Origin of the sequence: Streptomyces mirabilis (assembly GCF_039503195.1) — a bacterium.
GTDB classification, from domain to species: domain Bacteria; phylum Actinomycetota; class Actinomycetes; order Streptomycetales; family Streptomycetaceae; genus Streptomyces; species Streptomyces mirabilis_D.
This window is the reverse complement of sequence record NZ_JBCJKP010000001.1, coordinates 283,579-394,692: the sequence shown is the minus strand read 5'-3', so window position 1 is coordinate 394,692 and position 111,114 is coordinate 283,579. Positions and strand designations below refer to the sequence as shown.

The following is a 111,114-nucleotide window of genomic DNA, read 5'->3' as shown; positions in this document are numbered from 1 at the left end:
CAGGAACTCGCTTCGGTAGGTCGAGGCCAAGTCGGCCGCGCGGCGGCGGCGTTCGGCGAACTCGTTCTCCGACAGCTGCGGCGGCGGCGCGTCCTTGCCCGCGACGACGTCACCGATGCGCATGAAGTACTCGTCCTGGCCGGCGGGGGTGCACATGCACAGCATGCGGGCCGGCGCACCCGATGCGTTGCGGAAGTTGTGCGGCGCGTTGGCCGGGATGTTGATCGTGGACCCGGCCCGTACGGTGTGCTTCTCGCCGCGAAAGGTGAACTCGATCTCGCCCTCGATGATCGTGAACATCTCTTCGAAGTCGTGCCGGTGCGGCGGCGGGCCTCCGCCGTCGGGGACGTGCATGTCGATCAGGCAGTATCGGCCGTTGGTCTGCTCGCCGGTGACCAGCATGGCGTACGTGTCGCCCACCAGCGAGATGTACGTCGTGCCGGGGTCGTCGGGGTTCGCCACGGTCAGCGAGCGCGACGGATCGTCATCGGGGATCATCGTGGTCGCCTCCTTCGAGGATCAGTCAGTTGGGAGTCAGCGGTCGGACGCAACAACGACGACCTTGCCACTGGGCAGCGCGCCCGCGGCGGCGTCGGCGTGCAGGGCCGGCAGCTCGGCCAACGGCACCCACTGGGCGACCTCAACCCGCAGCTCGCCGCCGTCGATCAGCTCCGCCAGGTGCGACAGCTGGTCCGCGTCGCTACGGACGAAGAGGTCGATGCCGCGTACGCCGCGCTCCTCGTCGCTGGGTGCGGGCATCCACACGGTGGTGTTCACCAGGACACCGCCGGGGCGGATCAGACCGAGGAGCGCATCGAGCTGTGCTGGTTCGACCGGCGCAAGGTTGAGCACGACGTCGACCGGCTGGCTCACCGCCGCTGCGACGTCGGCGGTCGTATGGTCGATGATCTCGTCCGCACCCGCGGCGCTGACGCGACGGCTGCTGCGCGGACCGGCCGTGGCGATCACGAAGGCGCCGGCCTGCTTGGCCAACTGCACGGCGTAGCCGCCGACCGCTCCGCCGGCGCCGTTGACCAGCACGCGCTGCCCGGCGGTCAGCTTGGCGTGCTCGAACAGCGCCTGCCACGCGGTCAGGCCCACCAGCGGCAGCGCGGCCGCGTCGGACAGCGCGACGCTCTTGGGCGCGGGCGTCAGGGCCTCAACCGGTGCCAGGACATACTCCGCGGCGGCGCCGGGTCCCGCCATCGGCAGGAAGCCGATGACCTGGTCACCGACCTGGACGCCGGTCACGCCCTCGCCAAGCGCGTCGATCGTGCCGGCGACGTCGATGCCGGGCGAGTGCGGCAGCGGCACAGGGATCGGCCCCTGCATGAAACCGGCGCGGATGTTGGCGTCGACCGGGTTGAACGACGTCGCCGCAACACGGACCCGCACCTGCCCGGCGCCTGGAACCGGCTGCTCCACGTCCTCGTAACGCAGGACGTCGGGGTCGCCGTACTGGTGGAAACGCACTGCCTTCATAGTTTTCTCACTTTCGCCCGAGGGGTCGCGGTCGCCTTGCTTCGCATGCGAAGCAAGGCACGGTGTCTGCGGCGCCGGGCACGGCCGGCAGACGGTAGATCGTTGTGGAGGTTGAAGCGCCAGCCAAGCGTAGGAACAGCCGTGCGTAGAAGGGGTGTACCTTCGCGACACAGCATGGGATTCCGGCGACATCCTCATCGGGGCGGAGGACACATGACGAGCAGGCCGCGTTTCCTTGGGCCGGCCAGCAAGGTGGGCACGTTCACCGTCGACGCCGACTCCACCGGCACCGGCCGAGGAACGTGGGAGCCGTTCATCGACACCTGGAACGACCACATGGGAGACCTGTACCCGCTGCCGGAATTCAGCGCTCCCACGGTCGACGGCTTCCAGGGAACGATGCGGTCGGTGGCCTTGGAAGACACCGCCATCAACGAACTCTGGGCATCCTCACCCGTGAGCACCCAGGCAGTCGGAATGTACGAGCATGATCAGATCCGGTTGTACGTCGGGCTGCGCGGGGCGGTGGCCCTGCAGGACCCGCACGATCAGGGCGGCGACAGGTACGTCTCGGCCGGCACATACTTCATGCACCATGTCGTGACGGAGAATCACTTCCACACCACGCCTGTGATCGGCACCCGCATCTTCATCTTTCCCGGCGACGCTCTGCGGCCCCTGGTCGCGGGGAAACCGCGCACCGGTCAGGCCGCCTCGCCCGCAGCGCAGATCCTCATGGCACACACCAGCGTGGTGCAGCGGACCGTGAGCGAGCTCAGCCCGGCGGGGGCGCACGCGTCTCGCAACGCCCTGCTCGAACTGGCCAAGGGGCTGATCCTCGACCACTTCGACGACCGCGAGCCCACCTTCACCCCGGCGCTGGCGCAGGCGGCCAAGGACCTGGCCGATGCCCGGCTCACCGACGCCGAGTTGTCGCCGGCCGCGGTAGCCGCGCAACTGCACGTATCCGTACGAACCTTGCAGCGGGCTTTCGCGAGTCTGGACGAGTCGTTCAGCGCCTACATCCGCCGCCGACGCCTGGAGGAAGCGGCCGAGGTGCTCACCGCCTCCGGATCACGGCTCAGCGTCTCCGAGGCCGCCGCGCTCTGGCATTTCACCGACAGCAGCCACTTCATCCGCGCTTTCAAGAAGCACTACCATGTGACACCAGCTCAATTCGCACGCCGCCTGACGTGACGACTCAGCCGGCCGTCGCGCGGAGCAGCGCCGGGAAGGCCGCGATGCTCTCCACCACGTGCTGGTCACGTCCGCGGGAGTGGTGTATCGACGGCCGCTCGGTGATCTCGTTTTGAGGCTATGCGGTGAGTTCGGTGGGCAGGGCGGTCTCGTCGGTTTCTGGCTCGCTGGGGTGGAGGCGGGCCTTGGTCAGCAGGTCGAGTCCCATGTAGCGGCGGGCCTTGGTCCACTCGTCGTTCCGCTCGGCAGCACCGCGCTGACCAGACGGATCAACGCGGTGAGGTCGGGGAAGTTCCCGACGGCGTCGGTGCGACGGCAGCTTGTCCCGCAAGGAGCTCCGTTGCTCCTGCGGAAACGCTGACTACCTGGCCTTGGGGAAATTTCGGAACCCGCCGAGGACCTTCCATGGACGCCATTGATGTCGATCGGCCGCCGGGTTCACGGCCGTCTGGGTGAGTCTGACCTGTGGAGTGTTGTTCGCGGCCTCGCAAGGCGGTACGAGTCGTTCGGGGCGCTGTGTTATGTGTGCGTGGTGCCTGCGCTCCGTCCGGAGGGCGTCCAGAACGATGGGGAGTGAGCGGGCATGGTCCTGGCAGCACGGCTGGTGTTGGCTGCGGTCTTCGGGGTCGCGGGGATCGCCAAACTCATGGACCGCGAGGGACTGCCTCGCGCGATCGCAAGCTTCGGCCTGCCAGCTCGAACGGCGAAGCCGCTTGGATACCTTCTCGTCTCCTACGAGTTCGTCACAGCCCTGGCTCTTGTCGTCAACCCATGGGCAAGAATCGGTGCGCTTGGAGCGCTCGGACTGTTGCTGACGTTCTGCCTGGCCATCGTGGTGAGCATCGCACGCGGCCGGGCCCCGGAGTGCCACTGCTTCGGAGGGCTACGCTCCACGCCGGTCGGGTGGGCCACGCTCGCACGCAACGGGCTCCTCGCAGCTACGGCGGGATTCGTCGCAGCCGACGGGCGTGCCCCATGGTTCTTCACGGGCCTAGGGACCATCGCAGCGACCTGTTGGATGGTGCTGGGACTCAAGCGATCCGGAAAAGTGCGACCGGGCATGGTCACACCGGGCTTTTCACTGCCTGACGCAACGGGACAAGTATGGACTCTCGACAAATTGTTTGCCGCTGCGCACCAGCCACTCCTGCTTCTCTTCACTGATCACGCGTGCGGTGCGTGCGACGCACTCCTGCCACAGGTGGCTCGGTGGCAACAGGCCTATGCAGAACGGCTGACCATCGCAATCGTGAACGGCGGGCCCGCCGCAGACGGCGTTGCCTTCTCACGTGAGCACGGGCTGCGGAACCTACTGGTGGACGAAGAGCGAATGCTGCTCACCACTTACGGTCTGACCGCCACCCCCAGCGCACTGCTGATCGACACCGACCGGATCCTCGCCGCCGCGCCAGCAGTTGGGTCGGCAGAGATCGCCGACCTGGTGACCAGGGCACTCCAACCGCGTGGTAGATCAACGATCGCGCGACGCGCACTGTTGTTCGCCTCGGCCACGATGGTACCCGCCGTCACCTCCACCCGCGCGATGGCCCGCGGCGTTACCGGGGCGAACTGGCGCCCAAAACAAGTGAAGTTCGCTGGCGGATGGCTCTGCAAACAGCGCTACGCGCTGTGTACCAAAGCCGCCTGCAAACCCTCGCCGAGCGACCCGAACGTCCTCATCTGCCGCTGTGTGGTGGAATACGGCTACTCCTACGGCTATAAGTCATGTGCAGAACGGGCACCAGTCGGCAATAGATTGGTATCGACGTTCTCGACACAAAACACCAACCACCTTACCCGCACCATGACCTGCGCATCCCGAGCACAATGGGCAAACTGTCTGGACGTGGAATGCGAAATCGACCCGCGCAACCCGAGACACGCTGTGTGCCGCTGCAAGGCCGTGGAGAGCGGCGACTTTTTCACATTCGGGGGAAACTGCGACACCAGCACCTGCACCTCCGTGATTTGGTCAGCGGCAACACCACCCGGAGTCCCCTTCCAAGCCGCGATGGAGAGCATCGGCCTATCAGTCACACTCCCCAAAGCATGCCCGACAGGCACGGACGACGATGACCTTCCGCCCAGCGGCTTGGGGCTGGAGTTTCAATGACCGAGTCAAGGCTGCGGCCGCCCTTCGCAAGTGAGGGCGGCGCCTCGTCCCGTAGGTCGTCCGCGCCGTGTGCGTGACTGCGGCGAGCGCAGATCCGCCGCCACCACACCCCGGCCGTCATGCGCATCCTGGCCCGCGCCGCCCTCTACCGCAACGGCTGGACCAACACCGCCAGCGGCCGACGCGCCCACACCTGCCCCGAAGCCGCCCTCACCCTCCACGGAATCCCATGACCAAACCGGACGAACGTGACTCTCCCCGGGGCCCTGCCCCAAAGGGTCATAGTTGTCCATGCCAGCGACAGTCATCCGGCACCGGGGCGAGTGGCCTGTCCGCGTGCGCCGGTGAGGGCCGAGCTTCCAGGGAACATCCACGCCCGGGCCGGGTCAGGAAAGGGATTCGGCGTGGCCCTGCCAGGAGTTCCAGAGGTCGGCGTAGGTGCCGCCGTGTTCGAGCAGTTCCTGGTGCGTCCCCAACTCGCTGATCCGCCCCTCCTCCAGCACGGCGATCCGGTCGGCATCATGGGCTGTGTGCAACCGGTGGGCGATGGCGATCACCGTGCGGCCCTCCAGCGCCGCGGCGAGTGACCGTTCCGCCTGCCGGGCGGCGTGCGGGTTGAGCAGGGCGGTGGCCTCGTCCAGGATCAGGGTGTGCGGATTCGCCAGGACCAGCCGGGCGAGGGCGACCTGCTGCGTCTGGGCAGGTGTCAGGGCGTTGCCATGGAGGCTGATCCGGGTGTCGAGTCCGAACGGCTCGGCCCACTGCCAGGCGTCGACCGCGGTCAGCGCCGCCTCGATCTCCTCGTCGGTCGCGGCGGATTTGGCGATCACCAAGTTGTCCCGCAACGAACCGTCGAAGACGTGGTGGTCCTGGGCCACGATGGCGACCTTGCCGCGCAGTTCTTCCAGTGGCATCTCCGCGAGGGGCAGGCCCCCGAAGGTGATCGTACCGGTGCGGGGCCGGTGGATCCCCGCGAGCAGTTGGCCAAGAGTGGACTTGCCCGAGCCCGAGGGCCCGACGAGGGCCAGCCGCTCGCCTTTCACGACGTCGAGATCGATGCCGTGCAGCACGTCGACGTCCGGCCGGTACGCGTACCGCACGTCCCGTATCGCCAGCCAGTTCCCGTTCCCAGCACTGTGCGGCATGGGCTCGCAGGTGTCCGGGGCGGTCGGCGGGGCCGACTCGGCGATGCCGAGCAGCCGGGCGAGTGCGACGCCCGACATCTGGAGTTCGTTGAGCCAGAACAGCAGGGTGTCGACCGGGCCGAGAAGCTGCTGGATGTACAGGGTGGCCGCGGTCACCGCGGCCAGCGTGACCATCCCGTGGATGTAGAAGAGGCCACCGACGACCAGAGTGATCGCCACGGGCAGGACGTAGGTCGTGTCGCAGATCGGGAGGAACACGTTGCGCAGGCGCAGGGTGTAGCGCTCGGCGGCGTAGGACTCGGCGATGTCCCGCTCCACCCGTTCGAGCCGGCGATGTGTGAGCCGGAGAGCCTCCACCGTGTGAGCGCCCTCGACCGTCTCGGTCAGGCCCTCGGTGAGCTGCGAGTACGACGCGCTCTGCCGTACGTAACCGGCGCGGGCCCGGGCCAGGTACCACTTGGAGGCCGCGACCAGGATGGGCACGGAGACAAGGCAGGGCAGCACGAGCAGCGGGCTGATCAGGATCAGGGCACCGAGGGAGATGACGATCGTCAGCAGGGCGATCAGCGTTTCCGGGATCGCGTGCCGGACGGTGGTGGACAACGTGCCCACGTCCCGCGTGGTACGGGTCACCAGATCGCCGCGGTCGGCGTTCTCGACGGTGTTCAGGTCCAGGGCGAGCATGTCGCGGACGAACTGCTGGCGCAGTTCCCCGAGGACGCGTTCACCCAGTACGGCCGCCGCATACATCGCGAACCTGATGAGCGTCGCCTGCGTGACGCAGGCCAGGCAGATCAGCAGCACATAGTGGGTGATGTCGTTCCGGCCGCGGGCCACCGAGGCGACCAGATGGCCCAGCAGCCACGGCACGGCGAGTCCGGTCGCCGCCGCAAGCGCGTTCACGGCGACGACACCGGCCAGGCGCCATGGATGGCGCGAGGCGATCCGCCTGGCGTGAGCGCGGACTTCCTTCGCCGACGCGACCGGCAGCGCGTTCACGCAGTCCCCATTTCCCGTGTGACGAGCGAGCGGTACCGCACGTCCTCCAGCATCTGATGGTGTGGGCCCTCGGTGACCACCTTGCCGTCCTCGACATAGCTCACCCGGTCCGCCTGCCGGAGCAGCATCGTGCTCGTGGTGAAGACAATCGTGGACCGGCCCGTACGGGTCTGGCGCAGATGGGCCGCCATCCGGGCCTCGGTGTGGGCGTCCACGGCGCTGGTGGGGTCGACCAGGATCAGCACCTCCGGATCCGCCATCAACGCCCTTGCCAGGCGCAGCCTCTGCAACTGGCCGCCGGAGAACTGCCGTCCGCCGCTCTCGACGGCGGCATCGAGACCGCCGAGCAGCGCTTCGACGACATCGGAGGCGCAAGCGTGGTCGATCGCCGCGAGCAGGCTGTCCTGCGAACCCTCTCCCAGGTCGTACGGGTCGAGTTCGGCGCGCAGCGGTCCGGCGAAGAACCGGGCGTCGTTCCTGGTGACGAGTATGCGGCGGCGGACCGTCCCGAGCGGCAGGGCGTCCAGCCGCCGCCCGTGGTAGACGGCCTCCGAGTCCGTGTAGCGCCCCAGCCGCTCGGCCAGCATGCCCGCGTCGGCCGGGGAGGCGCAGGCGACGGCGGTGAGACTGCTGGGAGGCGCCTTGACGCCCGACACCGGATCGATCAGGAGGCCAGGGCGGGTCGGTACATCGGTGCCGGTTTCGCTGGGTCCGAGCGGCAGCTCGGGTTCCAGGCGCAGCAGCCGCGTGACGTGCTCGGCCGACACATGGGCCTTCATCAGATGACTGACGGCCAGCGTCAGGCGGCGCAGCGGCACCGCCAGGAAGGTCGCGTACCCGTAGAAGGCGACCAGTTGGCCCGCGGTGAGCCGGTCCGCCAGGACCTGGTGGGCACCGAGTCCCACCACCAGGACGACGAGCATGCCGGGCAGCAGCGACTTGGCTCCGTCCAGCACCGAATCGAGCTGCGCCACCCGTACCGCGGCGTGTCGTGTGGACTGGGACCTCTCCAGGTACCGGCGCTCGATCACCCGCTCGCCTCCGATGCCGCGCAGCACCCGCAGGCCGTGGACGATGTCGATGGCCTGGTCGGTCAGCGCGCGCAGTCGCTCGTGGTACGCCTCCTGGCGGCGGTGCAGGGGCCGGATCATCTGTGTGGTGATCCAGAGCATGACTGGTACGCCGACCAGGACGACGAGACCGATCTGCCACGACGCGAGCAGCATCACCGAGGCGACGGCGACGATCGCGGCGGCGGCGCCCACTCCCCGCGTGGCGACCTCCATGGCGGTGCCGATCTGCGTCATGTCCGAGACGCTGACGTTCACCATGTCGCCCGTGGACACCCTCTTGGACAAGCCGGCGCCCAGACGGCAGGCATGCCGGGTGACGAACTGCATCGTCTGGTACCCGGCGCCGATCTTCACCTCCAGCGCGAAGCGGTCCTGGAGCGCACTCCCCAGCGCCTGGACGACACCCAGCGCCAGCACAGCCGTTCCCCACCACACCAAGGCGGTCGTGTCCCGCGCGGAGACGCCCTCGTCGATGGCCTTGCCGACGATCGCGGGGGACAGCCCTTGCGCGACCGTCCAGACGACGGCGAACACCGAGCCCAGGACGATCGACCGGAGGTGGTCCCTGGCGAGCCACAGCAGATACCCGCGGGCACTGCGGATGTCGGGCGATCCAGGATCGCGGTCGGGGAAGCTGCGCATGGTGGCACCTGTTTCGCGACATCAGGGGAGCGGGGAGTGGGCACGTCTGCCGACCGTACGCTCAAACGCCGTGTACTCCGCGGCGTCGAGCACGTTACGCGTGAGTCGGTCCACCGCCGGGTGGTCCAGGTGCCGGGGCCAGTCGGTGGTGCCCCCGTTGAAGATCAGCGCGTCCCCGTGGCGGTGGTAGGCGATCGTGGCGCACCGCGGCGACTGAAGGTGCGGCTCCCGCGGGTCCGAGTACCAGTGCGCGGGCGGCGCGTCGGCCAGCGGAGCGTACGCGAGGACCACCAGGCCGTCGGGTACGTCTTCGACGCCGGTAGGCTGCCACGGCCGACCGGGCTCGTAGGCGTGGCCGTCGACCTCGTACCCCGCCAGATCGGTCAGTTCGGCGAACGCCGCCAGGTCGACCCCGTCGAGCAGAGCGTCGCCGTCCGGCCGGAACTCGTACGACGTGGGTGGCCGGCCCGCCAGCCAACTCGCGCCGCCGTGGCGGAAGCTGAGCCCGATCAGTGACGCCTCCGGGCGGTCGGTGCGCCACCAGAGGTCGCCGACCACGGGGTTGGCCTCGTCCTTGGCCACGCGCAGCTCGCTGTCGCGTACCTCGGTACGCCACCAGCAGGTGTTGCCGCCGAATACCAGGACGTTGCCGCCGCCGGCCACGAACTCCTCCGTTCGCTCCCGGCATTCGGCAGTCCAGTACTCGTCGTGGCCGGCCGTGACCAGCGTCCCGTAGCGGCCCAGGAGTTCGGGCTCGTCGTCCAGTGCCGTGTCGAAGACGACATCGAGAGCGTATCCCCGCTCGGAGGCCCAGGACAGGAAGGGTTCGTCCCAGTGCCAGAAGGTCGGTGCTCTCGGGCCGGTTCCAGTAGCCGAGTGCGATCTGCTCGCTGCGCAGGACCAGCTCGTCGAACGTCCTCGCCGGGTCCACTGTGGTCCGCAGGGGCAGCACGTTGTCGGGTACCTCGTGCGGCGTGCCGGACGGTGGTCCCAGGAGCAGGTCGCAGTCGCCGGTGTGGCGCTGGACGACGGCGTACCAGGCGCCAGGAGGACGGCGAGCGGTGTGGTCTCCCGTCCCGCCCCGTAGGCGTGTGCCGCGGCGAGAGTCCGCGGAGGCACGGCCATCCGTGAGACGGCCCAGTCCTGGGCGTCCGGCTCCGTGTGGGGCAGATCGGCCGGGAGCAGCGTCGCCGTCGCGCCGTCGAGCCGTCGCTGCCAGTAGACCTTCGCCGGGTCGGGCAGCACCCCGTCGTTCGGGCGCGGCGACGTCGCCCCTGACGTGTCCGTTGAAATGTCCGCACTCATCGTGGTCCGCTCCGGCTCAGGAATCAGTGCCGAAAAGGGAGTTGAGCTCGTCGTTGAGGTCCCACGCCATGTCGATGTCCGGGGCGACGACGCAGTCCATGACGCCCTGGTGTTCCTTGTCGTAGGCGCTGGCGACGATCACCCCGGTCCGGGGGTCGTAGGCGAGCTTCGCCGCGGTCAGCCAGTCCACGTGCTCTGGAACGACGAGGTGGCCCAACCCTGCGGCCAGACGTGTTCGAGCAGGACGCGGTCGCTCGCGTAGTCCTTGCCGACCACCTTGTCGCCGAGGATGAAGTACGTGTGCGTGGAGCCGGTCAGGCGCCCGTTCCATTCCGTGTAGAGCACCTGCCGGTCGGGGGTCACGATGGCGTCGGCACTGAGCATGCCCCGGTATCCCGTGGCGTGCAGGGGTACGCACATGCGGCGACCGCCTTCGACGAGCCGGTTCAGCGTCTCGGGATCGAGGTCGGCCGGGATGATCTGCGCGGTGTAGTACGGCGCCGACTGCATCTCCCCGTGCCCGCCCAGGGTGCCGACGCCCTGACTGGTGAAGGCGCCGCCGCTCAGTGCCGCCTGCGCCCCGATCGCCCGGGCCAGCGCGGACACCCAGGCGTGCGGTGACATGGCGACCACGCTGTCGACGGTGCGCCTGGCCAGGACGGTACGGAGTTCGTCGTGGAAGACCGGATCGGTGAGGCGGTCTGCCGTGAGCAGTCCGTCGCCCAAGCGCCCCGGGGGCGGTACGGCCACCCGCAACGTGGACCGGTCGGTTCCGGTCAGTCCGGTCACATAGTCGAGAAAGACGTCCTCCGGGTGCTCCGGCAGAACGAGTACGTCGTGGTCCTGCGCGAACCACACCGGGTCGGCGCCCGGTGCGCGGAGTTTGTTCGCTGGCGGCGTGTCCGGGGCGGCGGGATGCGGCCGCGCCGGGGCCCTTGCTTTGACCCGCCGGATCTTCTCCCCGAGATCGCCGAGCATCTCGGACGAGCATGCCTGGCGCAGCAGCTCCGCGGACCGTGTCGGTCTTCTGCAGCTTCTTCACCTCGGCCTTGAGTGCGCGGCGGGCGGCACGGAAGGGGAACGCTCCGCGCACGCACACCACGCGGCGGGGGCGACGGTTCACCCGTGGGCGCCTTCGTGACGTCAGGTGGTGGTTCCGCGGCCGTTGCCGACTTGGCGGAGGCGGTTGGCGTGGTGGGTGACGGTGGCGATGCGGGCTGCGAGGTCGGGGTGGTTGGGCTTGAGGTGTGGGTGGGTGTCGGCGAGTGGGTCGATGAGGTTGGCGGCGTCGTTGTCGGCGAGGGCGTCGGCGAGCCGGGCCAGGGGTGTGCGGGCATGAGTGGGGAGGTCGGTGAGGGCGGTGATCTGGCCGGCGAGTTGGCGTAGTTCGGCGGCGTTGGTCCGGGCCCAGGCGGTGATGGTGCGGTCGGCGGCGCGGCGGTTGCGGGTGGCTTGCACGCGCTGTTCGCCGGTGGTGCCGGGTGTGCCGGGGCGTACGCGCAGGTAGCGGCGTTCGGCGGCCTGGCGGCTGGCGACGCCCAGGGGGTGGGCGAGGTCCGCCCAGCTGGAGCCTGCTGCCCGGGCTGCCTCGATCAGTCCAGGTTCCCATCCTGCGAGTTGGTCGCGCAGTTCACGCAGCAGGAGGAGTGCGGCCAGGGCCTGGTCCGCACTGGCTTGTCCGTCCTGCGGGTGCGCTCCGGTCTGGGCGGTCTGGGCGGTGCGGACGGCTTCGTTGATCGTGTTCAGTGCTGCCGTGGCGGCGAAGAACGAGGTGGGGTCGCGGGGCTCGGGGGAGGCGTTCATGGAGATCCTCTCGGGATTGTCACCCTTTGGACGACGCTTCGCTTGTCATCGTTTGGATGACATGTTACAACGGTGTCAGACGAAGCGCATTGGCAGTTCCTGCCAGACCTGTGGAGGTGTATTCGCGATGTTGATGCGCACCGACCCGTTCCGTGAACTCGACCGGCTCGCCCAGCAGCTGACGGGTGTGACCGGTACCTGGTCCAGGCCCTCGGCGATGCCGATGGACGCCTACCGTGAGGGTGAGGAGTACGTGATCGCCCTCGACCTGCCCGGTGTCGCGAAGGACGCGATCGACATCGATGTCGAGCGGAACATGCTCACCGTCAAGGCCGAGCGCCGCCCGCTCGTGAAGACCGACGACGTACAGATGGAGCTCTCCGAGCGGCCCCTGGGTGTCTTCTCCCGCCAGCTGGTGCTGGCCGACACCCTGGACACCGAACGCATCACGGCCGACTACGAAGCGGGGGTGCTGACCCTGCGGATCCCGATCGCCGAGCGCGCCAAGCCCCGCAAGATCGCGATCGGCGGGGAGTCCGAGCACAAGCAGATCAGCGGCTGAGGAGCCAGTTTCCCGACCGCGCCGACGGCGGAGGACGGGCATCGATCTCCCCCCTCTGATCCCGCCCTCCGCCCTACGTCCATCGCACAACGACGTGAGGAAGGGGTAGTGGTGGCCATGCGATGGGAAGCATTCCTCGACCACGTGCAGGAACGCGGCGAGTACACCACACCCCAGGAAGCCGAGCGGGCCGCGCGTACCGTTCTGGCCCTGCTGGGCGCGCATCTGGTGGGTGAGGTCCGGGCCGAACTGGCCGCCCGGCTCCCGGAGACCTTCGCCGTGATTCTTCTCAACCCGCTGCAGGCCACCGAACCGCTCCCGCCGGAGCGGTTCCTGCGGGCCACCGCGGCGTGGATCGAGGGAGCCACCGAACAGACCGCGGCCTGGGACGTCAGCGCCGTACTGAGCGTGACCGCCGATGCGGCGGGCGAGGAACTCACCCGCCGCATCCTGCTCCAGCTCCCCCCGGGCTACGACCTCCTCTTCGGCCGACCCGAGCGCGCCTGAGCCCAGGAACGCGTGACCCGCTCATCAATTCAGCAGGGCCGGCCGGCGCCCACCCCCGCCGGCCCTTCCCACAGGCGACAACGCCTTTGCACGAGAAAGGCAACCACTCCCGATGCTTCCGCTGCGTGAACCGGCCGCTGCCCGACCCGGCATGACGTTTCACCAGATGCTCGAAAGAATCCGGTACGAAGGCGCGTATCCGACCCGGGAGCGGGCCGAGGACGTCACGCGTGCCGTGCTGGGGGCCCTGGGCCGTCAGCTCTCCGGCGACGAACGCGTCGACCTCGCCGCCTGCCTCCCCTCCGCGGCCGCCCTCGTGTTCACCAGCCACACCCCCGACCTTCAACCACTCACCGGCTGGGGCTTCGTGAAGGACCTGGCCACCCGCACGGGTACCACGCCCGCGGTCGCGCGCTGGGACACCGGCGCCGTTCTCGCCGTCCTCGGCCGCCTGGCCGGCCCCGGCCTCCTGGACCGCATCCTCACCCAGCTCCCCTCCGGATACGCGCTCCTGTTCGGCCGCGCCGAACTCACCCAGGCCGCCTGACCGTTCCCGGTGGGAACCGGCGGGACGGCAACCGTGGCTGAGGACGCGGTTGGAACGTGAAGGGGCTCCGGCGATGACATCGTCGGAGCCCTGTTTTCGGGGCTGCTGTTGCCGGGCCTGGTCGTGGTCGACCTCGCGGCCGCCGACGACGCGACCGCGCTCGCCGTCCAGAAGCTCCTGGCCGACCGTCGGCCGACCTGGACCTGCGCCAGCCGGTCGCCCCGCCCACTGAGGGCGGCCGTGATGCGGACACCCGGGAGGACCGAGCGAGCATCGTCGTAGGCCTCGGCCGAGGACCGGATCTGGGGCAGCATGGGGGCCAGGCAAGCACGCGGATGTTCATGAGCATGGTGCGGCTGGCACAAGGTGTTCACCCGCCCGGCGCCCAGGAGCGCTGTCGCGCAGATGCGGTACCGGGTCAAGCAGCTCAAGGGCACCAAGGCCGTTGCCCAGCTGCTGCGGATTTCCCAGCGCACCGTGGAGCGATACGTGAAGGGCCAGATCAAAAAGCCCCGCCCGGGCCTCGCCGCCCGTCTGGAGAGCGAGGTGAAGAAGCGGTGGCAGCCGCAGATCCGAGCCAAGGCCCGCGAGAAGGCGGCCAGCACCGGCGGCATCGTCGTCGACACCCGCGCTCGCCTCGGCCACACCGCACCGATCGGGTCGACGGACCAGGACTGCATCCGGCACCTGACCGTCGCACTGCCGCCCCGCTACGCTGCCCGCCTCTTCGACGGCCAGTAGCAGGGCGCCAGCGACCAGGAATGGCGGGAGATCGCCGCCGAAGCGCTCAAAGAGCTGTACTTCCAGGACAGTGGTCGCCGCGCCGGCCAGCCGGAGGAGGTTCGTTTCACGGACATTCAGCACTTGGAGTTCGACCTGTAGAGGCCGTTTCCCGAACAGCCTGCGAGCCCGGATTGTGACTGAGCGTTTCACTTGGCGGGTGAAGGACTTGAGTTGGCGGCTATGGGGGAGACGGTGGGGCAGGAGGCGGCGGAACGGCGTCCGCGAGGATCGCGCGGCGGGTGCTGAGAGCGGCGGCCAGAAGGCTTTCGTCCAGTCTCATCTCGGCGTCGCGGGTAGAGTCGTTGACGGGGATGCGGGTACGCCTGTCGATCAGCGCCGTCACGGCGGGCAGCGCGGGGCGCGCGTGGCCGCCCATCCGGGCGAGACCCGTCAGGTAGTACTCGCCGACCGCGTAGTCGGCCAGGTGCGGTGTCATGAGGGCGAGCAGCCGGGACAGGGCGGAGGGACCGGCGTGCCGCAGCCATAGCGGGGCGCATTCCGCCTGTGAGCGGCCGGGGCGGCGGAAGGTCAGGTTGTACAGCTGGGCCGCCTGTCGGAAGGTCAGCGGGCCGGCGTCCAGCAGGGCCTCGAAGATCTCGGAGGCGTGAGCGAGGCGGGCGATGCCCACAGGCTTGGCGGCGAGGGGCGCGGCGGCGGATGCGCTGTCGTACGCCGTCGCGGTGGACGGGATCCGGCGGGCCCTCGGGGACGGCGTGAAGGGGACTTCGGCGAGGAGAACTCCGTGCGTCCGCATCGCCGCCTCGGAGATCGAGGCTGTCGTGAGGGCCATACCAAGAGCCGGGGTGACCCTCTGGCCCCGGTGCTGGACGAGTAGCGGCAGCAGCCTGACCGGGGCCGCCCGCCAGTCGTGGCACGCCTCGCGGGCCAGGTCGGCGCCGACGTCCCGGGTGGCGGGGTCGGCGAGGAGACGGGCCACGAGGGCGTACGTGTCGTGCTCGCGCCTCAGTACGTACAAGGCCTGGCCCCAGAGGTGCCCGATGTCCTCCAGGTGGTGCGCGGCCTCCCGGACGTCGTCGAGGAGTGCGGCGTCCAGGGAGCGCCATCGCGTGGGTGGCGCTGCCTGCAGCGTCTCCAGGTGGGCGAGGAAGCGGACCGACGCGAGGTCAGCATCCGTCAGGTGGGCGGCGGTCGGGCCAAGCGCCCTGGCCAGGATGGTGCGCACGACAGGATCGGCGAGTTCGCCGAGGGCCGCGAGAACCGGGCCGGGCTGCCCGCGGTAGCCGAAGAGGCACGCGGCTCGGCGCCGTACCTCCTCGTCGGGGTCACTGAGCCGGGCTGCTGCGGCGTTGACGGCCTCTGGCCAGGGCTGTTCGTGGGCCAGGCTATGGAGGAGGTCCAAGGCCTCTCGGCGCACGAAGGGGGTATCGGCGTGGACGAGTCGGAGTAGCCGGGTGGCGACGGGGCCGGCGCGGTCGGCGCGTATCGCCTTGAAGAGCGCGATACGGGAAGGGTGGGCGGGTGTCGTGGCGGTGCCGTCGGCCACGGCCTCGTCCGGCCACGTCATCGGGCCGGGCGGAGGCCGCCCTTCTGTGCTGGAGCTTCGATCATGCGGCCGATCATCCCACACGACACCACGGCTCGGGCAGGGCGTTGCAGCCTGAGCACAGTACGTGGCGAAACTCGCCAACTGAAGTGTCAGTCACACGGATGTGTGAGCCGAGGCGCGATATCCGCCACCCGAAGGCCTCCTCGGCGTCACGGCCAAGGCCTCGCGCATCGCCAACCGGGGCAGGACCAGCCCGGCCTCCCGCGCAGCCTGGTCGTCACCGAGCTCCCGGCGCAGCTCCGCAGCGTGTGGCTGCCACAGCCGGTAGCAGCGCCTCCACATCGCCGGTTCGTCGCGAGGTACTCCACCGTGAGCCCGGCCGCGCGCGCCTGCTCCACCATCGACGCCCACAGCCCGCACACTACGGCTTGTGTGATTGACGTGCGGCCGCAGTGCCGCGGCGATCGCTCAGAGGTGGCCGTCCAAGAACTCCCGTATCACGGCGATGGTCATGGGCCCCGTGCCGTGCGCCACCATCTCTCCCTCCTTCAGCAGGACGTAGGACGGGGCCCCGGTGATCCCGTATCGCTTGGTCGCGGACGGACAGCGCGTCATGTCGGTGCGGACGGCCGTCAGGCGGCCCGTGTACTCGTCTGCGATGTCACCCACGACGAGGTCCATCGCCCGGCAGGCCTCGATTGCCTTGGGCCATGTCCCGGTGAAGTATGCGAGGACCGGGACTCCGCTCATCCCGAGGATGAAATCGAACTCCGCGTCCTCGCGGGGTTGGTGAACCCGCTTCGCCATGGAAGCTCCAGACTTCGCGTTCCGACATTCCATCTCCATCTTCCCCCCGCGCGGTGCGGCCGGCTGAGTCCGGTCGGTCGTCCGGCTGACCGATGGGCCAGCATGTTCGAACGAGGCCGCTGTCTCCTGCGGCTGGTGATCTGCAGAGGGGTCGTTCCGGTCGGCTCAGCCGATAAGAGCTGGCTCGCGCCCCGTGTCGTGCCTCAAAATTCTCGGCGTGACAGACACGGGACCCACCGAAGTAGAGACGCCGGAGGGGCTGCTGGGTTGGTGCCTGGTGGCCAACGTGGCGCGAGAAACCGCGCACGGCGAGAGCGGCCTCGACATCCAGCACGGCACGAAGCACTTCCGCACAGGTGCCCTGCTGGCCTGCGGTGGGTCTGTACCGAGGCAACAGCCGACGGTACGTCCACATGATCGTACGCGCGGATGACCTGGAGAACTTCCGGGTCAAGGGCGTCTACAGCGAAGCTCTGGTGCGCAGCCTCAATGGTGACGAGCACGACCCGGCCGCCCGCGGACCCTGCAGAACCCGTGGACCCGCGAGCGGGCCCAGAGCTGGGCGGACGGCCGGAACCGCCACCGGGAGCCTCTCTTCATCGAAGGCCACCCCTACGCCCATCCGCGGATCTCCGTTCCCAGTCCTCCGCCGGCAGAGATCCAGATCGACGGTGAGACCCTCCACCTCGCCCGCTACGGCACCAGTGGAGCCCACTACAGCCGCATGCTTCCTTCCGTGGAATGGACCCCCGAGCCGTGATCCGCACGTTCGAACGATAGGGCGGGCAAGTCGGCGTCACGGGTGGGGAATTACGGGCTCTGTCGCTGATCTTGTGATCGGGATATGAGCAGGCACGCGTTCGCCTCATGTCGTTTGCTCCCGATGACGAGATCCACAGCCGTGAGGACCTGGTTGCGTTCATCCGTGACCTGCACCAGGACTATCTCCATCGAGGGCAGGACTGGGAGAATTCCACCCTCGATCGCTTTCTTGAGGCTGCCTCATCTGTCCGGCTTTGTGGTGGAGTTGGTCGAGCGATCGACCCGCGAGATCACGATGCATGCCCGAGTCCGGGCGGCCGATGCTGCGTGCTCGCGCTGTCATCGCAGGTCCGGTCGTGTGCATGGTCGGTACCGGCGGCGCATGTCCGACGCAGCGGTCAGCGGCACCCGGGTGGTCATCGAGCTGCTGGTACGTCGGTTCCGCTGCCTCAACGATGTCTGCCCGACGGTGACGTTCGCCGAACAGGTCACCGGGTTGACCAGCCCACACGCCCGCTACACCCCGCTGATGCGCGGGACCCTGACCTCGATCGCCCTCGCACTGGCCGGGCGAGCGGGCAGCCGGCTCGCCCACGCGCTGGGGACACCAGCGGCGAAGGACACCCTGTTACGCCTGCTCAGAGCCTTCCCGGAGGAGCCCATCGGGCAGGTCAAGGTACTCGGCGTCGACGATTTCGCCTTGCGGAAGGGTGACTCGTACGCCACCGTCCTGGTCGACCTGGAGCGACGCCGACCCGTCGACGTTCTGCCGGGACGCGACGCCGACCCACTGGCCACCTGGCTACTGGAACACCCTGAGGTGGAGATCGTCTGCCGCGACCGGGCCGGCGCTTACGCGGAGGGCCCGCACCGGCGCCCCGCAAGCGGTGCAGGTCGCCGATGCCTGGCACCTGTGGAAGAACGTCGGCGAGGCGGTCGAGAAGACCGTCGCCGCCCACTGCACCTGCGTGCGGGCCGTGTTCGAGAAGCCACCGACCCCCGGGCCCACCACCGCGCCCACAGGCGACGACGGCCCCGTTGCCGCATCGATCGGGACACTGGACGTCTGCGGGCGCGAGCGCCGCCTGGTGGTCCGCACCCGGGGGCGGTTCGCCCTGGTCCAGGGCCTGCTGCGCGAGGGAGCCTCGCTGGAGTCGATCTGCCACCAGTTGCAGCTGGACCGCTCGACCGTGCGCCGCTTCGGCCGCGCGACCTGCATCGACGAACTCCTGGTCAAAGCGGTCAACCGGTCCACGATCCTGGACGCCTACCGGCCTCATCTTCACCAGCGGTGGAGCGAGGGCTGCCACGACACCGCCCAACTGCATCGTGAGATCACCGCGTTCGGCTTCCCCGGGGGCATCCAGACCGTCCGCCGCTACCTGCGGAACTTCACGCCGTCCGTCCCCGTGTCGGCGCCCAGGCCCGCGCCGCGGCCCCGGCGTGTCGTCCGATGGATCATGACGAATCCGGACAACCTTCCCGACGGGGACACCCTCTCCCTCAAGGAGATCCGCGCCGGCTGTCCCGAACTCGACGCGGTCACCGACCACGTCGCGACTTCGCCGAGATGATGCGCGACCTGCGCGGCGACCAACTTCCCCAGTGGATGGAGCGAGTCGAACACGATCCCTTGCCCGCATTGCACTCCCTGGTCAACGGCCTCCGCCGTGACCAGGACGCCGTCGTCGCCGGACTGTCCAGCCCCTGGAGCTCCGGCCAGGTCGAGGGACAGAACACGAGAGTGAAGCTCCTCAAGCGCGCCGGATATGGCCGCGCTAGCTTCGACCTCCTGCGCAAACGCATCCTGCACAGGACCTGAGTTCCGATCACAAGATCAGCGACAGAGCCGGGAAAACGTGGGACGCGGTCGGCCAGAGAGCGTTGGTGAGAAGTACCAACGCTGGCCGGAGGCATACGTGGTGAGGGCCCGCCGCGTGGAGGAGCACTCACTCGCGGCCGACTGGGATGCTCTTGTGGCGCTGAGCCAAATGAAGATCAAAATCCTCTTCAACAACGGCGAAGCGCGGATCCGGTATGAGCTTCCGCCCGAGGAGGTGGTCGAGTCCGCTGCCGCGCGACTCAGGCCGGTCCTTCTGGAGAAGGAGGACTGTTTCCATATGAAGGCGCTGGCAGCACTGGGCTACTTCTGTCGAACATCGCCAAAAGATGCGGAGTGGCTACGGGCTGCGCGTGCTGAATGGCGGACACGGGCGAACCCCTCAACGCGCGAAGAAGCTGGCTACTGGGTCATGGTGGCTGACACCGTCACAGGTGAGGACCACGATCTCGATGCCCACAGGCTGGCCATGGCTTGGATCTATGGCGATGTGGTGCACCACGATCCGGAGCGGCGACAGGAAGGCGATGCTTTCGGGCTGCTCGACCGGTTTCGTGTGGCTGTGCCACTTGTCGCCTGGGCCATGGTCGGCACGATTGAGCTCCTGAACTACATCCGAGCACTGCACGAGGCTGGTCTTCTGCAGATCCGCCAGGAGGTCTTCGACGAACGGGTTGCCTTGAAGTCGACCGTGTGGGAAGAGACGGCTGAGGTGTTCTTCGCCCTGACGGGGCAGAACCCCCGTCGCTGGCGAGCGCCCCGATGCCTGAGGGGTGGCTCCCGCTGGACAAGACAACGGACCTCTCGCTTTTCCAACACAGCTTCGGGGGACAACTTCTGAACACGGAGCGTTGACTATCTATGACGGAACTCCCATCACCTGATGAGATCGAAGCTGCCCGTACGCCCGCCGGTGGCTGGAAGCGTGACCAGCTCGCCGCCTGGGGCGTCCCGTGGCCCCCGCCCAAGGGATGGAAGGACGAGCTGACCGAGCGCTGGACGGTCGCACACCAGGACGGCGCACTGCAGCTGACCCTGCCCAGCCCGGCCCTGGCCGACTTCGCGCAGGAGACGCTCGACTTCGGCTGACAGCCCAGGGTCCGTGCCCGGCGCAACTCCGTCGGGTGAAGACGCCCCACCGGCGGAACTCCCCGTGGGAGTCCGGGGAGCAATGCTCAGGACTTGTGGATCGATCCCGGGAGAGACGCGAAAGGCGTACCTTCCCGGGTGATTGATCGACCAGTCGCCGAGTAGGCCCGCGTTCCAGCGTGGGCCGGGAAGGTATGCCCGTGCTGAGCGTAGTGAAGGCCGACGGCGGGATCGAGTCTGGCTCCCTAATCGACGAGATCGTCCGCGAGGGCGCTCGCCGGATGCTCGCCGCAGCCCTGGGGGCGGAAGTCAACCAGTACATAGCCGAGTTGGCCTCCGAGCGAGACGAGCACGGGCACCGCCTGGTGGTCCGCAACGGCCACCATCGGCCCCGCACCCTAGTAACTGCGGCTGGCCCGGTCGAGGTGACGGCCCCGCGGGTGAACGACCGTCGTATCGACGAGGCCACCGGCGAGCGCAAGCGGTTCTCCTCGAAAATCCTGGCGCCGTGGTGCCGCAAGTCGCCGAAGATCTCCGAGGTACTACCGCTGCTCTACCTGCACGGACTGTCGTCCGGGGACTTCGTCCCGGCCCTGGAGCAGTTCCTGGGCGGCACAGCCGGGCTGTCGCCCGCGATGGTGACCCGGCTGACCAGGCAGTGGCAGGGCGACCACGCCGCGTTCCAGGACCGCGACCTCGCGGACCGCGACTTCGTCTACGTGTGGGCCGACGACGTGCACCCCAAGGCGCGGCTCGGCCAGGCGCACAGCTGCGTGCTGGTCCTGCTCGGGGTGCGCTTGGACGGCACCAAGGAGCTGATCGCGCTCGCGGAGGGCCTACGGGAGTCCACCGAGTCGTGGGCCGATCTGCTGCGTGACTGCCGTCGCCGCGGCATGCGCGACCCCGAGTTGGTCGTAGGCGACGGCGCGATGGGGCTCTGGAAGGCTCTTGGTGAGGTCTTCCCTGCCGGCCGGCATCAGCGCTGCTGGGTTCACAAGGCCCGGAATGTCATGAACTGCCTTCCGAAGTCCGCGCAGCCGGGCGCGACGAAGGCGATGCAGGAGATCTACAACGCCCAGGACCGCGCTCACGCGGAGGAGGCAATCCAAGAGTTCGCTCGCACCTACGGCGCGAAGTGGCCCAGGGCAGTCGCGAAGATCACCGAGGATCGGGAGGAGCTGTTGGCGTTCTACGACTTCCCGGCGGAGCACTGGGTCCACCTGCGGACCACGAATCCGATCGAGTCGACGTTCTCCACGGTCAAGCTGCGGACCAAGGTCACCCGCGGGGCGGGCAGCCCGGCGGCCGCGTTGGCGATGGTGTTCAAGCTGGTCGAGTCGGCCCAGGAACGCTGGCGGGCGATCACCGGAGCCTCCTTCGTCGCCCTGGTCCGCTCCGGCGCGACGTTCAGGAACGGCGTCCTGGTCGAGCGCGAAGAGGTCGCCGCAGCGTGAGCAGCAGGGCCTATGCTGCGGAAATGATCAAGCCCATTGAACTTGTCATATTCGACTGCGACGGCGTGCTGGTCGACAGCGAGCGCATTGCCGCTCGTGTCCAGGTCGCCCTCGGAGCCGAGCTGGGTTGGCCGTTGACCGAGGACGAGGTCGTGGACCGGTTCATCGGGCGCTCACACGCCGCCATCCACGAGCAGGTCACTGTTCAGCTCGGCCCGGACACGGCTGCGGTCTGGTCGGCGAGGTTCGAGCAGCTCCACCGGGAGGCCGTGGACGCCGAGCTTGCCCCGGTAGACGGCTTGCCGGAAGCACTCGACGCGCTCACTCTGCCGGCATGCGTCGCCTCCAGCGGCTCCCACGACAAGATGCGGCACACTCTGGGCCGCACCGGGCTCTACGAACGCTTCGCAGGCCGTATCTACAGTTCCACCGAAGTCTCCCGCGGCAAGCCCGCCCCTGACCTGTTCCTGCACGCCGCCCAGCAGATGGGCGTCGATCCTGAAGCCTGCGTGGTCGTCGAGGACAGCCAACCCGGCGTCCACGCTGCCCGCGCCGCCGGCATGCGAGCCTTCGGCTATGCCGGCGGACTCACCCCGGCCGAACGCCTCGAAGGCCCCGACACCGTCGTCTTCTACGACATGCGCCAGCTACCGAACCTCATCGCCGAACGGCAGTCGGCTCTTCACCAGGCACTGCCCACCCACAAGTTTTGATGCGATGAAGGGGCGGGGCCGCTGAAGGCGGACCCGCCGGAGAGGACTGAGCACCTCAACGCTGAGCAGCTGCGCAGTATGGCGATCACCGCCCAAGAGGCCATCGTGGCGAAGGCGGCACCCGAATACGCGCATTACCTTGAGGTACGGAAACAGGCCCACAGCGCGCACGGATCCGAAGCGTCCACGGATGGCCGGGCCTCCGGTGCCTCGGTTGCCGCAGTGATAGCTGTTCTCGCCCCTGTGCTGTTCGGAACCGCCGCAGCGATCTTCCTGCTTGTCGGCTACGTGCTGCGCCTGGCGAGCCCGCGCATTGCTGTGGCCTCATCTCTGATCACAACTGGCTGGCTCTTCGCTGCGGGCACCGCGGCATCCGTGCTCGTGACCATGATCAGCCTCTTGCTGACAGCCTTGCGTAACGCTTCCGTATCCCCGTCCCACGAGGACGGAGCCATGACCCAGGAGGTGGCTGCCGCCAGGGCCAACTGGCGGCAAGCGCTTCGCAGGCGGGGTCTCGAACCGTTCCTGCGCGACGTACGCAAGGCTGCGAACGGGGGCCTTGACCATGACCGGGCTCCATAGCGCACCGGCAGGCCTACGACGCCTCCGTTCTGAAGTGCGGAGCGACTGACTGCGTCGACAGCGCCATCGTGGCCCCCGGGCGCGAGCTAAAACGGCAGAAAGGTACGGGCGGCAGAGCACGTGGCCTGTCGTGCTCCACGCTTCGGTTCTCGCGCCTGTGATGCAGGAAGCCCTGGTGGGGGTGGGGTGGGTGGTTCCGGACGGTTCTCCGCCGTCCGGAACCACCAGGTCAAAGCGCATTGGCCGTGAGGTGCGATCCGCCTCATGACGGCCCGTGCCGCACCGTCCGCTCACGCATCGCTCACGCAGAAATATCTGCTGCCCAGTGCGTTCGCTCCTTCTGGCGCTGCCCGCTTCCGAGTAGCCCAAGGCCGACGGCGAGTTGGTAGGGGTGCACTCAGCGGTTGAGGTACGCCAGTACCGCGAGGACGCGCCGGTTGTCGTCGTCGGAGGGTTGCAGGCCGAGCCGCGTGAAGATCGAGGCCGTGTGCTTGGACACCGACCGCTCGGTGATCACCAGCTGCTGGGCAATGGCAGCGTTCGAGCGTCCCTCCGCCATCAGCGAGACCACCTCCCGCTCCCGCGGGGTCAACGCAGCCACGGCGCCGTCGGCGGAGTTGTGGGCCAGCAGGCGGGCGATCACCTCGGGGTCCATGGCAGTGCCGCCCGTCGCGACGCGTCGTACCGCGTCGACGAACTGGCCACCATCCATCACCCGGTCCTTGAGCAGGTATCCGGTGCCGCCCTGGCCCGCAGCCAGCAACTCGCGGGCGTACAGCTGCTCGACGTACTGCGAGAGCACCAGTACCGGAAGCCCCGGGGAGAGTCGTCGGGCTTCCAGCGCGGCGCGCAGGCCCTCGTCGGTGAAGGTCGGTGGAAGCCGCACGTCCACGATCGCCGCCTCCGGCCTCTCGGCCGCCACCGCGGCCAGCAGGTCGGGGCCGTTGTCGACAGCGGCCGCCACCTCGAATCCATGTGCCTCCAGCAGGCGCGTCAGGCCGTCCCTCAGGAGAAAGAGGTCTTCGGCGATGACAAGGCGCACGGGATCTCCATGTTCACGATGGTCGGGCCGCCGGGCGGACTGCTGACGGCGAGTACGCCGTCGAAGGCGGCGAGGCGGCGCTCTAGACCGCGCAGGCCGGTGCCGCCGGCCGGATCGGCACCGCCCAGACCGTCGTCGGTGACAGTGATCCGCAGCGTACCCGTGACCGGGCCGCTGTCATGGCCGATCTCGATCCAGATCTGCCGGGCCCCGGCGTGCTTGGTCACGTTGGCCAGCAGCTCGCTCACCGCGAAGTAGGCCGCCGATTCCACGGGAGCGGGCGCCCGGCCCGGCAGCTCGGCGGTGAAGTGCACCCGGTGCGGCAGATCCAGGGCCACCGCGTGGACCGCGTCGGTCAGGCCCCGGTCGGCGAGTACCGGCGGATGGATACCGCGTATCAGGTCGCGTAGTTCGGCCAGCACCCTCGCCGAGGACTCCTTGGCCTCGACCAGCAGGCTCCGCGCGGCCTCGGGGTTGGTAGCCAACAGATGCTCCGCCGTGTCCAGGGCCATGCCCATGGCCACCAGCCGGGCCTGCGCGCCGTCGTGCAGGTCACGCTCGATCCGGCGCATCTCGGCCGCCCCGGCGTCGAGGGTGTCGGAGCGGGTCTGCGCCAGGTGGTCGACGCGCTGCGCCAGCTCCTCCTGCCGACTCGGGCCCAGCAGGTAGCGGGCCGAGCGGCCGTACCCGAGCATCAGCCTCGGCGCGGCCCACAGCACGACCGGCAGCAGGGCCAGCACCAGCACCGCAGCCATCGTGATCCCTCCCAGTACCAGCAGACGCACGGGTGGCTTCACGCCGCCGGAACCGAGGAACGTGCCGAGCACCTGCGCCGCGACGTAGGCCGGAGCGGCGGCCGACGCGGCAAGGACGCAGCCCACACCACCGGTGAAGGAGGTCCACAATAGGTCCCGCCACGTCGCCGGGTCGGCCAACACCCAACGCGTCCACCGCCACAGTCGCCACGACTGCGCCGTCCACCGCCCTGCCCCTGCCCCGGTCACGGTCGTCGGTACCCGGGTGGCGACCTCGGGCGCGGGGCGGTAGGGCACCGCGATGGGCACCCCGCTCCACGCGGCCGCCATCGTCCGGTGGAGCCCGGCCACCCACCGCATGCCCAGCACGCTGCACACCAGCAGGGGCGGGCTGAGCCAGACGACGCCGTGGTGGCCGCCCGGCAGCGGCCCGTGGTGAACCGCCAGAGCGGCTGACGTCAGGACCGGGGGCACCAGCAGTGCCGCCCCGCCAGCCCCCTGGACGGCCCTGCCGTCCAGGCCGGCGCCACCGCTGCGGACCAGTCGACGCACCCCCAGCACCGCGCAGGGAACCAGAGTGAGGATCACCAGCAGCCACAGGCCGTACCTGTCCTTGCCGATGCTGCTCGTCATGGTGGCCATCGGCGGTTCGAATGGCTGTCCCACGGTGTGCAGATTGACCAGCAGCAGCCCGGGGGCGGCCAGTAGGGCCGCGGACCCGATCAGGGTGACGCCCCAGATCGCGAACAGCCGGACCGCTGCCAGGACGCCGCGGCCGACCCGGGAGGGCTTTGATTCCGGCTCCCTTGTACGCCGCTGTGCGGACAGCTGGGGCTGGGGCCGCCCTCGGGAGCCCCCGTCCGGCGTGATCGCGCTACCGCTCACTTCTGCCTCCTTCGCCCTGTCGGTCCACAACAGTGTGCAAGGCGGCCCGAGCGGTTGGCATGCGTCTTGGGCCCCGAAGCCGGGATGTAGCCAGCTACACCTCCAAGAGGCCGCTCAACACGGTGTCAGCGCACTCGGGTCCGTTCCTAGCGTCATCGGCGGCATCGAGGGCAGCATCGCAGGAGCGGTGCCCCGGTCGATGCTCCGACCCGTGGAGGACCCGTGACCGCGCCGATCATCGAGATCTGCGACGTGAGCAAGAAGTACGACGAAGGACGCCCGGCGCTGGCCGGACTGGACCTGGAGGTGAACGCCGGCGAGGCACTGGCGGTACTCGGGCCCTCGGGCAGCGGCAAGTCGACCCTGTTGAACATGATTGCCGGCCTTGACCGGCCGTCCGAGGGCACCGTCGCCGTGGGCGGACTCCGCCTGGACGGGCTGGGCGAGACCGCGCTGGCGAAGTACCGCAGGGAGCGGATCGGGATGGTCTTCCAGTTCTTCAACCTGCTGGACGACCTGACCGTTGAGGACAACGTGCTGCTGCCTGCGCAACTGGCTGGCCGGCCGCATGCCCTGGCCCGTCACCGGGCAGCGGCTCTACTGGAGCGCCTGGGCATCGCCCGGCACGCGCGCGCCTTCCCCGGCCGCCTCTCCGGCGGTGAGCGGCAACGGGTCGCGGTGGCAAGGGCCCTGATGAACCGTCCGCAACTACTGCTGGCCGACGAGCCGACCGGTGCGCTGGACAGCGCCTCCGCGGCGGAGGTCAGGGACCTGCTGGCCGAGCTGAATCGGGAAGGGCAGACGATCATGCTGGTCACTCACGACACCACGCTGGCGGCCTCCTGCGCGACCCGCACTGTCGAACTGGTAGACGGCCGGATCACGCGCGACAGCGTGCGGGCGGTGGCCGGATGAGCGCGCTGGGCAAAGTGGTCCGCGCCGGGGTCGGCCGACGCCGGACGCAGACCCTGGTGATGGTGCTGACCACGACGATGGCGGTGGCCGCTGCGGTGCTGGCGACTGGACTGCTGGTGGCCTCCCAGGCGCCGTTCGAGCACGCCTTCGCCAAGCAGCGCGGGGCGCAGCTGACCGCCTGGTTCGACCCGGCCGGGGCCACTGCCGCGCAGGTGGCAGCGACCGCCCACATCTCCGGCGTGACCGCCACAGCCGGTCCTTATCCGGTGCTGTCGCTGTCCCCGCGGTTCGGGGCCAACAAGTCGCGGTTGCCGGTGGGCGGTGTCATGACCGAGATGAGCGTGGTCGGCCGGGCGGACACCGGGGGAGCGGTCGACGACCTGGTGCTCACCGCGGGCCACTGGGCCACGGGCAGCGGACAGATCGTGCTCAGCGACCAGAACATGCCACTAGGAGTGGGCGATCAGCTGTCTCTCCCCGACCTGCCAGGCAAGCCGGTGCTGACCGTCGTCGGGCTGGCCCGGTCGGTGACCGCGACCGGGGACGCCTGGGTCTCACCGACACAGATCGCGGCCCTGACCGTCCGTGGCAGCAGGCCCGGCCTGCAAATGCTCTACCGCTTCCGCAGCGCCGCCACCGATGCCGACGTCACCGCCGACCGCAAGGCGGTCGAGACGGCCGTACCACCGGGGTCGCTGACCGGGGCCTCCTCCTATCTGCAGACCGAGCGGTCCGCGGACCGCACCGAAGCGACCTTCGTGCCCTTCGTGGTCGCCTTCGGCGTGCTCGGCCTGGTCATGTCGGTGCTGGTCATCGGCACCGTGGTCAGCGGTGCGGTCGGCTCGGCGACCAGGCGCATCGGCATCCTCAAGGCCCTGGGTCTCACCCCGGCAGAGGTCGCCCGCGCCTACGTCGCCCAGGCGCTGATCCCCGCCATGGTCGGCACCGCCCTCGGCCTGGTGCTCGGCAACCTGATGGCGATCCCGGCCCTGCACGAGGCCCAACGCGCCTACAGCACCGGTTCCCTGGCCGTCGCGCCCTGGATCGACCTGGCCGTACCCGCCGCCGCGCTGGCCGCGGTGGCGGCGACGGCGCTGGCCCCCGCGTTGCGGGCCGGAAGGCTACGTACAGTCGAGGCGCTCACCGTGGGCCGGACCCCGCGGGCGGGCCGTGGGCGGACGGTCCAGCGGCTGCTTGCCGGGCTGCCGCTGCCGCGCGCTCTGAGCCTGGGGCTGGCCATGCCCTTCGCCCGGCCCGCCCGTTCGGCGACGGTGGCTGCGGCCGTCGTCTTCGGCACGCTCGGGGTGACCTTCGGGACCGGCCTGGCGATCTCGGTGAACGGCATCCAGAACGGCCTCGACCGCAGAGACGCGGGCGCAGTCACGGTCCAGGACATCGCGCCACTGGCCGGCAACGGGTCCAAGGACACCGTCGATCCGACGCTGATCGCCGCGAAGATCGCAGCGCAGCCGGGCACCTGGAGGTACTTCAGCACGGAACAGGCCCAGGTCCGAGTGGCCGGACTCGCCGGTTCCACCAACGTGATCGCTTACCGGAGCCATGGGGACGACGACTCCTGGGGCGCCTACCAGTTGGTCTCCGGAACCTGGTTCCACGGCCCCGGCCAGGCGGTGGTCCCCTACGGCTTCCTACGAGCCACCGGAACGCGCGTCGGCGACACCGTCACCCTCACCGCGGGCGGCCACCGCGCGGCGGTGCGGATCGTCGGCGAGGACCTGGACGTCCGCGAGGGCGGCATGGTCATGCTGACCGACAGCTCCTCTCTGGCCGGCCTCCACCTCAAGATCCCTTCCGAGCTGGTGCAGTTCGACATCGACCTGGAGCCCGGCACCGATGCCACGGCCTACGCGGCCTCGCTGGGGAAAGCCCTGCAGCCGCCGGGCATCCTGGTGCTTCCGTCCGGGAACAGGGTCAGCCCGACGATCATCGCGATGGACGCACTGGTGGCTATGTTCACCCTGATGCTGGTCGCGGTGGCCGGGCTCGGCGTCCTCAACACGGTGGTGCTGGACACCCGCGAGCGCGTCCACGACTTCGGGGTGCTCAAGGCGCTCGGCATGTCGCCGCGGCAGACCGTCGCCATGGTGCTCACCTCGGTGGCCGGGATCGGGCTCGTGGCCGGTGCGGTCGGCGTGCCGATCGGGGTGGCCCTGCACAGGCGGGTGCTGCCGGTGATGGGTCGCGCCGCAGGCACAGCCATCCCGAAGACGGACATGGCGGTGTACTCACTCACCGTGCTGGTCGCCCTGGTACTGGGCGGCCTGGTGATCGCGACGGCGGGAGCACTGCTGCCCGCGGGGTGGGCGGCGAAGGCGAGGACGGCGGCGGCGCTGAGGAGCGAGTAGCACCTATCAGGACCGCGGGGACTGCGCGTCCCGGGACCCTCCGCCGACCGAAGACAGGGAGTCATTGCGCTATGCCGAGAGGTGATCTTCACGTCCCTCGGTCCAGCAGACGGCCGAAGGAACGCTGCGTCTGACGCCCCGCTTTCGGCCAGCCGACCGAACAGTCGCTCACGCACGGGCACCAGAACGTCGCAGCATCCCGACCGGACGATCCCGGTCGAAGACGTCCTCGCAGATCAGGAGGGTTTCCCTCTTCCTGCAACCCGTAGACCCTGGGGGACTCGAACCCACAACCAACGGAAAGCCCTCAGGTTGAGTTCTGGGGCCATCGAGGTCCGCGCGCCAGGCCAGTCGACTGTCTCCGGTCGCAGAGCAAGGCCGTCTGACTCTCCACAGGGCAAACGCCGCTCACGAGTGACGGCCGGCCGTACGTCGGCGTCCAAGTCGTGTTCCCGGCTGACAGCTTTCGTCCGTGGAGCCGGATGATGCAGTGTGCCCTCCCGCCAGGCACAGACGCTTGGCGGGAGGGCACACCGATGGTGATTGACCTGCCCAGCCCCCGAGGCGGTGCAGATCCAGCTCTACGGGCGGGCCCCCGTGCCGTCCGTACAGCTGCATGCGGTGTTGCTGAACGTGCCCGACAGGCGGGCAGAGGTGAATAGCACCGTGGCCGAGGTGCTGGCTGTCCGGCTCGGCTGTGGCCTGACGCGTGCGCCGGGAGGCTTCATCGGCGTCCCGTCACCAGACGATCGAGCCGGTGTGCAGTCCGGTCTCGTTCGGCGTCGCCGATTCTTCACCGTTGACGCCTGCTTCGGCCTGGTCTGCGGCATCCGACAGCGCGCGATACACCAGGTCCCAGCCGGGTGCCCCGTGTGGAGCGTCCCCGACGAGCCGCTCTCCCTCCCGCAAGTAGGCCAGCATCCTCTCGTGAGGAGAGGAGCGCTTCTCGTGCTCCATTTGCATCCCCTTTTCTGTGTCCCGTTTCTTCGTCTGGGAAGCAGCTCGCTCCCTTCCTGTCGGGAGCGGTAGGTCCCGAGTCGGGACCACGGGTTTCGCTCTCGCGACCACCGTGGCCCCGAGAGGCGAGCTACTGCTCTGCGTGCGGTTCGGATATGCGCTTGGCCTTGGTCTCTGCCTTCTCCAAATCCCTGGAGACAGTCGCGGACGAGACCTTCAGCAACGCTGCGATCTCGATGCCCTTCAGGCCCCAGACGTGAGTCAGTTCCCAGACCGTCGCCTGCCGCTCGTCACGGATCGCGGCCTTCACTGCGGCCAGCAGTTCGAGGTATTCCAGGCCCGCGGTGATGTCGTAGGGAGCTGTGGTGTCCGGCCAGGGCCTGCCGCCCTCCGGGAGCTCGTCCGAGGGCCGTTCCAGCTGTGCCCGCATCCGTCCCAGTTCCGAGAGGAACTTGTTGCGGGCCACGACGGTCGCGTACACGATGACCGGTTTCCTGAACACGGTGCCCCTGCGGAATTCCTGGATCACCGCGAGACAGGCTTCCTGGGTGACGTCGTGCGCCAGGTGGTAGTCACGCGTCATCCGCATCACCACCGTCAGAAGCCGCGGATGGACCTCCCTCAGTACCTCGCTCAGCTTCGCCTCCTGTTCACGGGACAGCCGGTCTCGTGGCCGCGCGGGACCCGCTCCTCCTGAGTTGGTTGCCATGGGCCGTCCTTCCACCGGACTCAGGCGGGGATGGACCCCGCAGAGGTTGGTTGGTAGTAGGACGCGCAAGGGGCCAACTTCTTTCATCCGCCGCGACGTTGATGGCGCAAAATTTCCCGCTGCAGGACCGTCCTGACGGGTATGGACACTCGAACCGCGCTTGCGCTGGCCCTCGGCGCGCTGGCCGTCTACGCCGCATACCGCAATCCCGAACTCGGCACGGCAATCGGCATCGGCGTGATCGTCATGACCCTGCTCTTGGCGTTCTTGAAGTAGCGCGACCGGCCCGCCCAAGGCGGGTAGACCAGCACAATTCACCTTCAAGCCGTGTTGTTGTCTGCGGACAACAACACGTACCTCCGAACTGGTGAGGGCGGGCACCGCTGTCTCGGCTCATCGACCTTGACCGGTCTCATCAAAATCCGATCACTGCCAGGGGATGTCTTGTGGATCAGGCCGTACTCTCGGCTCCATGCCCCGCCATCCGAAGAAGCCCCGTCGGCTGGTCGTCGACGGGCGTTCGTACCTGTGGACGCTGCGCCACAGCCACCGCGTGCTGGACAGCGGCCTATCCGCGGACTGCCGCGAGACGCTCACGCTGTACCCGCAGCCGGTCGGCACCGGCGGCCCGCTGCGCATCGTCTTCGCGGAAGGCCCGGGCCGATACGTCCCGGGCGGATTTCCCATGGGCTCCGGGGACGTGGGGTACGTCCAAGGCGGCTCCCTCAACCTGCACGAACCGGGCGCCGTCCGGGCCCTGCTCGATGCGGCGTCGGCCCACGGGTGGCAGCCGGGGGAGCGGCGGGCGATTGAGGTCGACGGCTGGCTCCTGCTGGAGGCGGCGGCCGCCACGCGAGCTGGGAACGCCGGCCCCACAGGTTCGTAAGGGGTGACTCCGGCCTTCTCTCGGGCCGGCCTACCGCGTCGCGACCAAACTCCGTCGAGGCGGGACAGCTGCCTTCTCCGGCTCTTGGTCTCCTGCTTTGTTGTCCGCGGACAACAACACGGCCGCCGGTGAGCAGACACAGTTGACACTTCCCAAGCATCATCAGCAGGAGCGACAGCCAGCCTGACAGCGAGCGAAAACACAAAAGGCCCGGCACCCTGCTGCGTCCGCAGGGAGCCGGGCCTTCTTGTTGCTCGGCCCCGGCACCGAGAAGGTTGTCGGGGTCTGGTGTTGTCCTTCGACAGTGAAGTTAGTCGTGCGCAGCCCGCTGATCTGGGGCGACTAGGTTGGGTGTCAACGGTGATGAGGCTCTTTACTGGTTGTGGCCACGATTCCGTGAAGGATCGACACAATGAGGTATGGCGGATGGTGTATCGGCTGTAGCTTTCTGCGGGATCGTGCTCGGCTGAGTCAGCACGTGAACGATCCGGTCTTCGTCATCCATGGCGTCGCCAACCGCAATCGGGACGAGTTCTCCACGGCCGTATCGGCGCTCGCCGTAGCGGCCGGAGTTGAGATGGTTCCGGTCCACTGGGGTGACCTGGGCGCGCAGGACCAGTTCATTGACGCCACGCTACCCGCCTACCAGACCGGTCCGGACACCCTGCGCGACGGCGAGTCACCAAGGCCCGTCATGGCCGAACCCCACGCCGCGGCCCTGTTTGCTGAGACGATCGACGAAGGCCAGCAGCTCTCGCAAGTTGACGCCGCCATACGTGCACATCTGGTCGCAGGGAAAGAAGGGGAGGACGAGGGGCTGCGGGACGGCGGCCGCCATCAGCTCGATCCCGATCACATCCTCGAATATGTGAGGGAGGCGTGGGGCGACACAGAGTGGCTCTGTCGTACCGGTGACACGCAGCTGTTGCGTGAGACCGGGCGTTCTCTGGCACATGCGTTCCTAGACGAAACCGATCCTGACTCGGACGACTCGTATGACGGATTGCGCGGCGGAGGAGTCGGCGATGACAACCGCCTCCGTGCTGTGGTGCTGCGTCGGCTGAACGACCTGGATCGTTTCGCAGGCGCAGCAGTTCAGGCGGTGGGCGTGCGGCTGAACCACGCCATACGGAGCCGGTTCGGGCCCGGCACCACGCGCTTCCTCGGCGACGTGCTTGTCTACCAACGCCACCAGAATGCTATCCACGCCCGCGTACGCCAGGTCATCGATGAAGTGCACCCCGATCTTGGACGCAGCCCCGCCCGTCCGGTGCGCATCGTGGCCCACAGCCTGGGCGGTGTCATCGCCGTCGACATGGCCACCGCCACCGCACCCTTATGGACCGAGTCCCTGGTCACCTTCGGCTCCCAGGCGGCCTTCTTCCATGTGTGCGATCCCAGAGGGGGGCAACTGACCCCGTACGGAGGCAGCACGCCTGTACGATTGCCGGCTTCCCTGAACCGCTGGACCAATCTCTGGGAGCCGCTGGATGTGCTGGCTTTCGCCGCTTCCAAAGTGTTCCAGCTACATGACGGCACCACTCCAGTGGACCTTCCCGTCAGCCACCAGGCCAGCACGGGTATGTGGACCCACTCGGCGTACTGGAACCTTCCTTCTGTCGCCTCAGTCATCGGCGACGACATGGGCCAGGCTCAGCCAGTGCGCGGCCCCTCAGGGGGCTAATCCTCCGGCTCTCCGTAGGGGCGGGGACTGGCACAGAGCGTCAGCCGCCGCTGATCCAGACCCTGCCCGCCCGCCGGGGCGGACAGCAAGTTGATTACAACCATGCCAACGAGGTCGCTCAGCCCTGCGACCAGCCGAAGCCGGGGAGCACCCGTGACTCACGCACCCGCAGACCACGAGACCTCGGTGAACCTATCCGGTCACGGCCCTGGGGGAGACGCTCCGCCGGTTTCGCGATTCGGTCTACGGCCTGGGGCGTTGCTTCTCCTGGTACGGGGGCAGGTCGCGTGAGTAGGAGGAGTGCTCTGTGGCCTCGCGCCGCCGCGCGACGATGGCAGCGCCGTCCATCCGGTGCAGGAGGCCTCGGCCGATGTGCAGGTGAAGGTCCATGCCGGGGCAAGACGGTGACCATGACCGTCCGATGCCCCACGGGAGTCAGGCCGCAGCCGCCGCTGTGAGGAGAAGCATGCCGGGGTGTTGATGGCCGGACGTCAGCGCTCAGGGGCTGCGCTCGTGGAGGCAGGGGTGCCAAGGCGGTTGATGTCGGGGCTGTGGAGGACGTGGGGGCCGCGCCCGTCGAGTCCCACGACGGCGATCATGGCGCGTCCCAGGTGCTCGGTCGTCGTCGTGTGCCCGGGTGCCAGCCGGTGCAGGAGGGGGTAGAGCCACGAGGTGAGCCGGTAGAGCCGGCGGTAGGCCGCGGTTCGGGAGACGGCGCCGCGCTGGGGGCGAATGTATCCGGGCCTGAACAGGTAGGCGTGAAAGGGCATCGCCAGCAGTGCGTTCTCGGTACGGCCCTTGACCCTGGCCCACATCGAGCGGCCGGCCTCCGTGCTGTCGGTCCCCTCTCCTGACACGTAGGTGAAGGTCAGGGAGGGGTTGTGCGCACTCACCGCCCGTGCGGCGGCCAGCGTGTAGTCGTACGTGATGCGGGTGTACTCCGCCTCGCTGCGGCCCGCCGCGGAGACGCCGAGGCAGAAGAAGCAGCCATCCAGCCCCTCGAACTCGCCCTGGATCGCCCTGAAATCGGTGAAGACCGTGTGCACGACCTCACGGACCTTCGGATGGCGCAGGTTCAGCGGTGTGCGCCCGACGACCAGGATGTCGCCCACTCGAGGGTCGTTAAGGCAGGCGTCGAGCACGCCGTGCCCCACCATGCCGGACGCTCCGAAGACGGCCACACGCATGCTCATCCCTCCGCCCGGGCCAGGGTGCCGGCGATCAGGGTGGACAGCATCTCTTCCAGAGTGGCGGTGAAGTCCATACGCAGGGCGGCGAGCGAGGGGTCCGCCTCGTAGGCGGCGAGCATGGACGCGGAGGGCCGGGCGTGCGTCCACACCGCGCCAGTCACCATGACGGCCTGCGCGCACAAACCGTCGGCCCGGTCGCCCAGTTCGGGCAGATGACGGCGGGCCAGGGCGGCCAGAGCGGCGACGTTGCCGAGGGCGGAACGCTTGTAGCGGGCGGCCACCTCGGCGGAGACGTTGTGTTCCAGAACGCCGGCCTGGGCACTGAGCAGGTCGCACAGCACGCGGTGCTGCGCGAGGGAACGGGTCAGGACGGCGGCGAACGCCTGAGTGCGCTCGCGCACCGGGGCGTCCGGAGTGATCACGGCGTCCAGCTGCGCGGGGAGCTCATCCGTCCACTGTCGCCAGTGGTGGTCCAGGAGTTCCAGAAGGATGGCCTCGCGCGATTCGAAGTACCGCAGCACGTTGGACTTGGCCAGGCCCACGCGCCTGCTCAGCTCGTTCAGGCTGACCGCGCTGACCGGCATCTCGTCGAGCATCGCCGCCGCGGTGTCGAGGATCGCCCGCTGCCGGATCTCACGCTGTTCCTCGCTGCGCGCCCTCTGGAAAGTCGCCATGCGCCCATCTTACAGACTGCCGGTCTTTTGACATAAGACCGCCGGTCTCTTACCTTGGAGGAGCAAGAGACCGACGGTCTGCTACTTCGGGGTCGTCGGCGTTACGCACCATCCAGCACGTGAAAGAGGTCCACCGTCATGAGCGTTTCCAGCGTCGCCCTGGTCACCGGAGCCACCACCGGCATCGGCAAGGAGACCAGCCTGGCCCTGGCCCGCGCCGGCCACGCCGTCGTCGTCTCCGGCCGCCGCATGGAGGCGGGAGAAGCCGTCGCCCGCGAGATCCGCGACAACGGCGGCCAGGCCGCCTTCATCGCCGCCGACGTCAACACCGAAGAGGGAGTCGCCGCCCTGGTCGCGGCCACCGCCGAGCGCTTCGGCCGGCTCGATGTCGCCGTCAACAACGCCGGCGTCTCCCTCGACACCGGCCGTCTGGCGGACGAGCCCACCAGCCGCTTCCAACAGATGCTCACCACGAACGTGCTCGGCGTCTTCTGGGGCATGAAGTACCAGATCCAGCAGATGCTGGCTCAGCACAACCCCGGCGGCGCCATCATCAACCTGGCCTCGATCGCCGGCCTGGGTGGCATGCGCTAGGCGGCCAACTACTCCGCCACCAAGCACGCCGTGGTCGGCCTGACCAAGTCCGCTGCGCTGGAGTACGCCACCGACAGCATCCGCGTCAACGGCGTCGCCCCCGCCGCGATCAAGACCGACATCCTCAGCACCGCCATCGAGGCCGGCACCTGGGACGAGGCCACCATCGCCGCCCTCCAGCCGGTCAACCGCATGGGCCGCCCCACCGAGGTCGCCGACGCCGTCACCTGGCTCGCCTCCCCGCAGGCGTCCTTCGTCACCGGAACCATCCTCAACGTCGACGGCGGCTACAAGGCCCAGTAAGGCACCCGCTGCCACCACCGGCCAACAAGCCACTCCTCATGGTGTCGGCGTACACGTGAACTTCAGCTCGTACGCCGACACAGAGCGCGTCAGGTGATGCTGGTGGGGAGGCTCCGGACGGGGCTGCGCTGGGTGTTGTTGTCGGTGCGCTGGTCCAGCTCGGTGCGGAGTTCGTGGATGACCTGGGCATAGACGGCGACGCGCTCGCGAAGCCGGTCGTTGTCCTCCCGCAGGGCCTGGGCGGCGGCTTCGGCATCTACTGCGTGGGCGTGCAGATGCTGGAACGCGGGTGGGATGCCGTTCGCTTCGGACTTTCGGCGGACGAATTCTTCTTTCAGGTCAATGTGCTTGTGCGGAGGTGTTGGCGCGCTTCCACCCTGCTCGACCACGACGAACTGCCCACGCTCGTTGCCCTGCTGCGCGGGCGCCGACCAGGAGCCTGACGGCCAGCTGGTACGACTCGGCGTCACCATCACGTTGCGGTCGCCGATGCGCAGGAGGATGTCGGTTTTCCCCTTGCCGTTGAGGGTCGGCCGCCGTCGCAACAGCCTGCTGGATTTGGGCGACACTCTGACGGTGCGCAGTGCGCAGTGCGTAGTCGTCGTCGATGCGTGCGATTTCCTGTGCTCGGTTCAGGCGTGCCTCGCTGTTCAGGACGTAAAATCCGCCCTTTGGTCGCGTTGTCACGACAAGCAGTTCGATGACGTCGGGCCAGAAGTTCTGATCGCGCCACAGGTTCGCGGCGAAGGCCTCCAGGCTGTCCAGATCAAGCGCCGACGCTCCGACCGCAAGACCGGTAAGCCTCGATCGGGTTGGCGCGGAACTCAGCGGGGCAGGCGCGGGACCGTCATCCCGCTGTTCATCCGCGAGAAGGACCCGGAAGGCATGACGCATGCGGTGGGCGGTGTAGACGTCGACGAGGTTCGGCTCGGCCTGGAGCCGCTGCGCATCCAGCAGAAGCGGCCCGAAGGGGGCGGCGTTGTCGAACGACAGGAGTACGGCTCCGGTGTCCTTCGATACGACGGTCCCCGCTGGCTCTCCGCCGCCGCCCAGCTCGTGAACACCGGACGCCGCCACTGGCAGGGGAGCGCCGGCGGAGTAGGCGAGGATCGCGTCGATGGCGGCGCCGAAGGCGGCCGCGTCGGGGCGTTCTTCGTCCTGGTGGGCGTCGCTAGTGATACCGCCGGGCCGTCAGGTTTTGGGGACGGGGAAACCACCGGTGTCGATCTCGTGGCGTAGCCGGGCGCGCCGGGCTCGGACTCTCCGCAGCAGACACCGAACGCCTGCAGAACCTGCTGGCAGACGTCCCGGAACTGAGTGACCGGATCGCTGTGATGCTCGCTTCCCGGCAGGCAGCCCTGCCGGTCGACGAAGTGCCCATCATCGCCTCGGCGTTCCGCGACATCCATCGCCAGCTGAAAGAGCAATGCCCGTACGGATACGCCGGCCAGTTCGCCGCCGACGTGGACCGCATGCTCCTGCACCTCCTCCGGTTCGTCGACCTGCGGCTGTCCGAGACACAGAAATACGGAGGCCAAGCGCGGGCCTACCTCCGCCAGCTCAAGAAGGACGAGGCGAACCCGCGCGAAGCCGAACTCGGGCGTGACCTCCGAGACTTCCTACGGGGCCAGGGTCTGCGGGTGCGCATGGAGGAAACCAACATCGGGGGAGGCCGCGTCGACATCGCCTGGCAGCCCCACACTGAACTCATCACCCTGGAGCTCAAGCGGGACTGGACCGACCCCTCCTGGGACGCATACGCCAAAACCTACGGGCCCCAGGCGATTTCCTACCAGGTCGCAGGCCCACCCGTGAACTTCCTCGTGGTCCTCGATCTCACCCCGAAACCGCACGGACTCGCGGCCATCCCAGCCTGCGTCCACGTCCGCACCCTGCCGGGTCCTGCTGGCGACCCTCGCCCCCGCACCCTCATCATGGTGCGAGTTCAGGGCAACAAACGAGACCCCAGCGACGTGTAGCCAGCGTTTTCTCGGCGAGAACTACTGGGGCCCCGGTGTCGAGCGGGCTGTCGCTGGCGTACCAGGTGTTCCCCCACTCCGGACAATGGAACCGGGACACGAGTGCCTCCAGCCCTCGACCGCAGCCCGGTATGCCGCACCCTGGCCTGGATCGCCGCCCAGCGGCCCCGCGCCACCCGCCAGGCCCTCCGCCCCGCAGTTCCCGTCGGCGGTCGTGGCGCCGGCGAACTCCCCGAATCGGGACCGCTCGGTGAGCTCGTCGTGCTCCTGAACCAGGAGCCGCGGCGTCCGGTGTCGGCGGTCACGTAATTTGGCTCTGTCGGAGATCTTGTGACGGAGTCGGTCTTAACTGGGCATCAACTGGGTGTGCGGTTCAGGAGATTTGGGGCGGTTGCTGCCGCATTTAGCCGGTGTGGTGGTGGAGTCGGTGGAGCGGGCTGCTGGGGTGGTCACGTTTCGTATCACTCCGCCTCCGCTGGGGCATGGCCGGCGGATCATGTGCGAGGTGGGGCAGGAGACAGCGATGAGTGCCGTGGTCCAGGATGGGCCCATGGCAACCGTCTTGGCCTTTCACGCCCACCCGGACGACGAGGTGTTCCTAACAGGTGGCACGCTCGCGCAGGTCGCTGCCGAGGGACACCGCGTGGTGATCGTGGTCGCCACGGATGGCCTCATGGATGCCGCGCCGGAGGGCGGAGCGCTGCGCCTGAGTGAACTGCAGGCGAGCGCGGCCGTGCTGGGCGTGACACGCGTCGTGCACCTGGGGTATGCGAGCAGCGGCCATGGTGCCGTGCTCTATCCGGATCCGCCGGATCGGGCACGCTTTGTGCGGGCAGACACGGAGGAGGCGGCCGAGCGGCTGGCCGCTGTCCTGCGCGAGGAAGACGTGGACCTGCTTAGTACTGCAACGGTGTTTGTGCTGATTGCTGGGCAGTTTCAGGGGCTGTGTCCGCGTCGTTTGTAGTGACTGACGCGTGCTTGATGCTGCCGTCTGCGGCGCCATGTTGACCAGTGCAGGATGTGGTCAACGGGGGTGGGCCAGCGGTGGGTGAGCCTGTGGATCAGGCGTCTGATCTCAGCGACGCTGTAGTGGATGAGGTGGGAGGATCCGTTTCTGCTTTGTCGGCGTCGAGTTCGCGGGCGCGCAGGACGGTAAGGCAGGCGTGGGCGGCCATGGCGAGGGTCATGTGGCGGTGCCAGCCGGGGTAGCGGCGGACCTGGTAGTCGTCCAGGCCGCACTCCTGCTTCGCGGTCTGGAAGCATTCCTCCACGGCCCACCGGCTGCCCGCGATCTGGATCAGTTCGTCCAGGGTGGTGTCGGCGGGGCAGTAGGCGATGTAGTAGGAGATCTCCTCGGGACGGCGGACGCTGCGGCGGGCGATGACCCAGTGCCGGCGGTCTTCCCGGTGCCAGGGCCGCACCTCGACGCGGGCCCAGTCGAACACGCGCGGGCCGTGGGCCCCGGCGCCGCAGGAGCGGCGTTTCCACTTCTGCCGTGGCAGGCCGGGGAACAGGTCGTGGACAGGATGATCGATGGACCAGCGGGTGACGACGGTGTCGTGCCGGGTGGTGGCCATGACGTGGAAGACATCGGCTTGTTCCAGCTCGAAGCGCCAGCCCTTGCTGAAGCCGTAGGCGGCATCCGCGGTCACCCACCGAAACGGGATGCGGTCGGCGATGGCTTTGCGGACCATCGCCTTGGCCATGGCCACCTTTGTCTCGAAGGTGACGCTGTCGTCGATACCGGCCCGCCGGCAGCGTTCCCGGTCGTCCGTCCACGAGGTGGGCAGATACAGGCGGCGGTCGATCAGGGCGCGTCCGCGGCCGGTGGCGTAGGCGAGGAACACACCGATCTGGCTGTTCTCGGTGCGTCCGGCGGTGCCGGAGTACTGCCGTTGCACGCCGGCCGAGCGGATGCCCTTCTTGAGGAAACCGGTGTCATCGACGATCAGGACGGCCTCGCGGTCTCCGAGGTGTTCGACAACGTAGTCGCGCACGTCGCCGAGGACTTCGTCTGCGTCCCAGTCGGTCCGGTTCAGCAGCCGGTGGATGCGGTCCGGGGCAGCGTGACCTGCCTGTTCAGCCAGTGTCCAGCCGTTCTTCCGCTCGAGCGGAGCGATCAGTCCCTGCATATACGCCAGAGCCGACTCCCTCGGCTCACTGCGGGCGAACCGGTGCTCAAACCGTTCGTGCAACCGATCCAGTTCGCCCGCCCACTGCCTGGCACCAGCAAGGTCCCCACCCATAACCACACCAACGACCAACCTGGCCAACAGTCACGCCAAACGCCGTTGCAGTACTAATGCTGGATTCCTCTTTCGGTGGGTATAGCTGCGGGTAGCGGGGCAGTTGCGGGTGTTCGGGGGCGGGTGCTGGGTAGTGGTGCTGAGGGCACGGCCGGGCCGTGACGAGGGTGAGCAAGCGGTGGTCCACCGCCTGGCGTCGGCCAGAAAGGCGCCCAAGGTTGTGGTGGAGCGCTGCCGGATGGTGGAGCTGAGCTGGGGCGGCTGGCTGGTCCCGCAGATAGCCGACGAGCTGCGGTGCGGTCAGAAGACGGTGCGCCGCTGGCTGCACCGCTTCAACCGCTTGGGGCTGGAGGGACTGGAGGATCTGGGCGGGCAGGGCCGCAGGCGAAGGATCACCGAGGCCGAGCGCTCGAGGATCGTCGGCCTGGTCAGGCTGACGCCGCCGGGTCGGCTGGAGGTGCAGCCGTCGAACGAGATGTGGGCCGCGGACGAGTTGGGGCCCTCGGAGTGGACTTTGGACACACTGGCTGCCGCGGCCCGGGACCTGGGCATCGAGGTCAGCCGCTCCCAGGTACGCCGGATCCTGCTGGCCGAGGGGGTGCGCTGGCGGCGCACGCGCTCGTGGACGCGCTCGGGAGATGTGGACTTCGAGGGAAAAGGACGCGGATCGTCGAGCTGTACACCAGCCCGCCCGACGGCGCGACGGTGGTCTGCGCCGACGAACTCGGCCCGGTGATCCCACGCACCTTCCCGCCGGCACCGGGCTGGTCACCGGACGGACACCGCATCAAAAACGAGCTCGACTACTCCCGCGGACCGGAGAAGACCTGGGTCTACGGCGCCTTACGCGTCCGGGACGGCCAGGAGCTCACGCTGACGGCCACCTCCCGTAACAGTGCCTTCTACCAGCAGTTCCTTCAGCTGGTCGAGGACGCCAACCCCGTCGGGGACATCTACGTGATCACCGACAATCTGTCCTCCCACAACAGCGTGTCCACCCGAACCTGGCTCGAGGAACATCCCCGCATCCAGCATGTGTTCATCCCAGTCGGCGCCTGCTGGCTCAACCTCCAAGAAGGCTGGTGGCGCATCTTCCGCAAGACCGCCCTGGCCGGACGCTCCTTCGGCGACCGCGACCACATCACCCACGCCACCGAAGTGGCCACAGCCCAGCTCAACGCCCGCGCCCGACCCTGGATCTGGGGCAGACCCGCACCGCCCACCAGGCGTTTACGCCGCCGCTATGTGTACTTCCTTTGAGGAATCCAGCACTAAGAAGTCGGTTTCTCTCGTGGGTGAGCCCCGGCATCATGGTCGTCGATAGGTTCATACGCGAGAGGACCGGTGCAGCGAGTGTCTGGAGGCGGACAAACGGCTTTGACGGAGCTGTGGCAGCAGCGTTGGCCCAGTTGCCCTCCGGTTGGGTACAAGCTCCGTGACCCGTATCGGGGTGTCTGGGTACGTTTTCACAGCCTGCCGGAGTCGAAGCGGTACGCGGAGGACGAGAGCGAGTACGCCGTTGTCCTGGAGCGTTACAACACCGTCCTCGATGAGTTGTTCGCTGCTGCGGACGTGTACGTGATCACTCCGCTCTGGACGACCGAAGCCGAGGTTCCGTCAGTCCAACCCGCCGCGGGGTATTGGCAGAGTCTGCTGGTGGAGGACGATCCTGACTCTGGGTTCCGCACGTACTGCCACCTCTTCGCCGCCCGCCGGCCCTGGCGGCGCGGCTGCATCGACGAGTTGCTCCGAGACATCGCCGACGACAAGGTGGCGGGAGTCCTCGTCACCGACACCCGGATGCAGCGCATCCACCACCCCTACGACGGTGGTGCAGACGTCTTCCTCACCACGTCCGAGGAACGGGACCAGGTGCGCGATCGGCATGCCGACTGGCTTTCCATTCATCCGTCGGGTCTCTGACTGGTTCGGATCACCGCTCCACTCAGAATGGTCTTCACCGCAAGTACCGGGTTGAGAGGCTCGACGAGTTCCTTGGTGGCGACGGCCACGAGGCGCGCGGGTGCATCACCGTCCAGCAATGCGCTCACGTACTCGATGGCCTCCGCAGGCGAGAGCATGGGCAGTCTCTGGCGCAGTATCCGCACAGCGTGCATCCGTCCGCGTGTAGCGGCGACTCCACGTAGCGCATCGTGTAGATCGTCCACTGCGGTGCGCACCGGCAACCCACGTATCCGGGCTCGATAGTCGGCCTCCCACTCCCCGGTTACCGCGGAGACCACGCCGATCTGGTGTAGTCCCCCATCGATGCGGTCGACCAGGTACGGCCCGTTGCCGGCCAGCATGAACTCGGAGTTCCGAGTGCGTACGAACTCCTCGGACTGCCACGAGATGATCCATACCAGCTCGTGCTGCCCGACATGGACCACAGCCATGCGCATCGCGTCCACACCCGTAGCTCGCCAACTTTGATAGTCGCGCTCCAGCTGTTCTTCGACAAACTGAACGGCGGCTTCTCGCTCGATCACGCGTGCAGCATCCCGTACGGGCACCTGACTTGGCCAGGGAATTCGCACTGCCCAGGGCTATGCAGCAGGGGTCTGGTGGACCTGCTTGCTCAGGAACACGACAGCTGTGGGAAAAGTGCCGCGCGCCAGTATTCTTGGCGCCCGAAGGGTCGCCGCTTGCGCCGAGAGGCGGGGAATGTCTCTCGTGAAGTCTCCCCGCCTCACGACATTCTGCTCTTGGTCGGTGTCACAGATTCATAGGCGTCGGGCTTGTTGTGTAATTTCTGACCGGAGCTCGGGAACGGGCTCTCTTGCTGCAGCCGCAAGGAGGATCTGGCGTGCCGTAGGAGGGAGGATCTCGGTTGGCCAGCCCTTGAGTGCCCGGAGCGCCATACGACGGTTCCTACTCGTTCGATTGTTGAGGGCAGTTTCTATCAATTGCCATCCGTGGCCGGGGTGGTCGTCCAGTCGACTCACGATGATGTCGAGGATCCCATCGACCTCATACTCCGTCCCGAGGCCCAGTTCAGTTGTCGGACCGGTTCGCAGGCCGTGGAAAGGCAGGAGGCGTTCTGCGGCCTCGAGGACCGCCGAGATGTCCTCGCTCGGACAGTCGTCGATGAGCAGGAACCAGATGGTGCTGTCGTGAGGTTGTGACTCCACCCTCCGCAGCAGCGCCGGGCGGGCGGGGATGTTCATCAGTCTTGCCGCCCATGCCGCAAGACGGAGAGTGGTCGGCTCCTCGTCAGTTAGGCCGGAGAGTACGACTTTCCGGGATGCCGGATCTCCAACCAATTTCGTGAATTGGTGCCGAACGTGCCGCCACTCGTGATGTTCCCGGCATTTTGCGCTCGCGTGCGGGTCATTGAGGAATCGGTTGATCGACAAGAGGCTCCAAAGCTGCCGCAGCGTGATGCCTCTTGCTGTGGCGTGACCCAGATAACCTGTCAGCGCGCGTACTGCGTCGTCATACGACCCCAACGCCGGCCCCGGTCCATCGACGTCGGTGAGCGCTTCGAGGAGCCTCCCCGCGCCGTCCAGAGTTACCTCGTCCAATGATTCTCTGGACAGGACATCAGCGAGATCACCGACTTTCGCGGCGGTCAACGCGAAGTAGCTGTCCAGTACGTCGCCTGTGTACGACTCACGGATCAACCAGTTCCTGATCTCGGGATCGGACGCTCCTTCGAGGCGGCCGACGGCATCGACGCGAGCCCAGCCTTCCGCCTGCTGGGCCAGTTCGAAGAGAGCCCGGTAGGGGTCGGCCTGGGAGCGTAGCAGGGCTTCACAGGCCTCAGCCGAGAAGTCCCAGAAGGTGCCCAGGGTCTTCAAGATTTCACTGTCGTGGTCGGTCCCGGCCATGCCCAGCAGCAGCATCCCGAACTGGACTGCATTGGGGTGCTCACCGCGCATGGTGAACCACCGACCCAACTGGCGCACGCGGTCTGAGGGGAGGGATCTCTCTTGGAGAGTTGTCTCGAGGGTTCGCGCATGGTCGCGCCACACGATGCGCCGAAGCTGCCTGTCCAGGTTGGACACTACCGAGCGATCGGGAACAGAACTGGTCAGACGTGTGGCAGCGGCGGCGATCCGTGCCGCAGCGTTCTTCGATCGGTTGGCGCGGCGGCTTGGCTGGGGGGTCTTCTGAGGGAGCTCATGGTGCCGTGGCTGCTCCGACGGCTGACGCTCAACTGCCTGGGCATGGCTGTAGAGGGAGGGCTGACCACTGAGGGTGCCGCCGAGGTCCCATGACTGAGGGCGGCTCACCGGACGAGGACCCGGCTGTCCTTTCGCTTGATCATGCGGTGATCTTCGCAGGTGGGCTCGGGGCGAGCAAGAGCCATGCCTGTTCCCCAGTTGGCCACTCCGCGCACCAGCCGACCCGCTGCGCTCTGGCTGAAACAGCTCATGCGGTCCAGATCGGGTCATCTGGAGCAGGCCGCCCGGAGAAACGCTGAAGTGAGCCTCCGGCGGGCGAGAGTCGGCGGCGCGCGGTGACGATGAAGCTGTTCTGTGCCAACTCCACGCGTGAACGCAGAATGAACCAGTTCTCCTCGGGGGTCAGGCCGCGTTTGACCTTGGTGTGAAGACGCCATATCTGCTCGTCAAGGACGTGAGCGGCTTCCGCGATGTCCCTGTCAGCGACAAGGTTCACCATGCTCAGCGCCTCATTCCACGGCCGCCAGTCAATGGTGGTCCGGTGGACGACGCCTTGAGGGAGGGAGCTGGGGCGAGCCAACTCTGCCTCGCTGAGGCTCACGAGCAACCCTGATGATTCGCGAAGTACGCGTGCGCACGCTGCCGCCAACTGCTCCCGGCCCCAATGTCTGTCCTGCGTCCTCCTGCTGACCGCACTTCCCGCAAAGACTCCGATCAGCGTTGTCGCGACGGCCCCGGCGGGGGCGGCAAGCAAGGTCCACAGCGCAGACATGGGACCTAGTCTGAAGCCATCCGGACCTGTTGGTGGCTCGATTCACTGAAGATTCGCCGCTGTGGCAGTCCTTGTCCGGACGGCCCGAGCATAACGATCACGCAGACCTGATGGCCCAGTTCGGGTGTGTGGCCAACTGCAACGCCGGAATGGCCAGGCAGCGCGCTCAGTCACAGCTGACCAGCCGTCGTGATCGGGGCTGGCCGCGGCACGGCCGGACCGTGGTCGGGGCCATGGTCTGGGTTCTAGGTTCTGTCCGGCGGATCATGTGATCACCTCGCGTGGACCATTGTGTTGGTCGTGGGGTGGGGCGATCTTACGAACGACGAGTGGGTGCAACTTGCCCCACATCTGCCGAAGACCGGGCGCCGGGGTGGACGTTGGATTGATCACCGGACGGTGATCAAGGGGATCCTGTTCCGGGTCCGCACGGGTGTCCCGTGGCGAGACCTGCCGGAGCGGTTCGGGAGCTGGAAAACCGTGTACGAGCGCCACCGCCGGTGGTCGGCGGATGGCACCTGGGAAAGGATCCTCCAGGCCGTCCAGGCCGAGGCCGACTCGCAGGGGCGCATCGACTGGAGCATGGTGAGCGTGGACTCCACCTCGTGCCGGGCCCACCAGCACGCTGCCGGTGCACCGCACAGAACACCCCGTATCCCGAAACGGAGATCAACGCCCCGGCAGCACCGCCCCGACGAAGGATTCGGCCGGTCCCGTGGCGGTCTGACCTCCAAGATCCACCTTGCCGGGGAGGGCGGCCGCCGTCCACTGGCCTTCCTGATCACGCCGGGCCAGTGGGGCGACAGCCCGCAGCTGGTGCCCGTCCTCGAACGGATCCGGGTCACGCGCCCCGGCGGTGGCCATCCGCGCACCCGCCCCGACCACCTGGGCGGCGATAAGGCGTACAGCTCTCGCCGCAACCGCCGGTACCTGCGCAGACGGCAGATCAAACACACCATCCCGGAACCGAAGGACCAGCGGGCCAACCGCCGACGCCGCGGCAGCCGAGGAGGCCGACCCGCTACAGAACTTGATTGGGTGATGTCGGGGCCGTTCGCCTGACAGTGGCTGGTTGGGTTCGGTAGGCCAGGGGCGTGAGGTATGCGCAAGGCGGCGGGCTGACCGACGCTGAGAGGGTCCGGAGGGAACTGTTACGGCTCCAGGCCGTCGACCGCTTCGAGGACGGGCACAAGAACGGGGACATCGCCGCCGCGCTACGGGTGAGCGAGCGGTCGGTGGAACGGTGGCGACGGGCTTGGCGCGAGCAGGGCGAGGCCGGGGTGCTGTCGAAGGGATCTCCGGGGCGGCCCCGGCTCAGCGACACCCAGATCGCCAGACTGGAGCGGGAGTTGGAGCGCGGCCCGCTCGCCCACGGCTGGGCCGACCAACGGTGGACGCTCGCCCGGATCAAGACGCTGATCGGCCGGCTGTTCCACGTGTCGTACACGGTCGAGGGCACGTGGCAGCTGCTGAGGCGGCACGGCTGGTCGTGGCAGCAGCCCGCGCGGCGAGCCATCGAGCGCGACGACGAGGCGGTCGAGATGTGGAAGACGGAGACCTGGCCGCGGGTAAGAGCATTGCGGCGGAACGCGGCGCCTGGGTGGTCTTCGAGGACGAGGCCGGGCAGTCGATGACTCCGCCGCGAGCCAGGACCTGGGGCCGGATCGGCCAGACCCCCGTCGTTCGAGTACGTGGCCGTGGCTCCGGACGAGTGTCGATGGCGGGCATGACCTGCTACAAGCCGGGCCAGCGGTCCCGGCTGATCTACGCGTTCCGCGAGTACCGCGGCCGCAAGGACGAGCCGAAGGGCTTCGGATGGCGGGACTTCCGCGACCTGATCACCCGCGCCCGAACCCAGCTCGGCGGCCCGATCGTCCTGGTCTGGGACAACGTCCGCCTCCACCTGACCGCCGGAATACGCAAGTTCATCGACGCGAACGCCGAGTGGCTCACCGTGTTCCAGCTACCCACCTACGCCCCGGACCTCAACCCGCAGGAGGGCATCTGGTCCCTGGTCAAGCGCGACATCGGCAACCTCGCCGCCGCCGACCTCGGACAGATCACCAGAGCCGTCAAGCGTCGACTCAAGAAGATCCAGTACCATCCGGACCTGGTCGACGGCTGCCTCACCGGCATCGGCCTCACCTTCGACTGATCAGCCGAGTCCCTCGACCCAGCGTCGGCGGTGGGGCAGTCATCCCCGCAAGGCGCCTGCGTCTGGCGTGGGCGGGTAGAGATCGAGAACGACATCGAGGCCCAGCCCTCCGACTTCGGCGAGCAGGTGAGCCGGCAGGACGCACCCTCCCTGACCGTTCTCACTACCGCAGCCGAGGAACAGCTCCAGCTCGCACTCGACGGACAGACGCGTCAGTTCCTCGCGACAGTCTCGGACCAGTCGGACCAGCGCCGCGACGTGCTCCTCAAGCCCGCTGTCGTTTCCGAGACCACTCCACCGGATCCAGACACTGGACTCCCGCCGGGCGCTCCTCGGGTTCCGGGGACTCATCAGGCTCCCCTGCTCGAACAGCTCGTCTGGAGCGATCCCCAGGCGAGCCGAGATCTCATCGGCGCGGACGGTCCGGCTCGTGATCCGGATCGACCCGGCCGACCACTTCGTGTCCGGCAACGGCGAGCGCATGGTCAGGTCTTCTGGCACGCCATCACAATCGCAGGTTGATCAGCGCTGGGCCACCGCATTCCCCGCCAGGACGCCCGCGCAACCCGCGCACCCGACATCACCCAATCAAGTGCAGTAGCTTCGACAAAGAGATGTACAAGCGCAGGAACGAGGTCGAACGCACGATCAACCGACTCCAGCACTCCCGGGCTGTGGCAGCGCGGTATGACAAGCACGCCTACGTCTTCCATGGCACCGTCACCGTTGCGTCGATCCGCCTTTGGCTCAAGCCGTGATCAGTCGGCTTCCAGAGCATCGGCCCGCTTCTTGAGGCCCTCTGCAATGTGGTCCCAGTCCGGGCCGTGCATCCACAGATTCTCAGCAGCCTCCCGCAGCAGTGCCGGTTCGTCCGGCCGCTGCAAGAGCACCAGCCGATAAGCCAGATTCCGGATCCAGACCGGCAGGTAGCCGTCCACCACGTGCGGGCAGAGTTCACGAAACATGGCAAGGATCGAATCCGCGTCGGCGAACGTCAGCTCCTCGACGAAGTAGTGCTCCCCGTGTTCGAGCCCGCACTCCGGCGTGGGTCGGTACTCATCTCCGTAGAGACATCTGGCGTGCTCCGTCAGGGTGCTGTGCATGGCCAGGAGCCTATGCCGCCATGATCCGCCGGACAGAACCTAGTGGTCGGGGCGACCACGCCGCGAAATCCCGGTTATCCACTGGCCGAAACGTGATCTGCGGTTCCTCCGTACGCTGCCGCCCGAGTCGATCACACGGGGGTGTGCGCATGCGGTATGGCGTGGTGGTGGAGGAGCTCGCGGTGGAGGCCATGGCGCAGCAGCCGGACGACCGAGCCCGGCAGGAGGTGAGGGCGCTCGTGGAGGTCCGCGGATAGATCCGCGGACCTGAGCCGATGTGCGCGACCCGGGATCCGTGGAGGAGATCCGGGAAGTGGTCGGGCGACGTGTTGGATCCCCTACATGCCGCACGCTGGAGCGATCGAGGTCCGTGGCATCGGGTGGGTGGGCTGACGACTGGTCCTCTGCTGACGCAAGAGGCTCAGGCCAATGAAACACCAGTGATGTCCCGCAACTGGGCAGCGGTCAGGGAGGGGTGAGCATGACGTCAGCGGCTTCCGTGCAGTTGTCAGCCTGTCAGGACGACGGGCTGCTTCAGGGGCCGCCCTGCGGCGCCGGTCGCGACCAGGTCGGCGCGAGGCCGACGGGATGGACCGTCTGCTGGGTGTTGCGCAGTTCGGCCAGGGTCCACCAGCGGTACGCGCGGATGTTGTCGGGCTGCGGCGCACGGGCCGGGTCGACGTCGGCTGCGGAGACACGGGCGAGGAAGTACAACTCCACCTGCCGGACTTCGCGCCCGCCGACCAGATGGTCCTTCGTGCGCTCCGCGAGCTGGGGCCCGAGCTCGATCGCCTTATCGTCGATGCCAAGCTCTTCACCCAGCTCACGGAGAGTTGCCCTGGCGTGGCTCCCCCCGCTTCAGGGAGCCGCCGGGCGTTGCCCAGAAACCCTGGTTCTCGTCGTAGCGCAGCAGCAGGACGCGGTCGTCGGCGTCCATGACGATGGCACGGGCGGCCTCCCTCAGCGGCGGCGTGAAGGTCGTCATGCCTTCCAGTGTGGCGGTCCCCAGAGGGGGGCAGGACCGTTCGACCAGGTATGGGCCGATGCAGCCACGTCCAGGTCGCAGGCCTGGACGGTGGCGAGGGCGTGGGCCGGGGCTTCGACGACGGGTTCGCGGTCGTTGAAGGACATGTTCGGGACGACGGGTCCTCCGGTCTGCTGGTGGAAGTGCTCGATCAGGGCCCCGTACGCGGGGGCGGTGGCCGGGTCGACGGTCTCCACACAAGCGGTGCCGTCGACGTGCACGGCTCCGGCGATCTTGTCGGCGTGGTCGTCTCCGCCCGGCGCCTGCGGCAGGAGTTCCCCGGCCACATCCGCAACTACCTGTGGGGTGACTACTTCTGGTCGCCGTCCTACTTCGCCGCCTCGTGCGGGGGCGCCCCGCTCGCTGTCATCAAGGAGTACATCGAAAACCAGAAACGTCCCGGCTGAGGCCAATCGTGCAGACCCGTGCGCCGCGCGGGTCAGAGCAGTGTTAAGAAGCGCTTCCTCCCGGGCGCGAACGACTCCGTTGGGAAAGTCGTGATTCGGGCGGGGCGGTGTCGTTGGTCTTGCTGATGGCTGTGGTCGTTGGCGGGGTGGTGGGGCGGGATGTCGTTGGAGTCGCGGTCGGAGGACGGGGTGCCTGAGCTGACGGCTCGGGTGGTGCGAGCCTCGTTCCCGAGGGGGACCTTGACCATGCGGATCCGGGAAGTACTCGGTGCGCTGTTCACGGACGAGGATTTCGCCGCAGCCTTCCCCGACCGGGGCCGGCCCGCGATCTCGCCGGGAGCTCTGGCCTTGGTGTCGGTGTTGCAGTATGCCGAGGGTCTGTCCGACCGGCAGGCCGCCGACCAGGTGCGGGCCCACATGGACTGGAATCCGGGGCAGCTGAGGCCGAGCCTGCCGACGTCAGGCCCGTCGGCGGAACAGGCCGCGGAGCCCGCCGGGTTCCTGCCCGTCGACCTATATACGGACCTGGTCCGGCTGGGTCTGTGTCGCCTTCGTCCGTGTACTCGCGGATGATCGTCGGAAGGCAGCTTGCCACCCACATGCGCACCGAACTCCCGCAGAATGCCCTGGAGATGGCGCCGTGGCGGCGCGGCATCAAGAAGGGCTCCGGCCCGATTGATCACAGCGACAGGAGCAGTCAACCCGGGGTGCGGGGCCTCGCTGCCCCGATACACGCGACCGCGGAGCCGGCCGGCCAATCCACCGCCGGCCGGCTCCGCGTCCGGTCACTCCTCGGCGGCGGCGAGGGCGGCCAGTTCGCGGTCGACCGCCAGCTGGTGCGCCTCCGCGTCCTCACGCGCCTTCTTCGGGCTCCAGCGACCTGCCATCACGAAGACGAAGGGCAGGAAGAGCACCTGGCCGCCGACGCAGATCCACCACCAGTTGCGCCACTCGCCGGGCCCGTCCTTCGACGCCTTCTGGACCTCGGGGCCGTACTCCTGCAGCAGCTTCAGCTGCGGTGCCGCCTTCTGCACGACTCCCAGGTTCTCCGCACCGACCTCCTTGACGGCGCGGGCGCCCAGCGCGGGCGGCACCGTGGCCGGGGTGTACTTGTTCAGCTCGGCGAAGAGCTGAGGGTGCGCGTTGACGATGGCCAGCGCCGGCGCAGCCTGCACCGAGGCGGCCTTGACCTCGGCGCCGTGCTCCACGAGCGGGGTCACGGAAGTCACCAGCACCGGGATGAAGGCCGCGGAGACGGCGACCACGATGCGCACCGTCCAGCCCCACACCGCCAGGCCCGCCGCGGTCGCCGCCGGGTTGTGCTTCTCCACGGTCTCGGTGAAGCTCGCCATCCAGGGCGCGTAGGCGATGCCGCTGAAGACGCCGATGCCGATGAACAGCCAGGCGAAGGTGTAGTAGTCGGTCGTCAGGTGGGTGGCGCGGGTGGCGAAGATCGCGGTCACCACGACGGAGCCGACCGCGCCGACGATCATGAAGGGCTTGCGCACCTTCAGCCGGTCCGAGAGCAGGCCGACCAGGACCAGGGCGATGGCGTTCGCCCCCCAGTACCAGTTGGCCAGCGCGTTGGTGCGCTGCTCGCTATAGCCGAAGGTGGTCGCGAAGTAGACGACGAAGTTGCCGACCGCCGCGTAGTACAGCAGCAGGAACACGGCGATGGCGAAAGCCGAGCCCAGAACGTCCAGGCGCATCATCTGCCGCCACTCGCCGCGGCGCACCGCCTCGGTGTCCAGCCCCTTGGCGCGGGCCTCGACCAGCGCCCGGTCCCGCAGCGACACCATGATCTGATCGCGCAGTGCCGGGGACAGCTCGCGCAGCGCGAAGATCGCGACGACGAAGACGAGGAACCCGGCGATCGCCGAATAACGCAGCTCGTCCTGCCAGGTGGCGCTGTCGAGGGTGTTGCTGGTGACGGTGGTGACCACCAGAGAGCCGATGACCGGGCCCATCGTCCAATACCCCATCGCGGTGGCCCGGCCGAGCTGCGGGGAGAAGTCCCTGATCAGCGCAGGGGTGGCGACCAGCACGATGCCCTCGATGAAGCTGACGAGCGCGAAGAGCACCAGATAGGTGGTCTTGTTCGCCGCGTTCGGCAGCCCGAAGAAGACCAGCAGTGCGGCGATCAGCAGCCCGTAGACCACCAGATTCGCGCGGCCCCAGCGATCCGCAAGACCGGCCACGAGTGAGGCGAAGGCCCCGATCGCGTTGCCGATCACCGAGATCCAGACGAAGTAGCGGTAGGTCATGTCGAAGTGCGTGATGATCGACGTCGCCACTGCGTACTGGATGTACAGCATGTAGTACAGGACGACGGTGGTGATGACCACGATCGCGAGATACGCCATACGGCGACCGGTGAGCGGGTAGTCCGCCAGGTCGCGGCGGTACAGCCAGGCCAGCGGACCGCGGGCGTCCGCGGCGGGCCCATCGGGCGTGGGTCTGTCGGCGTCGAGCGCCGTCGGAGTGGCGGACATACGGCTCCTCCTGGGGATACGGAAACCGGGTTGTGTCGGGGCGACGGGGACGCGCTGCGCCCGGCTCCGAGAGCGTGGCCAGAGGCTAGTACCGACTGGTCGGTACGCCTAGGGGTCTGCGCAAAGTTATTCACCCCGTTCATCACCCGGCCGCCGACGGACCCCAGCGAAGCCGTCCAGAGCGACGAGCAGATCCGCAGCCGCACCATGACCCTGCTCGTCGCCGGCCACGACACCACCACCGGCGCTCTGACCTGGTCCCTGCACCAGGTCGAACTCCCGCTGGTCTTCGCCGACGACGGTGTGGATCGTCACGTAATTCGGCTCTGTCGGAGATCTTGTGACGGAGTCGGTCTGAACTGGGCATCAACTGGGTGTGCGGTTCAGGAGATTTGGGGCGGTTGCTGCCGCATTTAGCCGGTGTGGTGGTGGAGTCGGTGGAGCGGGCTGCTGGGGTGGTCACGTTTCGTGCGTCGTGCCGGGCGCTGCCGGTGCGGTGTCCGGGGTGCGGCCTGCCGTCCTGGCGGGTGCACGGTCGGTACATGCGGCAGCTGCGGGATGCGCCGGTCGGGCTGACGCCGGTGGTGATCGAGTTCGTGGTGCGGCGGTTCAAGTGCAGCAACTCCCGCTGTGCTGCGGTGACGTTCGCCGAGCAGGTGGAGGGCCTGACCCGGCCGCACGCCCGATACACGCCGGTGTTACGGCAGATACTGTCGTCGATCGCGCTGGTGCTGGCGGGGCGTCCCGGGGCCAGGCTGGCCGCGCTGCTGGGGATACCGGTGGCCAAGGACGTGCTCCTGGGCCTGCTCCATACCGTGCCGGATCCGCCGTCCGGCCTGGTCAGAGTGCTGGGCGTTGATGATTTCGCCCTCCGCAAGGGCGACTCCTATGCAACTCTCCTGGTGGACCTGGAGGCCCGCCGCCCGCTGGAGGTTTTGCCCGGTCGGGACGCCGAACCTCTGGCGCTCTGGCTCGTCGGCCACCCCGAGATCGAGGTGATCTGCCGCGACCGGGTCGGCGCCTATGCCGAAGGCGTCCGCATCGGGGCACCAACCGGGCCTCGAAACTCGACCCCTACAGGCCGTATCTCCATCAACGCTGGCGCGAGGGCTGCCACGACGTCCCGCGTCTGCACTGCGAGATCCAGGAACAGGGCTTCACCGGTGATGTCCAGAGCGTCCGCCGGTGCTTCCGCCCGTTCAAGAAGCCGCACAGCCCGCTGCCGAAGTCACCGCCCGCGCCACAACCCCCGGTCAGGACCGTTCCCAAGCCCCGGCGTGTGGTCCGCTGGATCATGACCGCCCCCGACCGGCTCCCAGAGGCCGACGCTGCAGAGCTCAAGGAGATCCGCACCGGCTGTCCGCACCTGGACCTCACCGTCCGGCACGTCCGCGATTTCGCCGCGATGATGCGAGACCAGAACGCTGAGGCCCTTCCCGCCTGGATGGACCGGGTCAAGGCCGACGACCTGCCCGCCCTGCACTCGCTGGTCAACGGCTTCCACCGAGACATCGATGCCGTCACCGCTGCCTTCGCCACGCCCTGGAGCTCGGGCCAGGTCGAAGGTCACGTCACGAGAGCCAAGCTCCTCAAGCGCATGGGCTTCGGTCGCGCACACCTCCCGCTTCTCCGCAAACGCATCCTTCACAGCCCATGACCGTGCATCGGTCACAAGATCTCCGACAGCGCATCGTCTCATCTCACGATGCACCCGGGCAGGCCCCATCGGCCGAACACGACGCTATGGGGCCGGCTGGAAGATGTCAGCGCAGGCCTTGGGCGGGGCTGTTGCCCGGGCCTCGACGAACCATTCCCGACCGAACAACCAACCGAAGACTGGGGCCGGAAGACGAACCAGCGCTCTCATCACGGGAGCAAGCCGACCCGTCCCTGACACCTCCGAACGGTGGGCGGCAAGAGCCGCCTGTTTCTGGCCGGCGAACCGTCGGACATCGATGGTGTGGGTGATGGCCGCGCGCGAACTGTAGGCGGTGCGCAGCGCATCCGCATCGTACCTAAACGGGATCCTCAGCAGGCGGACCAGCTTCACCAGACGAGCCACGACGTCACGCGGCATGGTCGCCTCCAGCACCCGATGCACCCCGGCCAGCTCGGCGGCACGCTTGCCAACTTCGTGCACCTTGACGTGGTCGCGATGACCATATCCGCCATTGGCGTCGTAGCTGATAAGACGTCGTCTCATTTGGTGAGTCGGCGGTAGCAAATGAGGGTGCAGGCGATGGCGGTGAGGGCCAGGAAGTGTTCGGCCTTGCGCTCGTAGCGGCGGTGGAGCCGACGGCAGCCGGCGAGCCGGGCCATGGTGCGCTCGATCGTCCAGCGGTGGCGGCCCGGCCGTGTGGAGGATTCGATGCCCTTGCGTGCGATGCGGTGGGTGATGCCGCGCTTGCGCAGCCATCGACGCAGGTGGTCGTAGTCGTAGCCCTTGTCGGCGTGCAGCTTGGCGGGCTTACGTCGGCGTGGGCCGCGGCGGGAGCGGATCGGCGGGATCCCGCGCACGAGTGGCTCCAGCGCCTGACTGTCGTGCAGGTTGGCGGCCGAGATACCGACGGAGAGGGGTAAACCGGTCCGCTCCGTGATCAGGTGGATCTTCGAGCCTTTCTTGCCCCGGTCGACAGGATTCGGACCTGTCAGATCCCCCCTCTCAGGGCCCGCATGTTCACCGAGTCGATCGCGCACCTCGACCAGTCCAGGTTCCCGCGGGCGCCGAGTTCGTCCAGCACCAGGCGGTGCAGCTTGGCCCAGACCCGCGCCCTGCTCCACTCGCCGAACCGGCGGTGCGCGGTCGGCCCCGACGGGCCGAACGACGGCGGCAGTTGCTTCCAGGTGCACCCCGACGTGGCCACGAACACAATCGCGGCCAGCACCTCACGATCCCCGTACCGCCGCCGGCCACCGCCCTGAGGCCGCGTCGGAGCGGGCGGCACCACCCGCTCGAACAACTCCCACAACTCATCCGGCACCAGACGCTCCACAATGTCCACAAGCGCAGACCACCGACCGAGCCAAATGAGATGGCCTCTTAGCTGCCGCTTCGCCGACTACTGATGTAGTCGACCCAGGTGCGCTCGACGAAGTTCGTCCAGTCCGCCGCGTTGTCGATGCTGTCCCGGTAGGCGCAGCGAGGATTTACTGGTGAAGAGGCAGCGTTCCAACCCTGCGCCCTTCCGGCCCCTGCACAACCAGGTCGCTCGCTTGGGCTGTCGGCGCCCGCAACCAGCAGCTGGTGGAGCGGCACCGGAGTGAGGGCCGTCCGCTCGTACTGCGCCCGGAGGAAGTCGAGGGTTTCCTCCGGGCGGACCAGGTCGTGGACGGGCGCCATGTACGCCTCGTCGGTGTAGATCCCGGCCGCGGCGTGGGCGGGCGCGGCCGGAAGGTATCGGGCCGCGTGCCGGGGCGGGCCCCGGGGAACAAGGCCCAGATCTGTTCCAGGTCCTCAACCGGCAAGCTGACGGTCGACATGGCGGTGGTCGGCGGGGGTGTGTTCGGTCTGCTGGTGTTCGGTGAGGGTGAGGTCGCAGGGTTCCACGGGGTGCTCCTTGGTGGGGGAGACGGGGCGGGGAACGCGAAGGACCCACCCGGCCGGGATGGCTGGGCGGATCCTTGGTGGCCCGGGGCGGCCGTGAGACGGGCGGCGGGTTCAGCCGAGGCTGTAGAACGTGAGGAATGCAGCGAGGAGAACGCAGCCGAGTTGGGCCCGCCACGAGCCGACCTCCCATGCGCCCCCGAGCGGGCCGAGGGCGGCGGCGCGCAAGCCCCAGCGGGCGAAGAAGCCCAGTGGCTGGTGCTGCTGGAGCTCCTGGATCCGGTTGGTGGGCCGGTTCATCTCTGCCGTCGGAGGGGGCGACGATGTCCAGCTGGTGGAGGAAGTCCGGCAACAAGGCACACGAGACCAGGAAAGTTTCTCCGTGAGGGCGAAGCCGATACGCAGGCTTGCGGTGGAGCATCGACACCGTCCCGAACTGGGTGGACACGAGCAGTTCAGCGGCCTGGAGGACCAGAGCGCCATCCAGGCACTCGGGCGGCACCGGCCCGGCCGGAGCTGGGCCGGTGCTGGCCTGCCGGGCTGCGAACCCACGGGCGACGTAGCGGGTGTACTCCCGGAGTCGTCCTTGAAAGCCATAAGTCGTACTCGAACATCGTGGGCTGGGCTGGCTGAACGCCGTCGCTCACGTCTGGTGACGAAGTCGAACCCGGTTGATCGTCCTCACGGAATTTGTGCCTGATCCGAGAACCGACAGCACCTGTGCAGGAGTTGGGGAGGCGGCGGCGGTGCGTCGTGTTCGATGTTCATGAGAAACGACCACGCCAGTGCGCCCCGCCGTCGTAGAGACTCCGCAAAAACCGTTTGGCGGACGACGGCGACCATTGCTACGTTTCCGGAGGCCGTGCGAGAGATCGAGGAGGTGGTACCCGTGAACACAGTATCGACATGGGTGCTCCCCTCCGGGGTCACGGTCGGGCGATAGACAGGTCGTCCGGGAGCGCCGTTCCAGTGCACTCCCGAAAGGTACGACCATGCATTTCACTTCCGAGCAGCGCCTCGACGACGGCGTCCTCGAACGCGAATTCACCCTCGGTGAGATCCCTGGCATCCTGTGGACACCCGCACCGGCATCCACACCGGTGCCGCTGATCCTGCTCGGCCACCCTCCCCTCGGGCTGCGCAAGATGTATCCCCGGCTGGTGGCTCGGGCCCGGCACTGCGCGGCGGAGGGCTTCGCCACGGCCACCATCGAGCTTCCCGGAAGCGGCGACCGGCCCCGTTGGCCCGCTGCCGAGCAGGCCCGCGCTGACCTGCGCCGGGCGATGGAGGCCGGTGAGCCGGTCAGCGACGAGATCGTCGACGCTCTCATCCTCCCGCTGGTCGACAAGGCGGTCCCGGAATGGCAGGCCGCCCTGGACGACGTCCTTTCGCTGCCCGAGATCGACGGCCCGGTCGGGTACTCGGGGGGAGTGATCTCCATCGGTATCCGGCTGGCGGTGGTCGAGCCTCGGATCTCGGCCGCCGTTCTGTTCGCCGGGAGTTTCGTGCCTCGCGCCCTCTTCGAGGAGGCCCGGCAGGTCACCATTCCACTGCACGTCCTGCTGCAGTGGGACGACGAAGGGAACGACCGGCAGGCGGCCCTGGACCTGTTCGACGCCTTCAGCTCCCAGGAGAAGTCCCTGCACGCCCATCTCGGCGGGCACACTGGCGTCCCGCAGTTCGCGGGGGACGCCGCGGCCCAGTTCTTCACCCGCCATCTGAAGTGAGGCCGGGCCGTCAGACCGGCAGCGGACGGTAGCTGATGTCGCCGGCATGCCACTCGTCGAAGACGGGTCCTGGCCTTCCACAGCTCTCTACACCGTGGGCCCCTGTTGAACTCCTTGGGTTCTGGCGGTCGTCGCAACACCCCAGTTCAAGGGGTGCGATGGACATCGAGAGCGGCAGGGAACGGGAGTGTCCGGGGGATGCTCCCTTGATCCACAAGCGGGAGGAACACTTTCGGCTTGTGGATCAAGGAACGAGCTTCTCGGAGGCCAGCCGGATCGTTGGCATCAACCTGCGTACAGGGCAGCGCCGGCGAAACGGCCGTCGTGCCTCTGGTGGGCGGAAGGCGGTACCTCCGGCCACTGCGGTGGTACCGCCTTCGGGTCCGTCCCGGTATCTGTGTGAGGCCGACCGCATCCCACAGAGCCGACCGGCTCCGGGAGAAGGCCACGATCCGGGCCATCACGGCAGAGCTGGGCCGCAACCCGTCCACGGTCAGCCGCGAGATCCGCCGCAAGGCGGTTCAAGCAGCACACCGACTCCGAGGTGATGCTCAGCGAGTGTTGGCGGTCGGTGAGCAGGCCGACACCGGTGCGCAGCACGCTGCGGATGGCGTAGAGCGGATCACCGCCCCGGCCGCGGTGCGCGCAGGTGTCTTGCTGGACGCTTTGGCGGCATCGGTCCAGCGCATCGCCGGCCAGGGCGACACCATGAAACGGGTCCATCACCGCGACTGCGTCGGGGACTTCAGCTTCGGCGGTCTTGAAGCCGGTGAAGCCGTCCATGGCCTCGATCTCGATCCCGTCGCGGAACGCCGGTGTCTGGGCCTCGAGCCAGGTCTTGAACACCTGTTTGGATGGGCCTTCGGCCATGTCCAGCAGTCTCGACGGTCCGGTGCCGTCGCGGACCGGGGTGAGGTCGATGATGACGAACTTGTCCCCGCGGCGGGTGTGGCGCCACGCGTCCTCATCCACGCCCAGGACTTGGACACCGTCGAAGCGGGTCGGGTCGGCGATCAGCAACTGGTGGCCGGTCGCCAGGACGGTGTCGTTGACGGTGTGCCAGGACACCCTGAGCCCTCGGCGATCCGGGCGATCGACATCGGGTCGATGACGACACTCTTCAACGCCCACATCGCCGCCTGCGTCGAGAGTTTCGCCCTCGGCGCGGCGGCCGCGGTCGTGTCTTGGCGCCAGACCTGCCCGCAGCCCGAAGAGCGGTAGTCGTGGACGCGGACGTGCAGGATCGTTGCCCGCCAACCGTGCGGGACGTGCGCCAGTCGGCGCAGCACGCTGTCGCGCGGCACCCCCAGGCAGCCGCAGGCATGGCATCAGTCATCAGGGTCGACCACTCGACAGAGCAACACCGTGTGGTCGGGATGCAGCTGTTGGCCGACCCCTTCCAAGCCGAGGTCATCCAGCCGGCAGAACGTCCTCAGGTCAGCAGGGCAGAAGGTAGCGTCACGCACGAGCCAGGGCGCAACCGCGGTCTTCGGGGATCGGTGATCGTCCGGTGGCGTTTGGCCGATCAGGCGCGGTCGTGGAGCGTGACCTGGTAGCCGTCGGGGTCGGCGAAGGTGAATGTCCGACCGAAGGGGCCGTCGATCGGTGCGGAGACGATGGTGTGACCGTCGGCGACCAGAGCATCGTGAATGGCCTGGACGTCGGTGGCGTGGAGCCAGATCGCGGCACCGATGCCGGGCTGAGCAACGGATGCGAGATCGGTGCCGGGAACGACGTCGCGGAGTGCGAACGCGATCGGCTTCGTCTCGAAGACGACGGCGTGCGGAGGTCCGGTCTGCGAGCGGACGAGGCCGAGGTACTGCTCGTAGAACGCCTGCGAAGCGTCGAGGTCGCGCGCTTGGAGCGAGATGAAGTCGGGGCCGGTGGCGGGCATGATGATGCTCCTTCTTTTCGTGTCAGCTTTCTGACACAGGTCAATCTATGTCAGAATTCTGACATGAATCAAGACGGTGTCGACCTGGAGACGTCTCTGGGCTACCTGCTGAAAGAGGCGTCGAGCGTCCTCCGCGCAGCCATGGAGGAGGTGCTGCGGCCGCTCGGGATGAGCGTGACGCACTACTCCTGCCTCGAGCTGCTGGCCCAACGACCGGGCTTGTCGAACTCCGAGCTCGCGCGGGGCGCGTTCGTGACACGGCAGACGATGAACGTGCTGCTCCAGGCCCTGGAACGAGACGGCTACGTGACCAGGCCTGCGGAGGCACCCGTCGGGAAGGTGCTCCCCACGCGGCTCACGCCTCGCGGCCGACGGAGCCTCGAGAAGGCGACCGTAGCGGTCCGGTCCGTCGAGGCCAGAATGCTGGCCGGCCTGACCGAGACCGAGCAGTCAGACGCGTTCCGGATCCTGCAGAGCATGATCCATTCCCTGCGCGAAGGTTGAGGGGAGCGAACGGACAGATCCGAGCCCCGTGGATCAGGCGAGGCCGGGCTACACAGGACACCGGTTCCTGCCTGCCTCCGGCGCACCTCAGGAACGATGCACCACCCCGTGAGCTTCCGTGCGCCCGCGAGGGCGGGAGTCGGGCCGTAGTCGGCCGGGGAAAGGGACTGGCGGTTGCGACGCTGGATGGCTGTCGGGCAGGGGGCGACCGTGGCGATATGGCTGGCGTGTTTATGGGGACTGCTGGGGGCCGGTCTCGTCGAGATCCGGGCGCTGTGGGCCGCTCTCCAACCGTTCCGGGTCCCGAAGTGGCCCTGGCGGGACGGCAAAGGGCGGCCGCAGAAGGCGGGGTATGCGATCGCCGTGGTGTGCCGCTTTGGGATGGCGACCGGCCTGGACGCCGTGTATGCCGCCGCGCACCAGATCGTAGGCCCCCTGGGCGCGGTGACCATGGGCATCGCGGCGCCACTCGTGATCCAGCAGATGGCCGTCCGCAACGAACCCACGTCGGCCGAGGTGTCCCGGATCGCAGCTTCAGCCACGCACCGCCCTCTCCCGGACAGAGAAGGGGACGCGGACGCACTGACGGCCCAGCTCAGCCGGCCGGGCACGAGGGGAGACACGGATGTCCGTTGACTGGCGCGCCCTCTTCCGCACGGTCCGGCTGCACTTGGGCGGAACTGCGCCGACCCTCCTGCCCCCGCAGCAAAGTCTTTGGGGCTGGACCCGTGCCGCGCTCGCCTTCCAGCAGGCTCACCACCTCGAGCTGCCCGACGAGCCTGCGCCGGGCAGCGACAACCTGAGCTTCCTGGGCCTGATCCACGCCAGGATCGCAGCCCAGTCCGAGACTGCCGTAACGCGGGACCCCACACTCCTCGGTGCATCCGCCGAGGAACGCAGCGGGGCCGTCGAACAGAGGTTCCGGCACGGCAGCGTCCTGCTGGCCACGGGCCGCTACCAGGACGCCATCACCGTTTTGTCATCCGTGCTGGAGGCGGAGCCGGCGCATGCGCTCGCCCTGGCCGGCAGAGCCGCCGCCCACCGGATGCTCCAGGAGAACGATCTCGCGATCCTCGACGCGAGCAGGGCCATCGACCTGCAGCCTGACCTCGCCTGGGCCTACGCCACCCGCGGCGCCATCCATCGTCTGCAGAAGAACTATCAGGAGGCGCTCACGGATCTCGACAAGGCCATCGAACTGCAGCCGGACTACGAATGGTGCATCGCGGGCCGCGGGGAGACCTACCGGCTGCTGGGACGAGCCGAGGAAGCGCTCACGGACCTCAATCGGGCACTGGAACTCAACCCGCGCAACGACTGGGCGCTCATGTGCCGCGGTGCGGTGTACCTGGACACGCAGGAGGAGCAGACGGCGCTGCGCGTCTTCCGCGAGGCCGTGAGCGTGAACCCCGACGGAGACTGGGCCCTGGGCCTTGCAGCGCTGACGTATCGGCTCATGGGCAAGGACCTCACGCGGTACGCCGACGACCCGGAGGCGACGGCACCGCCCCCGCTGGCCGGCCGGGGCCGACGCCGCCGACGGGGGATGCTGCGACGGCGTCCGGTCCGTGGACTGCCGGTGATCCCAGCGGTGTACATCAGCGTCGTCGCCGGGGGGTTCTACCGCGTAGAGGTTGCGGCCTCGCCGCGCGCGAAGGTCGTGGCTTCCCCGGAAGAGGCTCTTGCAGCGACCGCTGCATTTCTTTATGCAGTGGAAGCCGATCACCCGTCCCGTGAGCCGGTATCACGACCGTGACCGGGCCTTCGCGGGATGCTTCCCATCGCCGCTCGGGCCTTGCCCGGTAGTGCAGTGCAACAGGCGGATGGGCGGGGTGGCTGGTGCTGCTTGGGTTCGGCTAACGGGCCTGGAGCCGCAGCGTTTTGGGTCTGCCCGCGCTTTTCTGTGGTGAGGGTCTGTCCGAATGGCCCTGATGCGGGCAGTGGAGGCGGGTGTGGGGCAATGACACGAAGTGGCTCCGGTCCTGGCGGCGGTGGCCGCCGCCGTGGGATGGATCGCACACTGCGGCGGCCGGGCGGGACTGTGGCAACTGCTGGGGGACATGGCGCGCGAACGCAGCAGGATGCGCGCGGACCTGGAAGTCGCGTTCGCCCAGGGGGCCTCGGCAGCGGCATGGTGATGTCGACGCCCTCGGCGCGCAGCCGCTTCTCCCGGCCAAGGCCATTCTCATTGTCAACGGCTGTTCACGGATGCCTCGTTCGAGGCGGTGACTGTACCTGGATCAGTGGAACGGTGCGGCGCCGCGGAGCCTTCCGCGGGCTGGGACCTCGCCAGCCACAGGCCGGTGAACACGGCGGTGGCCAAAGTGATGGCGCCGGCAGCGAGGAAGGCGCTGTTGAGGCCGGTCTCGAAGGAGGCGCCGCCGGATTGCCGGGTGCGGACGATGGCCCCGAGCACCGCCACGCCGAGCACCGCACCGATCTGCCGGGTGGTGCTGCTGATGCCTGAGGCGAGGCCACTTTCCTGCGGGCTGACTGCTTGGATGGCGGCGCCTGTCAGTGGGGACATGGCCAGTGCGAAGCCGATGCCGACGACTCCCAGCCGCCACCACACGTTCCCGTAGCCGGTGTCGGCGTGCACCATGCCGAGCGCCAGCAGTCCCAGGCCGGCCAGGGCCAGGCCGGTGGCGACCACGATTCGGAAGCCGTACCGGGCGGCGAGCCGGCCCGCGTACGGGCTGACGATCACCATGGCGAGGGATACCGGCAGGGTCTGCAGGCCGGCGCGCAGGATTGAGCTGCCCTGGACGTACACGAAGAACTGGGAGAAGAAGAACGACGAGCCCATGAGCGCGAACCCCACCACGACCATGGCGGTGTTGGACACGGTGAACAGGCGCTGCCCAAACAGCCGCAGCGGCAGCATCGGAGCGGAACGACGGGCTTCGACGGCGACGAAGGCGGCGAGGAGGATCACCGCGGCGGCGAAGCTGCCCAGGATGACCGGTGAGGTCCAGCCGCGGGCACCACCCTCGATCAGCCCGTAGGTGAGTACCCCCACCGCCAGCACGGACAGCACCGTGCCCGGGATGTCGATCGCGGGGGCGCTCGGGTTGCGGGACTCGCCGAGGTGGCGCAGGCCGACCAACAGAAGGACCACGCCGATGGGCAGATTGACCAGGAAGATGGCGGGCCAGCCGAAGGCTTGTGTCAGCACGCCGCCGGCCACGGGGCCTGCGGCCAGACCGATTCCGCTGAGTCCGGCCCACATCCCGATCGCCTTGATTCGTTCTTGCGGCGCGGGATAGGCGGCGGCGAGCAGGGCGAGCGAGGCAGGGCTGAGCGCCGCGGCCCCGATGCCCTGCAGCACCCGGCTGGCGATAAGCCAGCCGAGCGAGGGCGCGAGGCTGCACAGCAGCGACGCGGCGGTGAACACCGCCACGCCGGTCAGGTACACCCGCTTGCGGCCGAATCGGTCGGCGAAGACGCCGCCGGACAGCAGGAGCATGGCGACCAGCAGTACGTACGCGTCGACGATCCATTGCAGTCCGGTCAGTTGGGTGTGCAGCCGGTGCTGCATATCGGGCAGTGCCGCTCCAACGATCGTGTTGTCGAGCAGGACCATGAACTGGCCCAGGCAGGTCACCGTGAGCAGCACAGCCCGGTTCGATCGACTGCCTGCGGTCGCATGCGATGCAGCCATGGGAACCCCCTCAATCGTTAGTTGCGCCCGGTCACGGTCGATGCGGTGGCGATACAGCTGAGCGCTCTAAAGCAGTCCGTGACTGCGTTAGGTGACTATAGGGAGGATCGCCTCGCAAACGCAAGTCGTGACTGCGTTAAGGTGGGGGCATGAACGAGCGACAGCGAGCCCGGCGGCCCGGCGGGCGCAGTGCCCGCGTCGGCGCGCAGGTGCACCAGGCCGTCACCGAACTGATCAGTGAGCGCGGCTACGGCAACTTCACCGTCGGCGAGGTCGCAGCCCGCGCAGGCGTAGCCGACAGCAGCATCTACCGCCGGTGGGCCAACCTGGAAACCCTGCTCACCGACGTGGCGCTCACCCGCCTCAACGCGCAGTCGCCGATGCCCGACACCGGGAGCCTGGCCGGCGACCTGCGCACTTACGCGGCCCAAGTGGCCCGCGAGATCACCGGACCCGACGGTCCAGCGGTGCTGCACCTGGCCGTTGCCCTGTCGAGCAGCGGTCAGCAGGGCCTGCAGGCTGGTGCCGACCTCCGCGCCGAACGCACCCGGCAACTGCAGTCCATGCTCGATCGCGCCCGCGACCGTGGCGAGCACGCACCCGACGCGTTCGACGTGCTGGACCACATCCTGGCCCCGATGTATATCCGCGTCCTGTTCGGCATGGGCCCGCTCGCCCCGGACTACGTCGACGGGCTGGTCGACCGATTGCTGTGACCTCAAACCCCGTTCCCGCGATCAGCCCTCGGACGCGGTGCCAGGGCTCCGTGAGGTGCTCGCCGACACGCGCCCGGCCAGCTCAGGCATCCGGGGATCTCGCGAGGGGTGCCCCTGCGGACAGCGACGCTGCGCAGGTACTCCTCGGCTCCCTGGAGTAGCCCCGAACGCGGGCTCTCCACCATCCAGTACTGGGTCGGACTCTCTCCACCGAAGCGACAGAAGGAGAGGTGCGCGTGAGGCCGGTTGGAGCTACCAGCTGACCGACGACTTGGACGATCCAGGAAGGCGCATCGCAATGGCGTACATGGACTGATAGATCATAGAGGCCGGGCAGTGCCGTCGGCTCGAGGGTACTGCCCCGGTGGTTCTACCGGCGGTAGAATCACCGGCCTGAGCAAGCCGACGAGCATCAAGACCAGCGAGGAAGTGCGCAACCGGCTGCGTATCCTTGCCGACGAGCGCGGCACCACCATCCCGAGCTGCTGGAAGAGCTGGCCAGTCGCGAGCTCACGGAAGCCGAGCGGGAGCAGCATGCTGTCGAGGCCGCCCGTGAGCTCGGCATTGAGTACACCGAGCAGGTTCAGCAGGTCGGCCAGGACGCCTGGGCGAAGATCCGTGCCCATCAGGGCGGCGCCGTCGCATGAACCTGACGGCCGTTTTGGACCACACCGCTCTGGCCGCCCTGTATCGCGCGGAATCCTTCTTCACGGGCCTCTACATCGACGCCTCGCGTGGCACCGGTCGTGTCATCATCCCCTCCCTCGCCGTGCTCGCTGCCGAACGGCAGGTTGCGGGCGCAGGCAAGCACGCGGCATCCCTGCGGTTCGCGGAGAACGTTCCGTTCACCGCAGCTCATGCTGTGGATGCGATGGACTGGAGAAGCGTGGACTGGCCGGTGGCCCACGCTGCTGCGATCGCCTGGCACGCGGTGAAGGCGGGAGAGCCGCTCACGGTCCTGTCGCTGGAACCCGAGCTGTACGCGGGTACCGGCATCACTCCGCTGAACCCCACCTGACCCGCGCCGAATCGGACGAAGGGGGGCCGTTTCTCGCGGGAAACGGCCCTCCTTCTTTGGTCAGTGCCCGGCGTGCAGGTGCGCCTGCCGGGCGGTGACCAGGCCACGCCAGCGGCTGCGGGTGTGCTGTTCACTGTCGAGCCACTGGACTCCGGAAGCCTGGTCGACAGGCATGTCGGCCATGAACTGGGCGATGTCGACCAAGTAGGCGTGATCTTCGTCGGACGTCTGTTCTCGTAGCCGGGTGAGCGTGGCGTGCAGTGCAGTGCGGTGTGGTCGTCGAGGACGGCCTGGTGAAAGGCCCAGGCCAGCTCGCTCACGGGTGTCAGCGAGTGAGGCCCGCGATATCGAGTTCGGTGCGCAGCGTGGCGATCTGGTCGTCGACGCTGTCGCTGCCGGCATCGCGGATGAGTTCGGCCCGGCGGACGTTGATGGTGGTGGCACGCAGGTTGAGGCCGGCCAGGAGCTGGTGGACGAGGTCGATTCCCGCGGTGGCCTGGTCGGGGGCGTAGAGCGCGATGGCGAATGCGTGCAGGGTCTGGCTGTGGGCGGCCTCGCCGGCGTTGCCGTGCTGTTCGGCTTCGGTGCGTCCGGCGAGGTAGGCCGCGGCGGCACGCTCGGGTGGGCCTTGAAGCCAGTGCAGGTCACCCAACGCGCGTTGGTGGCGGCCTTCCCAGCCGAGATTCTGGGCGGCGGCGAGGGCGGTGGGGAAGTCGGAGGCGACATCACCGTCTCCGGCCTCGCCCGCGCTGCCCGAGTCGATCGCAGCTTCCACGTCACAGCCCATGCCTTCCACCCAGCCCGCCCCTCGGCAAACCGAGTGCGCGTACGCACCCGACTACCGGCCGACCAGGGCAGGTCAGCGCACTACAACACCTTGCCGGGGGCTGTGTGCTGAGCTTCTGGCGCACGTCCAGGCAGTGCAGCCGGACACCGGGCTGCCCGGATCCCGTGTCGTACGGTCTGATGTCGCGGCCGCCCACCGTCCGCAACGGATCTCACCGAACCCCGCGGTGCCGCCGGTACGGCCGAAAGATCTGAACCAATACCGGAATCAGGCCGCGACGAGCTCCTGCTCGCGGTCCGGTGTCTTGACCTTGGGATTCTTGTTCGGCAGCGAGAGCCGGAAGACCTTGTGCCACGCGGAGAACACCTGCTTGGGCAGCGGTCCGGTGACGTACTCCAGCTCGTACTTCTCGAACAGCGCGCGGACCTTCACCGCGACCTCGGCGTACCGGTTGCTCGGCAGGTCCGGGAACAGGTGGTGCTCGATCTGGTGCGACAGGTTGCCGGTCATGAAGTGCATGGCCTTGCTGCCGCTGATGTTCGCCGAGCCCATCATCTGGCGCAGGTACCACTGGCCGCGCGTCTCGCCCTTGATCGACCGGCGCTCGAAGACCTGCACGCCCTCGGGGAAGTGCCCGCACATGATCACCGAGTGGGACCAGATGTTGCGGACCAGGTTCGCGGTGAACGTGGCGGCGAGGGTGGTGAGGAACGACGGGCCCGACAGCAGCGGGTGGATCACGTAGTCCTTGAGCACCTGCTTGCGGATCTTGCGGCCCACGGCCTTGGCGCGCGCGCGGAACTCCGGGTTCTTGCGGCGGCGCTTGTGCAGGTTCTTGCCGAGCTCCAGGTCGTACGCCGCGATGCCGTACTCGAAGAAGCAGGCGTTGATGAAGTTCCACAGTGGCTGGCCGAGGTGGAACGGGTGCCACTTCTGGTCCTCGTCGACGCGCATGATGCCGTAGCCGAGGTCGTTGTCCTTGCCGATCACGTTGGTGTACGTGTGGTGCAGTTCGTTGTGCGAGTGCTTCCACTGGTCGGACGGCGAGACGTGATCCCACTCCCAGGTGGTGGAGTGGATCTTCGGGTCTCGCATCCAGTCCCACTGGCCGTGCAGGATGTTGTGGCCGATCTCCATGTTGTCCATGATCTTCGCCACGGACAGACCGGCGGTGCCGAGCAGCCACGCGGGCGGGAAGAACGAGAACAGGAGCACGCCCCTGCTGACCAGCTCGAGCTTGCGCTGTGCCGAGATGACCTTGCGGATGTAGGCGGCGTCCTTCTCGCCGCGGCCGGCGATCACCTCGTCGCGGATCGCGTCCAGCTCGCGGCCGAGCTCCTCGATCTGCTCCGCGGTCAGGTGGGCGGTGGGGTCGATGGCGGTCAAGGTGCTCCTACCGTTCGATGTCGCAGGGGCCCGCAGCGGCGGACACGCAGGTCTGGATGAGGACGCCCGGCTCGGCCTCGGTGATCTTGCCGGTGCGCAGGTCGCGGACGGCGCCCGCCTTGAGCGGCGTGATGCAGCCGAAGCAGATGCCCATGCGGCACCCGGAGGGCATGAGCACGCCGGCCTCCTCGCCGATGTCCAGCAACGGCGTGGCGCCGTCCGCGTCGACGGTCTTGCCGGTGGAGCTGAACGTGACCTCGCCGCCGTCGCCGGCGACGACGATGCTGGGGCGGAAGCGTTCGGTGTGCAGGCGTTCTTGTATGCCGTGCTCGGTCCAGTGCTTTTCGGCGGCGTCGAGCAGGCCCGCGGGCCCGCAGGCCCAGGTCTCGCGCTCGGCCCAGTCGGGCACGAGTTCGTCAAGACGGGCGATGTCGAGCATGCCGTCCGTGTCGGTGTGCACCTCGGTGAGCCGCAGCTTCTTGTCCGCGACCAGGTCGTGCAGTTCGTTGCGGAAGATCACGTCTTGCGGCCGTGGCGCGCAGTGGACCATGACGACGTCGTCGAACTCGATGTCGCGCAGCATGCCCATCACGGGCGTGATGCCGCTGCCGGCAGTCAGGTAGAGCACCTTGGCGGGCTTGGCCTGCGGCAGCACGAAGTCACCGGCCGGCTGGTCGAGCTGGATCAGCGTGCCCGGTTTCGCCCTGCGGACCAGGTGGTTGCTGACCTTGCCGTCCGGGATCGCCTTCACGGTGATCATGACGCGGCCGTCCTGGCGGTTCGTCGGCGAGGTGATGGAGTAGGCACGCCACAGGCGCACCCCGTCGACGTCGACCCCGATCCGCACGTACTGACCGGCCGTGTGGCCGCGCCAGCCCCGTCCCGGCCTGATCACGATGGTCGCGGCGTCACCCGTCTCGGGGTGCACGGCCTCGATGCGCCCACGTAGGTCAGCGCCCGCACGCAGCGGGCTGACCAGGTCGAGGTAGTCCGACGGCAACAGCGGCGTCGTGACCATCTCCAGCAGTTTCCACGCCCTGCTGCGGAGGGCTGCACTCGTCATGACTCCAGCTTGCTGTGCCTCAAGGCGTAAAGTCCTGACCGCAGGACGTAAATCTGGTCGGCTGAATTGTTCGCAGGGAACAAAAACGTGAGCCATGCAATCCGGAGGGCCAGCGAACTGGCCCTCGATGAGAAGACGGTCACCGCACTTCGGGCCGCGCTGAAGACCACCGCCGACGAGGTCGTCCAGGCGATCATCGACGAGGTCCCTTCCTACGCCAACGCCCTTTCGGGCCGCATGGGCGGCACCATCCGCCGAGCCGTCCGCACCGCCCTGGGGCACTACCTGGACCTCGCGAGCGGGAACGCCACAGGCGGCGACGCCGGTGACGCAGCCTACGAGCTGGGCCGCGGCGAGGTGCGCGACGGCCGGTCGATGGACGCCCTACTCAGCGCCTACCGCGTCGGTGCCCGCGTGGCCTGGCGATGCCTGGCAGCGGGTGCCGTACCCGCAGGCCTGCCCGCCGCCGAGGTCGCCAAGTTCGCCGAGCTGACCTTCGCCTACATCGACGAGCTCTCCGCCGCGAGCGCCGCGGGCCATGCCGACGAACTGGCCGCCCGGGGCAGGGCCCACGAGCGCCACCTGGAACACCTGGCCCGCGACCTCCTCGCCGGCGCGAGCCCGGACGTGCTGCTGGCCTCTGTTCAACGGGCCGGGTGGCAGCCTCCGGTTTCGCTGACCGCGGTTCTGCTGCCCGCCGCCCAGGCCCGGCCTGCCTACCGGGCGCTCGACCCGGGCACCCTCGTCCTCGACGATCTGCCGGACGCCACCGGTGTGCTGCTCGTCCCCGATGCCGACCGATCACATCTCTTGCGGCAGCTCACCGACCGCACCGCCGTGGTCGGCCCGGCCCGGCCATGGACTCGTGCGTCCGCCTCGTACGCACGAGCCGTACGCGCGCGCTCCCTCTCCTCTGATATTCGCGACACCGAGGACCACCTGCCCGAGCTGGTGCTGAGCGCCGACGTGGACGCGTTCGCAGACCTGCGTGCCCGAGCCCTCGCACCGTTGCGGACCTTGCCTGTCGTGACCGCACGGCGGCTGGAGGAGACGTTGCGGGCGTGGCTGCTGCACCAGGGCAGGCGGGACGAGGTGGCGGCGGCGTTGTTCGTCCATCCCCAGACAGTCCGGTACCGGATGTCGCAGCTGCGGGAGCTGTTTCCGGATCTCGCATCGCCACACCGGGTCCTTGAACTGACGCTGGCGGTCGGTCTTCGGGTCAGCTGACGCGTCCTTCGACCGTCCACGCCCGCGCCGCGAGCGGTCCAGGAATCGTGCGTCGTTCTCGGTGCCATCAGCTGGCTCATGCGGCCCGGGGAAGAGCGGTATTACTGACTTCAGCTGGTCAGGGTGATGTTGGCGCGTCGAGGTCCAGGCCGGTTCGGGCTATGAATCCGTTGAGGGTGTCGGGTCGGTACTGAAGGCGCTTGAGGCGGTTGCGAAGGAGGACTTCGAGTCGGTCGAGTTCGCTTTCGCCCAGGTTGCGTCGGTTGCCCTTGCTGGCGGGGTGGGTGCGCAGGCGGTGGCGGAGTCGGGTGCGGGAGCCGGGCCGCATGGCGATCAGTCCGGCGACTGACAGGCGTCCCGAGCGCCGCCCGCTGACCGTCACGACCGGCGTGTGGCCGCGTCGGCCCCACGCGCGTCCTTTGGGCGGCCGTCAGGTGAAGCCTGCCTCGTCCTCGAAGCAGACGTAGCCTCCGCAGGCCGCCCTGGTTCTCTTACCTCGGCCCAGGTCGCCTCCTTCCACACCTTCACGGCCTGCTCGTCGCGTTCGGCCACCCGTCGTGCGGGCACCTGCGGGCTGAAGCCGAGCCGGTGCATCAACCTCGTGGCCCCGGAGATGCTGGAGGAGACGTGGAACTTCCTGCCGATCAGCGTGGCCACTCGCGCTGCGGTCCACACCTGGTCCTCCACCCAGCCGTGCGCGGCAGGCCCCTGCTCGAGCTGCGCGGCGAGTTTCTCCAGGCAGCGTGGAGAGAGGCGGCACCGTGATCCACTCGGCTCCCGGGACGACAGGGCCTGCACACCGCCATCGCACCACTCCTGGTGCCACTGACAGGCGGATTTCCGGCTCACTCGCAGTCGCCGCGCGACCTCCGGCGGCTTGATCCTCTGCTCGAACAGCTCGGCTGCCTGCATCCGTACCGTCTCCCGGCGCTGACGCCCCGCAGCGGTCAGTCCGCCCCCATCCGCATACCTCACACATCCCTGGATACGGCCAACAACCCGCCCTCACCAGGAACTTCGAGAAAGATCACCCTGACGAGCCGAAGTCAGTAACCGGCCGGTGGCCGGGGCAAATACGCGGGGGATAGGGACAGGAGCCCGCTCGGAGCCGACCGCGCGGAGGCGCTCGCGGGAGGGCTTGGCGGTGTGAAGGGAATTCCTGGTCGTGTGATCTTCCGGTGGTCGAGGGATGGAGGCAGGGCCTGTCACCGTGCCACCTTGGCGTACTCCGCGAGGATGGGCTGTTCCGGTGCGATCACCGTGTCGGGGATCTCCTTGGGGAGAAGAAGCGCCGGCTGGGGCCTCTGTCTACCAAGTCCGCCTCCCGCTGCCCACGGCCAGCGAAATGCCTCGGGTTGCGGCCTGCTACCCGGACCTTGGGCGACCGGCCTCGGCATACCGCGCAGACTCCTCGCAGAAGTCGAGAAAACCACGAGCCCACGCACCGATGCCCTCCACATACCGGCCGACCGCCGCCTGCTCATCCGGCGCCAGGCCCATGGCCGAGGCGGCGGCCTGCAGATGGCCCGTCGCGACAGGCAGTTCGGCGATACGCCAGGACAGCCACCGGTGCACCTCGTCCACGGCCTCCTGCAGCGCCAGACAGTGGTGATGCTGCAATACCACCACCAGGTTGCTCGTTTCGCCGCTGAGCAGCTCCTTACGCACAGAGAACAGATCGTTGGTCCAGCAGATGACATCCGCGGCGGTATCCCGCAGCCGGCGACAGGCCGGCGAGGACCACACCGGCTCGGCCAGCTCCGCGTCCTGCGCGTACTCGATGAGGTCAAAGCACCAGCCCACCGCTCCGGACACTCGCCGCCAGCAGACATAGGCCTGCGGCGTCGGCACGCTGTGGTCCGCACGGCGCTGGATCATGTCCCGGTTGGTGCCTATCCATTCCGCCAGATGCCGAATGAAGCGAGCGCACCATGCGGGGCCCATGCAGCCGGCCACCCGCGGCACCACCTCCGCCAGGACGCGTACGGTCGCCGGCGCCGGTTCGGGCACGGCGCGCTTCCCGCCGGTGACGGCGCACACCATGGCCTCCAGCTCCGCGTCGACCGTTCCGGATGCGGCCCGGTGGGCGTCGCTCCGGTCGTCGACGACGAACATCCACAGGACCAGGCGGGACAGCTCGGCCAGCCGCTCCGGTGGTGCCCAGGGCCAAACTCGTCCGGCGAAGGCGGTATGGCACTCCCTGCGGGCCTGCTCGGCAGCCTCCGCGGACAGCAGCCCCGACGCCTGCGCCCAGGCGGTGACGTGCGGCTCCACCTGCGGCAGGCCCGGATTGAGCAGCGAGGGCCCGGAGATCTGCACGGCAGGGGCAGCAAACCCTTGCACGGCATCGGCGCGGACGGCCCGCGTCCCGGTCCCATTACTTGCGCTGGCAGGCGTTTCTCCCACGGGAACCCCCTCCCGGCCCGATGACCACCCGGGCAAGGACCATGTCTGGTCGGCCATCCCCGCCGACCGCCTCTTACCCACCCAGCCGCGACCGGACGCCCGGAATCTCCCCGGAGAGTCGAGGCATTGGCCGCGAAGGTCTGCGTATGACGATGGACGGTCCCGGTACGGGCGGCGCGTGGAAGAGCTGCCCGGGTCGTGGGACGGCGGCGGGGACGTAGGGGAGTGCTTCGCTGCGATCGCAACCGGGCACGGCAACGGTCGTGTTGAGGTCAGTGAGTCCGTTTCACCCTGAAGTTGCTGATTGCGGGGGTGGTGTGATGGCTCTTCTTCGTACTCATGCTGGTCGTGGCCGGCTGTCCGGGCTGTGGATCATCTGTCAACGGGTCCTACGTTGTTGGTGGGTTGGATGTTCGGGGCAGTGGGCCAAGACGGCCTTCATCCGGAGCAGTTCGCCCTCGGGAGGGACTCGGGGTGCGGGAGGATCCAGCCGGCGACCGTGCGGGGTGAGGGCGGGGGTGCGGTGACCTTGCTCGGTGGCGTGCGCGAGTTCCCGTGTTGAACTCGTCGCATTCCCAGAACAGCCGGGTCTTCCCCCCGCCGCTCAATGTCGTGCGGTATGAAGAGTGTCAGTCACGCGGTGGGGGAACCGCGGGGTTGGGTCTGGAGGGGCTCAGTGGCGTTCGAGCGTTCTTGGGAGAGGCCAGACCCTGGTCTGGTGCAGGGCGCTGAATTTGGTGATTCACGGGTGATGATGCGTCTGGCCCACTTCTTCGAGCGTCGCGATCCCGAGCAGGCTCATCGGTGGTTTCACGATGCCGCTGAGGCCGGCGAGAGCGAAGCGATGTACCGTCTCGCCGAGTTCCTCACCGGACGACAGGCAGACCAAGCCCGACACTGGTATCGGCGGGCCGCGGAAGCGGGACACCTCCAAGCCATGTATGCGATGGGCACGACCGGCGATGACTCGAGGAGCGCGGTAGATGGCTGCGACGCGCTGCCCAGAGTGGGCATGTCGACGCGAAGCTGGAGCTTGGTGGCGCACTCCGTGATGGGGACTTGCCCCAAGAGGCGGAACACTGGCTCCGCGCAGCGGCCGAGGACGACGGCGAGCAGTGGGTCGAGCCACTCGACCCGGCCGAGAGCGATGCTGGCCTCGGTCCGCGGCACCAGGCATGCCTTGATCTCGTGGCTCTGTTGGCCGCGCAGAGCCGCTTCGACGAGGCAAACCAGTGGCGCGACCGAGCGAAGCGCGTCCTTGAGTGGGAGGCAAACGTAAATCGCGCCTTCTGCAGGCGAACGGCCACGGGAACGGTCGTGGTGACTGCCGTGGTCGCGACCGCTGTCATCCCCTTCGTGCAGGCCCTGATGTCCAAAGCAGCCGAGGACGCGTACGGGCAGGCCCGTGCGCTGGTCCCACGCATGCTCCGCCGGTCCCCCTCCCAGGGCGAGGCCAGCAACGGGGCGACGCTGCTCATCGCGGACGACCCCGACGCACACATCACCTTGTGCCTGTGGTCAGACGTCACGGACGAGGCCTTGCGGGCCCTGACTTCTCTTAATCTCGACGAGCTCACCGCCCAGCGGCCTGACCGTGGCCGGATTCGCCTGGTCTGGAACCCGGCCACTTCAAGGTGGCAGATCCGCGGCGACCAGCGAGACCAGTAAGCGATGCCGCCTGACCTGCAGAACCATCTGCAGACAGCCGTGGAGAGGTGGCGATCGCGTGAGCATGAGCCCGGGGCGGGCGGGTAGTCGTCCTCAGCCGGACGGGGAAGGGCCATGACACCTGGGGAGGTCGAAGGGTCCTTCCCTGCCGACGGCATCCGGTGTCATCCGGCCTGGGCACGTTCGGCCCGTCTCCGATCTTGGATTCCCTGCCGCCGCGGTCACCAGGCTTGTGCATTTCCCGCTGACTGACCGTGCTCGTGGTGGGTACCCGGGGCGGTGCAGTCAGCCGGGAAGGACGTGTGTCGTGATCGTCGTTGCTTTTTTGCTGCTGCCCCTGCTGGGGCTTTTGCTGTACGGCATGGACCGCGTCGAGGACCGTCTCACCGCCAGGCCCTCAGAGCCGCGTCATGCCGGCGGCCGCCGCCTGCGGTTGATTCCCGGCGGCCACCAGCACACCGCTCACCATGCGGCACGCCGACAGCACGAACAGCAGACCCGGGCGGCTTGACCCCGTCCACATCCGCAGCTTCAGCTGTCGTGCATCGTTGTGGAGCCGGTGCGCGATGTCCCGTGCAACGAAGTTCGCCGCGGACGGCACGACGCTCACTCACCTTCCTGTCCATGGACGTGTTTGTGGGAGGTGGCTTCCTGACACGCCGAGCGCTGCAGCACGGGGGCCAGCGTGATCGCTACGCACAGGCCGACGACCAGTGAAAACGCGACCAGATTCCGCATGTACGCAGATCCGAGGCCGGGCGTCCATGTCGGCAGTCGGTAAGAGGAGAAGATCACCGCAAGAAGCGTCAACCCGATGTAAGTGGAGAACCATTGCCAGGAACCCTGCGCGAGTGCGGCCGTCAGCACGGCGGCGAGCGCAATGCCGATGACCCCCGGCTGACCGGGACTGTCACGGCTCGCACCAATGGATGTCGATTGCCAGGCTTCTTGAAGGCTGGGGTGGTCGTCCATGGTCACTCCTGCATGGTTCGGAGGCCATCAGCATCCGGGCACGATGCGCCTCGACATGGCGCCATGCCGGACCCGCCCGGATGTACCGCCCGGTTGGCGGGGATTCCAGCCCGGGCGCTGCCGACGACGGCCGGAGCCGTAACGCCTCGCGCCGCGGGCGGCGGCCCGGGGTGCCAAGCGCCCTTCCCGGCAATCTCCCCTTCACCGAGCCGACCCGCGCCCGGACGCTCCTGAAGCCCGAGAGCGACATCCAAGGGCCGAGTCGCTGAGCATCGACCGCGAGGCGTGACCCGCCGAAATACCGGATGCCGGGCTTGGTGACAGCAAACTTGATTGGTGACAACTATCGCGCTGCGGCTCACCTCACCGGGGCGACCGCCTGCCGGGCCGGCCGCCCTCCCAGTGCATGCCGAGGGCATCGAGTTCCGCGCGGCGGCCCGCGGGGAGCCGGCCTGCCCGGCGCCGGGTTGTCCAGCCCCCCCGAGCCGAACCGCCGTGACCTCTCCGCCTTCGCCTGCCATCTCTTCGACCTGTTTGCGCGGTGCGTTCAAGTGCCCCTCGCGGGCGTAGAACTGACGGGCCGCGGCAAGGCGGGTGGCCCACCGGTCGGCCTGTGTCCGCCGTGCGGGCTGCTGCTCTGCCTCGCTGACCAAATCCCAAGGCTCCCTGAGGCGGCGAGGTGGCCGGGCGTTCCCCGGTCGACCGCGGCAAACAGGGCCTGAAACGCTCGGGCATGACGGACGAATGCGGCATTCCACTGGGCCGTGTCCTGGCCGGCGCCAACAGACACGACTCCCCGCTGCTCGCCCCGACCCTGGACCGCCTGGACGAGCTGGGCCCGTTGCCCGACAACGTCACCGTGCACTTGGACGCCGGCTACGACTCGGACAAGACCCGCGCTGTACTTGAGGAACGCGGCCCGCACAGCCGCATCGCGCACAAAGGCGAGAAGGCACCATCCAGGCCAGTCAGCGTTGGCACGTAGAACGTACCCACGCCTGGCAGAACGCCTTCCACCGGCTCGCCCGCTGCTACGAGCGGCGCGCCACCGTCGTCGACGCATTCTTCGACCTCGCCGACGCGGTCATCACCGTGCACAGTCTGATCCGGCGGGCATGGACGACTCACCGCTGGGACGAACGCCCGAACCGCCGACCATGACCGCACCCTCATCCGAGCCACCTCTAAAGGTCGCGCACCGCGAGAAGTTCGACCGCTGCCCCAGACGACTCCAGCAGTGGTGCAGCGGCAGAACGCCGGGGATCCGCCCGGTAGGCAGCGAGATCCTCACTGGTGGGAAAGGTTATGAGGTGGGCCTCGACCTGATCGTCCAGAGCGCGTAGCCGGCGCTCAAGACGCCCTCCATACTCGGCAAGGAGTGGCAAGACAGCGCCCTCATAAGCGTCGAAGGCGCCCAAGCCGCCCTCAGGTAGCCTCGCGAGCATCAAGTAGGTGACGGCCATGGCTCCTCATAGCGGTCTGTAACCGATGATCATCTGAGCCTAGCTGGAGTAACGCCCTCAACGATGCCTATCTGCGCGAACTCTTAGTTACTACCCTGTTGGCATGTCGCATCCGGGGCCTTCTGCTGTGGAGAATCACGCTGTCCGAGGCCGAGCGCAAGTTGAACAAATGGTCGAACCGGCGGCCGTCGGGCCCCGGCCGTCGACTCGGCCGAGGGCAAACTGGCGGACGAGGTCGTCGAGCAACTGGTGATGCCGTGCCGCAGGGGGTCGCGGTACGCGCTGCCGCTTGGACGCGGCACGGGAACATCGGGGGATGCCCGCGGGGCATGCGCAATCGTGAGACGGTCCAGATCCGGCGGCAATGCCGTGGCGGAGGGACATCGCGCGCCTCGCGCAGCGGATCCTTGCTCGGCACCGACATAAGGCGCCTGGGTGCTTGTGTCCCCTGCGGCCTGTCAACCCGGCGGTCGCGGCCTTGCTCCTGTCCCCTCCGCTGTACGAGGTCGATTATTTCGCTGTCGAGCACACGAAAATCTATGTTGGCCAGAGTAGACATTGGGTGGTGGCTTGGTTATGGTTTCTCTCGTAGCTCAGAGAGACAGCAGGGCCTGGCAGACACGAACTGCCGGTCAGCAGTACGTAGTTGCAGTTGGCAGGACGGTGCGGTGGTGGAGTTCCGAAGCCAGGTTTGTTGCAGGATGGCGACGGGGCTGACGACCGGACCGGGTGGCCCGCGGTGATCTGGGGCCGCCGTGAGCAGTACCGCAGTGGCAGTACCCGTAAGTGCAGTTCGCAGCACCCAGCAGTGAAGTCAGTGAGCAGTACCTCGGTGAAGGCGTCGGCTGCGGACGCGCGCACCGGGAGGTTCGGCGGTGGGGTTCCAAGCCAGAGCAGACGCAGGACGGGCGACGGGGCTGGCTGCCGAAGAGTGGCGCTGTCGCAGGTCACTGAGCAGTTCGCATCACCAGCGGTGCGCAGTAGAGCAGTACCAGAAGTACGCAGTCCCCGTTTAGTAAGTGATGGATCCCAGAGGGAAGAACGGAGGAGCCGAGCGCCATCAGGATCGCCCGGGCAGAAGCGTTGAACCCGGGTACCGCAGGACATCGATAGTGAGGTGGTCTCCGGTCAAGCAACCGCGATCCCCGTATTGCCCGTGCTCTCCCAGATGGGCATGCGGACGCAGAGAGTCGGCGCAGTATCAAGGCCGGCAGATGGTGTAGCAGTTCCTTCGGGGCCTTGGTGCCGTACGGCACCAAGGCCCCTCCACGCGTTCCACAGAGAGGTGCAATGACAGCAGACGACTCGTTCGGCCGTCTCGATGACGACGATTACCCCGCCTACACGATGGGCCGGGCCGCCGAGATGCTCGGCACCACCCAGGGCTTCCTGCGCGCCCTCGGCGAAGCCCGCCTCATCACCCCGCTCCGCTCGGCGGGCGGCCACCGCCGCTACTCCCGCTACCAGCTGCGCATCGCCGCCCGCGCGCGGGAACTCGTCGACCAGGGGACCCCCATCGAGGCCGCCTGCCGCATCATCATCCTCGAAGACCAGCTCGAAGAAGCCCAGCGCATCAACGCCGAATACCGCCGCGCCGCCGAATCGGCGAACCCACCGCCCGCGACCTGAGACGGCGAACCTGCGACTTCCCCAGGAACGTCGCGACTGCCGCCCATGCAGGCCGCCCGGGACGCAAAAGGGGCGCGGCTGGTGTCGGCGATCGAAGGGGTGGACCGGCTGCTCGGGCTGGTGGCTCCAGGAGGCGCGCCAACGACATGGCGGGCGGGCGACGGTGCAGCGCCTTCTGGGCGGCCGGGCCGGACGCCAGGCGGCCGACCGGGCCCGCGGCATCGACCCCCGCCCCGTGGCCCCGCGCGCCCTGCCTGCCTCCGCGAGCGTGAGCCGCGCCTTCCCCCGGCACACCCTGGACGGCGCCGCTGTCCGAGCGGCCCTGCTCGACCTGGTCGTCACCCTCGCCCTCCAACTCCGTGGTCGGGGCGCGATCCGCGTCGCCACCACGCTCCTGCGCGCCTCCTGACCTGCCCGACCCCCGCCGTGGAGGCGGGACCCGTGCTGCTCCAACCGCCCGGACTTCCCGGCCTGTTGCCCCACGCTTTGCCGCACTGGCCGGATGCCACCGCGGGGCGTGGGCCTGGCCGTGCGTTTCGATTGGGCGGCCCACGCCTGCGGCCATGACTGAGATACTCACGCCGACTCCCGATGATGCCTTCGAGATGCTGCTGGCCGGCAATCAGCGGTTCGTCACCGGCTTGCCGGAGCACCCCGACCAGGACGCTGCACGGCGCACCGAGACCACGCCGGCTCAAAGTCCCTTCGTGGTGCTGTTCGGGTGCTCCGATTCCCGGCTGGCAGCCGAGATCATCTTCGATCGGGGGCTGGGTGATCTGTTCCGCACGGCAGGGCATGTGGTCGGTCCGGAGGTGCTGGGCAGCGTGGAGTATGGGGTGAGCGTGCTGGACTGCCCGGTGGTTGTGGTCTTGGGGCATGATTCGTGCGGGGGATCGCGGCTGCCTGCGCCGCTGCCGATGGTGGTAGGGCGCCCGCCGGTTTCGTCCATGACGCCGTCGAGCGGGTGACCCCGAGCGTCCTGGCGGCTCGCGCCGCCGGACGCGACCAGGCCGAGGAGATCCTCCACTAGCACATTCGGCACACCGTCGACCTGCTGCTGGACCGCTCCCGCGTCGTGGCCGAGCGGGTGGCCGCCGGCCGCCTCGCTGTGGCGGGTCTGTCCTACCGGCTGGCCGATGGCAGTGCACAGCTGGTTGCCTCTCATGGCCTGAGCAGGGCTGCTGCCTTCGCATGGTGAAACCCGCTGCCGGCTGCCCGTCTGTCGTACGGGCAGCACGCGCGCTGATGGACGAGCAGACCGCGGTGCGCGGGACCCGAATGGGCTCACGCGGTGCCATCGGCCTTGGTTCGTCGTTGAGCCGACGAGACCATGGGATGGGGAGAGCGGAGCAGTGAGATGAGAGGTGCGAGGGTGACGGCAACAACCAGTGGCATCGAGAAGGCGGCTGGTGTGCTGCGCGCCGGGGGCCTGGTGGCCTTCCCGACCGAAACCGTTTACGGTCTGGGCGCCAATGCCGAGGAATCCGCCGCCGTCGCGCGCGTCTTCGAGGTCAAGGGGCGTCCGCCCTCCCACCCGCTGATCGTCCACATCGGCGGCGCGGAGCATCTCGACGACTGGGTCGAGGACGTGCCCGCGGCGGCGCGTCTGTTGGCCGAACGTTTCTGGCCGGGGCCACTCACGCTGGTCCTGCGGCGCGGTCGCCGGGTGCCGCTCGAAGCGACCGGTGGCCTTCAGACGGTCGGCGTGCGCGTGCCCGGCCACCCCGTCGCACTTGCGCTGCTGTCGGCCTTCGGCGGTGGTGTGGCGGCCCCGTCCGCCAACCGCTTCGGCTCGGTCAGCCCCACGACGGCGGACCATGTCCGTGCGGAGCTCGGTGTTGCCGTCGACTTCGTGCTGGACGGCGGTCCCTGCGAGGTCGGCGTCGAGTCGACCATCGTCGACGCCACGGGCGATGCCCTGAGCGTCCTTCGGCCCGGCGGGGTGACGCGCGAGGACCTCGAAGAGGTGCTGGGGTGCGCGCTTGCGGTTCCCTCGACGAGCCGCGTTCGGGTGCCGGGCCAGCATCCTTCGCACTACGCGCCGCGGGCGCGGGTCGTCCTCGTCGAGCCGGAGAAGGTTGTCGCCGAAGCGGAGCTCGCGCAGGAGCTGGGGCACCAGGTGGGCGTTTTGCTTCCCCCTCTTTCGACGACACTGCGGTGAAAGTGCACGCCGGGGTGGCCCTCCCCGCTTCGATGGCCACCTACGCACGCGGGCTGTATGCGTTCCTGCGCGAGCTCGACCAGCGGGGGTGCGACCTCATCGTGGCGTCCTTGCCGGTGGAGGAGGGGCTGGGACTGGCGATCGCCAACCGGCTCCGCCGCGCCGCGGGGCCCCGGCCCTCCTAAGTGACCAGCACCGACGCCGTGGGATGTTCCTGCAAGGGGGCACCGGATGCGCCTGCGACCCCAAGTGCGGCCGCTCGCCGCGTACAACAGGCTCACCGGACACGCGTGCGGGGACTTCGGTGCGGGCGGTCAACGGCGCAGATCCTGACGCCGGCCACGAAGCGCAACTTGGGCCCGAACGTGGGCGCGGCCAGGGAACAGCGGGGCAGGCCACTCCACGGTCGTCCTCACCGAGCGCCGGAGTGGCGGAGCCAAGCAGGAAGTCTGGTTCTCCGTCAGGCTCTCCGACCTCGTCATCAACGACCTCAAACGCCGGCCCGGAAGAACACGCTGGTGCGCCCTGGCCGACCAGGCCACGACACCGTCCTGGACCACATCACGGTGACGGAGAAGACCGGCCTGGTCGACTTCGACACCACGCTGTTCAAGCAGACCCCCGCCGAAGCTTCCCAAGTCGGACATGACCCCCCGGTCCCGGCCGCCGGCCAGCCCCCGATCGTCCTCCCTCCGCCGTCGAACGCCACGCCCACCCCGGTGGACCTGGGGCCGGCCTTGAATGGCCAGTCCGCCAACGCAGTTGGGCGCAGTTTCTCGGATCTCCCGACGTGGGTGGGGTGCCCAACTGGCCCCCCGGCCTATCCCACCACCGAGCAGCGCCCACCGTCCTGACCGATGTGCCGCACGAGGCCGCCGTCATGGCGGAGGAGATCTTCGGACCGATCCTCCCGGTCCTGACCGTGCGCGACGTCGACGAAACCAATCTTGAAGGAGCCAGGAACCGCACCCATGGCATTGCTCAGACGGACTCCCAGACGTCCACGTGCGTGTGCACACCGCTGGAGTCGAGGGAGATGATCTGAACCCACACAGGGCGCCTGCCCGCCGTCACGACACACAACTGCATCCCGGGCAGCACTTGGACATGGGTCGTCCCGCTGGCAGCCACCAACTGCTCGCAGTGCCACGCTCCATGGGACTTTTTCGGCGGTAGGACGGCGACCCTGGCGTTAGTGCCAGCGACAAGGTCGAATGTGCCGTCGCCCCGGGCGCTCGCACGCAGGTCATCGCCCTGTCCACGCTGCGGGGGCGTTGCGTCCAGCGAGACGAACGTATCGCCGAAGAGCACGTCGGTTGCCGATCGGAGCTTCTCCGGTGAGGTCGGGACGCTCGTGGGGTGATCGGGGCCAGGTGACGTGTTGGTCATCGCCGGGACAATCGCGATAGCGGCTGCGACGATGGCAGCGATTGCACCGATGACGGCGATCAGCACTCCTCGGTTGTGGCCGCCGCTGCCAGGCGTCTGCGGTGGCTGGGTGCTGGGAGCTGCAGTGGTCATGGCTTCCCCCTGCTGGTGTGTGCCGTTTCGCTGCCTGCGAGGCGATGGTCTTCACGCTGTCAGAGCGTGGTGCATCCGCACCACGCTCGTGTGTTACCGCGCGGAGGCATTGGGGGCGCACCGGGAGTTGTTCGAGCGCCCCGGATATTCGTCCGAATCGCGCGGTCCCAAAGGGGTGCCTGCCTCGCCTCCACACCGCGTGCACAAGGAGATCCAGCGGGTTCGGTATCACCACTGGAGCGGGTGCCGACCCCGGAACTGGTGGAGCCGGTCCTGTCCGCCTGGCGCTTCGAGCGTTGCGGCCGTGCCCTGGACTTCGGGCGCCCGCCCGGGCACGACCTGCGCGAGATCCTGGACGCGATCCTCTATGTGAGCCGCATCGGGGTGCAGTGCCGCTATCTGCCGCACGACTTCCCGCCCTGGGAGTCGGTCTACGGGTACTTCGCGAAGTGGCAGAAGGACGGCGTGTTCGCCCAGCTCAACGGCCTGCTACGGGAGTTGGTCCGGCAGAAGGAGGGCAAGCGCGCCCAGCCGTCGGCCTGTGTGATCGACGCGCAGAGCGTGAAGACCTCCACCAGCGTGCACGCCGCGGACCAGGGCATCGAGGCGGGCAAGCCTGGCCGACATCACCTGTTACACCCTGGTCGTCTCCCTCCGCTACGAGGACCTGGTGCGTCGGCAAAACCACGACTCGAATGTATCGGGGTCGTGCTGGGCCAGGTGTGGCAGGGCTTGGCCGGCCCGCCACCGGTTGTGCTGGGGAAGCTGATCGAGACGCAGGTTCTCGATAGCGCTGCGCCAGACGGTGCGCCATTCCTGCGGCAGGGCGGGGCCATGGCGCGTGCCGAGGTCGGAGAAACTGACCGCAGCGCTGGCGGCGCAGCGCATGGTCCGAAGCCCACCGGGTCTTCCACGCCACCCTGTTGGAGGGCTGCGGCAACCTTCCTCCTGCTGGAGCCCTTCGACCGGATGTGGACCGCGAGCGAGCTGGCCCGCCGCTGGTCGGCGCACCACAACCCCGGCCGGAACGCCGTCGGCGAGCACCGCCGGCTGGAGCAGGCGGCGCTGGCTCGCGCCGCCGACACCGCGGTCTGGATGAGGTACTGGCCCAGCACCTCATCCAGACCGCGGCTCAACTGACCGACCGCACCCACCGCGAACCCGCGAAAAAGCCTGACGCGTCCCGCCGACCTGCGCCTGATCACCGACAGCGGAGCGGTGGACGTCGCCGACGTCGCCGAGTGCCACCTGCTGAGTGGGTGTTTTTCGACTCAGCTCGCTAGCCAGGGACAACTTGTCCGGGGTTAGAACTGCCCTTCATCCGGTCTCCGGTTCGCGTCAAGATTGTCCTGTCGAACAGAGGAGGTCGGACGATGGACCGGGCGTTGCTGGCGGATTTTCTCCGTGCGCGTCGTGAGGCGTTGCAGCCGGAGGATGTCGGGCTTCCCCGCGGGCAGCGGCGCCGCACCGGCGGGCTGCGGCGCGAGGAGGTGGCGGTGCTGGCCGGGATGTCGGCCGACTACTACAGCCGAATCGAGCAGCAGCGGGGTCCGGCGCCGTCGGAGCGGATGCTCGTCGCCCTTGCCCGGGCGCTGCGCCTCAACCAGAGCGAGCAAGACCACCTCTTCATCCTGGGCGGGAACCCGGCGCCGCGGCGGATCCCGCGGGACGATTACATCGGTCCCACGATGACGCGGATCGTCGCCGGCCTCTCGGACGTGCCCGCCATCGTGCTGTCACGGCTCGGCGAGGCGTTGCTGCAGACGCCCCCGGCGGTCGCCCTGCTCGGTGACTACACCCAGTACTCGGGTATGTCGCGTTACCTGGTCTACCGTTGGTTCACCGGTGATCCGCGGGTCCGAGGCCTGTACCCCGTCGAGGACCATCCGATACGGGGCAGGGTCTTTGCCGCGGAGATCCGGGACGCGTACACGGCGGATCCCACAGGGAGAGCCGGCGAGATCGTCGCGGCGCTGCTGGAGGCGAGTTCCGAGTTCGCGAACATCTGGCGGTTGCACGAGGTGGGCGTGACCCATCATCACGACCTCAAGCGCTACCTGCACCCCGAGTTGGGGGAACTGGAGCTGTACGCCGAGATGCTGTTGGATCCGGAGCAGTGTCAGACGCTGCTGGTGTTCACCGCCGTGCCCGGTTCCCCGAGCCACGGCAAGCTTCAGCTCCTGACCGCCGTCTAGCGGCTGTCGTCCCTCACACACCTGAAGGCACTGCCTCGAAGCCGAGGTGTGCCCGGGTCTCACGATGATTCGAATTCGAAGCATCCCCTATGCCTGAAAGGTGGCATTTGTCATGAAAGCAGTGCGTTTCCATGAGTACGGCACTCCGGACGTCTTGCGTTACGAGGACGTGGAACAGCCGGTCCCCGCGGCCGGGGAGGTCCGGATCCGGGTGGCCGCGACGTCGTTCAACCCGGTCGACGGCAACATCCGCGCGGGCTTCATGCAGGGCCCCATCCCGGTGACCCTGCCGCACACCCCCGGCATCGACGTCGCGGGCACGGTCGACGTGCTGGGCGAGGGCGCGGACAGGGTCCGGGCGGGTGACCAGGTCGTCGGCTTCCTGCCGATGACCGGCGCCGGCGCGGCGGCGGAGTACGTACTCGCACCGGCCGGCCTGCTGACGGCGGCGCCCGCGAGCCTCCCGCTGGCCGATGCGGGCGGGCTGCCGCTGGTCGGGCTCACCGCCTGGCAGGCCCTCTTCGGCCACGCCAAGCTCACTGCCGGCCAGCGGGTCCTGATCAACGGTGCGGGCGGCGCGGTCGGCGGCTACGCCGTCCAGCTGGCCAAGCACGCCGGCGCACACGTGATCGCCACGGCCGGGCCGCGCAGCAGCGAACGCGTCAGGACGGCGGGTGCCGATGAGGTGTTCGGCCACGGGGTCCCCGAACTGTCCGCGCTGGTCGACGTCGTGCTCAACCTCGCGCCGGTCGATCCGATGCAATTGGCCGCGCTGACCTCCGTGGTCCGCGACGGCGGCATCGTGGTGAACACGACGGTGTGGATGCCCGCGCCTTCCGACGAGGAACGCGGCGTGCGCGGCGTCAACCTCTTCGTCAACAGCGACGCCGCGCAGCTGGCGAGGCTGGTGACGCTGGTCGACTCCGGAGCGCTGCACGTCGACATCGCTCGACGGGTGCCGCTGGCCGAGCTGCCGGCGCTGCACGCGGAGGCCGCAGAAGGCGCGCTCTCCGGCAAGGTCCTCGTCCTTCCCACCGCCGCCTCTCTCACCTAGGCGACCTTCTCCGGCACGGCGATCGCATCGCGTCTCCCTACAAGCGGTCGAGCCATCGCGGGGAGCTGCGCTCTGCCGGACCTGGCAGAGCGCAGCCCCAGCAAATTCATGCCGGTCACAGCCGAATCTTGGCCTGGAGCTCCACCGCTCGTACGCCTCACACCAGCTCAGACCCACGCGCCAAAAAGATAGGACAGCCATGTCACTCGGTTTCGACCCCGAGTTCGCCCAGGTTTTCGCCCCCATGGCCGAGGCCATGGCGCACGCCACACCCCCGGAGGTAGGCGACGTGCCCGCACGCCGCGCCATGTGGGAGCCGATTATCGGTGCCGCCTCGGCGGCCCAGCCGATCCCGACCGACGTCACGACCGCCGAGCACCACGCAACCGCCGACGACGGCACACAGATCACCATGCGCTGGTACGCCAAGACCGGCGCCGCAGCGGGGTCGGCGGTGCTGTTCTTCCATGGCGGCGGCTACATCTTCGGCCACATCGACCTGTTCGACGGACCGGTCTCGCGCTACGTCTCCGCCAGCGGGGTGCCGATGCTGTCGGTCGAATACCGCCGGGCCCCCGAGCATCCGTTCCCGACGCCGGTCGAGGACGCCTACGCCGCCCTGCGCTGGCTGCACGAACACGCCGGCGAACTGGGCGTCGACCGGGGCCGGATCGCAGTGATGGGCGACAGTGCCGGGGGCGGACTGGCCGCGGCTTTGTCGATCCTCACCCGGGAGCGCGGCGGTCCGGCAATCGCCCGGCAGATCCTGCTCATGCCGATGCTCGACGACCGCACTACCACGCCCGACCCGCACATCGAGCCGTACCTGCTGTGGTCCTACGACGACAGCCGCACCGCGTGGGCGGCGCTGCTCGGCGACGCGGCGGGCAGGCCGGACGTGCCCGCCACAGCGGCTCCCGCCCGGCTCGAGGACGCGACAGGGCTGCCCCCGGCCTACATCGAGGTCGGCCAGCTCGATGCCTTCCGCGACGAGGACCTCGCCTACGCGACCAAGCTCAGCCGGGCAGGCGTCCCTGTGGAGTTCCACCTGCACCCCGGCGTCCCGCACGAATTCGACTCCATCGCCTTCACCACCGACGTCGCTCGCCGCGCCACCGCCGACCGCGTCCGCGTCCTCAGCTCCCTCTGACCTTTACCGCTCATCTGACAGCTCTGAACAGCAGAAAGCGATATTCCGTGACTCTTTGGACCCCCTTCACCGTCGGGGCCATGGAACTGCCGCACCGGCTGGCCATGGCACCCATGACCCGCGACCGCTCCCTGACGGACGGCGCACCCAGCGCGCTCAACGTCGAGTACTACCGGCAGCGCGCCTCGATGGCCCTGATCATCACCGAAGGCACCCAGCCCTCCGCCGACGGCCAGGGCTACCTGCTGACCCCGGGCATCTACACCGACGCCCACATCGCTGGCTGGCGCAAGGTCACAGACGCCGTGCACGCCGAGGGCGGCCGCATCGTGGTCCAGCTCATGCACACCGGCCGTATCTCCCACCCGGACAACACTCCGCACCAGCGCACGCCCGTCGCCCCTTCGGCCATACAGCCCAAGGGCGTCATGTTCACCACCGGCGGCCCCCAGGAGATGCCCGTCCCGCGGGCCCTCACTGCCGACGAGATCACCGGTGTCGTCGACGAGTTCCGCTACGCGGCGGCGGCGGCCGTCGCCGCCGGGTTCGACGGCGTCGAGATCCACGGCGCCAACGGCTACCTCCTCCACCAGTTCCTCTCTGCCAATGCCAACAACCGCACCGATCAGTACGGCGGCTCCGTCACCAACCGCATCCGCTTCACCGCCGAGGTGACATCTGCGGTCGCCTCCGAGATCGGCGCCGACCGGACCGGCCTGCGTATCTCCCCCGGCAACCCCTACAACGACATCACCGAGCACGACACCCACGACGTCTACCCGGCACTGCTCGGCACCGTCGACCCGCTCGGCCTCGCCTACCTGCACGTCATCCAAGGGCCTGACGAAGAACTCCTCCAGCGGATGCGCCAGCAGTGGTCCACCGCACTGATCGTCAACCGCGCCGGCACCCCGCTCGACACTCGCTTCGCCGATCTCGACTCCGGTCTGGCCGACGTCGTCACGGTCGGCGCCACAGCACTGGCCAACCCCGACCTGCCCCACCGCATCCGCACGGGAGCGCCCCTCAACGAGCCCGACCCGGCCACCTTCTACGGCGGCGACCACCGCGGCTACACCGACTACCCGGCCCTCACCACCACCGCTACGAGCTGAACCATGACCACTTTCCTCATCAGGCCCGACGACAAGACCGTCACCATCACCGTCCAGCAGCGAACCCTCAGGGCACCCCAGGATGCCTTCCGCATCCTGACCCCCATCGACCTTCCCGCCGTCTTCCGCCCGGTCTTCCCGTTTCCCGGGATCAGTGGTGTGAAGAACCAGACCGAGGCCTGGGACCACGCGGGCCCCCGAAGGAACCCGCAGTTCGACGACGGCTCCCAGGCCGACGAAGAACTCACCGAATACACGCCCGGATCCAGCTTCGCCTACCAGCTGACCAACTTCACCAACATCCTCTCCCGCCTCGCGGCCGGAGTTCGGGGCGAGTTCAACGTCAACCCCGACGGCGACGGCGCACTCATCCGCTGGACCTACGAGTTCAAGCCGCTGCCCGGCCGACGCTGGATCCTCGCCGGCCCCTTCGCCCCGCTCTGGCGCCGCTACATGGCCGCCGCCCTCGACCGGTGCGTCCACGTCATCGAAACGGAGAGGAACAGCGAGCCGGTGCCGCCCCGGGCCAGCTGACGGCCTGAAGCAGCACGACATCAGCATCCCGACCGGCCCTCGTCTTTGCTCCGCGCCCGACTCATCGCCCGACTGCGCGTCCCGGCAACGAACGCGCCACCGCTAGCGGCCTTGCGCGTCCTGACAACCCTGGTACACATCCCCTGCGAACTCACGAGCAGCGCCTCGGGCCGAAGGACGCCGAAGCTGGTTACGACCGAAGAGCAGGGCGAGCACGCTGTCGCAGGCTGCCGGTGGTGAGCGGCTGCCAAACGGCGGAGTACGGGGCGAGCAAGATCACTTGTATCCCACAGTCGAATGCGCTCAGGGCCTGTGGGTCGCGGCCGAGTTGCTGTCGGCTGCGGTCCGCAGCCGGCAGTCCGAGCTTCGCGGCGTCAGCGGGTTCGAAGCGTGCCAGGCCGCGGTACGGCGGTATGGCGTCCTCGCCTTGGATCCGGGGTCCCCGCTGGCGGCCTCGGGATTCCCCACGTACGGCTGCCTCCCGGTCGCCGTCGACGGCCCTCGCCCGCAGCTCTCGGTCAGATATCCCTCCGACCGGCACGGCGGGACCAGCATCGTTCAGTTCCATGCTCTATACGTGTCCGGCAACCGGCCGAAGGTTCCCGCTGAGCTAGTGTGATGCGCCGGAAATCGCGGGCTTAAGTCTCTTGCTGGTTTTCGGTGGCTGGCGGAGTGACCTTGGTGAGGTAGTCGGCGAGGGATTTAAGGATCTCGTCGGCGGTCTTGGTCCAGGTGAAGGGCCTGGGGCTCTCGTTCCACGAGTCGATCCAGGCCCTGATGTCGTCCTCCAGCGCCTTCACGAGGTGTGGACACCGCGGCGGATGAGTTTGTCGGTCAGCAGACCGAACCACCGCTCGACCTGGTTGATCCAGGAGGAGCCGGTCGGGGTGAAGTGCACGTGGAAACGGGGGTGTTTGCCCAGCCATGTCTTGATCTCGGGGGTGTTGTGGGTGGCGTAGGTGTCACACACCAGGTGCACGTCGAGTCCGGCGGGGACCGCCTTGTCTATCGTGACCAGGAACTTCTTGAACTCGATGGCCCGGTGGCGGCGATGCAGTTCACCGATGACAGTGCCGTCGGCGATGTTGAAGGCGGTGAACAGGCTGGTGACGCCGTGCCGGAGCTAGTCGTGGGTGGTTCGGGCATGCCGGGCATCATCGGCAGCACCGGCTGCGAGCGGTCCAGCGCCTGGAGCTGGGCCTTCTCGTCCACGCACAACACCACGGCCTTCTCGGGCGGGTCGTGGTACAGGCCGACGACGTCGACGACCTTCGCGACGAACTGCGGGTCGATGGACAACTTGAAGGCATCCTGCAGGTGCGGCTTGAGGTCGAACCGTTTCCAGATCCGGCCCATGGTGGACTTCGACAGCCCGGTCCTGGCCGCCATGGAAGACCGCGACCAGTGGGTGTCCTGGCCCGGAGTGGATTCCAGCGTCGCGACGATGACGTCTTCGACCTGGTCGAGCAGGATGGACGGCGGCCGCCCCGGCCGCGGTTCGTCGACCAGCCCGTCCAGCCGCCGCTTGACGAACCGGGACCGCCAGCGGCTCACCGACTGCTCGCGCACCCCGAGTTCCGCCGCCACCTGCTTATTCGTCCCACCCTCTGCGCACCGCAACACGATCCTCGCGCGCAGCGCCAGGAACTGCGCGGTCTTCGCCCGCCTCGCCCAGCGCATCAGCTGAGCCCGTTCGTCATCTCTGAGCACCAGCTCCGACTTGCGCCGGCCCGGCCGCGGCTCATCCACGAGCCCTGCCATCCGCCGGTCAGCAAACCGCGAGCGCCACTTCCTCACCGTGTCCGCTGTTACCTCGAACTCCGCCGCCACACACGTATTCGGTTTTCCGTCCGCGCACGCCAAGACGATGCGTGCCCGCTCGACGAGGCGGGGCGCCACCGCCCCGCCCGCCCAGCCCAGCAACTCGGCGCGCTCCTCATCAGACAGCACAACTTCGACGGCACGAGGACCCCGAGACGTGAAAACAGGCTACAGACTTAAGCCTGCGATTTCCGGCGCATCACACTAGTGCTGGATTCCTCAAAGGAAGTACACATAGCGGCGGCGTAAACGCCTGGTGGGCGGTGCGGGTCTGCCCCAGATCCAGGGTCGGGCGCGGGCGTTGAGCTGGGCTGTGGCCACTTCGGTGGCGTGGGTGATGTGGTCGCGGTCGCCGAAGGAGCGTCCGGCCAGGGCGGTCTTGCGGAAGATGCGCCACCAGCCTTCTTGGAGGTTGAGCCAGCAGGCGCCGACTGGGATGAACACATGCTGGATGCGGGGATGTTCCTCGAGCCAGGTTCGGGTGGACACGCTGTTGTGGGAGGACAGATTGTCGGTGATCACGTAGATGTCCCCGACGGGGTTGGCGTCCTCGACCAGCTGAAGGAACTGCTGGTAGAAGGCACTGTTACGGGAGGTGGCCGTCAGCGTGAGCTCCTGGCCGTCCCGGACGCGTAAGGCGCCGTAGACCCAGGTCTTCTCCGGTCCGCGGGAGTAGTCGAGCTCGTTTTTGATGCGGTGTCCGTCCGGTGACCAGCCCGGTGCCGGCGGGAAGGTGCGTGGGATCACCGGGCCGAGTTCGTCGGCGCAGACCACCGTCGCGCCGTCGGGCGGGCTGGTGTACAGCTCGACGATCCGCGTCCTTTTCCCTCGAAGTCCACATCTCCCGAGCGCGTCCACGAGCGCGTGCGCCGCCAGCGCACCCCCTCGGCCAGCAGGATCCGGCGTACCTGGGAGCGGCTGACCTCGATGCCCAGGTCCCGGGCCGCGGCAGCCAGTGTGTCCAAAGTCCACTCCGAGGGCCCCAACTCGTCCGCGGCCCACATCTCGTTCGACGGCTGCACCTCCAGCCGACCCGGCGGCGTCAGCCTGACCAGGCCGACGATCCTCGAGCGCTCGGCCTCGGTGATCCTTCGCCTGCGGCCCTGCCCGCCCAGATCCTCCAGTCCCTCCAGCCCCAAGCGGTTGAAGCGGTGCAGCCAGCGGCGCACCGTCTTCTGACCGCACCGCAGCTCGTCGGCTATCTGCGGGACCAGCCAGCCGCCCCAGCTCAGCTCCACCATCCGGCAGCGCTCCACCACAACCTTGGGCGCCTTTCTGGCCGACGCCAGGCGGTGGACCACCGCTTGCTCACCCTCGTCACGGCCCGGCCGTGCCCTCAGCACCACTACCCAGCACCCGCCCCCGAACACCCGCAACTGCCCCGCTACCCGCAGCTATACCCACCGAAAGAGGAATCCAGCACTAGTAGGACTCCGTTAGGTCTGTCCGGCGGTCCTGTTTGGGGGCATGTTGGAGGTGTGGATGCATTTGAAGTGAACCGTGCTCGGGCGAAGTTGGCGTTATTCGTGGCTGATGTGTTCGCGTCGGTGCCGCGCAAGGATCAGCGGGCGAAGGGTGACTGCTATCTGCGGGGGCTGATGCTGGACGGGCGGCGTAAGTCGATCCAGGCCATGGCGGAGCGGCTGGCGGATGGCAACGAGCAGAACCTGCAGCAGTTCGTGAACCAGTCGACCTGGGATCCGGTGCCGGTGCGGCGGCGGATCGCGGAGCGGATGGTGCCGCAGATCGGCCCGGCTGCCTGGGCGGTCGATGACGTGTCGTTCCCCAAGGACGGAAAGATGTCGGTGGCGGTCGCGCGCCAGTACTGCGGGGCTTTGGGCAAGCAGGCCAACTGCCAGGTCGCGGTGAGCGTGCACGCGGTCTCCGACACCGCGTCCTGTCCGCTGCAGTGGCGGTTGTTCGTGCCCCAGGAGTGGGCGCACGATGCCGGACGGCGGAAGAAGACCGGGATACCGCCAGGGGTCGGGCACCGGGAGAAGTGGCGCCTGGCCCTGGACACCTTCGACGAGCTGGCGGGGTGGGGTCTGGTGCCGCCGGTGGTGGTGGCCGATGCCGGCTACGGGCAGAACGCCGACTTCCGGGCCGGCCTGAGCGAGCGGGGCATCGGCTATGTCGTGGCGGTCCGTTCGGACGTGACCCTCCACCCGCACGACGCGCAGCCCACCGCCCCGGCCTGGTCCGGAAACGGCCGCAAGCCGCAGCCCCGCTACCGGCACAAGCCGTCCTCGGTGGCCGCGCTGGCCGCCGGCCACGGACGACAGGTGTTCACCGAGGTGAGGTGGCGTGAAGGCTCCCGCGGGCCGATGCGCTCGCGCTTTCTGGCGCTGCGGGTGCGGCCGGCCGGCATCAGGGCCCGCCTGGCCCGGGCCGCCGCCATCGCCGAACACGGCCACTGGGACGGTGTCCTGCCCGAGGTGACGCTGCTGGTCGAATGGCCCCCGGACGCCCCAAAGCCCACCGACTACTGGCTCACCAGCCTGCCCGCCGACACCCCGGTGGCTGAACTGGTCCGCCTGGCCAAGATCCGCTGGCGGATCGAGCACGACTACCGGGAACTCAAGCACGGCCTCGGCCTGGACCACTTCGAGGGACGTTCCTGGGCCGGCTGGCATCACCACGTCACCCTGGTCACCGCCGCCCACGCGTTCCTCACCGAACAGCGCCTGGCCCCAAAAGCCGATACAGCGGACTCACCCTCTACCAGATCCTCGACGCCATCCAAGACCTGCTGAACTGCTGGACCGGCACCTGCACCACCTGCCACCGCCCCTTGCCCAGAACAACCACCACCAGCCCAAACCCAAGAGCCAGAGCAACCTAACGGAGTCCTACTAGTGCTGGATTCCTCAAAGGAAGTACACATAGCGGCGGCGTAAACGCCTGGTGGGCGGTGCGGGTCTGCCCCAGATCCAGGGTCGGGCGCGGGCGTTGAGCTGGGCTGTGGCCACTTCGGTGGCGTGGGTGATGTGGTCGCGGTCGCCGAAGGAGCGTCCGGCCAGGGCGGTCTTGCGGAAGATGCGCCACCAGCCTTCTTGGAGGTTGAGCCAGCAGGCGCCGACTGGGATGAACACATGCTGGATGCGGGGATGTTCCTCGAGCCAGGTTCGGGTGGACACGCTGTTGTGGGAGGACAGATTGTCGGTGATCACGTAGATGTCCCCGACGGGGTTGGCGTCCTCGACCAGCTGAAGGAACTGCTGGTAGAAGGCACTGTTACGGGAGGTGGCCGTCAGCGTGAGCTCCTGGCCGTCCCGGACGCGTAAGGCGCCGTAGACCCAGGTCTTCTCCGGTCCGCGGGAGTAGTCGAGCTCGTTTTTGATGCGGTGTCCGTCCGGTGACCAGCCCGGTGCCGGCGGGAAGGTGCGTGGGATCACCGGGCCGAGTTCGTCGGCGCAGACCACCGTCGCGCCGTCGGGCGGGCTGGTGTACAGCTCGACGATCCGCGTCCTTTTCCCTCGAAGTCCACATCTCCCGAGCGCGTCCACGAGCGCGTGCGCCGCCAGCGCACCCCCTCGGCCAGCAGGATCCGGCGTACCTGGGAGCGGCTGACCTCGATGCCCAGGTCCCGGGCCGCGGCAGCCAGTGTGTCCAAAGTCCACTCCGAGGGCCCCAACTCGTCCGCGGCCCACATCTCGTTCGACGGCTGCACCTCCAGCCGACCCGGCGGCGTCAGCCTGACCAGGCCGACGATCCTCGAGCGCTCGGCCTCGGTGATCCTTCGCCTGCGGCCCTGCCCGCCCAGATCCTCCAGTCCCTCCAGCCCCAAGCGGTTGAAGCGGTGCAGCCAGCGGCGCACCGTCTTCTGACCGCACCGCAGCTCGTCGGCTATCTGCGGGACCAGCCAGCCGCCCCAGCTCAGCTCCACCATCCGGCAGCGCTCCACCACAACCTTGGGCGCCTTTCTGGCCGACGCCAGGCGGTGGACCACCGCTTGCTCACCCTCGTCACGGCCCGGCCGTGCCCTCAGCACCACTACCCAGCACCCGCCCCCGAACACCCGCAACTGCCCCGCTACCCGCAGCTATACCCACCGAAAGAGGAATCCAGCACTAGGACGGATCTAGGACGGATCTAGGACGGTAGTCCTTAGCCTCGATCCTGATGTTCACCGACAGGCCAGCAGCTGAGGTCCCGCTTCGGGACAGCAGCTTCGACAACAGGGGGTTTGCCGTGACCGTATCCACGTCGGGTTCCATATCCACCGCTCCGGTTCGTGGCCGTATGAGGCTCCGCGCCCTTGGATCTGCCACTGCGGCGCTCGCCATGGCGCTCGGGCTCGCGGTCGCGAACACCGGAACCGCAACCGCGGAGGCTCAGGCCTCCAACTGGACGTACGGACACGTCTACCGCTTCATCAGCATGAGCCCGGACTACTATCACTCCAGTACCTGCCTGGACGACTCCGGCTCCAGTCCCTCCGGCTACCTGCGCAACTTCACCTGCAATGGGCAGAACTACCAGCAGTGGAAGGTTACCGCCCTCAGCAACGGCTGGGCCCAGCTGAAAAATGTGAACACAGGTCGCTGCCTGGACTACTCACACGCGTACCAACTGCGTACCTACGTATGCAACGGTCCCAGCTTCACTGGCGGCTGGCAGGGATGGGCGATGATCAACCGCAGCGCCTTCAATGGCTCCCAGGTCCTCAAGAGCGCCACAAACGAGGACCCCAGCAGCATGTGCGTGGACATCTCCTCCGGCGGCGGCACCCGCGGTTTCGCCTGCAACGGCTCCTCTCAGGACGCCGGATACCAGAGCTTCTGGGCCGAGGACGATTCCATCTGACAATTCTCTGTCCAACTCATCACGCTACCGGAGCGGGCCACCTTGAGAGTGCGGCCTGCTCCGGGGCAGCCCGCGCGGCCTGAACACCGCAAGCCAAAGCTGCAGGGCCGCCCTGCTGGGCAGCCTGACGGGCCAGTGGGCAGAGCTGGACATGTCTGCGGCCGGCCACCCCACAGTTCGGGGTGGCCGGCCGCAGCCGTGCGGTCAGGCCTCGGGAAGAACTCCGCCGACGGCGACGAGTTCATACCGCTGAGCGTTCCGGAGATCCGCCGGCTGGTGGGGCACTTCGTCGCCGCACCCCACCACCATGCCAACGAACACCACCTGCACTGGTCACGCTTCCGCCGACGAAGCCAAGCCCGCGCCCGCAAATCCCACTATGAGCGCCGAAGACACAACTCCCAGATGCGATCGACGCCTACCTGCAAGAGCCTGCGGACCAGGACTTCGCCGTCCATCACATGGCTGTAGCCGTCGAACGTCTGGCCAAAGCGTACCTAAGGGTTGTCCCGCAAACGATCTTCTACGGGTTGAGGGTTGCAGCGGGCTGATCGGTGGGACCTTCCCTTATCCCGTCAGGACTAGTACTGCAACGGCGTTTGGCGTGACTGTTGGCCAGGTTGGTCGTTGGTGTGGTTATGGGTGGGGACCTTGCTGGTGCCAGGCAGTGGGCGGGCGAACTGGATCGGTTGCACGAACGGTTTGAGCACCGGTTCGCCCGCAGTGAGCCGAGGGAGTCGGCTCTGGCGTATATGCAGGGACTGATCGCTCCGCTCGAGCGGAAGAACGGCTGGACACTGGCTGAACAGGCAGGTCACGCTGCCCCGGACCGCATCCACCGGCTGCTGAACCGGACCGACTGGGACGCAGACGAAGTCCTCGGCGACGTGCGCGACTACGTTGTCGAACACCTCGGAGACCGCGAGGCCGTCCTGATCGTCGATGACACCGGTTTCCTCAAGAAGGGCATCCGCTCGGCCGGCGTGCAACGGCAGTACTCCGGCACCGCCGGACGCACCGAGAACAGCCAGATCGGTGTGTTCCTCGCCTACGCCACCGGCCGCGGGCGCGCCCTGATCGACCGCCGCCTGTATCTGCCCACCTCGTGGACGGACGACCGGGAACGCTGCCGGCGGGCCGGTATCGACGACAGCGTCACCTTCGAGACAAAGGTGGCCATGGCCAAGGCGATGGTCCGCAAAGCCATCGCCGACCGGATCCCGTTTCGGTGGGTGACCGCGGATGCCGCCTACGGCTTCAGCAAGGGCTGGCGCTTCGAGCTGGAACAAGCCGATGTCTTCCACGTCATGGCCACCACCCGGCACGACACCGTCGTCACCCGCTGGTCCATCGATCATCCTGTCCACGACCTGTTCCCCGGCCTGCCACGGCAGAAGTGGAAACGCCGCTCCTGCGGCGCCGGGGCCCACGGCCCGCGCGTGTTCGACTGGGCCCGCGTCGAGGTGCGGCCCTGGCACCGGGAAGACCGCCGGCACTGGGTCATCGCCCGCCGCAGCGTCCGCCGTCCCGAGGAGATCTCCTACTACATCGCCTACTGCCCCGCCGACACCACCCTGGACGAACTGATCCAGATCGCGGGCAGCCGGTGGGCCGTGGAGGAATGCTTCCAGACCGCGAAGCAGGAGTGCGGCCTGGACGACTACCAGGTCCGCCGCTACCCCGGCTGGCACCGCCACATGACCCTCGCCATGGCCGCCCACGCCTGCCTTACCGTCCTGCGCGCCCGCGAACTCGACGCCGACAAAGCAGAAACGGATCCTCCCACCTCATCCACTACAGCGTCGCTGAGATCAGACGCCTGATCCACAGGCTCACCCACCGCTGGCCCACCCCCGTTGACCACATCCTGCACTGGTCAACATGGCGCCGCAGACGGCAGCATCAAGCACGCGTCAGTCACTACAAACGACGCGGACACAGCCCCTGAAACTGCCCAGCAATCAGCACAAACACCGTTGCAGTACTAGGTTGTGTAGGCGTGCGACGCCGCGCATGGCGTGGTGGACTCCGTCGCCTTTGAGGCGGCAATCGCGGAGGATCTTCCAGCCCTTCATCCGGGCGAAGGCACCACCACATCACCCTCGTGACCGCCCCCCACGCTTTCCTCACAGAACAACGCCTGGCCCCAAAAGCACCCGAACCGGTCTCACTCTCTACCAAGTCCTCGACGCACTACAGGACGTCCTGAGGTGTTGGACCGGCACCTGCACCACCTGCCATCAGTCCCTGCCCAGGCGAACACACAGCACACCAAGATCGACACAGACCTAACGGAGTCCTACTAGTGCTGGATTCCTCTTTCGGTGGGTATAGCTGCGGGTAGCGGGGCAGTTGCGGGTGTTCGGGGGCGGGTGCTGGGTAGTGGTGCTGAGGGCACGGCCGGGCCGTGACGAGGGTGAGCAAGCGGTGGTCCACCGCCTGGCGTCGGCCAGAAAGGCGCCCAAGGTTGTGGTGGAGCGCTGCCGGATGGTGGAGCTGAGCTGGGGCGGCTGGCTGGTCCCGCAGATAGCCGACGAGCTGCGGTGCGGTCAGAAGACGGTGCGCCGCTGGCTGCACCGCTTCAACCGCTTGGGGCTGGAGGGACTGGAGGATCTGGGCGGGCAGGGCCGCAGGCGAAGGATCACCGAGGCCGAGCGCTCGAGGATCGTCGGCCTGGTCAGGCTGACGCCGCCGGGTCGGCTGGAGGTGCAGCCGTCGAACGAGATGTGGGCCGCGGACGAGTTGGGGCCCTCGGAGTGGACTTTGGACACACTGGCTGCCGCGGCCCGGGACCTGGGCATCGAGGTCAGCCGCTCCCAGGTACGCCGGATCCTGCTGGCCGAGGGGGTGCGCTGGCGGCGCACGCGCTCGTGGACGCGCTCGGGAGATGTGGACTTCGAGGGAAAAGGACGCGGATCGTCGAGCTGTACACCAGCCCGCCCGACGGCGCGACGGTGGTCTGCGCCGACGAACTCGGCCCGGTGATCCCACGCACCTTCCCGCCGGCACCGGGCTGGTCACCGGACGGACACCGCATCAAAAACGAGCTCGACTACTCCCGCGGACCGGAGAAGACCTGGGTCTACGGCGCCTTACGCGTCCGGGACGGCCAGGAGCTCACGCTGACGGCCACCTCCCGTAACAGTGCCTTCTACCAGCAGTTCCTTCAGCTGGTCGAGGACGCCAACCCCGTCGGGGACATCTACGTGATCACCGACAATCTGTCCTCCCACAACAGCGTGTCCACCCGAACCTGGCTCGAGGAACATCCCCGCATCCAGCATGTGTTCATCCCAGTCGGCGCCTGCTGGCTCAACCTCCAAGAAGGCTGGTGGCGCATCTTCCGCAAGACCGCCCTGGCCGGACGCTCCTTCGGCGACCGCGACCACATCACCCACGCCACCGAAGTGGCCACAGCCCAGCTCAACGCCCGCGCCCGACCCTGGATCTGGGGCAGACCCGCACCGCCCACCAGGCGTTTACGCCGCCGCTATGTGTACTTCCTTTGAGGAATCCAGCACTAGCTGCCTGTGCCGGAGGCTCGTCGTCTTCGGCGCGCTCTGCGTGCGTGCTCCTGGACCACGTTCCGTCCGCACCGTGAGCACGATCACAGCCTAATTCGAGGGGTCCCTCATGTTAGTCTTGATGTATGAGCCACCAGCACGTCCTGTCCGCGCCCCAGGCGCCGGCCAAACCGCTGCGCCGCGACGCGCAGCGCAACAGGGACGCGATCGTGGCCGCTGCCCGCAAGGCTTTCGCCGAGCAGGGACTGGACGCTTCCCTGGAGGGTGTTGCCCGCGAGGCGGGTGTCGCGATCGGCACGGTCTACCGGCACTTCCCGCGCCGGCTCGACCTTGTCGAGGAGCTCTTCACCGCGAAGTTCACGGATCTGCTCGCTGCGGCCGAAGAGGCCGCGGCCATGGACGACGCCTGGGAGGGGTTCTGCTCCTACCTGGAAAAGCTCTGTGAACTGCAGGCCTGTGACCGGGCCTTCAACGACCTGGTCTCGGCCCGCCTGCCCGTCCACGCGCTCGGCAGGGGAATGTTCGAGCGCACGGAGGAACGGGTCGCTCAGATCTTCCGGAACGCCCAGGAGCAGGGCGTCCTGCGTGACGACGTCACTCCGGAGGACATCGCTTTTGTGATCTGGTCCCAGGTCGGGATCATCCAGGCCACTCGTGCCGTCGCTCCCAACGCCTGGCGCCGCCATCTCCACCTGCTGCTCGACGCCTTCCGCGCCGAGTGCGCCCACGAGCTGCCCGAACCCCCGCTGACCCCTCAGCAGTTCGTGCAGACCCTCACCACTCTGGAGTGCCCCGAAGCGGAGTGCCGCGAGTGCCGCGACGAGGCATGAGCCTCGGCTGACGACATCGCGCAACGCGGCATACGACGTCGTGCAACGCGGCATGCAGCGGGACATGTGGCGGGCCCGGTGCCGCCGTCGGCATCCGGGCCCTCAGCCCCACGGGGGCGCCACCGTCCGGGGGGATGGCGTTCAGTTTTCCGCCAGCAGCTGTGCCAGTTCGGCGTCCAGGTCGAACCGGCTGGATTCGGTCCCCGGCGGCACCGCGGACCACGTCTCGCGCAGGAAGGATTCCACGCCCTGCGCGGGGAATTCGAGCAGGGCCGATCCCGCAGGTGAACTGAGAACCGTGCGCACCACATCGCGTCCCGAGTCACTGGTCGGCCACATGCGCACGTCTCCGTGCCCGGTGTGCTCGCTCAGGGCCTGAGCCAGCATGTCGCGGCTGAGGAACCACTCGACCGTTCCGCTCTGGTCCAGGGGGTGGAAGACGGCACGCACGGCATAGGGATCATCCGCGTCGTACTGCAGTGCTGCAGGTATCGACACCGACAGGTCGTGCGACAAGACGAGCCGCACGGGCAGCTCGTGTGCCACGGTTCTGACCGATCTCACTGTCCCTCACTTCCATGTCCCCGCTCGCCCGGCACTGCGATGGCTCTCCGTGTGCTTCCAGGCGCGGGGGTGGCGGTACCGCCGGCGCGACCGGAAGCGCCGGTGGACGGGAGCAGCCCACGCGGTTCGCGCGTGTTGTCCCTGTTCAGCCGGGGGGCGATTGCACCGGCTCGCGCTCGATGTCGGCTCGGCGAGCGGTCGGTTTGACGAGTCGCAACGGCGCACCCCAAAGCCACGTCGTTGCGGCCGGTCAAACCGACCGTGCTGGCCTGCGGCCGCATCAGCGCTGGTCCGCAGACCACGCGACCTGGTCCAGGTACCAGCGCTCGGCGCTGACGCGGTACGTCGTCGCCTCGTACCAGCGGTACCCGTCCCAGACGTACAGGTGGCTGCCGTTCCAGCGCTCTTCCCCGTAGTGGCCCTGGCGGTCGTCGTTCGTGTACCAGCCGCGGGGTGCGCCCCAGCGGTCGTCCTGTGCCTCGTGGTGAGCGCTCTGGTATCCCTTTGCGCGGTCGCCGCCGGCGGCGACGGTGGTGATCGCGGTCTGCGTGTGCGCCCCGGGCGCCGAGGCCGTCGCTGCTGACGCCGTGCCGCTGACTCCGAGAAGGGCTGCGCCTGCCAGCGCCGTAGAAGCGACAGCGGTCGAGACGCGCTTGATCCACTTGTTCATGGTCATCTCCTTGTGGTGTGCCGCGATTCCGTTGACCGGGCGGCCGTCCTGTCCGTGATCCGGGGAATCCGGATCGGCCGGGTGCCGAACGGTGAGGATCATTCGGAGGGGGTCCTCATGTTCGGCGCTGCCCAGCGTACTCGAGGGGGCCCTCATGTTTGCGGTGAGGCTCATCACAGCACGTCGGAGGGGTCGAATGGCACGAACAGGGCGACGGTGGCCGAGGCGGCGGGCGCCGGGTCTGACCTGTAGGAACGGGCATCCGGGACTCGGGGCGCCGGCGCCGGGCTCGCGCTGGGAGCCGCCGGGATCAGGCGCGCCTGCGCCGCGGCCTGCGCATCGGGGATGTCGTCCCACATCACCGCTCGGCTCTCCCGCGGCCGACGCTGCCCTTGCCGAAAACCTCATCCGCTCAGGCATGACGTTGGCCGCGCGTGCGCTCACACAACTGGCGACTTGGCCCGGCCTCACCGAGGTGGAGCCGAACTGCGGGATTGGTCATGCACCCGCCTCAGCCCACGGCGAGATCGCCCACTTTCATTCCGACCTGGACGTTGGCCTGCACCTCACGGCGAGGGCCATCCGGCGGTTCGAAGACCACCCCACGAACGCCTCCGCCGTCCGGCTCGTGCCTGGCTCGCAATGGGTGGCGCTGCACCTGGAAGTCGCCGCAGACATCGACCTGCTCATGACCTTGGTCAGCCTTGCCTTGCAGGCCCACCAGGCATGGCCGGTTCCTGGCGACGGCCCACGCACACGGTGCAATGATCACACAGTGAGGCGCTTCCGCATGAGAATCTCAGCGGAGGCTGAGTAGCGCCCTTCCAGGCAGGTGGCACCGTGGCGGACAAGGCGCGCGAAGAAGACCCAGCCTGTACGCGCTGCGAAACGGTCGCGCCCCGCGGCCACAACGGGAGCGGGGCTTGTGGAGCGATCCCCTACGGGTTGCCGCTGCCGTGTGTGCCGCCGAACAGATGCTCAGCCGTAGGGTTCGACGAGCCGCATCGCCGAACGCATCGCTGATCTGCGGATCATCGACTACCGCCACGCTCCCTGGCGGATGGACATCATGGAGTGGGCCTACGGCCCGGCACTGCGACCGAACCCGTACATCGACGAAGTGGTGCGGCTCCAGTCCACCACTGTCCCGTAGCCATTGACCACCATCAGGGGGCGTCGCGCGTCACGGGGCGTCACCTCCACTCCCAACCTCCGCTCCCAGCCTCCTCCTGGTCGCCGCCGCATGCCTCCCATGCTGGAAGGGCGCGAGTGGCGGCCAGGGCAGTGAGCCGGCGACCAAGGTGCCGGTGTCGATATCGGCCGCACACCATCGCCGTGCGAGCAGCAGGACATGCCCTCGGTCATGTCAGCAGCCCGCTGGTCGCACGGGGCCGACAAAGCCGGCCGCTCTCGTTCGTCCATTGGTCGGGGGAAGGCTTCGACCTAAGGGTTACCGGGAGTGGCAGTCAGCCGCGGTCACGGAGGCTGGCTTCTTCGAGGTCGAGTTCGTACTGGATCCGGCGCCGGGTGGCGTTGCTGATCTTGTTCGCTTCGTAGAGGCGCTCGAGCTCGGCCGCCTCGATGGCGATGAGTGTCTGGCGTATCTCGCGGTAGGCGTCGGCAGGACGGGCGTCCGGGTCGCTGTAGTGGGCGTCTTCAACCTGGTGGATGCGCGCTTCCAGATGACGACGGGCCTGTTTCAAGGCGGCCTCGGCAGCGGCACCCAGATCAGCGAGCTGATCCAGATCGCCAAGCTGTTTGAGCTCTTCGAGAGCGGCGTTTGCAATGTGTCGGCGGGTCCGGGCCTCCTCGCGGGCGGTGCGCTCCGGTTCCAGAGCGATGCCGGAGCGGCGGACGATGGGGACCAGGGTGAAACCCTGGAAGATCAGAGTGAGCGCGATGGTCCCGGTGGTGAGCGTGAGAATGAGCGCCCGGTGCGGCAGCGGCGCCCCTGTGTGGGTGACCAGGGGGATGGAGAGCGCGGCTGCCAGCGGCATGACGCCTCGGGTGCCCGCCCAGGACAGGACAGCCGGGACGCGCCAGGAGAGGCGGTTGTCGACCTCCCTGTGCCGGTGGTGGATCAGGGCGGACAGCGGGAAGATCCACAGCAGGCGGACCGCCAGCAGAGTGAAGGCGATCACCGGCACCCACAGTGGCCAGCCGTGCTCGTCGCGCGCGAGATGACGGACGGCCGAGGGGAGCTCGAGGCCGATCAGGGCGAAGACGACGCTCTCCAGCAGGAAGGTCACGGTGTCGTAGACGGCGTGGACCTGGAGCCGGACGGGGGCGTTGCTGAGCTTGTGGCCGGTGCTGCCGAGGACGACCCCGGACACGATGACGGCGGTCACGCCGGAGGTGTGCGATTGCTCCGCGATGACGTAAGAGGCGTACGGCGTGACCAATGCGATGACGGTCTCCAGCATGGGGTCCTCGGTCCGTCTGCGGATCAGGGCCACCACTGCGGCGACCGCCGCGCCGATGAGGCCTCCTCCGCCTGCCAGGATCAGGAACTGCTCAACGGTCCCGGGCACACTGATGGCGCTGCCGGACACCGCGGTGGCCACGGCGACCTTGTACAGGACCAGTGAGGTGGCATCGTTGAAGAGGCTTTCCGCCTGCACCATGGCCTGTACGCGCGGTGGGAGAGACAGGCGCCGGCCAAGCGCGGTCACGGCCACGGGGTCGGTGCTGGCCAGGACAGAGCCGAGGATGAACGCGGTCGCGGCCGTGAGCGGGGTGATCGCGTGGGCCACGTACCCGACGGCGATGGCCGAGGCGAGGACCAGGCCGAAGACCAGGCCGGTCACAGGCCGCCACACGGTGCGCAGGTCGCGGACGGAGATTTCCCCGGCCGCGGCGTAGAGCAGCGGTGGCAGCACCAGCACGTTGATCACGTGAGGCGGCAGGCGCACCTCTGGAACCCAGGGCATCAGCCCCACGACCAGACCGGCAACTACGAGGAGCGAGGGGGCGGGCAAGCTCCAGCGTCGGGCACCGGTCGCCACGGCGGTGGCCAGAACCACGAGCAGCAGGATGACGGTCAGGCCGGTCATGGAGTGTCCCCGTTGGGTTACGGCTTGTTACCCCCTCTGGCCAGGTGCTTTATCAACGTAACCGACCTCGGGCGGTGATGCAGCTGACGTGACTCCTCCCCGGCTGAGGCCGGGGGCTTCTCGCTATGCCGGGTTGGCGTCGCGATGGACCAGCCCGGCCCGTAGAACGTTGGTGGCTGCCACTGTGTCGGCGTGCGCGGTGTGGCCGCAGGCGACGCAGTGGAATTTCTCCTGTGTGGGCCGGTTCTCCTTCGCCGTGTGCCCGCATGTGGGCAGGTGCGGGAGGGTCCTTGGCCCCGGATGTTGAACACGTCTATGCGGCTTGGGCCAGGGTAGTTGCTGCTGGTTGCAAGTCGTTCTCGTAGGCGATCGGAGATCGCTGACCAAGGCGGGAGTGCCGGCGTCGGGTGTTGTATCGGGTCAGCCAGCGGAAGGCGTCGAGTCGCGCCTCGTGCTCGTTTGACCAGCCTTTACGGCCCTTGAGCGTCTCTCTCTTGAAGGCAGCGTTGAAGCTTTCCGCGGCGGCGTTGTCCGCACTGGACCCGACCGCGCCCATGCTCTGCCGGACCCCTGCTGACCTGCAGATTTCAGCGAAGGCCCTACTCGTGTATTGGGCGGATTCAATCGATCGTCGCAACACCGCTCCGGTCAGGCTCCCGCGGGTCCGCTCGGCGACCGCCAGGGCGTCGATGACGAGCTCGCGGGCGCGTCGGCAGGGCCCCGCGCACTGACGCTCCCGCCGGGGCGCCACCAGACCGCGGCCCGGTGGCGCTGCCAGGCTGCTGTGGATGTCAGTCGGCCGCCACTGCCTTCTGCACCTGCTGCGGCTCGGCCGGATCGGGCTCCGAGGCGGCCGCGGCGGTGTAGAAGACCGATGAGCCTTGCTTGGTGCGGTGGGCATGGCTCTTGGCGACCAGGCCTTCGAGGGTGGTGCGCACGACCGTGGTCTTCACAGTGCGCTCGGGGTGGGCCTGCGTGAGCGCGGTGGTGATCTCGGCGGCGGAACGCGGCTCGCTCTGCTGCTCCAGGTAGCCGCGGATCACCTCGACGAGGGTCGGCTTGGCCGCTGCCGTGGCCGTGGACGCCTTCACGGATGGGGCCTTGGCCGCGGGCTTCTTGGATGCCGTCTTCTTCGCGCCCGTGGCGGCAGCCTCCTTCGGCTTGCTCTGCTCGGGTTCGGCGGAGGTCTGGTGAGGCACGGACGGTGCGGCTGCCGGGGCTGCCTCGGCGGCGGGACTTGCACTGCCGAGTGCCTGCTGCATGTTCACCAGCACGGTGTGGTCGTGCTGCAGGGCACGCAACTGCTCCTGCAGGGCTTCGATCTCCACACCGATACGTTCCTGCTCCTTGGTGTTGCGCTCAAGATCGCCCGTCACCTGGGCGACGTACTGCGAGGTCAGTTCTGTGGCGGGGCTCTGGCTTTCAGGCATGGCATGGACCTTTCTGCAGTCCGCGGGCACGGCGGTGAAAGAAGGAGCCATGTGCGCGAACGGATGGAAGTGGGTGTCCCGTCTGAGATGACCGGATCACCCGCAGGACACAACTGCCGCAGCATGCGGCAGTTTAGAGATAGTACGTACGAGGGCAACCAGATGTTCCTGTCACGTGATGCCTCACTCTCCCGTGCAGGGTGAGCGGTCGGCAGATGCGGGGCATGAGACGCAGTTGCTGACCGTTGTGCCGTCACTGCTGGCCACCGCGCGGCCGGCCCTGACCTGGAGAGACAGGCGCCGGGCGACTGCGTCGGTATCCCGGCAGTAGTGCCAGGCAGCAGTGGGCGTGAAGCCACCAGCTGGTCCAGGAGCTCCTCGGCCTGGTGGGGCGAATGGCCGCACAGACGTGCGCTGTCGTTGATGCCAGGTGTGGATGTCAGGCAGGCCGCGACACGATGCTCATCGCGCGGTAGTCGTAGCCATCTTGTTTGAAGCCGGGGGCCTCCCATGTGAGGTCCACCTGCTGTCCGGGCGACAGTGTGCGGAAGCCAGTCGCCTGGATGTGGGAGAAGTGGCCGAAGCAGCCACCGGGGGTCTCGGGGGAGTCGAGCACGCCCCAGCCCTCCTCGCCGTTCCACTCGCGGACAGTTGCCGTCACCATGAGCGGAACTCTATTGAGACGGAACCTGAAATGGGTCGATGTTGTGCTGAGCTGCCTTTACGGCGGGCTTCTTGTGGACGGCAGCGGGGCACTGCTCGGAGCGCGGACAGCTGTGGACGGCCGGTTGCGGTTACGGCGGTGTCCTTGTTCCAGGCTTCAGACGTGCTCTCCCGGGCGGGGTTCATCCGCTGACAATCCGCGGCGCCACAGGTCGCGTTGGTGTTGGCCTCGACCAGTCTGAACGATGCCCAGACGTCCGTCGTCGCCCGCCCGCATCAGCCTTCCGTCGTCGCGCAGTCAGACATCCGCGGCCCGTTTGCGTGCCCAGCCCAGCGCCATCGACATAACGATTTGACTATGATCATCCACGTGGTGTGTCGGCATTTCGGACACAGCGCGAATCAGGAGCCGTGCCGTTGGCGTAGTGTCCGTACTTCTCACTCAGGAGTCCGGGAAGGGCTCCTGACTGGCACTCACCACCTTGGAGGCTGTAGCCCGGTGAGAATCCGAAGCCCCCTTCCCGCCTTGGCCACTGCGACGCTGCTGGCCGCCGCCCTGGCGCTGCCGACCGCCACTGCGTACGCCGACCCGGCCCCGGCCGACGCCACTCCCGCACCGTGGTGCGAAGGCAGGGCGTCCGACGGCACCGCCCTGTTCTTCGTGGACACCCAGTTCTCGTCCGCACTGCTTACCTACGGCAACGAGGCCCTGACCGCCACCGGCAAGGTCCTCGCCCAGGAGCCCGACGGAACCCTGGCTCCCTACTCCGGCCCGTACACCCTCAGCGTGACGCTCGGGAGTGCCGGTCTATACGCGGCCGTGGGGACCGTCACCGCCGACGGCAGCTTCACGGTCCACAAGTCGGTACCTGAGTCGGCAGGCAAACAGCAGCTCACGCTATCGGCTGTTGTCGACCGCATGGGCTTCTGCGGGCCGTCCACACAGGTGGACCCGGTGACCGAGCCGACCCGGATCGTGCTCGACAAGACGACGGCCGCGGACGTACCGGCCTGGGGAACCACCAGCATCAGCGGAACCCTGGAGTACCAGGGGCAGGACGGCACCTGGCACCCCGCCCCCGGCCAACCCCTCACACTCCAGGGGGCGCACTCGACGCAGGCCGGCACCACGGGCAGCGATGGCCGGTTCTCCTTTACCCAGGACGTGTACAACACGCCGACCCACTGGACCGTGGACGCGCGAGACCACACCGGGGGCTGGGACGAGTACCTGACCGGCACGTCCGCCGGCTTCGACATCACCTCGATCGTCCAGCACGCCACGCTCCACCTGGCCTCGGCGAAGGTCGACGCCCACTCCAGGCTCTCCGTGTCCGTGAGCGCGGACAGCACCGACGCCGCGATGCCCGGCAACGTCCTGTACCTCCAGCAGTCCGCCGACGGGAAGACCGGCTGGACGACGGTGGACCGCATCCCGGCGAATCCGCTTCCCGTTGCCCGGGCGGTCACCTTGACCGTCAGCAACCCACACGGCTACTGGCGGCTGTTCTCGCCGGCCGCGACCGACTTCCCGGCCGCGTACAGCAACACCGTGCACACCTCCGTCTACGCGACGAAGGTGACGGGCGGGAAACCGAACCACACCACGGTCTCCAGAAACAGCTACGTCAGCTTCAGCGGCCACGTCTACGAACAGGGCACCATCGGCCCCTGGAAGCCCGTGACCCACAGCTACGTGACGCTGCTCTTCCGCCCGGCAGGCCAGAAGACCTGGCTGTCGCGGTGCCGGGTGAAGACCGACGGCAGCGGCGCCTACTGGATCAGCGGCAAGGCGACCACCGGCGGCACCTGGGCCGTCGTCTGGTACACGCCGGACAGCGCGCACGTGGACGCCCAAGGCCCCCAGACCTACGTCCACGCCTAAAAGCGAGCGTGCTCGCGAGCGTTTCCCGACAGCACCGACCATCTCCGAGAGCGCCCCGAGCGACACTCGCATCTGTTACTCAGGGAGTGGTAGCCGGTGTACTGATCGGCGGTCTCGCTGACCAGTGGGATTGAAGAAGCCCACGGCTCTGAACAGCTCAGATGCCGTGGGCTTCTGTCGTTGTTGGTCGGCGCCGGCCGCCCTCGGACGGCTCACAGACGGCCCAGCGCCCACGCGCCGCCTGATGCAGGTTTTGCGGTTTGGCCTCATCCTTATCAGGTCGATCATGCAGGATCTGCGGCTGAGGTCAACCCGCTGCGTACCTCGACCCGCTGTCCGCTGCCATCCTTGGCGGACCGCTGCCGTTCGCCACTGTTGGTGTCAGGCGTTGGTGTCAGCCCCGAGCGACGACCTTGACAACTGCGTGATCTCCGGGCTTTTGCGACCTGCTGCTGTCGGATCGGCCCAGAGACGGCCTCACGGAGCACTCATCGACTCTTGCTCCCACTCGGGTCCGCCTTCCTCTCGTAAGCCGCCAGCTCCTCGGCGGTTCCCGCAAAGGCCGGACCGCAGCCTGGTGGTAGTCGCTCGATGACCATGGCTACGGCGGCCTGCGCGCTGTCCGTTTCGGCGATCCGCGGGCTGTTGCGATGCGGTCCCTCGACGTAGTACCGGCCGTCCGTCAGAGTGCCGATGTAGGGGATGTCCCAGGTGGGACGGAACCCCGTGCACCTGCTGAAGTGCAGCTCCCACATACCCGCCCACGGGCAGAGCTGACGAAGCTGCGGCTCGGCGTAGGCCACCTGCACCATCTTGGTGAACGGCCCCAGGAGCGGCAAACCCTCCGGCCGGGTGTGCTCCCCGGCGGTTGCCAGGATCTTGCGCCAGGCAGCTTCAACGATGTCGGTCACACTGCAATTGTGCACAGGTGAAAAGGGTCGGGGGCCGTCGCGTTGAGTGTTGCCCGCTCGGCACCGTGATTCCCCGAGGTCCCCGCACGATCGGGCACGGGCACCTTCCGATCCGTAGCTCTAGCCGGATCGGTCAGTGACGGCCATTCCGGCCGCTACCAGGCCCCGGAGGGACGCTACTGGGCGCGGGTGATTGCCCTCATCCTCCAGAGCCGGATGGAGGAACCCGGCCTAACTCAGGACGAACTAGCTCGTCAGCTCAACAAGGCGCTGCTGCAGATCACCGAACGCCCAGGGGAAATATCATCGCGCACCATCCGTAACCTGCTCAGTGGCAGGCATAGCCGTCCCATCGGCCGTACCTGCGCGGCACTGGAGCACGTATTCGGCTGCCCTGTGGAGGAATTAGAGTTCAGTGCACCAGGCTCCATGCAACGCCCCCCCGGGAAGACCCAGTGCGGCGCCGCGACTTCATCGCATCAACCACAGGAACAGCCGCCGCAGCAGCAGTGCCGATCACCAAACATCGCCGTTCGGTCGGCATGTCCGACGTGGCACGCGCAACAGCCAGCATGAATGAACTTGTAGCAGCAGACGACCGCCAGGGGGGACACACCGGCCTTGCAGCCATCGCCCTTCAAGGCCGTTCCAGGGTGCTAGAGCTACAGCAACGAAACGCCAGTGACCGTGTACGTCGAGCGCTGTACGCGCTCGCGGCGGAGTACACCACCATCGCGGCCTGGTCGTGCATCGACCTGCGTGAGCTCGACCGAGCGCAGAAATATCTCCATGAGTCCACGACGTTTGCCGGCTTGTCACAGGACCCATCAACAGGAATGCGAGTGTGGATCAACATGGCCATGCTCGCCTACCAGCGACGGAACTGGACTGAGCGGCTTGCAGCAGCGCAAGCCGCAGAGGCGTCCCTAGCCGCCCGCAAAGACCCGTTCTTCGGCTCCATGGGACGTGTGCGGGTAGCCTTGGCCCATGCAACTCTCGGGGACACCAGGGCGGCAGAACGGTCCCTCGGGGTAGCGCAGTCGACCCTCCGCAAGGCCGGAGAAGAGGATCACCCGCGCTGGACGGCTTTCTACGGGTCAGCCGAACTCGACCATCTCGCCGCGATCATCCTCAACCACAGCGGGAAGCACGCGAGAGCCGAGGCTATGGCGCACCATGCGCTGGCCAGAATCCCGCACACATTCCGTCGCAATCGCGGTCTTGCCACGTGCCAGCTCGCGCTCGCGCAGCTACGACAGGGCGAGCCCGAACAGGCCACACAGACGGCTGCCAGCGTTTTCGCCATCATGAATGGCTCTCCCCTCCCTGGACGGATGCGCACCCTGATCGGAGACTTCCACCGGGACCTCTTCAGCATGGCGCCGTCCACGACGTACGCCCGCGACTGGGCAGACCGTATACGAGATGAATGGAGTCGAGCGTGACCAGCGTGATCAACCTGCGGCACTACCGCCACGGAGACCTCCCGGCTGGCTTCAAGCAGCTGCTGGTCGATGTCCATGCTGACGCCTACGCCGACGCCATGGACTTGGAGTTCAATCAGCGCTTCCCCTGGTTCGTCGATCACTGGTCGAACATGGCAGGCTTTACGGGACGAGCCGACCGGCTTCGCCTACGGCGCACCGCTCCAACCCGGCCGCGAGTGGTGGCGATCCACCTCCTACGAACCGAACAACGACTACACCGCAACCTTCGCCGTCTCGGAGGTCATGGTGCGGTCTGGATGGCGCAAGCAGGGAATAGCCGAGCGACTGCATGAGGCACTGCTCTCGGAGCGTTCGGAGGAACTCGCGGTGCTCCTGGTCGACGTCACCCACCCCAAGGTCCAGGATCTCTACCCTGGGGTTACGCCAAGGTTGGTGAGCAACGGCCGTTCGCCGACTCCCCGCTGTACGCAGTCATGCTCAAGGATCTGCTCTCCTGGTAGCGGTCTGCCCACCGTTTTGCTGTGCTGGGAGAGACTTGGAAGCGTGCGGCTGCGCGGCGGGGTGGCCATTGATCGTCGACGGCGCGGCCGAAGCACTGGCGCCCATCTGGAACGTGTCTGCGCAGCAATGCAACACCGGCATCGTCATACGGGCCGCCAGCATAGGCCGTCACCTGTCCCAACCGATGTACCACGGGGCGCAGCTTCCCTGGGAACTGCGGTGGCGGATCGAGGACTTCACCCGCGTGTCACCGCCGTACCGGCTCGGCCCGCACGTGAGCGTGCTCGCGATCGAAGCTTGACCTCAAAGAACTCGGTCGGTTCGCGGAGCGGTACCGCAAGGAGGAAGAGGCCATGTACCTGCGCCAGCCCATCGCGGCTACCGTGTAGGCATGCACTTCAGGGTGCGCACTTGTCCTCCTTCAGTTCGCCCGCCAGTCCCCATGACAGTGGCTGAGACACGTATCTCCGCTCCAAGAGCTGGGCAGTCTCAGATGCGTCGTTCGAAGTGCGCGGATGTTTGGAGGGCTTGTGAACATAGCCGCACTGCTCGTGTCGGTCGGTGCTCTGCTGGTGTCAGGCGCGGCTTCGTATCGTCAACTGCGGCTGGCTGGGCACGCCAACACTCTGCCCGTTCTGGTTGAACTGTTCCGGGAGCACAGAAGCGACTATCTGGCGGAAGCACGCTGGTTTGTCCACCAGGAACTGCCTGGTCGTGATGTTTCGGAGGGTCTGCACAGCCTGGCTCCTGAAGAGCTCAAGCTGGTACGGGATCTAGCATGGTTCTACGACAATCTGGGAGCTCTTGTAGCTCACGGAATCGTCGACATTGGCCCAGTCTCTGGGTACCTGGGCGGCTCAGTGATCTCCACCTGGGAGAGCATGGCGCCACTTGTAACCGCTCACCGCGCTCGAAGGAGTGCGGCCGGCCGGGATGAAGGCGCCGAGTGGCAGGGCTACTACGAGAATCTCTATCACTTGGTGAAACAGAATCCGCCTGCCGCTGTCCGCAACCGACTTGAGCGATGGACCTTGAACGCCTCAGCTCCACCTCGCAATTGAGGAAGAGCGGAGCTACATCAGCGGGCGACCGACCACAGCGGTGCCAGGGCCCCTCGCGGGGCCCCTCCGCCCGGGGCGGCTCAGCAGTCGCCGACCGCGTAGAACGGCACAAGGACGTCGTACCGCGACCAGCCGGTCACGTTGGTCGTCGTGTCGGTGTGGTAGAACCACTCCACCCCGCCCACGACCCGCCGGCAGTAGACCGTGGCGTTGTGCGATGTGTAGCCGTAACCGACCGTGGTGGACCCGGTGCTTGGGCTCGTGCGGATCCGGGCGCCATTCACGAGGTAGTGGCCCGCCTGCGACAGCGTATGGACGGGGGTGGCCTTTCCGCCTGCGGACGCTGCCGTGATCGTTGTGGCCGGTGTCTGGGCC

At 68.1% G+C, this 111,114-nt stretch carries 112 protein-coding genes and 21 pseudogenes (2 of these 133 cut by a window edge); 72 read left to right on the top strand and 61 right to left on the bottom strand.

Annotation, left to right across the window (positions count from 1 at the left end; genetic code table 11):
• Both AAFF41_RS02160 and AAFF41_RS02155 read right to left on the bottom strand, forming a co-directional pair.
• Nucleotides 1–498, bottom strand: the 5' portion of a protein-coding gene (locus AAFF41_RS02160; RefSeq protein ID WP_343323343.1) for a cupin domain-containing protein. Its footprint begins 3 nt before the window's first position; only the first 498 of its 501 coding nucleotides appear in the window; its start codon is at nt 496–498; its stop codon lies beyond the left edge, outside the window.
• 36 nt (nt 499–534) lie between these two features.
• Complete coding sequence (locus tag AAFF41_RS02155) at nt 535–1,482, bottom strand: NADP-dependent oxidoreductase (RefSeq protein WP_319753380.1); 948 nt, start codon at nt 1,480–1,482, stop codon at nt 535–537.
• A gap of 213 nt (nt 1,483–1,695) precedes the next feature.
• Between AAFF41_RS02155 and AAFF41_RS02150 the strand changes: the two genes are divergently transcribed.
• Nucleotides 1,696–2,679, top strand: coding sequence for a helix-turn-helix domain-containing protein (locus AAFF41_RS02150; RefSeq protein WP_343323342.1), 984 nt, complete (start codon nt 1,696–1,698; stop codon nt 2,677–2,679).
• Nucleotides 2,680–2,797: 118 nt separating this feature from the next.
• On the opposite strand, the pseudogene AAFF41_RS02145 reads toward AAFF41_RS02150, so the two are convergent.
• Nucleotides 2,798–2,994 (bottom strand): annotated as a pseudogene (locus AAFF41_RS02145) (transposase); the annotation flags it as partial.
• 268 nt (nt 2,995–3,262) lie between these two features.
• Here AAFF41_RS02145 and AAFF41_RS02140 point away from each other — a divergent pair.
• Nucleotides 3,263–4,792, top strand: coding sequence for a MauE/DoxX family redox-associated membrane protein (locus AAFF41_RS02140; protein WP_343323341.1), 1,530 nt, complete (start codon nt 3,263–3,265; stop codon nt 4,790–4,792).
• Between the two features lie 386 nt (nt 4,793–5,178).
• Here the strand turns inward: AAFF41_RS02140 and AAFF41_RS02135 are convergent, their stop codons facing one another.
• The 6 genes and pseudogenes from AAFF41_RS02135 to AAFF41_RS02110 all read right to left on the bottom strand — a co-directional run bounded on the left by AAFF41_RS02135 (nt 5,179) and on the right by AAFF41_RS02110 (nt 11,759).
• The gene (locus AAFF41_RS02135; RefSeq protein ID WP_343323340.1) at nt 5,179–6,936 is read right to left on the bottom strand and encodes an ABC transporter ATP-binding protein; all 1,758 of its coding nucleotides are present in this window, start codon (nt 6,934–6,936) and stop codon (nt 5,179–5,181) included.
• Nucleotides 6,933–8,651 carry an ABC transporter transmembrane domain-containing protein gene (locus AAFF41_RS02130; RefSeq protein ID WP_343323339.1) on the bottom strand — a complete coding sequence of 573 codons (1,719 nt, stop codon included), beginning with the start codon at nt 8,649–8,651 and terminating at the stop codon, nt 6,933–6,935. The genes AAFF41_RS02135 and AAFF41_RS02130 overlap by 4 nt, the downstream gene beginning before the upstream one ends.
• Nucleotides 8,652–8,672: 21 nt before the next feature.
• Nucleotides 8,673–9,956 (bottom strand): N,N-dimethylformamidase beta subunit family domain-containing protein, encoded by a 1,284-nt coding sequence (locus AAFF41_RS02125; protein WP_319753375.1) that lies wholly within the window; start codon nt 9,954–9,956, stop codon nt 8,673–8,675.
• Between the two features lie 16 nt (nt 9,957–9,972).
• The gene (locus tag AAFF41_RS02120) at nt 9,973–10,146 is read right to left on the bottom strand and encodes a peptide ligase PGM1-related protein (protein ID WP_319753374.1); all 174 of its coding nucleotides are present in this window, start codon (nt 10,144–10,146) and stop codon (nt 9,973–9,975) included.
• Nucleotides 10,134–10,958, bottom strand: a pseudogene (locus tag AAFF41_RS02115) (preATP grasp domain-containing protein); the annotation flags it as partial. The gene AAFF41_RS02120 and the pseudogene AAFF41_RS02115, both read right to left, overlap by 13 nt.
• 141 nt (nt 10,959–11,099) lie before the next feature.
• Nucleotides 11,100–11,759 carry a type III effector protein gene (locus tag AAFF41_RS02110; protein WP_343323338.1) on the bottom strand — a complete coding sequence of 220 codons (660 nt, stop codon included), beginning with the start codon at nt 11,757–11,759 and terminating at the stop codon, nt 11,100–11,102.
• Between the two features lie 127 nt (nt 11,760–11,886).
• Here AAFF41_RS02110 and AAFF41_RS02105 point away from each other — a divergent pair, with 127 nt between their 5' ends.
• The 5 genes and pseudogenes from AAFF41_RS02105 (at nt 11,887) to tpg (ending at nt 14,257) form a co-directional block, all read left to right on the top strand.
• A complete protein-coding gene (locus AAFF41_RS02105) occupies nt 11,887–12,321 on the top strand; it encodes an Hsp20/alpha crystallin family protein (RefSeq protein ID WP_319753372.1) in 435 nt (144 codons plus the stop codon).
• Between the two features lie 117 nt (nt 12,322–12,438).
• Entirely contained in the window at nt 12,439–12,828 is a 390-nt protein-coding gene (locus AAFF41_RS02100; protein ID WP_319753371.1) for a DUF2267 domain-containing protein, read from the top strand.
• A gap of 112 nt (nt 12,829–12,940) precedes the next feature.
• Nucleotides 12,941–13,375: a DUF2267 domain-containing protein gene (locus AAFF41_RS02095; protein WP_319753370.1), complete on the top strand. Its 435-nt coding sequence runs from the start codon at nt 12,941–12,943 to the stop codon at nt 13,373–13,375.
• Nucleotides 13,376–13,483: 108 nt separating this feature from the next.
• Entirely contained in the window at nt 13,484–13,657 is a 174-nt protein-coding gene (locus AAFF41_RS02090; protein WP_319753369.1) for a DUF6207 family protein, read from the top strand.
• Nucleotides 13,658–13,741: 84 nt separating this feature from the next.
• Nucleotides 13,742–14,257, top strand: a pseudogene (gene tpg, locus AAFF41_RS02085) (telomere-protecting terminal protein Tpg).
• A 79-nt stretch (nt 14,258–14,336) separates the two neighbouring features.
• Here the strand turns inward: tpg and AAFF41_RS02080 are convergent.
• Nucleotides 14,337–15,683, bottom strand: a complete 1,347-nt coding sequence (locus AAFF41_RS02080; protein ID WP_343323337.1) for a hypothetical protein — start codon at nt 15,681–15,683, stop codon at nt 14,337–14,339.
• A 450-nt stretch (nt 15,684–16,133) separates the two neighbouring features.
• A complete protein-coding gene (locus tag AAFF41_RS02075; protein WP_319753367.1) occupies nt 16,134–16,472 on the bottom strand; it encodes a thioredoxin family protein in 339 nt (112 codons plus the stop codon).
• An 867-nt stretch (nt 16,473–17,339) separates the two neighbouring features.
• On the opposite strand from AAFF41_RS02075, the pseudogene AAFF41_RS51335 reads away from it, so the two are divergent.
• From AAFF41_RS51335 to AAFF41_RS02040, 9 genes and pseudogenes are all read left to right on the top strand, one after another.
• Nucleotides 17,340–17,465, top strand: a pseudogene (locus tag AAFF41_RS51335) (DUF7660 family protein); the annotation flags it as partial.
• A 64-nt stretch (nt 17,466–17,529) separates the two neighbouring features.
• Nucleotides 17,530–18,087, top strand: a pseudogene (locus AAFF41_RS51330) (transposase family protein); the annotation flags it as partial.
• Between the two features lie 34 nt (nt 18,088–18,121).
• Nucleotides 18,122–18,808 carry a hypothetical protein gene (locus tag AAFF41_RS02070; RefSeq protein WP_343323336.1) on the top strand — a complete coding sequence of 229 codons (687 nt, stop codon included), beginning with the start codon at nt 18,122–18,124 and terminating at the stop codon, nt 18,806–18,808.
• Nucleotides 18,805–19,056, top strand: coding sequence for a transposase (locus AAFF41_RS02065; protein WP_319753362.1), 252 nt, complete (start codon nt 18,805–18,807; stop codon nt 19,054–19,056). Before AAFF41_RS02070 ends, AAFF41_RS02065 begins: the two co-directional genes overlap by 4 nt.
• 115 nt (nt 19,057–19,171) lie before the next feature.
• Nucleotides 19,172–19,915: a hypothetical protein gene (locus tag AAFF41_RS02060; RefSeq protein ID WP_319753361.1), complete on the top strand. Its 744-nt coding sequence runs from the start codon at nt 19,172–19,174 to the stop codon at nt 19,913–19,915.
• A gap of 20 nt (nt 19,916–19,935) precedes the next feature.
• Complete coding sequence (locus AAFF41_RS02055) at nt 19,936–20,163, top strand: hypothetical protein (RefSeq protein ID WP_343323335.1); 228 nt, start codon at nt 19,936–19,938, stop codon at nt 20,161–20,163.
• 200 nt (nt 20,164–20,363) lie between these two features.
• Nucleotides 20,364–21,617, top strand: a complete 1,254-nt coding sequence (locus AAFF41_RS02050) for an IS256 family transposase (RefSeq protein WP_343323334.1) — start codon at nt 20,364–20,366, stop codon at nt 21,615–21,617.
• A 23-nt stretch (nt 21,618–21,640) separates the two neighbouring features.
• The gene (locus AAFF41_RS02045) at nt 21,641–22,330 is read left to right on the top strand and encodes an HAD family hydrolase (RefSeq protein ID WP_319753394.1); all 690 of its coding nucleotides are present in this window, start codon (nt 21,641–21,643) and stop codon (nt 22,328–22,330) included.
• A gap of 78 nt (nt 22,331–22,408) precedes the next feature.
• Entirely contained in the window at nt 22,409–22,912 is a 504-nt protein-coding gene (locus AAFF41_RS02040; RefSeq protein ID WP_343323333.1) for a hypothetical protein, read from the top strand.
• A 397-nt stretch (nt 22,913–23,309) separates the two neighbouring features.
• Here AAFF41_RS02040 and AAFF41_RS02035 read toward each other — a convergent pair whose 3' ends face one another.
• Together AAFF41_RS02035 and AAFF41_RS02030 are read right to left on the bottom strand one after the other, a co-directional pair.
• Entirely contained in the window at nt 23,310–23,954 is a 645-nt protein-coding gene (locus tag AAFF41_RS02035; RefSeq protein WP_343323332.1) for a response regulator transcription factor, read from the bottom strand.
• Complete coding sequence (locus AAFF41_RS02030) at nt 23,918–25,594, bottom strand: sensor histidine kinase (protein ID WP_343323331.1); 1,677 nt, start codon at nt 25,592–25,594, stop codon at nt 23,918–23,920. Before AAFF41_RS02030 ends, AAFF41_RS02035 begins: the two co-directional genes overlap by 37 nt.
• A 222-nt stretch (nt 25,595–25,816) precedes the next feature.
• On the opposite strand from AAFF41_RS02030, the gene AAFF41_RS02025 reads away from it, so the two are divergent.
• Nucleotides 25,817–26,509 carry an ABC transporter ATP-binding protein gene (locus AAFF41_RS02025; RefSeq protein WP_319753356.1) on the top strand — a complete coding sequence of 231 codons (693 nt, stop codon included), beginning with the start codon at nt 25,817–25,819 and terminating at the stop codon, nt 26,507–26,509.
• Nucleotides 26,506–28,875, top strand: a complete 2,370-nt coding sequence (locus tag AAFF41_RS02020) for an ABC transporter permease (RefSeq protein WP_343323330.1) — start codon at nt 26,506–26,508, stop codon at nt 28,873–28,875. Before AAFF41_RS02025 ends, AAFF41_RS02020 begins: the two co-directional genes overlap by 4 nt.
• Nucleotides 28,876–29,613: 738 nt before the next feature.
• Here the strand turns inward: AAFF41_RS02020 and AAFF41_RS02015 are convergent.
• On the bottom strand, nt 29,614–29,832 hold the full coding sequence (locus AAFF41_RS02015) for a hypothetical protein (RefSeq protein ID WP_319753354.1): 219 nt from the start codon (nt 29,830–29,832) through the stop codon (nt 29,614–29,616).
• A 130-nt stretch (nt 29,833–29,962) separates the two neighbouring features.
• Nucleotides 29,963–30,541, bottom strand: a complete 579-nt coding sequence (locus AAFF41_RS02010) for an RNA polymerase sigma factor (RefSeq protein WP_319753353.1) — start codon at nt 30,539–30,541, stop codon at nt 29,963–29,965.
• A gap of 141 nt (nt 30,542–30,682) precedes the next feature.
• Here AAFF41_RS02010 and AAFF41_RS02005 point away from each other — a divergent pair, with 141 nt between their 5' ends.
• From AAFF41_RS02005 to AAFF41_RS01995, 3 genes are all read left to right on the top strand, one after another.
• The gene (locus AAFF41_RS02005) at nt 30,683–30,817 is read left to right on the top strand and encodes a hypothetical protein (protein ID WP_257040602.1); all 135 of its coding nucleotides are present in this window, start codon (nt 30,683–30,685) and stop codon (nt 30,815–30,817) included.
• 196 nt (nt 30,818–31,013) lie between these two features.
• Nucleotides 31,014–31,427, top strand: a complete 414-nt coding sequence (locus tag AAFF41_RS02000) for a hypothetical protein (protein ID WP_343323329.1) — start codon at nt 31,014–31,016, stop codon at nt 31,425–31,427.
• A 478-nt stretch (nt 31,428–31,905) separates the two neighbouring features.
• Complete coding sequence (locus AAFF41_RS01995) at nt 31,906–33,111, top strand: lipase family protein (protein ID WP_343323328.1); 1,206 nt, start codon at nt 31,906–31,908, stop codon at nt 33,109–33,111.
• Between the two features lie 491 nt (nt 33,112–33,602).
• Here the strand turns inward: AAFF41_RS01995 and AAFF41_RS01985 are convergent, their stop codons facing one another.
• A complete protein-coding gene (locus AAFF41_RS01985) occupies nt 33,603–34,304 on the bottom strand; it encodes a Rossmann-fold NAD(P)-binding domain-containing protein (protein ID WP_343323327.1) in 702 nt (233 codons plus the stop codon).
• Nucleotides 34,301–34,975 carry a TetR/AcrR family transcriptional regulator gene (locus tag AAFF41_RS01980; RefSeq protein WP_343323326.1) on the bottom strand — a complete coding sequence of 225 codons (675 nt, stop codon included), beginning with the start codon at nt 34,973–34,975 and terminating at the stop codon, nt 34,301–34,303. The genes AAFF41_RS01985 and AAFF41_RS01980 overlap by 4 nt, the downstream gene beginning before the upstream one ends.
• A gap of 138 nt (nt 34,976–35,113) precedes the next feature.
• Between AAFF41_RS01980 and AAFF41_RS01975 the strand changes: the two are divergent.
• Nucleotides 35,114–35,872: pseudogene (locus AAFF41_RS01975) on the top strand (glucose 1-dehydrogenase).
• 89 nt (nt 35,873–35,961) lie between these two features.
• Here AAFF41_RS01975 and AAFF41_RS01970 read toward each other — a convergent pair.
• Nucleotides 35,962–36,441, bottom strand: a complete 480-nt coding sequence (locus tag AAFF41_RS01970; protein WP_343323325.1) for a hypothetical protein — start codon at nt 36,439–36,441, stop codon at nt 35,962–35,964.
• Here AAFF41_RS01970 and AAFF41_RS01965 point away from each other — a divergent pair.
• The 4 genes from AAFF41_RS01965 to AAFF41_RS01950 all read left to right on the top strand — a co-directional run bounded on the left by AAFF41_RS01965 (nt 36,431) and on the right by AAFF41_RS01950 (nt 38,815).
• Nucleotides 36,431–37,111, top strand: a complete 681-nt coding sequence (locus AAFF41_RS01965) for a hypothetical protein (RefSeq protein ID WP_343323324.1) — start codon at nt 36,431–36,433, stop codon at nt 37,109–37,111. The two genes, AAFF41_RS01970 and AAFF41_RS01965, sit on opposite strands and share 11 nt — an antisense overlap.
• A gap of 95 nt (nt 37,112–37,206) precedes the next feature.
• Nucleotides 37,207–37,851 carry a hypothetical protein gene (locus tag AAFF41_RS01960; protein WP_319753345.1) on the top strand — a complete coding sequence of 215 codons (645 nt, stop codon included), beginning with the start codon at nt 37,207–37,209 and terminating at the stop codon, nt 37,849–37,851.
• 102 nt (nt 37,852–37,953) lie between these two features.
• The gene (locus AAFF41_RS01955) at nt 37,954–38,160 is read left to right on the top strand and encodes a hypothetical protein (protein ID WP_319753344.1); all 207 of its coding nucleotides are present in this window, start codon (nt 37,954–37,956) and stop codon (nt 38,158–38,160) included.
• Between the two features lie 241 nt (nt 38,161–38,401).
• Nucleotides 38,402–38,815 (top strand): PIG-L deacetylase family protein, encoded by a 414-nt coding sequence (locus AAFF41_RS01950; RefSeq protein ID WP_343323323.1) that lies wholly within the window; start codon nt 38,402–38,404, stop codon nt 38,813–38,815.
• Between the two features lie 97 nt (nt 38,816–38,912).
• On the opposite strand, the gene AAFF41_RS01945 is transcribed toward AAFF41_RS01950, so the two are convergent.
• Entirely contained in the window at nt 38,913–40,097 is a 1,185-nt protein-coding gene (locus AAFF41_RS01945) for an IS701 family transposase (RefSeq protein WP_143653969.1), read from the bottom strand.
• 109 nt (nt 40,098–40,206) lie between these two features.
• Between AAFF41_RS01945 and AAFF41_RS01940 the strand changes: the two genes are divergently transcribed.
• The 3 genes from AAFF41_RS01940 to AAFF41_RS01930 all read left to right on the top strand — a co-directional run bounded on the left by AAFF41_RS01940 (nt 40,207) and on the right by AAFF41_RS01930 (nt 42,020).
• Nucleotides 40,207–40,833: a helix-turn-helix domain-containing protein gene (locus AAFF41_RS01940; protein ID WP_343323181.1), complete on the top strand. Its 627-nt coding sequence runs from the start codon at nt 40,207–40,209 to the stop codon at nt 40,831–40,833.
• Complete coding sequence (locus tag AAFF41_RS01935; protein WP_343323180.1) at nt 40,803–41,357, top strand: transposase; 555 nt, start codon at nt 40,803–40,805, stop codon at nt 41,355–41,357. The genes AAFF41_RS01940 and AAFF41_RS01935 overlap by 31 nt, the downstream gene beginning before the upstream one ends.
• Before the next feature lie 117 nt (nt 41,358–41,474).
• Nucleotides 41,475–42,020, top strand: coding sequence for a DUF3885 domain-containing protein (locus tag AAFF41_RS01930; protein WP_343323322.1), 546 nt, complete (start codon nt 41,475–41,477; stop codon nt 42,018–42,020).
• Here the strand turns inward: AAFF41_RS01930 and AAFF41_RS01925 are convergent.
• From AAFF41_RS01925 to AAFF41_RS01915, 3 genes are all read right to left on the bottom strand, one after another.
• On the bottom strand, nt 42,002–42,586 hold the full coding sequence (locus AAFF41_RS01925) for a YrhB domain-containing protein (protein WP_343323321.1): 585 nt from the start codon (nt 42,584–42,586) through the stop codon (nt 42,002–42,004). The genes AAFF41_RS01930 and AAFF41_RS01925 overlap by 19 nt on opposite strands.
• Nucleotides 42,587–42,820: 234 nt before the next feature.
• On the bottom strand, nt 42,821–44,104 hold the full coding sequence (locus tag AAFF41_RS01920) for a hypothetical protein (protein WP_343323320.1): 1,284 nt from the start codon (nt 44,102–44,104) through the stop codon (nt 42,821–42,823).
• Between the two features lie 367 nt (nt 44,105–44,471).
• A complete protein-coding gene (locus tag AAFF41_RS01915; protein WP_319752885.1) occupies nt 44,472–44,996 on the bottom strand; it encodes a hypothetical protein in 525 nt (174 codons plus the stop codon).
• A 300-nt stretch (nt 44,997–45,296) separates the two neighbouring features.
• Here AAFF41_RS01915 and AAFF41_RS01910 point away from each other — a divergent pair.
• Both AAFF41_RS01910 and AAFF41_RS51325 read left to right on the top strand, forming a co-directional pair.
• A pseudogene (locus AAFF41_RS01910) lies at nt 45,297–46,016 on the top strand (IS5 family transposase); the annotation flags it as partial.
• 74 nt (nt 46,017–46,090) lie between these two features.
• Nucleotides 46,091–47,151 (top strand): IS630 family transposase gene (locus tag AAFF41_RS51325; RefSeq protein ID WP_425526092.1). Its coding sequence is split into 2 segments (ribosomal slippage): nt 46,091–46,538 and nt 46,538–47,151, totalling 1,062 coding nucleotides; the frame shifts between segments, so codons are not numbered across the junction.
• Between the two features lie 39 nt (nt 47,152–47,190).
• On the opposite strand, the gene AAFF41_RS01895 is transcribed toward AAFF41_RS51325, so the two are convergent.
• Nucleotides 47,191–47,622 (bottom strand): DUF4279 domain-containing protein, encoded by a 432-nt coding sequence (locus AAFF41_RS01895; protein WP_343323318.1) that lies wholly within the window; start codon nt 47,620–47,622, stop codon nt 47,191–47,193.
• Between the two features lie 131 nt (nt 47,623–47,753).
• Between AAFF41_RS01895 and AAFF41_RS01890 the strand changes: the two are divergent.
• A pseudogene (locus AAFF41_RS01890) lies at nt 47,754–47,909 on the top strand (IS5/IS1182 family transposase); the annotation flags it as partial.
• On the opposite strand, the gene AAFF41_RS01885 reads toward AAFF41_RS01890, so the two are convergent.
• From AAFF41_RS01885 to AAFF41_RS01870, 4 genes are all read right to left on the bottom strand, one after another.
• Nucleotides 47,910–48,254 carry a hypothetical protein gene (locus AAFF41_RS01885; RefSeq protein ID WP_319752882.1) on the bottom strand — a complete coding sequence of 115 codons (345 nt, stop codon included), beginning with the start codon at nt 48,252–48,254 and terminating at the stop codon, nt 47,910–47,912.
• Nucleotides 48,255–48,788: 534 nt separating this feature from the next.
• The gene (locus tag AAFF41_RS01880) at nt 48,789–49,043 is read right to left on the bottom strand and encodes an NUDIX hydrolase (protein ID WP_343326235.1); all 255 of its coding nucleotides are present in this window, start codon (nt 49,041–49,043) and stop codon (nt 48,789–48,791) included.
• A gap of 34 nt (nt 49,044–49,077) precedes the next feature.
• Nucleotides 49,078–49,239: an NUDIX hydrolase gene (locus AAFF41_RS01875; RefSeq protein WP_319752881.1), complete on the bottom strand. Its 162-nt coding sequence runs from the start codon at nt 49,237–49,239 to the stop codon at nt 49,078–49,080.
• Complete coding sequence (locus AAFF41_RS01870) at nt 49,236–49,499, bottom strand: carbamoyltransferase C-terminal domain-containing protein (protein ID WP_343323317.1); 264 nt, start codon at nt 49,497–49,499, stop codon at nt 49,236–49,238. Before AAFF41_RS01870 ends, AAFF41_RS01875 begins: the two co-directional genes overlap by 4 nt.
• Nucleotides 49,500–49,526: 27 nt before the next feature.
• Between AAFF41_RS01870 and AAFF41_RS01865 the strand changes: the two are divergent.
• Both AAFF41_RS01865 and AAFF41_RS51320 read left to right on the top strand, forming a co-directional pair.
• Nucleotides 49,527–49,685: pseudogene (locus tag AAFF41_RS01865) on the top strand (transposase); the annotation flags it as partial.
• Between the two features lie 159 nt (nt 49,686–49,844).
• A pseudogene (locus AAFF41_RS51320) lies at nt 49,845–50,111 on the top strand (transposase); the annotation flags it as partial.
• A gap of 359 nt (nt 50,112–50,470) precedes the next feature.
• On the opposite strand, the gene AAFF41_RS01855 reads toward AAFF41_RS51320, so the two are convergent.
• Nucleotides 50,471–52,177, bottom strand: a complete 1,707-nt coding sequence (locus AAFF41_RS01855) for an MFS transporter (RefSeq protein ID WP_319752878.1) — start codon at nt 52,175–52,177, stop codon at nt 50,471–50,473.
• 126 nt (nt 52,178–52,303) lie between these two features.
• Nucleotides 52,304–52,492 carry a hypothetical protein gene (locus AAFF41_RS01850; RefSeq protein ID WP_319752877.1) on the bottom strand — a complete coding sequence of 63 codons (189 nt, stop codon included), beginning with the start codon at nt 52,490–52,492 and terminating at the stop codon, nt 52,304–52,306.
• A 59-nt stretch (nt 52,493–52,551) separates the two neighbouring features.
• On the opposite strand from AAFF41_RS01850, the gene AAFF41_RS01845 reads away from it, so the two are divergent.
• Nucleotides 52,552–53,475: a transposase family protein gene (locus AAFF41_RS01845; protein ID WP_415926007.1), complete on the top strand. Its 924-nt coding sequence runs from the start codon at nt 52,552–52,554 to the stop codon at nt 53,473–53,475.
• The gene (locus AAFF41_RS01840) at nt 53,472–53,834 is read left to right on the top strand and encodes a transposase (protein ID WP_319752875.1); all 363 of its coding nucleotides are present in this window, start codon (nt 53,472–53,474) and stop codon (nt 53,832–53,834) included. Before AAFF41_RS01845 ends, AAFF41_RS01840 begins: the two co-directional genes overlap by 4 nt.
• Nucleotides 53,835–53,918: 84 nt before the next feature.
• On the opposite strand, the gene AAFF41_RS01835 is transcribed toward AAFF41_RS01840, so the two are convergent.
• The 3 genes from AAFF41_RS01835 to AAFF41_RS01825 all read right to left on the bottom strand — a co-directional run bounded on the left by AAFF41_RS01835 (nt 53,919) and on the right by AAFF41_RS01825 (nt 56,021).
• On the bottom strand, nt 53,919–54,380 hold the full coding sequence (locus tag AAFF41_RS01835) for a PIG-L deacetylase family protein (RefSeq protein ID WP_343323315.1): 462 nt from the start codon (nt 54,378–54,380) through the stop codon (nt 53,919–53,921).
• A protein-coding gene (locus AAFF41_RS01830; RefSeq protein ID WP_425526227.1) for an IS5 family transposase occupies nt 54,377–55,170 on the bottom strand; the annotation gives its coding sequence in 2 pieces (ribosomal slippage) (nt 54,377–54,838 and nt 54,841–55,170; 792 coding nt in all). Before AAFF41_RS01830 ends, AAFF41_RS01835 begins: the two co-directional genes overlap by 4 nt.
• Before the next feature lie 665 nt (nt 55,171–55,835).
• Complete coding sequence (locus AAFF41_RS01825) at nt 55,836–56,021, bottom strand: hypothetical protein (protein WP_319753853.1); 186 nt, start codon at nt 56,019–56,021, stop codon at nt 55,836–55,838.
• 692 nt (nt 56,022–56,713) lie between these two features.
• Between AAFF41_RS01825 and AAFF41_RS01820 the strand changes: the two genes are divergently transcribed.
• Both AAFF41_RS01820 and AAFF41_RS01815 read left to right on the top strand, forming a co-directional pair.
• Complete coding sequence (locus AAFF41_RS01820) at nt 56,714–57,448, top strand: dienelactone hydrolase family protein (RefSeq protein ID WP_319753852.1); 735 nt, start codon at nt 56,714–56,716, stop codon at nt 57,446–57,448.
• Nucleotides 57,449–57,606: 158 nt separating this feature from the next.
• Nucleotides 57,607–57,961: pseudogene (locus AAFF41_RS01815) on the top strand (helix-turn-helix domain-containing protein); the annotation flags it as partial.
• Nucleotides 57,962–58,009: 48 nt separating this feature from the next.
• Here the strand turns inward: AAFF41_RS01815 and AAFF41_RS01810 are convergent.
• Both AAFF41_RS01810 and AAFF41_RS01805 read right to left on the bottom strand, forming a co-directional pair.
• Nucleotides 58,010–58,914: pseudogene (locus AAFF41_RS01810) on the bottom strand (ISL3 family transposase); the annotation flags it as partial.
• A 59-nt stretch (nt 58,915–58,973) separates the two neighbouring features.
• Nucleotides 58,974–59,342: a VOC family protein gene (locus AAFF41_RS01805; RefSeq protein WP_319753851.1), complete on the bottom strand. Its 369-nt coding sequence runs from the start codon at nt 59,340–59,342 to the stop codon at nt 58,974–58,976.
• Nucleotides 59,343–59,405: 63 nt separating this feature from the next.
• Between AAFF41_RS01805 and AAFF41_RS01800 the strand changes: the two genes are divergently transcribed.
• The 4 genes from AAFF41_RS01800 (at nt 59,406) to AAFF41_RS01785 (ending at nt 61,984) form a co-directional block, all read left to right on the top strand.
• Nucleotides 59,406–59,846 carry a MarR family winged helix-turn-helix transcriptional regulator gene (locus AAFF41_RS01800; protein ID WP_319753850.1) on the top strand — a complete coding sequence of 147 codons (441 nt, stop codon included), beginning with the start codon at nt 59,406–59,408 and terminating at the stop codon, nt 59,844–59,846.
• A 186-nt stretch (nt 59,847–60,032) separates the two neighbouring features.
• Complete coding sequence (locus AAFF41_RS01795) at nt 60,033–60,482, top strand: hypothetical protein (protein WP_319753849.1); 450 nt, start codon at nt 60,033–60,035, stop codon at nt 60,480–60,482.
• The gene (locus AAFF41_RS01790; protein ID WP_343323314.1) at nt 60,472–61,602 is read left to right on the top strand and encodes a tetratricopeptide repeat protein; all 1,131 of its coding nucleotides are present in this window, start codon (nt 60,472–60,474) and stop codon (nt 61,600–61,602) included. The genes AAFF41_RS01795 and AAFF41_RS01790 overlap by 11 nt, the downstream gene beginning before the upstream one ends.
• A 214-nt stretch (nt 61,603–61,816) precedes the next feature.
• Nucleotides 61,817–61,984 carry a hypothetical protein gene (locus tag AAFF41_RS01785; RefSeq protein WP_319753847.1) on the top strand — a complete coding sequence of 56 codons (168 nt, stop codon included), beginning with the start codon at nt 61,817–61,819 and terminating at the stop codon, nt 61,982–61,984.
• A gap of 53 nt (nt 61,985–62,037) precedes the next feature.
• Here the strand turns inward: AAFF41_RS01785 and AAFF41_RS01780 are convergent, their stop codons facing one another.
• Nucleotides 62,038–63,507, bottom strand: a complete 1,470-nt coding sequence (locus AAFF41_RS01780; RefSeq protein ID WP_343323313.1) for an MFS transporter — start codon at nt 63,505–63,507, stop codon at nt 62,038–62,040.
• 149 nt (nt 63,508–63,656) lie between these two features.
• On the opposite strand from AAFF41_RS01780, the gene AAFF41_RS01775 reads away from it, so the two are divergent.
• A complete protein-coding gene (locus tag AAFF41_RS01775; RefSeq protein WP_319753845.1) occupies nt 63,657–64,223 on the top strand; it encodes a TetR/AcrR family transcriptional regulator in 567 nt (188 codons plus the stop codon).
• Between the two features lie 320 nt (nt 64,224–64,543).
• Here AAFF41_RS01775 and AAFF41_RS01770 read toward each other — a convergent pair whose 3' ends face one another.
• Complete coding sequence (locus tag AAFF41_RS01770; RefSeq protein WP_343323312.1) at nt 64,544–64,849, bottom strand: hypothetical protein; 306 nt, start codon at nt 64,847–64,849, stop codon at nt 64,544–64,546.
• A 17-nt stretch (nt 64,850–64,866) separates the two neighbouring features.
• Between AAFF41_RS01770 and AAFF41_RS01765 the strand changes: the two genes are divergently transcribed.
• A complete protein-coding gene (locus AAFF41_RS01765; RefSeq protein WP_343323311.1) occupies nt 64,867–65,241 on the top strand; it encodes a PIN domain-containing protein in 375 nt (124 codons plus the stop codon).
• Between the two features lie 60 nt (nt 65,242–65,301).
• On the opposite strand, the gene AAFF41_RS01760 is transcribed toward AAFF41_RS01765, so the two are convergent.
• The 4 genes from AAFF41_RS01760 to AAFF41_RS01745 all read right to left on the bottom strand — a co-directional run bounded on the left by AAFF41_RS01760 (nt 65,302) and on the right by AAFF41_RS01745 (nt 68,477).
• Nucleotides 65,302–65,424 (bottom strand): hypothetical protein, encoded by a 123-nt coding sequence (locus tag AAFF41_RS01760; RefSeq protein WP_343323310.1) that lies wholly within the window; start codon nt 65,422–65,424, stop codon nt 65,302–65,304.
• Between the two features lie 142 nt (nt 65,425–65,566).
• A complete protein-coding gene (locus AAFF41_RS01755; protein ID WP_319753841.1) occupies nt 65,567–66,016 on the bottom strand; it encodes a hypothetical protein in 450 nt (149 codons plus the stop codon).
• A gap of 279 nt (nt 66,017–66,295) precedes the next feature.
• A complete protein-coding gene (locus AAFF41_RS01750; protein ID WP_319753840.1) occupies nt 66,296–67,414 on the bottom strand; it encodes a fatty acid desaturase family protein in 1,119 nt (372 codons plus the stop codon).
• Nucleotides 67,415–67,421: 7 nt separating this feature from the next.
• Nucleotides 67,422–68,477, bottom strand: coding sequence for a ferredoxin reductase (locus AAFF41_RS01745; RefSeq protein WP_319753839.1), 1,056 nt, complete (start codon nt 68,475–68,477; stop codon nt 67,422–67,424).
• 87 nt (nt 68,478–68,564) lie between these two features.
• Here AAFF41_RS01745 and AAFF41_RS01740 point away from each other — a divergent pair, with 87 nt between their 5' ends.
• On the top strand, nt 68,565–69,704 hold the full coding sequence (locus AAFF41_RS01740) for a PucR family transcriptional regulator (protein WP_319753838.1): 1,140 nt from the start codon (nt 68,565–68,567) through the stop codon (nt 69,702–69,704).
• Nucleotides 69,705–69,822: 118 nt separating this feature from the next.
• Here the strand turns inward: AAFF41_RS01740 and AAFF41_RS01730 are convergent.
• From AAFF41_RS01730 to AAFF41_RS01720, 3 genes and pseudogenes are all read right to left on the bottom strand, one after another.
• Nucleotides 69,823–70,679, bottom strand: a pseudogene (locus AAFF41_RS01730) (IS630 family transposase).
• Between the two features lie 390 nt (nt 70,680–71,069).
• Entirely contained in the window at nt 71,070–72,023 is a 954-nt protein-coding gene (locus tag AAFF41_RS01725) for a terpene synthase family protein (protein ID WP_319753836.1), read from the bottom strand.
• 829 nt (nt 72,024–72,852) lie between these two features.
• On the bottom strand, nt 72,853–73,044 hold the full coding sequence (locus tag AAFF41_RS01720; RefSeq protein WP_343323309.1) for a hypothetical protein: 192 nt from the start codon (nt 73,042–73,044) through the stop codon (nt 72,853–72,855).
• Between AAFF41_RS01720 and AAFF41_RS51315 the strand changes: the two genes are divergently transcribed.
• Nucleotides 72,955–73,389 carry a hypothetical protein gene (locus AAFF41_RS51315; RefSeq protein WP_415926049.1) on the top strand — a complete coding sequence of 145 codons (435 nt, stop codon included), beginning with the start codon at nt 72,955–72,957 and terminating at the stop codon, nt 73,387–73,389. The genes AAFF41_RS01720 and AAFF41_RS51315 overlap by 90 nt on opposite strands.
• A 50-nt stretch (nt 73,390–73,439) precedes the next feature.
• On the top strand, nt 73,440–73,778 hold the full coding sequence (locus AAFF41_RS01715) for a hypothetical protein (RefSeq protein WP_343323308.1): 339 nt from the start codon (nt 73,440–73,442) through the stop codon (nt 73,776–73,778).
• A 397-nt stretch (nt 73,779–74,175) separates the two neighbouring features.
• On the opposite strand, the gene AAFF41_RS01710 is transcribed toward AAFF41_RS01715, so the two are convergent.
• Nucleotides 74,176–74,388, bottom strand: a complete 213-nt coding sequence (locus AAFF41_RS01710) for a hypothetical protein (protein WP_343323307.1) — start codon at nt 74,386–74,388, stop codon at nt 74,176–74,178.
• The gene (locus AAFF41_RS01705) at nt 74,385–74,750 is read right to left on the bottom strand and encodes a hypothetical protein (RefSeq protein WP_343323306.1); all 366 of its coding nucleotides are present in this window, start codon (nt 74,748–74,750) and stop codon (nt 74,385–74,387) included. The genes AAFF41_RS01710 and AAFF41_RS01705 overlap by 4 nt, the downstream gene beginning before the upstream one ends.
• A 670-nt stretch (nt 74,751–75,420) precedes the next feature.
• Between AAFF41_RS01705 and AAFF41_RS01700 the strand changes: the two are divergent.
• The 6 genes and pseudogenes from AAFF41_RS01700 to AAFF41_RS51310 all read left to right on the top strand — a co-directional run.
• Nucleotides 75,421–75,911 (top strand): annotated as a pseudogene (locus AAFF41_RS01700) (transposase); the annotation flags it as partial.
• 1,592 nt (nt 75,912–77,503) lie between these two features.
• Nucleotides 77,504–77,842, top strand: a complete 339-nt coding sequence (locus AAFF41_RS01695) for a MerR family transcriptional regulator (protein WP_319753831.1) — start codon at nt 77,504–77,506, stop codon at nt 77,840–77,842.
• A 163-nt stretch (nt 77,843–78,005) separates the two neighbouring features.
• Complete coding sequence (locus AAFF41_RS01690) at nt 78,006–78,251, top strand: hypothetical protein (RefSeq protein WP_425526091.1); 246 nt, start codon at nt 78,006–78,008, stop codon at nt 78,249–78,251.
• 154 nt (nt 78,252–78,405) lie between these two features.
• Nucleotides 78,406–79,040: pseudogene (locus tag AAFF41_RS01685) on the top strand (carbonic anhydrase).
• 159 nt (nt 79,041–79,199) lie between these two features.
• Nucleotides 79,200–80,188 (top strand): annotated as a pseudogene (locus tag AAFF41_RS01680) (L-threonylcarbamoyladenylate synthase).
• A gap of 605 nt (nt 80,189–80,793) precedes the next feature.
• Nucleotides 80,794–81,048 (top strand): aldehyde dehydrogenase family protein, encoded by a 255-nt coding sequence (locus AAFF41_RS51310; RefSeq protein ID WP_425526090.1) that lies wholly within the window; start codon nt 80,794–80,796, stop codon nt 81,046–81,048.
• Here AAFF41_RS51310 and AAFF41_RS01670 read toward each other — a convergent pair.
• Nucleotides 80,985–81,524 carry a hypothetical protein gene (locus AAFF41_RS01670; protein ID WP_319753859.1) on the bottom strand — a complete coding sequence of 180 codons (540 nt, stop codon included), beginning with the start codon at nt 81,522–81,524 and terminating at the stop codon, nt 80,985–80,987. The genes AAFF41_RS51310 and AAFF41_RS01670 overlap by 64 nt on opposite strands.
• A gap of 234 nt (nt 81,525–81,758) precedes the next feature.
• Here AAFF41_RS01670 and AAFF41_RS01665 point away from each other — a divergent pair.
• The 7 genes and pseudogenes from AAFF41_RS01665 to AAFF41_RS01635 form a co-directional block, all read left to right on the top strand.
• Nucleotides 81,759–82,139, top strand: a pseudogene (locus tag AAFF41_RS01665) (transposase); the annotation flags it as partial.
• A gap of 269 nt (nt 82,140–82,408) precedes the next feature.
• A pseudogene (locus AAFF41_RS01660) lies at nt 82,409–82,807 on the top strand (FCD domain-containing protein); the annotation flags it as partial.
• A gap of 90 nt (nt 82,808–82,897) precedes the next feature.
• Entirely contained in the window at nt 82,898–83,719 is an 822-nt protein-coding gene (locus AAFF41_RS01655) for a helix-turn-helix transcriptional regulator (protein ID WP_143606260.1), read from the top strand.
• A gap of 112 nt (nt 83,720–83,831) precedes the next feature.
• On the top strand, nt 83,832–84,773 hold the full coding sequence (locus AAFF41_RS01650; protein WP_343323305.1) for an NADP-dependent oxidoreductase: 942 nt from the start codon (nt 83,832–83,834) through the stop codon (nt 84,771–84,773).
• A 199-nt stretch (nt 84,774–84,972) separates the two neighbouring features.
• Entirely contained in the window at nt 84,973–85,923 is a 951-nt protein-coding gene (locus tag AAFF41_RS01645) for an alpha/beta hydrolase (protein WP_343323304.1), read from the top strand.
• Nucleotides 85,924–85,970: 47 nt separating this feature from the next.
• On the top strand, nt 85,971–87,038 hold the full coding sequence (locus AAFF41_RS01640; RefSeq protein WP_343323303.1) for an alkene reductase: 1,068 nt from the start codon (nt 85,971–85,973) through the stop codon (nt 87,036–87,038).
• Nucleotides 87,039–87,041: 3 nt separating this feature from the next.
• Nucleotides 87,042–87,572 carry an SRPBCC family protein gene (locus tag AAFF41_RS01635; RefSeq protein WP_343323302.1) on the top strand — a complete coding sequence of 177 codons (531 nt, stop codon included), beginning with the start codon at nt 87,042–87,044 and terminating at the stop codon, nt 87,570–87,572.
• A 638-nt stretch (nt 87,573–88,210) separates the two neighbouring features.
• Here AAFF41_RS01635 and AAFF41_RS01630 read toward each other — a convergent pair.
• The 3 genes and pseudogenes from AAFF41_RS01630 to AAFF41_RS01620 all read right to left on the bottom strand — a co-directional run bounded on the left by AAFF41_RS01630 (nt 88,211) and on the right by AAFF41_RS01620 (nt 90,694).
• A pseudogene (locus AAFF41_RS01630) lies at nt 88,211–89,522 on the bottom strand (IS630 family transposase).
• 90 nt (nt 89,523–89,612) lie between these two features.
• Nucleotides 89,613–90,167 carry a transposase gene (locus AAFF41_RS01625; protein ID WP_343323180.1) on the bottom strand — a complete coding sequence of 185 codons (555 nt, stop codon included), beginning with the start codon at nt 90,165–90,167 and terminating at the stop codon, nt 89,613–89,615.
• A complete protein-coding gene (locus AAFF41_RS01620; protein WP_343323300.1) occupies nt 90,137–90,694 on the bottom strand; it encodes a helix-turn-helix domain-containing protein in 558 nt (185 codons plus the stop codon). The genes AAFF41_RS01625 and AAFF41_RS01620 overlap by 31 nt, the downstream gene beginning before the upstream one ends.
• 177 nt (nt 90,695–90,871) lie before the next feature.
• Between AAFF41_RS01620 and AAFF41_RS01615 the strand changes: the two genes are divergently transcribed.
• Complete coding sequence (locus tag AAFF41_RS01615) at nt 90,872–92,146, top strand: IS701 family transposase (protein WP_343323301.1); 1,275 nt, start codon at nt 90,872–90,874, stop codon at nt 92,144–92,146.
• A 114-nt stretch (nt 92,147–92,260) separates the two neighbouring features.
• On the opposite strand, the gene AAFF41_RS01610 is transcribed toward AAFF41_RS01615, so the two are convergent.
• Both AAFF41_RS01610 and AAFF41_RS01605 read right to left on the bottom strand, forming a co-directional pair.
• Nucleotides 92,261–92,815 (bottom strand): transposase, encoded by a 555-nt coding sequence (locus tag AAFF41_RS01610; protein WP_343323180.1) that lies wholly within the window; start codon nt 92,813–92,815, stop codon nt 92,261–92,263.
• Nucleotides 92,785–93,342, bottom strand: coding sequence for a helix-turn-helix domain-containing protein (locus AAFF41_RS01605; RefSeq protein ID WP_343323300.1), 558 nt, complete (start codon nt 93,340–93,342; stop codon nt 92,785–92,787). Before AAFF41_RS01605 ends, AAFF41_RS01610 begins: the two co-directional genes overlap by 31 nt.
• Nucleotides 93,343–93,635: 293 nt before the next feature.
• On the opposite strand from AAFF41_RS01605, the gene AAFF41_RS01600 reads away from it, so the two are divergent.
• The 5 genes from AAFF41_RS01600 (at nt 93,636) to AAFF41_RS01580 (ending at nt 98,553) form a co-directional block, all read left to right on the top strand.
• Nucleotides 93,636–94,199 (top strand): RICIN domain-containing protein, encoded by a 564-nt coding sequence (locus AAFF41_RS01600; protein ID WP_164331868.1) that lies wholly within the window; start codon nt 93,636–93,638, stop codon nt 94,197–94,199.
• Nucleotides 94,200–94,837: 638 nt separating this feature from the next.
• Entirely contained in the window at nt 94,838–96,022 is a 1,185-nt protein-coding gene (locus AAFF41_RS01595; RefSeq protein WP_143653969.1) for an IS701 family transposase, read from the top strand.
• A gap of 535 nt (nt 96,023–96,557) precedes the next feature.
• Nucleotides 96,558–97,184 carry a helix-turn-helix domain-containing protein gene (locus tag AAFF41_RS01590; protein ID WP_343323181.1) on the top strand — a complete coding sequence of 209 codons (627 nt, stop codon included), beginning with the start codon at nt 96,558–96,560 and terminating at the stop codon, nt 97,182–97,184.
• Nucleotides 97,154–97,708 carry a transposase gene (locus AAFF41_RS01585; RefSeq protein WP_343323180.1) on the top strand — a complete coding sequence of 185 codons (555 nt, stop codon included), beginning with the start codon at nt 97,154–97,156 and terminating at the stop codon, nt 97,706–97,708. The genes AAFF41_RS01590 and AAFF41_RS01585 overlap by 31 nt, the downstream gene beginning before the upstream one ends.
• Nucleotides 97,709–97,848: 140 nt before the next feature.
• A complete protein-coding gene (locus tag AAFF41_RS01580; protein ID WP_319754575.1) occupies nt 97,849–98,553 on the top strand; it encodes a TetR/AcrR family transcriptional regulator in 705 nt (234 codons plus the stop codon).
• Nucleotides 98,554–98,694: 141 nt separating this feature from the next.
• On the opposite strand, the gene AAFF41_RS01575 is transcribed toward AAFF41_RS01580, so the two are convergent.
• Both AAFF41_RS01575 and AAFF41_RS01570 read right to left on the bottom strand, forming a co-directional pair.
• On the bottom strand, nt 98,695–99,069 hold the full coding sequence (locus AAFF41_RS01575) for an SsgA family sporulation/cell division regulator (RefSeq protein ID WP_415926090.1): 375 nt from the start codon (nt 99,067–99,069) through the stop codon (nt 98,695–98,697).
• A gap of 328 nt (nt 99,070–99,397) precedes the next feature.
• The gene (locus AAFF41_RS01570; protein ID WP_343323299.1) at nt 99,398–99,889 is read right to left on the bottom strand and encodes a hypothetical protein; all 492 of its coding nucleotides are present in this window, start codon (nt 99,887–99,889) and stop codon (nt 99,398–99,400) included.
• Between the two features lie 316 nt (nt 99,890–100,205).
• Here AAFF41_RS01570 and AAFF41_RS01565 point away from each other — a divergent pair, with 316 nt between their 5' ends.
• Complete coding sequence (locus AAFF41_RS01565; protein WP_343323298.1) at nt 100,206–100,604, top strand: luciferase domain-containing protein; 399 nt, start codon at nt 100,206–100,208, stop codon at nt 100,602–100,604.
• Nucleotides 100,605–101,253: 649 nt separating this feature from the next.
• Here AAFF41_RS01565 and AAFF41_RS01560 read toward each other — a convergent pair.
• The 5 genes from AAFF41_RS01560 to AAFF41_RS01540 all read right to left on the bottom strand — a co-directional run bounded on the left by AAFF41_RS01560 (nt 101,254) and on the right by AAFF41_RS01540 (nt 104,934).
• Entirely contained in the window at nt 101,254–102,840 is a 1,587-nt protein-coding gene (locus tag AAFF41_RS01560) for a Na+/H+ antiporter (RefSeq protein ID WP_319754579.1), read from the bottom strand.
• A 123-nt stretch (nt 102,841–102,963) separates the two neighbouring features.
• Nucleotides 102,964–103,227: a zinc ribbon domain-containing protein gene (locus AAFF41_RS01555; RefSeq protein WP_343323297.1), complete on the bottom strand. Its 264-nt coding sequence runs from the start codon at nt 103,225–103,227 to the stop codon at nt 102,964–102,966.
• Nucleotides 103,154–103,741, bottom strand: a complete 588-nt coding sequence (locus AAFF41_RS51305; RefSeq protein ID WP_425526089.1) for an integrase core domain-containing protein — start codon at nt 103,739–103,741, stop codon at nt 103,154–103,156. Before AAFF41_RS51305 ends, AAFF41_RS01555 begins: the two co-directional genes overlap by 74 nt.
• Nucleotides 103,632–104,270 (bottom strand): hypothetical protein, encoded by a 639-nt coding sequence (locus AAFF41_RS01545; protein WP_343323295.1) that lies wholly within the window; start codon nt 104,268–104,270, stop codon nt 103,632–103,634. The genes AAFF41_RS51305 and AAFF41_RS01545 overlap by 110 nt, the downstream gene beginning before the upstream one ends.
• A 439-nt stretch (nt 104,271–104,709) precedes the next feature.
• Nucleotides 104,710–104,934, bottom strand: a complete 225-nt coding sequence (locus tag AAFF41_RS01540; protein WP_319754582.1) for a cold-shock protein — start codon at nt 104,932–104,934, stop codon at nt 104,710–104,712.
• A 525-nt stretch (nt 104,935–105,459) separates the two neighbouring features.
• Between AAFF41_RS01540 and AAFF41_RS01535 the strand changes: the two genes are divergently transcribed.
• A complete protein-coding gene (locus AAFF41_RS01535) occupies nt 105,460–106,818 on the top strand; it encodes a hypothetical protein (RefSeq protein WP_343323294.1) in 1,359 nt (452 codons plus the stop codon).
• A 488-nt stretch (nt 106,819–107,306) separates the two neighbouring features.
• Here AAFF41_RS01535 and AAFF41_RS01530 read toward each other — a convergent pair whose 3' ends face one another.
• Nucleotides 107,307–107,729, bottom strand: coding sequence for a DUF6193 family natural product biosynthesis protein (locus tag AAFF41_RS01530; RefSeq protein ID WP_240362938.1), 423 nt, complete (start codon nt 107,727–107,729; stop codon nt 107,307–107,309).
• Nucleotides 107,730–108,184: 455 nt separating this feature from the next.
• On the opposite strand from AAFF41_RS01530, the gene AAFF41_RS01525 reads away from it, so the two are divergent.
• Nucleotides 108,185–109,174, top strand: a complete 990-nt coding sequence (locus tag AAFF41_RS01525; RefSeq protein ID WP_343323293.1) for an NsdA family TPR-like regulatory protein — start codon at nt 108,185–108,187, stop codon at nt 109,172–109,174.
• Nucleotides 109,159–109,677: pseudogene (locus AAFF41_RS01520) on the top strand (GNAT family N-acetyltransferase). Before AAFF41_RS01525 ends, AAFF41_RS01520 begins: the two are co-directional and overlap by 16 nt.
• Here the strand turns inward: AAFF41_RS01520 and AAFF41_RS01515 are convergent.
• Nucleotides 109,671–109,805 (bottom strand): annotated as a pseudogene (locus AAFF41_RS01515) (helix-turn-helix domain-containing protein); the annotation flags it as partial. The pseudogenes AAFF41_RS01520 and AAFF41_RS01515 sit on opposite strands and share 7 nt — an antisense overlap.
• Here AAFF41_RS01515 and AAFF41_RS01510 point away from each other — a divergent pair.
• Both AAFF41_RS01510 and AAFF41_RS01505 read left to right on the top strand, forming a co-directional pair.
• Nucleotides 109,746–109,979: a hypothetical protein gene (locus AAFF41_RS01510; protein WP_343326490.1), complete on the top strand. Its 234-nt coding sequence runs from the start codon at nt 109,746–109,748 to the stop codon at nt 109,977–109,979. The pseudogene AAFF41_RS01515 and the gene AAFF41_RS01510 overlap by 60 nt on opposite strands.
• Nucleotides 109,980–110,208: 229 nt before the next feature.
• Entirely contained in the window at nt 110,209–110,739 is a 531-nt protein-coding gene (locus tag AAFF41_RS01505; protein ID WP_319754233.1) for a DUF4760 domain-containing protein, read from the top strand.
• Nucleotides 110,740–110,819: 80 nt separating this feature from the next.
• Here AAFF41_RS01505 and AAFF41_RS01500 read toward each other — a convergent pair whose 3' ends face one another.
• A protein-coding gene (locus AAFF41_RS01500) for a hypothetical protein (RefSeq protein WP_343323292.1) crosses the window boundary here: on the bottom strand, nt 110,820–111,114 show its 3' portion. 83 nt of this gene lie beyond the right edge of the window; only the last 295 of its 378 coding nucleotides appear in the window; the start codon falls outside the window, past its right edge; the stop codon is at nt 110,820–110,822.

Coding starts and splice junctions, on each gene's coding strand:
- AAFF41_RS01560 (WP_319754579.1), bottom strand. CDS start 102,840: ATGACCGGCCTGACCGTCATCCTGCTGCTCGTGGTTCTGGCCACCGCC.
- AAFF41_RS01765 (WP_343323311.1), top strand. CDS start 64,867: ATGAACCTGACGGCCGTTTTGGACCACACCGCTCTGGCCGCCCTGTAT.
- AAFF41_RS02105 (WP_319753372.1), top strand. CDS start 11,887: ATGTTGATGCGCACCGACCCGTTCCGTGAACTCGACCGGCTCGCCCAG.
- AAFF41_RS02080 (WP_343323337.1), bottom strand. CDS start 15,683: ATGACGTGGCCGGACGAGGCCGTGGCCGACGGCACCGCCACGACACCC.
- AAFF41_RS01885 (WP_319752882.1), bottom strand. CDS start 48,254: ATGCACAGCACCCTGACGGAGCACGCCAGATGTCTCTACGGAGATGAG.
- AAFF41_RS01545 (WP_343323295.1), bottom strand. CDS start 104,270: ATGCCTGAAAGCCAGAGCCCCGCCACAGAACTGACCTCGCAGTACGTC.
- AAFF41_RS02065 (WP_319753362.1), top strand. CDS start 18,805: ATGATGCGCGACCTGCGCGGCGACCAACTTCCCCAGTGGATGGAGCGA.
- AAFF41_RS01635 (WP_343323302.1), top strand. CDS start 87,042: ATGACCACTTTCCTCATCAGGCCCGACGACAAGACCGTCACCATCACC.
- AAFF41_RS02005 (WP_257040602.1), top strand. CDS start 30,683: ATGGACACTCGAACCGCGCTTGCGCTGGCCCTCGGCGCGCTGGCCGTC.
- AAFF41_RS01540 (WP_319754582.1), bottom strand. CDS start 104,934: ATGGTGACGGCAACTGTCCGCGAGTGGAACGGCGAGGAGGGCTGGGGC.
- AAFF41_RS02015 (WP_319753354.1), bottom strand. CDS start 29,832: ATGGAGCACGAGAAGCGCTCCTCTCCTCACGAGAGGATGCTGGCCTAC.
- AAFF41_RS01840 (WP_319752875.1), top strand. CDS start 53,472: ATGACCGCCCCCGACCGGCTCCCAGAGGCCGACGCTGCAGAGCTCAAG.
- AAFF41_RS01945 (WP_143653969.1), bottom strand. CDS start 40,097: ATGGGTGGGGACCTTGCTGGTGCCAGGCAGTGGGCGGGCGAACTGGAT.
- AAFF41_RS01875 (WP_319752881.1), bottom strand. CDS start 49,239: ATGACGACCTTCACGCCGCCGCTGAGGGAGGCCGCCCGTGCCATCGTC.
- AAFF41_RS01760 (WP_343323310.1), bottom strand. CDS start 65,424: ATGGCCGACATGCCTGTCGACCAGGCTTCCGGAGTCCAGTGGCTCGAC.
- AAFF41_RS01835 (WP_343323315.1), bottom strand. CDS start 54,380: ATGAGACGACGTCTTATCAGCTACGACGCCAATGGCGGATATGGTCAT.
- AAFF41_RS01780 (WP_343323313.1), bottom strand. CDS start 63,507: ATGGCTGCATCGCATGCGACCGCAGGCAGTCGATCGAACCGGGCTGTG.
- AAFF41_RS01600 (WP_164331868.1), top strand. CDS start 93,636: ATGAGGCTCCGCGCCCTTGGATCTGCCACTGCGGCGCTCGCCATGGCG.
- AAFF41_RS01985 (WP_343323327.1), bottom strand. CDS start 34,304: ATGAGCATGCGTGTGGCCGTCTTCGGAGCGTCCGGCATGGTGGGGCAC.
- AAFF41_RS02100 (WP_319753371.1), top strand. CDS start 12,439: ATGCGATGGGAAGCATTCCTCGACCACGTGCAGGAACGCGGCGAGTAC.
- AAFF41_RS02110 (WP_343323338.1), bottom strand. CDS start 11,759: ATGAACGCCTCCCCCGAGCCCCGCGACCCCACCTCGTTCTTCGCCGCC.
- AAFF41_RS01650 (WP_343323305.1), top strand. CDS start 83,832: ATGAAAGCAGTGCGTTTCCATGAGTACGGCACTCCGGACGTCTTGCGT.
- AAFF41_RS01770 (WP_343323312.1), bottom strand. CDS start 64,849: ATGGGCACGGATCTTCGCCCAGGCGTCCTGGCCGACCTGCTGAACCTG.
- AAFF41_RS01670 (WP_319753859.1), bottom strand. CDS start 81,524: ATGACCACTGCAGCTCCCAGCACCCAGCCACCGCAGACGCCTGGCAGC.
- AAFF41_RS01825 (WP_319753853.1), bottom strand. CDS start 56,021: ATGAACCGGCCCACCAACCGGATCCAGGAGCTCCAGCAGCACCAGCCA.
- AAFF41_RS01595 (WP_143653969.1), top strand. CDS start 94,838: ATGGGTGGGGACCTTGCTGGTGCCAGGCAGTGGGCGGGCGAACTGGAT.
- AAFF41_RS01745 (WP_319753839.1), bottom strand. CDS start 68,477: ATGACGAGTGCAGCCCTCCGCAGCAGGGCGTGGAAACTGCTGGAGATG.
- AAFF41_RS01795 (WP_319753849.1), top strand. CDS start 60,033: ATGGCTGTCGGGCAGGGGGCGACCGTGGCGATATGGCTGGCGTGTTTA.
- AAFF41_RS01775 (WP_319753845.1), top strand. CDS start 63,657: ATGAACGAGCGACAGCGAGCCCGGCGGCCCGGCGGGCGCAGTGCCCGC.
- AAFF41_RS01855 (WP_319752878.1), bottom strand. CDS start 52,177: ATGTCCGCCACTCCGACGGCGCTCGACGCCGACAGACCCACGCCCGAT.
- AAFF41_RS51305 (WP_425526089.1), bottom strand. CDS start 103,741: ATGCCCACCGCACCAAGCAAGGCTCATCGGTCTTCTACACCGCCGCGG.
- AAFF41_RS01820 (WP_319753852.1), top strand. CDS start 56,714: ATGCATTTCACTTCCGAGCAGCGCCTCGACGACGGCGTCCTCGAACGC.
- AAFF41_RS02130 (WP_343323339.1), bottom strand. CDS start 8,651: ATGCGCAGCTTCCCCGACCGCGATCCTGGATCGCCCGACATCCGCAGT.
- AAFF41_RS51315 (WP_415926049.1), top strand. CDS start 72,955: ATGTACCGTCTCGCCGAGTTCCTCACCGGACGACAGGCAGACCAAGCC.
- AAFF41_RS02040 (WP_343323333.1), top strand. CDS start 22,409: ATGGCGATCACCGCCCAAGAGGCCATCGTGGCGAAGGCGGCACCCGAA.
- AAFF41_RS01645 (WP_343323304.1), top strand. CDS start 84,973: ATGTCACTCGGTTTCGACCCCGAGTTCGCCCAGGTTTTCGCCCCCATG.
- AAFF41_RS01580 (WP_319754575.1), top strand. CDS start 97,849: ATGAGCCACCAGCACGTCCTGTCCGCGCCCCAGGCGCCGGCCAAACCG.
- AAFF41_RS02020 (WP_343323330.1), top strand. CDS start 26,506: ATGAGCGCGCTGGGCAAAGTGGTCCGCGCCGGGGTCGGCCGACGCCGG.
- AAFF41_RS02000 (WP_343323329.1), top strand. CDS start 31,014: ATGCCCCGCCATCCGAAGAAGCCCCGTCGGCTGGTCGTCGACGGGCGT.
- AAFF41_RS01805 (WP_319753851.1), bottom strand. CDS start 59,342: ATGCCCGCCACCGGCCCCGACTTCATCTCGCTCCAAGCGCGCGACCTC.
- AAFF41_RS02095 (WP_319753370.1), top strand. CDS start 12,941: ATGCTTCCGCTGCGTGAACCGGCCGCTGCCCGACCCGGCATGACGTTT.
- AAFF41_RS02010 (WP_319753353.1), bottom strand. CDS start 30,541: ATGGCAACCAACTCAGGAGGAGCGGGTCCCGCGCGGCCACGAGACCGG.
- AAFF41_RS02140 (WP_343323341.1), top strand. CDS start 3,263: ATGGTCCTGGCAGCACGGCTGGTGTTGGCTGCGGTCTTCGGGGTCGCG.
- AAFF41_RS01570 (WP_343323299.1), bottom strand. CDS start 99,889: ATGATCCTCACCGTTCGGCACCCGGCCGATCCGGATTCCCCGGATCAC.
- AAFF41_RS01705 (WP_343323306.1), bottom strand. CDS start 74,750: ATGGACGACCACCCCAGCCTTCAAGAAGCCTGGCAATCGACATCCATT.
- AAFF41_RS01960 (WP_319753345.1), top strand. CDS start 37,207: ATGCTCGCTTCCCGGCAGGCAGCCCTGCCGGTCGACGAAGTGCCCATC.
- AAFF41_RS02155 (WP_319753380.1), bottom strand. CDS start 1,482: ATGAAGGCAGTGCGTTTCCACCAGTACGGCGACCCCGACGTCCTGCGT.
- AAFF41_RS01980 (WP_343323326.1), bottom strand. CDS start 34,975: ATGGCGACTTTCCAGAGGGCGCGCAGCGAGGAACAGCGTGAGATCCGG.
- AAFF41_RS01695 (WP_319753831.1), top strand. CDS start 77,504: ATGACAGCAGACGACTCGTTCGGCCGTCTCGATGACGACGATTACCCC.
- AAFF41_RS01565 (WP_343323298.1), top strand. CDS start 100,206: ATGACGTTGGCCGCGCGTGCGCTCACACAACTGGCGACTTGGCCCGGC.
- AAFF41_RS01915 (WP_319752885.1), bottom strand. CDS start 44,996: ATGTCTGCGCTGTGGACCTTGCTTGCCGCCCCCGCCGGGGCCGTCGCG.
- AAFF41_RS02045 (WP_319753394.1), top strand. CDS start 21,641: ATGATCAAGCCCATTGAACTTGTCATATTCGACTGCGACGGCGTGCTG.
- AAFF41_RS01950 (WP_343323323.1), top strand. CDS start 38,402: ATGGCAACCGTCTTGGCCTTTCACGCCCACCCGGACGACGAGGTGTTC.
- AAFF41_RS02055 (WP_343323335.1), top strand. CDS start 19,936: ATGACGGAACTCCCATCACCTGATGAGATCGAAGCTGCCCGTACGCCC.
- AAFF41_RS01800 (WP_319753850.1), top strand. CDS start 59,406: ATGAATCAAGACGGTGTCGACCTGGAGACGTCTCTGGGCTACCTGCTG.
- AAFF41_RS01655 (WP_143606260.1), top strand. CDS start 82,898: ATGGACCGGGCGTTGCTGGCGGATTTTCTCCGTGCGCGTCGTGAGGCG.
- AAFF41_RS01790 (WP_343323314.1), top strand. CDS start 60,472: ATGTCCGTTGACTGGCGCGCCCTCTTCCGCACGGTCCGGCTGCACTTG.
- AAFF41_RS02075 (WP_319753367.1), bottom strand. CDS start 16,472: ATGGCGAAGCGGGTTCACCAACCCCGCGAGGACGCGGAGTTCGATTTC.
- AAFF41_RS02150 (WP_343323342.1), top strand. CDS start 1,696: ATGACGAGCAGGCCGCGTTTCCTTGGGCCGGCCAGCAAGGTGGGCACG.
- AAFF41_RS02125 (WP_319753375.1), bottom strand. CDS start 9,956: ATGAGTGCGGACATTTCAACGGACACGTCAGGGGCGACGTCGCCGCGC.